91 protein-coding genes, 2 pseudogenes and 1 CRISPR repeat array (2 of these 94 cut by a window edge) are annotated in these 115,343 nt (G+C 53.0%); of the genes and pseudogenes, 31 read left to right on the forward strand and 62 right to left on the reverse strand.

Annotated elements, in window-relative coordinates; genetic code table 11:
* Nucleotides 1–1,104 carry the 3' portion of a hypothetical protein gene (locus tag IPI29_00845; protein MBK7411088.1) on the forward strand. The gene continues 231 nt to the left of window position 1, outside the view, so 1,104 of the gene's 1,335 nt are visible here — the last part of the coding sequence; the start codon falls outside the window, past its left edge; it ends in the stop codon at nt 1,102–1,104.
* A gap of 65 nt (nt 1,105–1,169) precedes the next feature.
* Here IPI29_00845 and IPI29_00850 read toward each other — a convergent pair whose 3' ends face one another.
* Genes IPI29_00850 through typA form a run of 9 tightly spaced genes read right to left on the reverse strand, consistent with a single transcriptional unit; the run spans nt 1,170 to nt 12,069 of the window.
* Entirely contained in the window at nt 1,170–2,507 is a 1,338-nt protein-coding gene (locus IPI29_00850; protein MBK7411089.1) for a BamA/TamA family outer membrane protein, read from the reverse strand.
* 56 nt (nt 2,508–2,563) lie between these two features.
* Complete coding sequence (locus IPI29_00855; GenBank protein ID MBK7411090.1) at nt 2,564–3,811, reverse strand: ABC transporter permease; 1,248 nt, start codon at nt 3,809–3,811, stop codon at nt 2,564–2,566.
* Nucleotides 3,808–5,067 carry an ABC transporter permease gene (locus IPI29_00860; protein MBK7411091.1) on the reverse strand — a complete coding sequence of 420 codons (1,260 nt, stop codon included), beginning with the start codon at nt 5,065–5,067 and terminating at the stop codon, nt 3,808–3,810. The genes IPI29_00855 and IPI29_00860 overlap by 4 nt, the downstream gene beginning before the upstream one ends.
* Nucleotides 5,051–5,743 (reverse strand): ABC transporter ATP-binding protein, encoded by a 693-nt coding sequence (locus IPI29_00865; protein MBK7411092.1) that lies wholly within the window; start codon nt 5,741–5,743, stop codon nt 5,051–5,053. Before IPI29_00865 ends, IPI29_00860 begins: the two co-directional genes overlap by 17 nt.
* An 8-nt stretch (nt 5,744–5,751) precedes the next feature.
* On the reverse strand, nt 5,752–7,047 hold the full coding sequence (locus tag IPI29_00870) for an efflux RND transporter periplasmic adaptor subunit (protein MBK7411093.1): 1,296 nt from the start codon (nt 7,045–7,047) through the stop codon (nt 5,752–5,754).
* Nucleotides 7,048–7,049: 2 nt separating this feature from the next.
* The gene (locus tag IPI29_00875) at nt 7,050–8,402 is read right to left on the reverse strand and encodes a TolC family protein (protein ID MBK7411094.1); all 1,353 of its coding nucleotides are present in this window, start codon (nt 8,400–8,402) and stop codon (nt 7,050–7,052) included.
* Between the two features lie 9 nt (nt 8,403–8,411).
* Nucleotides 8,412–9,338, reverse strand: a complete 927-nt coding sequence (locus IPI29_00880; protein MBK7411095.1) for a hypothetical protein — start codon at nt 9,336–9,338, stop codon at nt 8,412–8,414.
* The gene (locus tag IPI29_00885) at nt 9,335–10,222 is read right to left on the reverse strand and encodes a hypothetical protein (protein ID MBK7411096.1); all 888 of its coding nucleotides are present in this window, start codon (nt 10,220–10,222) and stop codon (nt 9,335–9,337) included. The genes IPI29_00880 and IPI29_00885 overlap by 4 nt, the downstream gene beginning before the upstream one ends.
* An 8-nt stretch (nt 10,223–10,230) precedes the next feature.
* Nucleotides 10,231–12,069, reverse strand: coding sequence for a translational GTPase TypA (gene typA / locus IPI29_00890; protein MBK7411097.1), 1,839 nt, complete (start codon nt 12,067–12,069; stop codon nt 10,231–10,233).
* Nucleotides 12,070–12,125: 56 nt separating this feature from the next.
* Between typA and IPI29_00895 the strand changes: the two genes are divergently transcribed.
* Nucleotides 12,126–12,626 (forward strand): hypothetical protein, encoded by a 501-nt coding sequence (locus tag IPI29_00895; protein MBK7411098.1) that lies wholly within the window; start codon nt 12,126–12,128, stop codon nt 12,624–12,626.
* Nucleotides 12,627–12,867: 241 nt separating this feature from the next.
* Nucleotides 12,868–13,428, forward strand: coding sequence for a DUF4136 domain-containing protein (locus IPI29_00900; GenBank protein ID MBK7411099.1), 561 nt, complete (start codon nt 12,868–12,870; stop codon nt 13,426–13,428).
* Nucleotides 13,429–13,431: 3 nt separating this feature from the next.
* On the opposite strand, the gene IPI29_00905 is transcribed toward IPI29_00900, so the two are convergent.
* A complete protein-coding gene (locus tag IPI29_00905; GenBank protein ID MBK7411100.1) occupies nt 13,432–13,899 on the reverse strand; it encodes a hypothetical protein in 468 nt (155 codons plus the stop codon).
* Nucleotides 13,900–13,951: 52 nt separating this feature from the next.
* On the reverse strand, nt 13,952–14,251 hold the full coding sequence (locus IPI29_00910) for a hypothetical protein (protein MBK7411101.1): 300 nt from the start codon (nt 14,249–14,251) through the stop codon (nt 13,952–13,954).
* A gap of 411 nt (nt 14,252–14,662) precedes the next feature.
* On the opposite strand from IPI29_00910, the gene cas9 reads away from it, so the two are divergent.
* The 4 genes and pseudogenes from cas9 (at nt 14,663) to cas2 (ending at nt 19,037) form a co-directional block, all read left to right on the forward strand.
* Entirely contained in the window at nt 14,663–17,824 is a 3,162-nt protein-coding gene (gene cas9, locus IPI29_00915; GenBank protein MBK7411102.1) for a type II CRISPR RNA-guided endonuclease Cas9, read from the forward strand.
* A 103-nt stretch (nt 17,825–17,927) separates the two neighbouring features.
* A complete protein-coding gene (locus tag IPI29_00920) occupies nt 17,928–18,401 on the forward strand; it encodes a CRISPR-associated endonuclease Cas1 (protein MBK7411103.1) in 474 nt (157 codons plus the stop codon).
* Nucleotides 18,402–18,412: 11 nt separating this feature from the next.
* Nucleotides 18,413–18,769, forward strand: coding sequence for a hypothetical protein (locus IPI29_00925; GenBank protein MBK7411104.1), 357 nt, complete (start codon nt 18,413–18,415; stop codon nt 18,767–18,769).
* Nucleotides 18,709–19,037, forward strand: a pseudogene (gene cas2, locus IPI29_00930) (CRISPR-associated endonuclease Cas2). Before IPI29_00925 ends, cas2 begins: the two are co-directional and overlap by 61 nt.
* Nucleotides 19,038–19,139: 102 nt before the next feature.
* Nucleotides 19,140–19,636: direct repeats of the CRISPR family, unit length 36 nt; unit sequence GCATTCAAAGATCAGCACTAGAAGCCAAGACACAAC.
* A gap of 167 nt (nt 19,637–19,803) precedes the next feature.
* Here cas2 and IPI29_00935 read toward each other — a convergent pair.
* The 3 genes from IPI29_00935 to recR are packed head-to-tail and all read right to left on the reverse strand — an operon-like array spanning nt 19,804 to nt 21,703.
* On the reverse strand, nt 19,804–20,379 hold the full coding sequence (locus IPI29_00935; protein ID MBK7411105.1) for a hypothetical protein: 576 nt from the start codon (nt 20,377–20,379) through the stop codon (nt 19,804–19,806).
* A complete protein-coding gene (locus tag IPI29_00940) occupies nt 20,376–21,113 on the reverse strand; it encodes a class I SAM-dependent methyltransferase (GenBank protein ID MBK7411106.1) in 738 nt (245 codons plus the stop codon). The genes IPI29_00935 and IPI29_00940 overlap by 4 nt, the downstream gene beginning before the upstream one ends.
* Entirely contained in the window at nt 21,110–21,703 is a 594-nt protein-coding gene (gene recR / locus IPI29_00945; GenBank protein MBK7411107.1) for a recombination protein RecR, read from the reverse strand. The genes IPI29_00940 and recR overlap by 4 nt, the downstream gene beginning before the upstream one ends.
* A 209-nt stretch (nt 21,704–21,912) precedes the next feature.
* Here recR and IPI29_00950 point away from each other — a divergent pair, with 209 nt between their 5' ends.
* Both IPI29_00950 and IPI29_00955 read left to right on the forward strand, forming a co-directional pair.
* A complete protein-coding gene (locus IPI29_00950; protein MBK7411108.1) occupies nt 21,913–22,614 on the forward strand; it encodes a PspA/IM30 family protein in 702 nt (233 codons plus the stop codon).
* A complete protein-coding gene (locus IPI29_00955; GenBank protein ID MBK7411109.1) occupies nt 22,611–23,039 on the forward strand; it encodes a YbjN domain-containing protein in 429 nt (142 codons plus the stop codon). The genes IPI29_00950 and IPI29_00955 overlap by 4 nt, the downstream gene beginning before the upstream one ends.
* Before the next feature lie 147 nt (nt 23,040–23,186).
* On the opposite strand, the gene IPI29_00960 is transcribed toward IPI29_00955, so the two are convergent.
* The 8 genes from IPI29_00960 to IPI29_00995 all read right to left on the reverse strand — a co-directional run bounded on the left by IPI29_00960 (nt 23,187) and on the right by IPI29_00995 (nt 33,615).
* Nucleotides 23,187–25,085 (reverse strand): OmpA family protein, encoded by a 1,899-nt coding sequence (locus tag IPI29_00960; protein MBK7411110.1) that lies wholly within the window; start codon nt 25,083–25,085, stop codon nt 23,187–23,189.
* Between the two features lie 170 nt (nt 25,086–25,255).
* On the reverse strand, nt 25,256–25,747 hold the full coding sequence (locus IPI29_00965; protein MBK7411111.1) for a hypothetical protein: 492 nt from the start codon (nt 25,745–25,747) through the stop codon (nt 25,256–25,258).
* A complete protein-coding gene (locus tag IPI29_00970) occupies nt 25,735–26,115 on the reverse strand; it encodes a deaminase (protein MBK7411112.1) in 381 nt (126 codons plus the stop codon). Before IPI29_00970 ends, IPI29_00965 begins: the two co-directional genes overlap by 13 nt.
* Nucleotides 26,116–26,177: 62 nt before the next feature.
* Nucleotides 26,178–26,501: a septum formation initiator family protein gene (locus tag IPI29_00975; GenBank protein MBK7411113.1), complete on the reverse strand. Its 324-nt coding sequence runs from the start codon at nt 26,499–26,501 to the stop codon at nt 26,178–26,180.
* Between the two features lie 9 nt (nt 26,502–26,510).
* The gene (locus tag IPI29_00980) at nt 26,511–27,695 is read right to left on the reverse strand and encodes a hypothetical protein (protein MBK7411114.1); all 1,185 of its coding nucleotides are present in this window, start codon (nt 27,693–27,695) and stop codon (nt 26,511–26,513) included.
* 52 nt (nt 27,696–27,747) lie between these two features.
* Nucleotides 27,748–30,228 carry an ATP-dependent helicase HrpB gene (hrpB, locus tag IPI29_00985; protein MBK7411115.1) on the reverse strand — a complete coding sequence of 827 codons (2,481 nt, stop codon included), beginning with the start codon at nt 30,226–30,228 and terminating at the stop codon, nt 27,748–27,750.
* A 63-nt stretch (nt 30,229–30,291) separates the two neighbouring features.
* Complete coding sequence (gcvP, locus tag IPI29_00990) at nt 30,292–33,183, reverse strand: aminomethyl-transferring glycine dehydrogenase (protein MBK7411116.1); 2,892 nt, start codon at nt 33,181–33,183, stop codon at nt 30,292–30,294.
* Between the two features lie 99 nt (nt 33,184–33,282).
* Nucleotides 33,283–33,615, reverse strand: coding sequence for a cation transporter (locus IPI29_00995; protein ID MBK7411117.1), 333 nt, complete (start codon nt 33,613–33,615; stop codon nt 33,283–33,285).
* A 126-nt stretch (nt 33,616–33,741) separates the two neighbouring features.
* On the opposite strand from IPI29_00995, the gene IPI29_01000 reads away from it, so the two are divergent.
* Together IPI29_01000 and IPI29_01005 are read left to right on the forward strand one after the other, a co-directional pair.
* On the forward strand, nt 33,742–34,803 hold the full coding sequence (locus IPI29_01000) for an efflux RND transporter periplasmic adaptor subunit (protein ID MBK7411118.1): 1,062 nt from the start codon (nt 33,742–33,744) through the stop codon (nt 34,801–34,803).
* Nucleotides 34,800–39,158 (forward strand): efflux RND transporter permease subunit, encoded by a 4,359-nt coding sequence (locus IPI29_01005; protein MBK7411119.1) that lies wholly within the window; start codon nt 34,800–34,802, stop codon nt 39,156–39,158. Before IPI29_01000 ends, IPI29_01005 begins: the two co-directional genes overlap by 4 nt.
* Before the next feature lie 16 nt (nt 39,159–39,174).
* On the opposite strand, the gene IPI29_01010 is transcribed toward IPI29_01005, so the two are convergent.
* The 5 genes from IPI29_01010 to IPI29_01030 all read right to left on the reverse strand — a co-directional run bounded on the left by IPI29_01010 (nt 39,175) and on the right by IPI29_01030 (nt 48,214).
* Nucleotides 39,175–42,114 (reverse strand): insulinase family protein, encoded by a 2,940-nt coding sequence (locus IPI29_01010; GenBank protein MBK7411120.1) that lies wholly within the window; start codon nt 42,112–42,114, stop codon nt 39,175–39,177.
* Nucleotides 42,095–43,435: a cell envelope integrity protein CreD gene (gene creD / locus IPI29_01015; GenBank protein MBK7411121.1), complete on the reverse strand. Its 1,341-nt coding sequence runs from the start codon at nt 43,433–43,435 to the stop codon at nt 42,095–42,097. Before creD ends, IPI29_01010 begins: the two co-directional genes overlap by 20 nt.
* 87 nt (nt 43,436–43,522) lie before the next feature.
* A complete protein-coding gene (locus IPI29_01020; protein ID MBK7411122.1) occupies nt 43,523–44,308 on the reverse strand; it encodes a hypothetical protein in 786 nt (261 codons plus the stop codon).
* Nucleotides 44,309–45,082: 774 nt separating this feature from the next.
* Complete coding sequence (locus IPI29_01025) at nt 45,083–46,354, reverse strand: T9SS type A sorting domain-containing protein (protein ID MBK7411123.1); 1,272 nt, start codon at nt 46,352–46,354, stop codon at nt 45,083–45,085.
* A gap of 327 nt (nt 46,355–46,681) precedes the next feature.
* Entirely contained in the window at nt 46,682–48,214 is a 1,533-nt protein-coding gene (locus IPI29_01030; GenBank protein ID MBK7411124.1) for a T9SS type A sorting domain-containing protein, read from the reverse strand.
* 283 nt (nt 48,215–48,497) lie between these two features.
* Here IPI29_01030 and fumC point away from each other — a divergent pair, with 283 nt between their 5' ends.
* From fumC to murB, 3 genes are all read left to right on the forward strand, one after another.
* On the forward strand, nt 48,498–49,883 hold the full coding sequence (fumC, locus tag IPI29_01035) for a class II fumarate hydratase (GenBank protein ID MBK7411125.1): 1,386 nt from the start codon (nt 48,498–48,500) through the stop codon (nt 49,881–49,883).
* 64 nt (nt 49,884–49,947) lie between these two features.
* Nucleotides 49,948–53,064 carry a T9SS type A sorting domain-containing protein gene (locus tag IPI29_01040; GenBank protein MBK7411126.1) on the forward strand — a complete coding sequence of 1,039 codons (3,117 nt, stop codon included), beginning with the start codon at nt 49,948–49,950 and terminating at the stop codon, nt 53,062–53,064.
* A gap of 6 nt (nt 53,065–53,070) precedes the next feature.
* Nucleotides 53,071–54,084 carry a UDP-N-acetylmuramate dehydrogenase gene (gene murB, locus IPI29_01045; protein ID MBK7411127.1) on the forward strand — a complete coding sequence of 338 codons (1,014 nt, stop codon included), beginning with the start codon at nt 53,071–53,073 and terminating at the stop codon, nt 54,082–54,084.
* On the opposite strand, the gene IPI29_01050 is transcribed toward murB, so the two are convergent.
* A complete protein-coding gene (locus tag IPI29_01050) occupies nt 54,071–57,802 on the reverse strand; it encodes an ATP-binding cassette domain-containing protein (GenBank protein MBK7411128.1) in 3,732 nt (1,243 codons plus the stop codon). The two genes, murB and IPI29_01050, sit on opposite strands and share 14 nt — an antisense overlap.
* On the opposite strand from IPI29_01050, the gene IPI29_01055 reads away from it, so the two are divergent.
* Both IPI29_01055 and IPI29_01060 read left to right on the forward strand, forming a co-directional pair.
* Nucleotides 57,801–57,938: a hypothetical protein gene (locus tag IPI29_01055; protein ID MBK7411129.1), complete on the forward strand. Its 138-nt coding sequence runs from the start codon at nt 57,801–57,803 to the stop codon at nt 57,936–57,938. The genes IPI29_01050 and IPI29_01055 overlap by 2 nt on opposite strands.
* Before the next feature lie 132 nt (nt 57,939–58,070).
* Nucleotides 58,071–58,559, forward strand: coding sequence for a hypothetical protein (locus IPI29_01060; GenBank protein ID MBK7411130.1), 489 nt, complete (start codon nt 58,071–58,073; stop codon nt 58,557–58,559).
* Nucleotides 58,560–58,637: 78 nt separating this feature from the next.
* Here IPI29_01060 and IPI29_01065 read toward each other — a convergent pair whose 3' ends face one another.
* The 4 genes from IPI29_01065 to IPI29_01080 are packed head-to-tail and all read right to left on the reverse strand — an operon-like array spanning nt 58,638 to nt 63,658.
* Nucleotides 58,638–59,210 (reverse strand): TIGR00730 family Rossman fold protein, encoded by a 573-nt coding sequence (locus IPI29_01065; GenBank protein ID MBK7411131.1) that lies wholly within the window; start codon nt 59,208–59,210, stop codon nt 58,638–58,640.
* Nucleotides 59,207–59,947, reverse strand: coding sequence for a TIGR00730 family Rossman fold protein (locus IPI29_01070; protein MBK7411132.1), 741 nt, complete (start codon nt 59,945–59,947; stop codon nt 59,207–59,209). Before IPI29_01070 ends, IPI29_01065 begins: the two co-directional genes overlap by 4 nt.
* Nucleotides 59,944–60,156 (reverse strand): hypothetical protein, encoded by a 213-nt coding sequence (locus IPI29_01075; GenBank protein ID MBK7411133.1) that lies wholly within the window; start codon nt 60,154–60,156, stop codon nt 59,944–59,946. Before IPI29_01075 ends, IPI29_01070 begins: the two co-directional genes overlap by 4 nt.
* Before the next feature lie 25 nt (nt 60,157–60,181).
* Entirely contained in the window at nt 60,182–63,658 is a 3,477-nt protein-coding gene (locus IPI29_01080) for a hypothetical protein (protein ID MBK7411134.1), read from the reverse strand.
* 189 nt (nt 63,659–63,847) lie between these two features.
* On the opposite strand from IPI29_01080, the gene IPI29_01085 reads away from it, so the two are divergent.
* Genes IPI29_01085 through IPI29_01095 form a run of 3 tightly spaced genes read left to right on the forward strand, consistent with a single transcriptional unit; the run spans nt 63,848 to nt 66,896 of the window.
* Nucleotides 63,848–65,320, forward strand: coding sequence for an FAD-dependent oxidoreductase (locus IPI29_01085; GenBank protein MBK7411135.1), 1,473 nt, complete (start codon nt 63,848–63,850; stop codon nt 65,318–65,320).
* Nucleotides 65,317–66,012, forward strand: a complete 696-nt coding sequence (gene ubiE, locus IPI29_01090; GenBank protein ID MBK7411136.1) for a bifunctional demethylmenaquinone methyltransferase/2-methoxy-6-polyprenyl-1,4-benzoquinol methylase UbiE — start codon at nt 65,317–65,319, stop codon at nt 66,010–66,012. Before IPI29_01085 ends, ubiE begins: the two co-directional genes overlap by 4 nt.
* Nucleotides 66,009–66,896: a 1,4-dihydroxy-2-naphthoate polyprenyltransferase gene (locus IPI29_01095; protein ID MBK7411137.1), complete on the forward strand. Its 888-nt coding sequence runs from the start codon at nt 66,009–66,011 to the stop codon at nt 66,894–66,896. The genes ubiE and IPI29_01095 overlap by 4 nt, the downstream gene beginning before the upstream one ends.
* 15 nt (nt 66,897–66,911) lie before the next feature.
* Here IPI29_01095 and IPI29_01100 read toward each other — a convergent pair whose 3' ends face one another.
* Nucleotides 66,912–67,370, reverse strand: a complete 459-nt coding sequence (locus tag IPI29_01100) for a hypothetical protein (GenBank protein MBK7411138.1) — start codon at nt 67,368–67,370, stop codon at nt 66,912–66,914.
* 116 nt (nt 67,371–67,486) lie between these two features.
* Here IPI29_01100 and IPI29_01105 point away from each other — a divergent pair, with 116 nt between their 5' ends.
* From IPI29_01105 to IPI29_01120, 4 genes are all read left to right on the forward strand, one after another.
* Nucleotides 67,487–71,971 (forward strand): esterase-like activity of phytase family protein, encoded by a 4,485-nt coding sequence (locus IPI29_01105; GenBank protein MBK7411139.1) that lies wholly within the window; start codon nt 67,487–67,489, stop codon nt 71,969–71,971.
* A gap of 82 nt (nt 71,972–72,053) precedes the next feature.
* Nucleotides 72,054–72,578 (forward strand): orotate phosphoribosyltransferase, encoded by a 525-nt coding sequence (gene pyrE, locus IPI29_01110; protein ID MBK7411140.1) that lies wholly within the window; start codon nt 72,054–72,056, stop codon nt 72,576–72,578.
* Nucleotides 72,575–73,345 carry an exodeoxyribonuclease III gene (gene xth / locus IPI29_01115; GenBank protein ID MBK7411141.1) on the forward strand — a complete coding sequence of 257 codons (771 nt, stop codon included), beginning with the start codon at nt 72,575–72,577 and terminating at the stop codon, nt 73,343–73,345. The genes pyrE and xth overlap by 4 nt, the downstream gene beginning before the upstream one ends.
* A gap of 860 nt (nt 73,346–74,205) precedes the next feature.
* Nucleotides 74,206–76,563 carry a T9SS type A sorting domain-containing protein gene (locus IPI29_01120; protein ID MBK7411142.1) on the forward strand — a complete coding sequence of 786 codons (2,358 nt, stop codon included), beginning with the start codon at nt 74,206–74,208 and terminating at the stop codon, nt 76,561–76,563.
* Here the strand turns inward: IPI29_01120 and IPI29_01125 are convergent.
* Together IPI29_01125 and IPI29_01130 are read right to left on the reverse strand one after the other, a co-directional pair.
* Nucleotides 76,558–77,016, reverse strand: a complete 459-nt coding sequence (locus IPI29_01125) for a hypothetical protein (protein MBK7411143.1) — start codon at nt 77,014–77,016, stop codon at nt 76,558–76,560. The genes IPI29_01120 and IPI29_01125 overlap by 6 nt on opposite strands.
* A 355-nt stretch (nt 77,017–77,371) precedes the next feature.
* On the reverse strand, nt 77,372–77,641 hold the full coding sequence (locus IPI29_01130; GenBank protein MBK7411144.1) for a hypothetical protein: 270 nt from the start codon (nt 77,639–77,641) through the stop codon (nt 77,372–77,374).
* A gap of 298 nt (nt 77,642–77,939) precedes the next feature.
* On the opposite strand from IPI29_01130, the gene IPI29_01135 reads away from it, so the two are divergent.
* Nucleotides 77,940–80,096 carry a hypothetical protein gene (locus IPI29_01135; protein MBK7411145.1) on the forward strand — a complete coding sequence of 719 codons (2,157 nt, stop codon included), beginning with the start codon at nt 77,940–77,942 and terminating at the stop codon, nt 80,094–80,096.
* A 99-nt stretch (nt 80,097–80,195) separates the two neighbouring features.
* On the opposite strand, the gene IPI29_01140 is transcribed toward IPI29_01135, so the two are convergent.
* The 4 genes from IPI29_01140 to murD form a co-directional block, all read right to left on the reverse strand.
* Nucleotides 80,196–80,864 (reverse strand): hypothetical protein, encoded by a 669-nt coding sequence (locus IPI29_01140; GenBank protein MBK7411146.1) that lies wholly within the window; start codon nt 80,862–80,864, stop codon nt 80,196–80,198.
* Entirely contained in the window at nt 80,861–81,700 is an 840-nt protein-coding gene (locus IPI29_01145; GenBank protein MBK7411147.1) for an ABC transporter permease subunit, read from the reverse strand. The genes IPI29_01140 and IPI29_01145 overlap by 4 nt, the downstream gene beginning before the upstream one ends.
* A complete protein-coding gene (locus IPI29_01150; protein MBK7411148.1) occupies nt 81,697–82,614 on the reverse strand; it encodes an ABC transporter ATP-binding protein in 918 nt (305 codons plus the stop codon). Before IPI29_01150 ends, IPI29_01145 begins: the two co-directional genes overlap by 4 nt.
* A 72-nt stretch (nt 82,615–82,686) precedes the next feature.
* Complete coding sequence (gene murD, locus IPI29_01155) at nt 82,687–84,015, reverse strand: UDP-N-acetylmuramoyl-L-alanine--D-glutamate ligase (protein ID MBK7411149.1); 1,329 nt, start codon at nt 84,013–84,015, stop codon at nt 82,687–82,689.
* Between the two features lie 200 nt (nt 84,016–84,215).
* On the opposite strand from murD, the gene IPI29_01160 reads away from it, so the two are divergent.
* Nucleotides 84,216–84,545: a four helix bundle protein gene (locus IPI29_01160; GenBank protein ID MBK7411150.1), complete on the forward strand. Its 330-nt coding sequence runs from the start codon at nt 84,216–84,218 to the stop codon at nt 84,543–84,545.
* A 34-nt stretch (nt 84,546–84,579) separates the two neighbouring features.
* Here the strand turns inward: IPI29_01160 and IPI29_01165 are convergent, their stop codons facing one another.
* From IPI29_01165 to IPI29_01260, 20 genes and pseudogenes are all read right to left on the reverse strand, one after another.
* Nucleotides 84,580–85,578 (reverse strand): polyprenyl synthetase family protein, encoded by a 999-nt coding sequence (locus IPI29_01165; protein ID MBK7411151.1) that lies wholly within the window; start codon nt 85,576–85,578, stop codon nt 84,580–84,582.
* Nucleotides 85,575–86,603 (reverse strand): type 2 isopentenyl-diphosphate Delta-isomerase, encoded by a 1,029-nt coding sequence (locus IPI29_01170; GenBank protein ID MBK7411152.1) that lies wholly within the window; start codon nt 86,601–86,603, stop codon nt 85,575–85,577. Before IPI29_01170 ends, IPI29_01165 begins: the two co-directional genes overlap by 4 nt.
* Before the next feature lie 87 nt (nt 86,604–86,690).
* Nucleotides 86,691–87,281 carry a hypothetical protein gene (locus IPI29_01175; protein ID MBK7411153.1) on the reverse strand — a complete coding sequence of 197 codons (591 nt, stop codon included), beginning with the start codon at nt 87,279–87,281 and terminating at the stop codon, nt 86,691–86,693.
* An 83-nt stretch (nt 87,282–87,364) separates the two neighbouring features.
* Nucleotides 87,365–87,934 carry a DUF4256 domain-containing protein gene (locus IPI29_01180; GenBank protein ID MBK7411154.1) on the reverse strand — a complete coding sequence of 190 codons (570 nt, stop codon included), beginning with the start codon at nt 87,932–87,934 and terminating at the stop codon, nt 87,365–87,367.
* Nucleotides 87,935–87,945: 11 nt separating this feature from the next.
* The gene (locus IPI29_01185; protein MBK7411155.1) at nt 87,946–88,371 is read right to left on the reverse strand and encodes a VOC family protein; all 426 of its coding nucleotides are present in this window, start codon (nt 88,369–88,371) and stop codon (nt 87,946–87,948) included.
* Between the two features lie 151 nt (nt 88,372–88,522).
* Nucleotides 88,523–88,723, reverse strand: a pseudogene (locus tag IPI29_01190) (YdeI/OmpD-associated family protein).
* A 30-nt stretch (nt 88,724–88,753) separates the two neighbouring features.
* Complete coding sequence (locus IPI29_01195) at nt 88,754–89,161, reverse strand: hypothetical protein (GenBank protein MBK7411156.1); 408 nt, start codon at nt 89,159–89,161, stop codon at nt 88,754–88,756.
* Between the two features lie 45 nt (nt 89,162–89,206).
* Nucleotides 89,207–89,980: a slipin family protein gene (locus IPI29_01200; GenBank protein ID MBK7411157.1), complete on the reverse strand. Its 774-nt coding sequence runs from the start codon at nt 89,978–89,980 to the stop codon at nt 89,207–89,209.
* Between the two features lie 84 nt (nt 89,981–90,064).
* A complete protein-coding gene (locus IPI29_01205; GenBank protein ID MBK7411158.1) occupies nt 90,065–90,436 on the reverse strand; it encodes a DUF2200 domain-containing protein in 372 nt (123 codons plus the stop codon).
* Nucleotides 90,437–90,730: 294 nt separating this feature from the next.
* Entirely contained in the window at nt 90,731–91,141 is a 411-nt protein-coding gene (gene arr / locus IPI29_01210) for an NAD(+)--rifampin ADP-ribosyltransferase (protein ID MBK7411159.1), read from the reverse strand.
* 320 nt (nt 91,142–91,461) lie between these two features.
* On the reverse strand, nt 91,462–92,892 hold the full coding sequence (locus tag IPI29_01215; GenBank protein MBK7411160.1) for a hypothetical protein: 1,431 nt from the start codon (nt 92,890–92,892) through the stop codon (nt 91,462–91,464).
* A 731-nt stretch (nt 92,893–93,623) separates the two neighbouring features.
* On the reverse strand, nt 93,624–94,637 hold the full coding sequence (dprA, locus tag IPI29_01220; protein MBK7411161.1) for a DNA-protecting protein DprA: 1,014 nt from the start codon (nt 94,635–94,637) through the stop codon (nt 93,624–93,626).
* 259 nt (nt 94,638–94,896) lie between these two features.
* Nucleotides 94,897–97,911, reverse strand: a complete 3,015-nt coding sequence (locus IPI29_01225) for a hypothetical protein (protein MBK7411162.1) — start codon at nt 97,909–97,911, stop codon at nt 94,897–94,899.
* Nucleotides 97,904–99,250: a phosphoglucosamine mutase gene (locus tag IPI29_01230; GenBank protein MBK7411163.1), complete on the reverse strand. Its 1,347-nt coding sequence runs from the start codon at nt 99,248–99,250 to the stop codon at nt 97,904–97,906. The genes IPI29_01225 and IPI29_01230 overlap by 8 nt, the downstream gene beginning before the upstream one ends.
* A 30-nt stretch (nt 99,251–99,280) precedes the next feature.
* The gene (locus IPI29_01235; protein MBK7411164.1) at nt 99,281–100,669 is read right to left on the reverse strand and encodes an aminopeptidase P N-terminal domain-containing protein; all 1,389 of its coding nucleotides are present in this window, start codon (nt 100,667–100,669) and stop codon (nt 99,281–99,283) included.
* Nucleotides 100,670–100,693: 24 nt separating this feature from the next.
* Nucleotides 100,694–101,425, reverse strand: coding sequence for a ComF family protein (locus tag IPI29_01240; GenBank protein MBK7411165.1), 732 nt, complete (start codon nt 101,423–101,425; stop codon nt 100,694–100,696).
* A 3-nt stretch (nt 101,426–101,428) separates the two neighbouring features.
* The gene (locus tag IPI29_01245) at nt 101,429–102,499 is read right to left on the reverse strand and encodes a tryptophan 2,3-dioxygenase (GenBank protein MBK7411166.1); all 1,071 of its coding nucleotides are present in this window, start codon (nt 102,497–102,499) and stop codon (nt 101,429–101,431) included.
* A 2-nt stretch (nt 102,500–102,501) separates the two neighbouring features.
* The gene (locus tag IPI29_01250; protein MBK7411167.1) at nt 102,502–103,116 is read right to left on the reverse strand and encodes an RDD family protein; all 615 of its coding nucleotides are present in this window, start codon (nt 103,114–103,116) and stop codon (nt 102,502–102,504) included.
* Nucleotides 103,103–104,953, reverse strand: a complete 1,851-nt coding sequence (locus IPI29_01255; GenBank protein ID MBK7411168.1) for a bifunctional homocysteine S-methyltransferase/methylenetetrahydrofolate reductase — start codon at nt 104,951–104,953, stop codon at nt 103,103–103,105. Before IPI29_01255 ends, IPI29_01250 begins: the two co-directional genes overlap by 14 nt.
* Nucleotides 104,950–105,411 (reverse strand): DoxX family membrane protein, encoded by a 462-nt coding sequence (locus IPI29_01260; protein ID MBK7411169.1) that lies wholly within the window; start codon nt 105,409–105,411, stop codon nt 104,950–104,952. Before IPI29_01260 ends, IPI29_01255 begins: the two co-directional genes overlap by 4 nt.
* A gap of 14 nt (nt 105,412–105,425) precedes the next feature.
* Here IPI29_01260 and IPI29_01265 point away from each other — a divergent pair, with 14 nt between their 5' ends.
* On the forward strand, nt 105,426–105,884 hold the full coding sequence (locus tag IPI29_01265) for a signal peptidase I (GenBank protein MBK7411170.1): 459 nt from the start codon (nt 105,426–105,428) through the stop codon (nt 105,882–105,884).
* On the opposite strand, the gene IPI29_01270 is transcribed toward IPI29_01265, so the two are convergent.
* Nucleotides 105,868–106,116, reverse strand: coding sequence for a hypothetical protein (locus tag IPI29_01270; GenBank protein MBK7411171.1), 249 nt, complete (start codon nt 106,114–106,116; stop codon nt 105,868–105,870). The two genes, IPI29_01265 and IPI29_01270, sit on opposite strands and share 17 nt — an antisense overlap.
* Nucleotide 106,117: 1 nt before the next feature.
* A complete protein-coding gene (locus tag IPI29_01275; GenBank protein MBK7411172.1) occupies nt 106,118–108,538 on the reverse strand; it encodes a zinc-dependent metalloprotease in 2,421 nt (806 codons plus the stop codon).
* Between the two features lie 314 nt (nt 108,539–108,852).
* On the opposite strand from IPI29_01275, the gene pyrF reads away from it, so the two are divergent.
* From pyrF to IPI29_01295, 4 genes are all read left to right on the forward strand, one after another.
* Nucleotides 108,853–109,614: an orotidine-5'-phosphate decarboxylase gene (pyrF, locus tag IPI29_01280; protein ID MBK7411173.1), complete on the forward strand. Its 762-nt coding sequence runs from the start codon at nt 108,853–108,855 to the stop codon at nt 109,612–109,614.
* Nucleotides 109,615–109,649: 35 nt separating this feature from the next.
* A complete protein-coding gene (locus IPI29_01285) occupies nt 109,650–110,555 on the forward strand; it encodes a DUF2851 family protein (GenBank protein MBK7411174.1) in 906 nt (301 codons plus the stop codon).
* A 118-nt stretch (nt 110,556–110,673) separates the two neighbouring features.
* The gene (locus IPI29_01290; protein ID MBK7411175.1) at nt 110,674–111,684 is read left to right on the forward strand and encodes an NAD-dependent epimerase/dehydratase family protein; all 1,011 of its coding nucleotides are present in this window, start codon (nt 110,674–110,676) and stop codon (nt 111,682–111,684) included.
* Nucleotides 111,674–113,692, forward strand: a complete 2,019-nt coding sequence (locus tag IPI29_01295; protein ID MBK7411176.1) for a thioredoxin domain-containing protein — start codon at nt 111,674–111,676, stop codon at nt 113,690–113,692. Before IPI29_01290 ends, IPI29_01295 begins: the two co-directional genes overlap by 11 nt.
* Before the next feature lie 45 nt (nt 113,693–113,737).
* Here the strand turns inward: IPI29_01295 and IPI29_01300 are convergent, their stop codons facing one another.
* Nucleotides 113,738–115,183, reverse strand: a complete 1,446-nt coding sequence (locus tag IPI29_01300) for a DUF2079 domain-containing protein (protein ID MBK7411177.1) — start codon at nt 115,181–115,183, stop codon at nt 113,738–113,740.
* A gap of 146 nt (nt 115,184–115,329) precedes the next feature.
* Between IPI29_01300 and folD the strand changes: the two genes are divergently transcribed.
* Nucleotides 115,330–115,343 carry the 5' end (the start) of a bifunctional methylenetetrahydrofolate dehydrogenase/methenyltetrahydrofolate cyclohydrolase FolD gene (folD, locus tag IPI29_01305; GenBank protein ID MBK7411178.1) on the forward strand. It continues 865 nt past the right edge of the window, so the window shows 14 of its 879 coding nt (coding positions 1–14); it begins with the start codon at nt 115,330–115,332; its stop codon lies off the right edge, out of view.

Raw genomic sequence — 115,343 nt, forward strand, 5'->3', positions numbered from 1 at the left:
CCATACGTCCATGATGGATGGTGGGGGAACTACGATGACTTTGAAGCATCGATGCCGGAAGTTGCTGCTACATTGGGTGCGGAGGAGCGGGCAGAGTTGGTGCAGTTGTTTCGTGCACGATCGCTGAGTGGACCCCGCACGTTGATGTGGTTCATTGGTCGACTCTTACGCATGATCTCCCCAAAGACTTTGGTGAAGGTTGGGATCACTCGTTACATCACGTATTTGCTCATGGGGCTCCTCAGTGTCCTTGGAATGATAGGACTCTTGATCCGTATGCCGCGGGTGATGGCCACCATCGTGAATGATGTGCGTGTGTATGGTGGACCTGAAGGTGATACGGAACGGGCGATCTGTGAGAACATCGATAGGCGCGTAGCTGCGGCGTTCTTAAGAATGTTCGGGCTCGATCTCAATCTCGACGAACTTCCAGATGAGAAGAAGATCCATCTGGAGTCGAAACCTGTTACCTTCGATACAGTAGTGTGGGTCTCGCATAGTCTTGGTACCGTGATCTCGTACAACACGATGCTCGATGTTGTGTCGATCTGTCGAGATGCGATCAACGCCGCTTCACACCATGAACCAACGGACATAACCTTCAAGCGTGCAGAAGCTGCACAACGCGTGATCGCCGGCTTCCATCGATTCATTACGATGGGGAGCCCCTTACAGAAGGCGACATTCCTGTTTGAAGAATGTCTGCGCGATGAGTTAGAGTCGAGCACGTTGCTATCGTGGCTTACATCACAGCGCATGGCCATTGGCCGCACAATGGATGAGTGGTGGATGAACTATTATCTGGTTATGGACCCGGTATCGGGTAGACTCCTCCATACTCAACGCTTTAAGAAGTTCGTGCGCAACATCCATCCAAGCTACATGGGTCTCCCGGCTGCTTCACACACATCGTATTGGAGCAAGAAACTAGTTAGCTCCCCAATCCTCTCTCGCGCATTGGGCAAGGAGGTGTTCCCGTACAATTGGCAGGTCGCTGAATGGGGCGAGAAGCGCGTATCATTCACACGGGTTATCGCCTTCTTCCTCGTGGTATCACTGCCGTTCATTATCTACTATGCGCTACGGTGGTACTTCTCGTTCTAACAACGTCATGCCGAGCGTAGTCGAGGCACGTTGTTCGTCCCTCGACTACGCTCGGGATGACGTAACTAGAAAGCGTCTCCCACCGAGAAATAGATCGCTGTATTCCCGTCCGATGAGTATCCCATGTCGATACCGATCATTGTACGTGAATACTTGAGGGCCATGATACGGAGTCCGGCACCAGCTGCTCCACGGAAACGGTGGAAGAGTTTCTCTTCGGTGTAGATATCATAGGCCGGACGTGAGGCGCTTGTGAAGTTCCCAAAGACGACGGCACCAAGAAGTCCGCTGCGGGTGATCGGGAAGCGCCATTCAACCTCGGCATAGGCAAGTGAAGTTCCGCGGAATCGACCTTGGAGGTATCCGCGACCGCTTCGTCCGTTGAAGTCGTAGCCCAGTGCAGGGAGATCGAGATACGGAACGTTCCCTGCAAGAACGCCGTGGATGTAGGTCCAAATGCCGAGGACGTTCCGTGGAAGGATATGGTCGAGCGAGATATACGTCCTGAACTCCGCCCAACCCAAGGTACTTGTCTGCGAACTGCCCATCGCGTCCAGATTCTGGCGCAATGCAAGCCGTGCATATGGTCCATAGAAGGGGCTGATGGAGTTATCGCGCTTGTCATACACTGCCTCTAACGAGAGGCCAGCTGTTGAGTACTTCACGGGATCAAATCCAAACGCTTTGCTGTAGGCATAGTGCGAGGTGACAACCGGCGTAGTTGAATCAAGATCGAGATCCTCGTCAACAATGTTAAGGTGGAAATCGAACAACGCTCCAACACCTACATAAAGATCGTCATGTACTTGGAGAAGTGCCATCTGATGAAGTCGCAGGTAATCAAAGGCCATTGGCTGCTCACCTGGTATAGGAACAGTATGAATGCCATTGATCGTGAATCCGCCAAAAACTGGGGAGCCTTCAGGAGAGCTTGAACCTAGACCGTACGTGCTTTGTGTGAAGTCGTAATACCGCCAGTCGATAAGGAACTGCCAACGGTCCTTACTTGAGAACAGCGTCGACTGCGTTGTGATGATCGTCTGATCCTTGGTGGTGATCGAGACCGAACCTTGCGACGAAGATATCCGCGTGTCCTTTGCCGAACCAAGATAGTATCCCGCCTGAGCACCGAAGCCCAACATCAATCCATTGTTCGGATTGGCTGCAATGAACGGCAAGAGAAAGAGGGACAGCGGCGGCGTCTCTGCACCGGCACTTGTGTCCATCGCAAGTCTTGTTAATCTGATCTCTTCCTCAACGGACCGTAAGCCGACCAGATCCATGAGGTCCTCTGAAGCTCCTAACTTCTTGAGCAGAGGAAGATTCTTCAACGTGTCATTATCCTGACCTACAACTGTTGTTGCACCCACAACCATCAGGACAAGAATGACTGCGCTCCTCATGTCGCAAAACTAGCACATTAGCACACTAGCACACTAGCACATTAGCACATTTAGCATTACTCATACCTCAACGCCTCGATCGGATCCAGGTTGGCAGCTCTCCACGCAGGATAGAGTCCAAAGCCAATACCGATAATGGTGCAGATAACGATGCTGAAGACCACCGTACCCCACGGGAGGACATAGACGATGGAGGGCATGTTATTGAATCGCAATATCTCTGTCACTGCCCACGACGTTCCAAGTCCGCCGATCATGCCGGTGAGGCCCCCTAACTGACAGAGGGTGATGCTCTCGATGAGGAACTGTCGGACGATCCACGACTTGCGTGCACCGAGTGCCTTGCGTACGCCGATCTCCCGTGTGCGTTCTTTGACGCTCACAAGCATCATGTTCATGATGCCAATGCCGGCAGCTACTAAGGCTCCGAGTCCACTGATCCATGCCACAACAAGGAGGGCTGTTGAGAATCCGGAGAACTGTCCGGTCAATGCATCATTCCTATCCAACTCAAAGTTGTTGTCCTCCCACGGCTTCACCTTGCGTAGTGAACGCATGATGCCAATGGCTTCGTCCTGGGTGGCCTCGAGTTGGAACTTGGATTCGGCCTTGACGGAGATGTCGACGCTGGCATCCCACTCAGATGTGTAGTACTTGTTGAAGACGGTGATGGGGATCAAGACACGGTTGTCCTGACTTTCTCCGATAACCCCGCCCTTTGCCTCGAGAATGCCGATGACCGTGAACTGCTGATTACGGATGGAGATCGTTCTACCAATGCAGGATTCACCGTTGAAGAGTGTGTTTACGATATCAGTGCCAAGGATCGCAACATTGCGCGAAAGGACCACTTCCGACTCCATCACGGGGCGTCCGTCCGAGATGGTTGTGACGTTCACAGCAAAGTACAGATCATCGATTCCGATCAATGACACAGTAGGATTGGTGGACTCTTGTCCGGCCTTGATCGTATACCCGGGAGACGTGTTGCTAATGGTGATAAGCTTTGTGTTCGTCATCCTGTCACGAAACTGTTTCGCCTGATCATACGTGATGTTCTTTCTGCGTCTCATCTTGGCCCAGTTGGTGCCAAAGACGATGGTAGGTGTACGCTGGATCAAGAGGGAATTCTCACCGAGATCTGCCAATTGACCGTTGACGGCTTGTTGCAAGGTATTGGTGATGGAGGTAGAGGCGATGATGGCAAACACGCCAATGCCGATGCTGAGCAACGTGAGGCTCGACCGAAGCTTCTGGGAGCGGACGGCGTCAAGGGCGATCGTTATGGACTCAAAGATGTTCATTCGGATCGAAGTGCCTCAACGGGATCCAAACCCGATGCCTTGATCGCAGGAAGGAGTCCGGCCAACAGTCCTACCAGAATCGATACACCAACAGCAATGCCCAAGAGGTCAAACGGGACAAGGGGGCTCACCACACTCGCCCAATCTTGTTCGAAAACATTCACGGCAAGGTATTGCGCCGAACCAACGATGATCTGGGCGATAGGGAAGGCAATGAGGGCACCGGCCACGCATAACATCGCAGACTCAATGAGAAACTGTGCCAGGATCGATGAGCGACGTGCTCCGATCGCCTTACGAATGCCGATCTCCTTGGTGCGCTCCGTAACGGAGACGTACATGATGTTCATGATGCCGATGGAGCCAACGATGAAGGCGAGAAGGGTAAGCCCCATTCCAACCACCCATATCCCAAGTCGAATGTTCTTTGCTTGCTGATCGAAGGCCTTCATCTCATTGATGCTGAAGTCATCTTCGTCCGCAGGTGCAACATTGCGGATGGATCTCATATGGCCAACTGCTTCGTCACGAACGATATCCAACATTCGCTCACTGCCGGCCTTGAGTCCTACAGAGAAGCTGCGATCGAAGAACCCAAACGATGAGCGAAATGCATACAGCGGAATGAAGACCTGATTGTCGATGAAATCCATGAAGAGGAATCCGCGTTTCTCAACCACACCAACGATGCGATACGGAACGCCGGCGATCTTTAGAGACTTTCCAACAGGAGATTCAGTCGGGAACAGGTTCTTCTTGATGTTGTAGCCAACAACAACAACCTTCTCAGCCTCGCGTTCTTCAACCTCGTTGAAGAATCTGCCTTCCTCCGTAGAACCGGCGGATGTGTTGCCATAGGTTGATGTGGTGCCCATGATCGAACACCTGAGACTGGTGTTGCCGAGGCTGACGGAACCGCCCCATTTGCGGGTGATGGGGATAGTCTCTTCGGCAGATTCCATACGAGCCGACAATGCCTCTGCTTGTTCAAGCGTGATGTCCTTGCGCGCCTCCATCATGCGCCAGTTACCGCCCCCTGCCCAATTCCATTTGTCGATATAGATCATGTCCTTGCCGATGATCGAGATGGTCTTCTCCCACACGGCGTCAAGTCCACCAATGGTCCAGCCCATAAGCACTACGAGCACCACACCAACCACCACACCGGCAGTGGTGAGAATGGAACGCATCAGATTCACACGCAAGGATGTGACGGCGATACGGAAAGATTCCTGGACTTCAGACAGACGTGGCATTGGGGTTCACCTCATCTGATTCGATCAAACCATCGCGCAACCGAATGATGCGATGGGCATGTCTGGCAACATCTTCTTCGTGTGTTACGAGGATCACCGTGTTCCCGCCACGCCACAGATCGCCGAACAACTTCATGATGTCCTGTCCGGTCTTTGTATCGAGGTTCCCCGTTGGTTCATCCGCAAGAATGATGGAGGGGGCTGTCACAAGCGCCCGAGCAATCGCAACACGCTGACGTTGTCCGCCGGAGAGTTCATTCGGTCGGTGATCCATTCGATCGGCAAGACCAACACGTGTGATGGCTTCGATCGCTCTCTTACGTCGCTCCTCACTTTTCAATCCAGCATAGACAAGTGGAAGCTCCACATTCTGCAGCGCAGTTGCGCGCGGCAAAAGGTTGAAGGTCTGAAAGACGAATCCGATCTCCTTGTTGCGAATGGCAGCAAGATCATCGTCATCCATCTCGCTCACGTTCTGTCCGTTGAAGAAGTACGTGCCGGATGTAGGTGTATCCAAACAGCCGAGCATGTTCATCAACGTGGACTTGCCGGAGCCCGATGGCCCCATGATCGCAACGTATTCGTTCTTGCCTAGAGTGAGAGAGACGTGGCGAAGGGCGAAGACCTCTTCGTGACCCATCTCGTAGCGTTTGACGAGATCTGCGATCTCGATGATGTTCTCACTCATTGTTCCTGCCTCAGGCGGCGGAACCGATCCTGACGTGCTTCGGGGTCTTCAACACGAACCTGTGCGCCGGGCTTGAGAAGCTTGCTGATGGCCTGGTAGGGACTTGTGACGATAGACTCGTCCTTCTTCAGTCCTGACACGATCTCGATGAATCCGTCATCGCTGATGCCGGTCTTCACGACGCGAGATTGTACGGTTCCATTTGAGTAGATCCAAACCATGCTCTCCGGACGCGACTTGCGCTTCTCAATAGCATCCTTCTTGTTCTCCATTCGCGGATCGGATGCACCGTTGGCTTGATCTCCGCTCTGCTTCACTGTAACGGCCTGGATAGGAATACTGACAACATTGCTCTTCGTTTCTGTTTCGATGTCTACGCTGCAGGACATGCCGGGACGCATGCGCCCATCCTTATCGATAAGGCGAATGCGGACTTGGAAGTTGACAACTTCTTCTTGCGTTCCTTGACCACTCACCTTTGGTGAATGGGAGATCTCATAGACGATGCCGCGCATCGAAACATCCGGAAGAGCATCGATGCGGACGCGCGCCGTATCACCAAGGGATATCATGGCAACATCGTTCTCATCAACGTCCACCCAGGCATTCATCACGCGCAGGTCTGCGATGCGCATCATTTCTGTGCCCTGCATTTGTGCAGTGCCGACAACTTTTTCGCCACTCTCCACTCCCAAGTAGGTAACAATACCACTCATTGGCGAGAAGATCGTTGTGCGGCTTGCAGTGGCCTGTGTTTGTTGCAGCGCCCCCTGAGCACGTTGATAGTCTGATCGTGTCTGCGCATAACGACCCGATGCTGATTCATAGGCTGCACGAGCGCGATCGAGTTCTTCTTTAGAGGCGTATTCTTTTTTGTAGAGTTCGTTGATCCGTTTGAGGTCAGACTCTGTCCGGTCGAGTTCAGCTTTTGCAACGTTGATGGAGAGCCGTGTTGATTCAGTTGCAGCACGAGTCTGCGACAATTGCGTCTCCATAATGTCGGGCTGGATCCGCACAAGAAGTTGGCCCTTGTTGACCGTGTCTCCGTCTCGAACTCCAAGGAAGATGATCTCGCCGCTTGCCTCCGACGAAACCTTGACCATGAGCTCCGGTTGGAGTCGGCCAATAGCACTCACCGATTGTGTGATCGTGCGTATCTGCGCCGGTTCAACGCTAACAAGTACCGGCCCATCCTTACGTCCGGCTATGAACCACGCAGCAGCAGCGGCGATCACAGCGAACAAGACGATGAGGGTGATGATGAGACCCTTGCGGGAAGATTTCTTTGCCATGATCACAGATCTCCGTAGGTGCCAACCGTGAATTCAACATAGGTTGCGGCGTCGTGATAGGCATAGACCGCCGTGACGCGATTCACGCGTGCCGTGATAAGCTGGTTGTTCGCCGTCTGAACATCGAGCAAGGTTGCAGAACCAACATTGAAACGTTCTTGTACGGCGTTGAAATTGATCGTTGCAGACTTGATCGCTCTGTCCGTGATCTCAAGCCCCTTTTCAGCGGCTCCAAGTTGGAGATAGGCACTGCGGATGTTGGTACGGATCTGATTCTCTAACCGTGCCAAGGACATTGCCTGCCTCGTATGTGTTAACTGTGCGTTCTCGATACGAAGGTTGGTATTGAACTGATCGAAGACAGGGATTCGAAGGTTGATACCGATATAGACTTGGCCTTGACGATCGAAGTCTGCGATGTTGAAGTTGCGCCATGTATAACCACCATTCGCGGACAACGTAGGCCAATACCCGGCACTGGCAGTCGTGATACCTGATTCCGCAGCATCCACACGCTTGCGAGAAGCATTGATATCGGGACGAGATTCAAAGGCGCGCTGGATGGACACGGTCTCCGGTCCGATCTTCTGCCTGAACGTCTCAACGTTCTGTGCTGTTGCCTCTGAGGGGATCGATGTCTCGTCCACCTCGATGATCTGTGTTGGGTTCACACTCATGGAAGCAAGCAACTGTGCTTTTGCAACATCAAGATCATTCTGTGCTGTGACAACACTGACTTCTTGGTTGGCGAGTTCGGTCTCTTGCGACATCACCTGTTGGATCGTGGTTCGGCCACTTTCCTTCAGAGCCTTCACCCGTTCAAAGGTAGCCTGGCTCAGCGCCAGATTCTCGCGACGTGCATTGAGAAGCTGTTGTTTGCGTAGCACGTCGATGTACTTCCGCGTGATGTCATAGGCGGCGAAGAGTCGGTTGAATCGCACGTCCGATGTAGTTGCTTCAACGTTGCTCTGAGCAGCATCATATTGAGCTTCGCGCTGGAAGCCATTGAACAGCGTAAGATTCAGAAAGCCGTTCAGTCCATAGGTGTTGGGAAGGGGCTGACCCACAATCGGAACACCGTTCACGATGGAGAATTGTTCTCTGAGGTTTGTCAGCTGACGCGAATAATTGGCGGTGATCTCAGCTGATGGCAGGTAGGCGCCAAAGGCCTGCGTGAGACCGGCACCGGCGGCTTTGGACGAGGCATAGGACTCTTGCAGGTCAAAGCTGTTCTGGATGCCGATCCGAATACATTCCTTCAGGGTTAACCTACCGGCACCGGATTCCTGTCCAAACCCCAGAAGTGGAATGAACAGCGCCGCAACTGCAACCAATATTCGGTAGATACGCGTCATACCATGCGCCTAGTGGTTTGTTTTCGATCGCTTCGCTGGTGATGGATCCTTGCTCCACCGTCGGCGCGGATCAGGGGATCGTAGCTCGCGCAACGTGATCGTCTCCGTTGTCTGGTGTGTACCCTTCACTTCGATTCCACCGGGAATGGTCATGGTGAATTTGTTCTCGACAGTGGCGAACTGATGAAGGATAACATTCAATGCACGATCAAACGTCACAAGCCCATAGCCGGCAAGTAACGACTGAGTTTGGAAAGAGTTGCCGCGTGATCGAAGAACCACCGCGCCGTTTCCTGTCTGTGTGTACTGAATGCGCAGGGTTTTGCGTCCGAGCGTATCGAAGTGATCAAGTACACGCCAAAAATTCTGTTGAATGAGCACAGGATTTGGTACTGCATTCTCGACGAGAAGGACGGTATCCTGGGAGAGCCAACTTTGTTGTTGACGCCCGCATGACGTATCGATGATCGGCAGGAGCATCGGTTGGAAAGCCCCGCCGGGAGAAACCGTAGCCGACGTGTCGTTGTCCGATCGTGCATATGCTCGGTGACCAAGACGATCTATGCCGATGAACTGACGTCGGCCGATCCATGGGTGGGTTGTGCGTGTTGTGGTATCGACTCCGCGCACATGACGTTCAGCGGCGAACACAAGCCCCATTGTCAGATGCATGATACCTGATGGAGAGACAGAGTCGCAGATGATCTTATAAGCCTCGCTGCGGAACTTGGCAAAACGTTGACCGCTGACGACGTCTACGCTGTCCATCGCCTCGAGGGTGTAGATAAGTGTGTCACCTGTGCGCAGATCATACGAGAAACACAAGGTGTCTTTGCCCAACACGAGTGGCTTGCCGCCGGGTACGATGTTGAACTGTGCAACCCCGGCAGCAGTGGCCGAGAGGAAGCAGAGAGTGAGGAAGAGACTGCGGATCACTTCTTTTCTGTACGTCGTTTGACAGTGAAGGTCAGGTGCGTATCTACCGGTATGATCATTTCCTGTTGTCCGCTCAGAGACATCCGTGTGTCACTCGTTACATCACCGATGGTGATCACCGTCATGCCAGTCTTCTCTTCAACATAGCAACGCGAGCGGAACGTGCCCGAGCCGTCCACGTCCATGTCGATCCCATTTGTTGAGATCGTTCCGCGTTGGTCAAAGGACGAAGACTCCGTCTCGATCAACCAGCAGCGTACTCCCATTGTGTCTCGAACACCGCGGTAGGTATTCTTGAGCGTCATTGTGGTGTAGATGTGACCATCGCCCTGACCCGAGGCAATGGTATCGGTAACGGTGCGGATCCAGGAATCTCCGATGCGGACTTCCTTGACCGGGAAGACCGTATTGATACGTTCCATGATGCGCATGGAGCTGAAGAGGGAGCTAGCTTCAGAGTTGCTTCCTCGGTCAACAGAGACGATTTTGGCCGTTGGGTCCAGCGTCATTGTCATCGTGGCGCCGTCGAATTGCGTCAACGCCATGGTCGTGTCCATGCCGGGCACATTCTCATCCATACCGCGCACCGAGACCGATGTTTTGGCATCGGAGAATGTGCAGGTGATGGACGAACGATCAAGCGTTGCGTCCGCCACGGCCATACTGATGCGGACCTTGTAGGAAATGTCATTTGTCATGTCCTGGCCCATCACGCTCATCTGTTGGGAAGTCGTTGTCTCAGCATCATACCGGAAGGTCATGTTCTTTTGAAGACGTAGGCGAAGCAGCGTAGCATCGCCTGGCATCATCTCTGTTGCGTGGGCCGCGAGGCTCGCAACAAGAACGATCGCAAGGAAGTGTGCGGTTCGAGACACAGACATCATACGGATGGTTACTCCAGGGCAGCCGCTTCGCGCTTCTTTGCGCGTTGGCGCATCGTGGTGTCGAGGATCTTTTTGCGCATACGCACCGAAGACGGTGTTACTTCCAGAAGTTCGTCGTCCTCAATGAACTCGATACATTGTTCGAGCGACATTTGGCGCGGTGCTTCCAGTTTCAAGAGACCGTCCGAGCCACTCGAACGCATGTTCGTGAGGTGCTTCATACGGCAGGCGTTCACACTCAGATCGTCTTCGCGGGCATTCTCACCGATGATCATGCCTTCGTAGATCGGCTGGCCAGCTTCGACAAAGAGAGTACCACGTACCTGCACCATTTCAAGTGCATAGGACGTGGACTGTCCGGTCTCCATCGACACAAGCGCTCCACGGAGTCGGCCACTGATAGGCCCCTTATATGGCTGATACGAATCGAAGGTATGGTGGATGATCCCCATACCACGTGTTGACGTAAGGAACTCCGTACGGAAACCGATGAGACCACGTGCGGGTACGAGGAAGTCGCAACGCACGCTATCATTTCCCGGCGTCATACCGGTCATCTCACCTTTGCGTTTGCCAAGGCTTTCGATCACCGTTCCCACGTGTTCTTGTGGAACGTCGACCATGACGTTTTCGATCGGTTCAACAAGAGCCCCCTTCTCATCACGACGGAAGAGTACTTCCGGACGTGACACAGCGAACTCATACCCTTCTCGGCGCATGGTCTCAATAAGAATAGCGAGCTGAAGTTCGCCTCGGCCCGATACCTTGAACACATCAGGGGAGTCAGAGTCCTCAACACGGAGGGAGACGTTGTTACGCAATTCGCGATACAGACGTTCTCTGAGCTTCGGTGTGGTGACGAACTTTCCTTCACGTCCGGCAAGGGGCGATGTATTCACCATGAAATACATGGCGATCGTTGGCTCTTCGATGTTCACGTAGGACAACGGCTCTGTGCGTGATGCATCAGCGATCGTTTCCCCGATGTAGACATTCTCAAAGCCAGAGAGGGCGATGATCTCGCCGGCGGAAGCCTCATTGACTTCAGCACGAGCGATACCTTCGTACACGTACATCTTGGTGATGCGAGTTGATTCCTTCGATCCGTCGGGCTTGATGAGATTGACGTTGTCGCCAACCTTCACCGAACCCTCGATGATCCGTCCAACGGCGATACGACCAACATAGTCTGACCAGGCAAGTGCGCTGATGACCATGGCGAACGGCACATCCATGTCCACCTTGGGAGGCGGAATGTGCTTGATGATCGAATCAAAGAGTGGATCCAGAGATACAGCTTCTTCTTCCATCGTAAGCTTGGCTACACCGAGCTTGCCGATCGCATAGATGATCGGGAAGTCGAGCTGCTCATACGTAGCGCCCAGATTGATGAAGAGCTCCATGATCTCATCAAGAACTTCAGCCGGACGTGCGTCCTGGCGATCGATCTTGTTGATCACGATGATCGGCTTCAATCCCATGTCCAGGGCCTTGCGCAACACGAAACGTGTCTGCGGAAGCGGACCTTCGGCTGCATCAACGAGAAGGAGCACGCCATCCACCATCGAGAGGATGCGTTCTACTTCACCGCCAAAGTCCGAGTGGCCCGGAGTGTCGACCACGTTGATCTTATAGCCATTCCAATGCACGGATGCATTCTTGGCCATGATCGTGATGCCCTTTTCGCGCTCCAGGTCGTTCGAGTCCATGACCCGTTCGGCAACCACCTGGTTATCGCGGAACGTTCCGCTTTGGCGAAGCATGTGATCCACGAGCGTTGTTTTGCCGTGGTCAACGTGAGCAATGATTGCAATGTTGCGATAGTCCGACCGGTTCTGAAGAGCCATATCCTTGTCTGCATTGGGGTTAGTGCGAACTACAAAGATACGAAAAGGAGGCTGTGGTGGCACTCCGTCGTATATTTAAGGCTGTTCTTCACCTCTTACGGATCACGAACACGAATCGTCTCCTTCGCTCGCTCCTCATGGTGCTTGCAGCCGTCTCTCTCACCTCGTGCGGTACCTATACGGAACTGATCGGGACATGGACAAAGCCGGAATACATGAATAAGGGCTACAAAAAGGTCCTTGTCTTCGCCGTAGGGACAAAATCCCTTGTCAACCAATCTGTTGCAGAACGCGCCGTAGCCACCAGACTTGCAAAGGCCGGGACAATGGCCGTACCAGCAAGTGATGTCTTCCCACAGGCAACCTATGATGCCAACAAGGATGGAAAGATCGATGACCCAACAATTGCCGACAAGTTGGCCGCGAAGCTTAAGAACGATGGATACGAAGCCGTCTTGATCTTTGGAGTGAAGGACATCAAGGAACAACAACGGTATGTTCCGGGCACTGTTACCTACCAGCCAACATCGTATTACAATGGCTGGTCGAATTACTGAACCACAACGTATCAAACCGTTGAAACTCCCGGTTACTACACAACTGATGTAGAGGCATACGTTGAAGCGAACATGTTCGACGTAATGACAAGCGACCTCGTCTGGTCAGCCCAGACCGAGATCCTCAATCCGGGCTCGCTCTCCGATGCTGCAGATTCATTCGCCTCAACCATTGTTCCATCGATCACTAAAAACGGTCTTGTTCTTCAGAAATAATCTTGCCATAAAGGGGCTCACCACTATGACAAAAACACTACTCCTCGGACTTTGTCTTGCAACCGCTTTCCTCGCTACAGCATGCGGTGGTTGGGATGTGAAGACGGATTATGACCCGGACATCACGTTCAGTACGCTCAAGACATACTGGATCTCCGATCACACAAAGATCCCCAACGATATTCTTGCCAAGGAAGAGATCGTTCGCAAGCGGGTTGTTGCTGCCATCGAAGCAGATCTCAATGGCAAAGGATTTACAAAGGCTACAGATGAAGCATCTGCAGACCTCATGGTCCTGACCTACGCCGGCGTAAAGGAAATGGTCAACTACAGCACCGTTGGATACTCTTACGGCGGATATTGGGGATATGGCTCACCTGGCATGTATGGCACGCAGGTGGTTGAGAACCGGTATTCAGAAGGCACACTTCACATCGACATGTTCGATGTGAAGAAGAAGATGCTGGCGTGGAAAGGTCAGGCTTCCGGTGCCCTACAACAAGCACGCAACCCCGAAGAGCGTCAGGCCATCATTCACGAGGTAGTTGGTGCAACGTTGAAGAGCTTCCCGCCGAAGAGTAAGTAACGCTCAGAAGTAATTCGATTCGTCCCGCCACCGCACGATCTTCCAGACGGCATCGGTGGCGGGACGTTCTATTCTGAGGTTCACCCGGCCTTGTGCACGGATAACATCCGTAGGGCTGAGGGTTATCGTAAGGTTGAATCCGCGAGAGATGCTTTGCGCAAGACTGTCGCCCTCGGCAACAACAACGTCGTTCCAAACAAGGTCCAGCTGCTGCGCAGCATAGAAGAGTCCATGCGTTGCAAGCATGTCTTCATCGCGACCCCACGTTACGTCCACTCCCTTATCGTAGTTCCGATACACAAAAGAAAACGTACGATCGAGTAAACGACCGTACGTGAGTGTATCTCTGAAGACGTATGAATACCGGAAGTTCTGAAAAAGTCCTTCCACCGTTCTCTGGTCACCCAAGATCGCCGATGCATCCCCATCAACAGCGATGGAGGGGGCAAAGGGGTTCGTGCATGATGTAATGATGCAGACGAACGCACAGATCGTGGTGAGACGTGCGATCATGCGATCAACATCACCAGAAACGAAGACCGAAGAACATCGCAATACTTGTGAAGAAACAGATTCCGCCGGCCCACCCAAGAACCGCAGCGCGGATCGGTCCGCGAACACTCGTGCCGAGTGCACCCATGATCATTCCAAGGAGCCCCGTGATCACACCGCCAACAACAGGATGCCATCCCATTGTGCGCTGAAGTGCAACGGCACCGCCAATTGCAAGAATGCCAACAACGATGCCAAGGAATCGCGTAGCAATGGTGTCTTCAACACGGTCTTCTTCGTGTGCGTGGTCGTGTGCTGCGTCGTGCGACATAGGAGCCTCCGTGGATCGAATAGTTTGGTGGGAAGTTACGAAGGAAGAAATGACGAAATGACGAAATGACGAAATGACGGTATGACGGTATGACTATATGACGTTATGACTGTATGACGGTTCAATGAAATTGAGGGGCGAATGTTCTTAAAAGAGCAATCTGCGACAAACTGTGTCGAGCGGGCTCAGATACTGTGCCTGGAAGCATTCAATCGGTCCAGATTAGAGTTGTTTGCCCTCGATTTTTTGCCTATTTCGCAAAAACTGGTCAAAAAAAACCCGACCAGAAGTCGGGTAAAGGACACGACGTCCTACAGCTTATTACTAAGCCTTATTGTGTAAAGGCATAGTGCTGATCTTTGAATGCGGAACGAACATACAAGGCAGTTGACATAATTGCAAGGGGCTTTTGTGGGAAAGATTCTTGGACTAGATGTTGGATCGAATTCGCTTGGGTGGGCGATTGTAAACACCGACGAAGATGCCATTACTGGAATGGGGTCGAGAATCTTCACTGCTGGTGTAGATAATCTCAATGGAGAAAATGAAGCATCAAGGAATGCCCAGCGTAGACTCAAGCGTCAAATGCGTCGGCAATACGAAAGAAGTCGGCAACGGAGAAACCAACTGCGGCTATTCCTCATTCGAAATGGACTCCTTCCGACTGAATCTGAGAATTTTGACGTTCTTCTCAAGCGTGATCCGTACCATTTAAGGAAAAAGGGACTTGATGAACGGCTAGAACTTTTTGAGATTGGCCGATGCGTCGATCATATCAACGCTCGTCGAGGATTTCGCTCAAACCGCAAGGCTTCGTCTGATGAAGAAGAGAGTGGTGTTTTGTTTAAGGGAAGCCCAGACGATGATAGGCCGGGAATTGATGCAATAATGGATTCACTTCACCCAGAATTGCGACGGATGAAAAGCTATCTGAAGGTAAAGTCAAGAGTATTGGATGGGCACCCTGATTATTCAAAAGAGTTTCGCACTGCAGGCGAATACCTCGCTGGATTGAATCCGCGAGAGGTCCGCCGGAGGAAACGGTTCTTGTTGCGCGAACATCTAGAGATTGAACTTGATCTCCTTCTAACGAAGCAATCTCAATTCCACAATGAGCTTACGCCAGAGTCAATCGAAACGATCATGAAGCTAGTATTCTGGCAACGACCACTGAAGTCTGTGCGTAAGCTAGTTGGTAACTGCAGGTTTGAGATTGGTAAGAAACGATGCCACAAGAGTCACCCCGAGTTCCAACGTTTCCGACTCCTTCAACAAGTCAATAATCTTGAAGTCTATGGTCCAGGTCGGGTTCTCGACGACGACAGAAAGCTTACGGCCATGGAACGTTCGGCACTTCTCACCTACTTGACGGAAGAGAAGAGCATCGATACTACGAAGCCACGGAACGTACTTTACAAGCTACTCGGATTGTCAACGAAGGCCGAGTATCGATTCAATCTAGAACGACTCGACGCATGCAGCACTGTTGCAAAATTCACGGACGTCTTTGGCCCAGATCGAGTGGCTATGATGTCTCAAGGTGAAATGCACAGCATTTGGAATGTCTTTAACCTCGCGGAAGACGCAGAGTGGCTTGAGGAGTATGCGAAGAAGACTTGGCAACTGACCCATGATCAAGCGGTCAAGGCATCAAAACTTCGTCTAGAGGAAAGTTATGGTTCACTTTGCTTAAAGGCAGTTCGAAGAATATTGCCGCACCTAGAAAATGGCATGTTGTACCACGAGGCATGTGGGCTCGCGGGCTACAATCATTCGCAGCCCGACGGAGAAATTGTGATCTCTGATGTAGTTCCGGCACTCTCAAGCGCGGATATTCGAAACCCAATTGTCCAGACATCGTTCGCAGAAATGCGCAAGGTTGTGAATCTGCTGATCAAACGCCACGGACCGTTCGATTCCGTTCGAGTTGAACTCGCAAGAGAGCTGAAGAAGCCGAAAATCGAACGAGTGAAGATCGAGAAGAGGAATAAGGGTTTTCGAGACGAGAACGAACAGATTCGCCAGAAGCTTCGATTAGAGTTTGGAGTAGACTCGCCCAAACGTGCTGATATAGAGCGATACAAACTTTGGGAAGAGCAAAACCATAGGTGTATTTACACGGGCAACGCGATCTCACAAGACATGCTATTCAACGGGCCCGTTGACATAGACCATATCATGCCATATAGCCGCACATTGGATGATTCGAGAAACAACAAGGTCCTTTGTTTGCGTAGCATAAACCTTGCGAAGAAGAACATGTCGCCGTCTGAGGCATGCGATGCAGGTGTTCTCAACCGTAATGAACTACGAGAAAGGGTTGATGCGCTCGTGCGAGCGAACAAGATCAACAAATCAAAGAGCGTTCGATTCTTCATGTCAACCGAAGACATGCAGAAACTCTACGGAGAAGACTTCTTATTGCGCCAACTCAATGACACTCGATACATAGGCCGTCTCACAGCCAAGTATCTTAGGTACATCTGCGAGGACGTTGTCGTGTCAAATGGCATGCTTACCTCCGCTCTACGCAGGCGTTGGGGTCTCGATGCCGTTCTCCCAGATCTCGCGGCTGTTGGCAGAGCCTGGCTCGATGCAGAGGCACATTCAGCGGGTACGAAGAGTAGAGCAGACCATAGGCATCATGCAATTGATGCACTGGTGGTCGCCTTAACGGATCGCGGTCTACTTAGTAAGGTGGCTCAACTTAATGCAAGGGGCTTGGGTGCCGACCTCGAGAAGCACTATGCAGACGGACGTATCCGCCTACCGGAAGAACCATTGCCGGGTCTTAAGGCGATGGCCACACGGTGTATAGACAATGTCATTGTTAGTCACAGAGTCAATCGTAAGCGAAGAGGTCAGTTGCACGAGGAAACGATTTACGGTATTGCTCATGATGACCATGGCGTTCCGCTCACAAATGAAAAGGGTATTCCACTCTACGTTGTCCGCAAACCAATTGAGTCACTTACTGCTAGTATGATCATGGATGTTGTCGATCCAGTGATCAAAGGAATTCTTCTGGAGCGCCTCACAGTGCTAGGTATAGATGTATCGACAAAGTTTGCCGTCCCCAAGACGGCCTTTATGGAACCTGTCTATATGACAACGCTCAATGGATCCCGCGGCCCTAGGATCAAGAGGGTCCGTATCTACAAGGCGGCAAGTAATATGGTTCTTCTTCGAGATCATGGAGTCTATGTAGAGCCAGGATCGAATGATAGGATTATTCTGGGAGTGGTAGTCGACGGTGGTGGTTCAAGACCCCGCCAGGTTCTGTCGCTACTCGAAGCTACAGATGCTTCAACTAAAATCTCAGTTGATCGACCTTTTTATACTTATCGAATAAATGAACTTTACTGCACTTCAATTCCTAGTCCCTCTGAGTCAATTGAAGTTTGCAATGTTTATAAGGTTCAGTCTGTCACTTCAGATGCCGGAGGGCGCATCAAGTTCCGACATCATGCAGCGGCTATTGACAAATTGCCTGGAGCTGAGTTTAGATTGGCTGCAAACAAAGTCACTGGGCAGAAGATGAAGGTCGACGAGATTGGCCAGGTGAGTTGGTAATGCTTAAGCGAACTATCAGTATCAGCTCTCGTTCCTACCTCTCAACCAAGGACGAACAGTTGGTTGTGAAATGGGATCATGATGACAAGGATGTCACTATCCAATTGAGGACATTGGACTTCTCGAAATCGACTCACTTCAAGTCACGTCCACATCATCATTACTCGTTAAACTGCTCAAGAATAGCTCTACTACCATTTTCTGCGATGGCACTCGCCATCCCATTGGGTTGTTGCTTCCCTTGGAGGGGAACAGCCTTCATGCATTGCGTTTGCGGCAACAGATTGAATCGTCGCTGCCAACTAGAAAGCGTTCGTGGCAGGAGATCATCAAGTGTAAAAACCGCAATCAGGCAGATGTACTTCTTGAGTTAGGTGCGGACGATCGCGTAATCCGACGTCGGATTCAGAAAGTGCTAACCAACGACAGTACCAATCAGGAAGGTGTAAGTGCGGCAGCTTATTGGAAGGCTGTGCTGAGTCTTTTCAAGACGCGAAGTGACCCCGATGGTCCGTTTCCCAGTAATGCCCTGAACTATGGTTATGCCGTGGTGCGGCTCGTGTTGCCCGCAGCTTAGTTGCCTCGGGCTTGCATCCGGCTCTTGGAATCAAACACTCAAACCGCGGCAATGCATTTGTCTTAGCTGACGACATAATGGAACCCTACCGTCCTTTCGTTGGCATACATCTCATTCAAAAACTGTTGGAATGGGAACAGGGTGATGACCTATCGCCAGAGATGAAACGCGAGATTCTTAACGTCCTCGTTGTTGATTCGTTTTGGCCAGAGGGGAGGCGCCCCTTGCTCAACTCTATCCAGCTATCGGCAGCATCAATGGCGCAAGTTTTTGCTGGCGATCGGGACTTGCCAGCGTTTCCGTCATTATGCGGAAAAGCGAGTACCGCACCGTGTGGCTCTGTGTACTTTTTGACTTGCCCGTGCTGACCAAGAAGCAGCGCCGAGTTTATACCACCTTTCGGCGAAAGCTACTCAAGGATGGCTTATAATGCTCCAGTATTCTGTCTACGTCCGACATTGTGCATCCGGGGAGAACGCCACTGTCCATATCGGTCGAGTTGAGGGTATCATCCCAGAGCAGGGCGTGGTGAGTATTCTCACCATTACTGACAAGCAATACTCGTCCATGACCACATTCTGGGGTCAGGAGCGTCAGCCGGACTCAAAACCACCTTCGCAGCTCGAAATGTTCTAGAAAAAACGCATAGACCAGACGGTGTCAACGTCCGATTGAGGAGCCTTTCTGCATACCCATAACACTCTAACTATATCAATTACATGCTTCTCGGCCGAGTATGCATTCAATGATCAGCACTAGAAGCCAAGACACAACTGGTGGTTGCAGTAGTCGGTGGCGGGGTTCGCATTCAAAGATCAGCACTAGAAGCCAAGACACAACATTGACAGGCCGAAGGTATTAGCTATCCAGCATTCAAAGATCAGCACTAGAAGCCAAGACACAACCATCGTCCCGCCGAAGAAGAAGGTTCGATGCATTCAAAGATCAGCACTAGAAGTCAAGACACAACACTCCCTACACGGTGCAACCAATGAGGACAGCATTCAAAGATCAGCACTAGAAGCCAAGACACAACCTGTCTGTTATCCATGCGCTCATTTGGTTAGCATTCAAAGATCAGCACTAGAAGCCAAGACACAACCAAATTCTCACTTCAAGTCAAGCAGAACTTCACATACAAAGATCTGCAGTAGAAGCCAAGACACAACACCATAACTCAGCACTACATCTTTAACTCCACATTCAAAGATCAGCACTAGAAGCCAAGACACAACCAAGAGAACACATGATTGCGAACAACGAATCGCTTAGGATCATCCCCCAGCCTCTTCATCCCTTTGTGTTCGGGGCATTCATTCTGAGAGAGAGGACTAACGAAAAGCCCTCTCAGGATGTGAGGGGAGACGAAATCGAGCGCAGCGAGATGGAGTGGAGTGAACTTCTAGTTGCTCAGCTGGGCCTTTAGCAGCGACCACGTAGACTCCACAGTGTCGGTTGGTCTTTTTGCATCGCTCCACCGGGAGATGCTCCACAGACCGCTCACTTCCGGTGTGATACTCAACACCATTGTTCCATTGAGCACAGTTGGCAGACTTGCAATACCGAGTTGTGCTGTCAATGTATAGTCGCTTACCCACACCGTTGAGTCGGGCGAAGCATAGGCGATGTTGCTGTTGTCGAATTCAAGACCGAGGTTCTGATCGGTTGGAAGACGGGCGATCATCGACAGAAATGCTTGTTGTTCCTTGGTCACCGACCATGACGCGAACACGGCCTGGAAACGTGCTCCGGCTTCGGCGGATGGTTCGAACACATAGGGATACCTGCTCCGCGATTGATCGGCGAGGCACAACATGAAGTTCTGCGTGTTCTTCTCGATCACCGCATATTGGAAGTTCTCGATCACAATGCTCGGACTTGTAGGGGGCTCATAGGTCCCTCTATTACCCGTGGGCTCCTCCGGAGTGCGTGTTGCGCACGATGAGAGCAGCACAGCGATGAGCAACATCGATCTCATGTTGCCTCGGCTACGATGATGCAGCGGGTAGATATTGCCTCGTTGAATTCAGCACCATCATACCAACCATGGATCGACCTCACGCGAAGTCCGGCTTCAATGCACATATCAACCAGCGCATCCTTGTCATACAACCACACCCGTTCTTCAAACTCCTGCTCGTATGAACAAGGATTGCTGATCGTGATGCGCTTACGCACAAAGGGCTCATCGATCCACCGTTCTTGCATCACTGTTACGTCATCGATAAGCCCCATACTCTCAGCAACAAGGGTCGAGCGCAACAGTTTTGCATTGAGAAAGTCCATCACAAACACACCGCCCTCGACAAGGTTGGCTCGTATCGCATGCAGAACGGAAACATTCTGTTCGTGTGTATCGAAGTAACCGAAGCTTGTGAAGAAGTTGGCGATGGCATGGAAGGGGCCCATAGGAAACGGACCGCGCATGTCTCCAACAACATAGTTCACGTTCTCATGCGGATAGAGCTCACGTGCTCTATCGATGAGATAGTGGGAGTTATCAAGCCCCGTTACCTTATATCCGTGTTCTGCGAGGGCCAGAGCATGACGTCCGTAGCCGCAACAGAGATCGAGCACCTTGCTGCCGCGGGGGACACCGGCCAAACGCTGCACGAGATCCACGGCCTCGCGGGCTTCTTCTTCCGTGCGGTGACGGTAGAGGCGCATGTACCACGGAGATTCAAACCACGACGCATACCACTCGGGCGTCATACCGGAACCCGCCCCTCAAATGCCCGCGCAAGTGTTGCATCATCGGCGAATTCGAGATCGGAACCCATCGGAACACCACGCGCGATGCGCGTTAATCGAACACCAAGCGGCGATGCCATCTTGGCGATGTACTGCGTGGTCACCTCTCCCTCAACGTTAGGATTGAGCGCCAGGATGACCTCTTGAACATCGGCTCCGAGTCGGGCAATAAGTTCACGTAATCTGATGTCCTCCGGACCGATCCCATCCAGGGGGCTAAGGGCTCCGTGCAATACATGGTAGCGCCCCTTAAAATCTCCTGTCCGCTCGATCGCCATTACGTCCGACGGTTGCTCAACTACACAGATCGTGGATGGATCACGCTTGGCAGACGCACAGATCCCGCACACCTCTGTGTCGGTGAAGGTATGGCACACTGTACACTCGCGTACATGGGTCCGCATCTCCACCAAGGCGCGCGCAAACTGCTCCACCTGCTCAGCCGGTTGGCGCAAAACATGGAACGCGAGACGTCGGGCAGTCTTTTTTCCGATCGTGGGGAGCGAGGCAAACAGCTCTACCACACGCTCTATGGAATCTGAAGGAAGCATGGGAGGAAGTTACTCAGTTACGTAGTTACATAGTTACGAGGTTACAAGGTTACGCAGTAACTCCGTAACCCTGTAACCCCGTAACCCTGTAACCCCGTAACCCCGTAACCCCGTAACCCCGTAACCTTGTAACCTTGTAACCAATAACGTGAGGATACGTAACTGACATACTGCGTAATTTGGCAGGATAAACTCGAAAGGTGAACTCGATGGGAATCTTCAACCGAATCTCCGACATCTTTAAGTCAAACGTGAACGACGCGCTTGATAATGCGGAGGATCCAGAGAAAATGCTGAAGCAGATGGTTCTTGAGATGGAAGAATCCGTCAACAAGACCACGCTTGCAGTAGCCAACGCCATTGCGAATGAAAAGGGCTTGGAGCGGAAGATCGCCAAGGAGCGAGCCCTGAGCGCTGAGTGGCAACAAAAGGCCATGCAAGCCCTGCAGGCCAATAGGGAAGATCTTGCCAAGGCGGCGTTGGAGAAGAAGGCTACAGCTGACAAAAATGCCGCTGACCTCGGACCGATCTTTGCACAGGCAACAGCAACGTCGGCCAAGATGCGCGAGCAGCTCACGGCACTGAAGCATAAACTCGATGAAGCACGGTCACGCCAAAGCACGCTTATCGCCCGTTCCCAAGCCGCAAAGGCTCAGAAGCAGATCGCTCAATCGTTCTCGGGTGTAGGCAGCGATGCCTTCTCCAAGTTCGACAAGTTCGAAGGCAAGATCGAGAAGCTTGAGTCTGAGGCCGTTGCCTTTGAACAACTCGCCGGCGAGAACACCGACCTCGATCAACAGTTCAAACAGCTCTCAACCAGCGGTCAGGTAGATGCCGAACTCCTTGCCTTGAAGAAGGAAATGGGGCTCCTCCCAGAAGCCAATTCAGATAAGCCAGGAGATGCGCAATGACCCCCGACGCGATCATCGAATCAACACGCGCAAACGTTGCGGCCATTCTTAAGGAACGTTTTCCGCAAACGGTTGACTTCAGCGACGGATCGTATGCCCTGTCCTACGGCTCTTCAAGCGTAGGCGTTGTCGTGCGCCGCTACACCGAGACGGACACCATGGTGGAGATCATGGCCCAAGTGGTATCGGGCGCCGAGATCACACCAGAACTGCTCAAGTGGCTCCTCCGCAAAAACGCCGAACTCCACTTCGGAGCCTTCGGACTTCTCTTTGATGACACGATCATCTATACCTACTCGCTCCCGGGCTCCAAACTCGATGCAAGCGAACTCGAAGCCGCCGTTACATCCGTTGCCGTTATCGCCGATCATTATGATGATGAGATCGTGAAGATGGCGGGGGGTAAGCGTACCTCAGATCTTTGAGCGCCTTGATAAGCGCCTTCTATAAGAGGCTTTTTAAGCGCCTTGATAAGCGCCTTCTGCAAGCGCCTTCTGCAAGAGTCTTGAACAATGCGCTTAAAGAATGCGCTTAAAAAGGCGCTTGCAGAAGGCGCTTGCAGAAGGCGCTTATCAAGGCGCTTGAAGAATCCTTACGTGAATACTCCGATTCAAGAACCGTCCCTGCGGCGTATCGTCGCTGTATTTATCGGTGCGGGTTGAAGTCTTGAAGTTCAGGTTCTTGTTCGCAACCGAGCGCATGAACTGCTCGGTGTTGGAGCCGCGTTGTTCGGAGAGGATTCGATTGCGATCCTCAGAGCCGAGCACATCCGCGCTGCCTTCGATAATGATGGTGCTGTTCTCTTGGACCTGTTCTGCGAGCTGTCGCAACAGGTTCTTCTCGTTTTCGCTGAGTTCGGCGCTGTTGTAGTCAAAGCGGAGGACGGCATCGAACTTGTCGGTCTGAAGGGCAATGGATCTGCGCGGGAGTTTCGTCACGTCCAGGATAGTGTCGCGTTGTGAAATGGCGCCACCGGCAGATGCCATCACGGTCACAGGGATGGTTGTCTGTGATGGAGCAATGGCCATATCGAATCGAAGGCCATTCTCAATGACTGATGTCATCACAACGGTATCTCTTCCATTGACGGTAAGGACCATGTTCTGCGGTCGTGCGTCTGGTGCCCCGCCCGAGAGGACAGCGCGTACAGTGAGTGTGCCCTGAGCAACGGCGAATTCTTCAGCAGACACCCAACGTTGGAGAGGGGCGTTCTGAACTACGATGTCTACTCGACGGTTCTCGGCACGTCCACCGGCGAACTCGCTGTTCGATGGCACGCGCGGCAGTACCGAACTCTTGATGCTGATCACTGAACTCGGCACACCAAGATCTACAAGGATCGATCGGACGGCTTCTGCTCGGCGTGCAGCAAGGGCAACACCTTCTTGTTCTGTTGTTGGTCCGCCCGTAGCCCCCTCCAAAATGATGCGTGCATTCGGATTGGCTTCGATGATACTTGCGATGCGCAGAAGTAGCCACCCGTGAGCTTCAACGGGATCGGTGCTGAAGGTGGTGTTCTCGCGCTTCCGGCGATAGAGCGGCGGTACGTCTGATGATGCACTATCAAAGAACACGGCATTCACGATGGGCGTAGATGCACGGAGCTCATTTCCGGTGACCACTTCGCCGGTGAACCCGGTGAGCTGTAATGCGATCCGAGGCGGTGCAGGCATTGCCGGTACTACGACCACTGCTGGTGGAGGGGGAGGGGGCTGAGTAGTTGTCCCGCTCGACCAACGAATGCCGATCTCTGCACGCACACCAAAAAGTTTCCACTCAGCATCGGTAACGACGTTGGTGAAGAAATAGTCGGCACTGATGCGCGGAACCAATGCTACGTGTTCGCCGATGGGGATGAATGATTCAACACCGGCCGATGCACCAAAGAGCATCGATGATGGAGAGATCAGCTCACCCTCGCTGAGGATACGTTCCTGCGTGCGCTGTCCGTCTACGATAAACACAGCATTGCTTGGCGACGTTACGGTTTCTCGCTGCACATAACTCTTTGCAACAGGCAGTGCGATACGCGGACCGATGCTGAAGCCAAGCGTGCGTCTGTCAAATGAACCGATGATCGGGATGATGACGCTTGGACTGATCTCGACATAATGGAGCGTTGCTTCAAAGTCATAATCGGTGAGCATCGTTACGTCGTTGCCAGTTAACGAGTCTCTCATCGGATACGAGTTCACGCGCGTGAACGTACCACTCCGGTTTGAATACCCCAACTCAACACCAAGTCCGATGGAGGGGGCGAATGGAAACTCAAGCCCCAGCGAAAATGCCGGGCCTATGCCACTGCCCGACGTGAGTTCGCCACAGTCGACGATCTGCGCTGTCTCGTGAACACTCCCGCTGTGACTATTGAAGATCACACCACCGTTAAGCCGCAGCCCAAGCGATTCTTTATACGTCTGAGCATTGACGCTGATGGCTGCCAGCAGGAGAAGGGGAAGGAGAAGGCGCATGAAGGCAAAGTTAGGCAGTTCGCTGGTTACGGGGTTACGAGGTTACTGGGTTACGTCTCAATACCGATCCGTAACAATGTTATTGGGTAACCTCGTAACCCCGTAACCCCGTAACCCCGTAACCCCGTAACCCCGTAACCTCGTAACCCCGTAACCTCGTAACCCCGTAACTAAAAGCTGTATCTGAAGGAGAGTGCCATCATCTGCGTTCTATTCGGACCCAGCCCCATACTCACGTCATCGCTCACATCGAAATCGAAGAGGTGGGCGCCTACGTAGGCATCAACGGCGGCGAGGCCGTAGGTGACGAGGAAGACCACGCCGGCGAGGTCGCGGTTGTCGCGGTAGGCTTCGCGTTGGCGAAGTAACAGTGACGTAACATTCGGATCTGCACCGGAGGCAAGAGCCTCATCATAGAGATCGGATGTCGTGTTGAAGTCCGCATTGTTCTTGAAGAACTGCCATGCAGCGATAGCTGCGGTGCCGGTGAAAAGGGGCACCTTCCAATACTCTTCGGTATAAACCTGACCCAGCCCCGGGAGGAGGAGTGAGTAGAGTACGGCCGTTGATGGGCTCTTCGTCATGACCACGGTTGTATCGGCCGCGGCGTAGGCCGCAGTGGACACAACGAACCACATGAGCAGAATGCTCACTGAACGCATGCGATGACCTCGATCTCTACCTGTGCGTCCTTTGGCAGACGTGCAACTTCTACGGCACTGCGAGCCGGACGATGTTCACCCATCTCTGCAGCATACACCGCATTCATCGCGGCAAAGTCATTCATGTTCTTCAGAAAGACCGTTGTCTTCACGATGTCGGTTAGGGAAGCCCCTTGTGAAGAGAGGATGGTGCGAATGTTCGCGAAGATCTGACGTGTCTGTTCTTCGATCGTACCTTCAAGCATGGTGCCGTCTGCGCGCAGTGGGATCTGACCGCTGAGAAAGATCATCGACCCTGAACACTGTACACCATGGGAATAGGGACCGATCGGTTGAGCGGCTCCATCAGCGGAAAAGGGGCGTATCATGGATGTCCTCGGAGTTGAACACGAAGCACAGAAGAGAAGGACGGCGAGGAGAACGGCGGACTTCACTCTGTTGAATCGCGTTTGATGATGAATACTTCTTCGCCCGGCCGGATGTAGCCGTAGCGTTCTCGAGCCAATCGCTCGATCTCTGTACTGTCGGAATGAAGTCTCTTCACTGCTGTGCGCAATGAATCTTCAACACCCTGCATACGTGCTGCTGTTTCTTCAAGACTCGATACCTCGCCGGCCAGCTGCAAACGCGTAAGCACACCATACGGTGAGAACATGACAAAGGCCACTACGGCAAGCGTCATCCCACCAATGATGAAGATCCGTTTGCGCGTCATCACGCGCTTCTGAACTTGTACTGCGGGGTTCCGTGCCATCGATGGTTCTCAGTGGACGAGGTGTCTGCGTTGGACTTTGCCGTTGTTGAAGCGAACCACTATGCCCAAGAAGCCGGATGATTGCGACGGTAGTTCGACTGTTGCATTGGAAACGTTGGGGACGTTTTGATCACATACAACGCGGCCAAGTAAATCAACCACAGTAACACGTGCAACATCATTGATGGTGCTGGAGAGATGAAGTGTGTTCTCTTGTACACGTATGGAAAGCCCCGTGCTCAGATCTTCTTCAACAGATGTGAAGTCGTTGAGGTCATAGGAGTAGACGCCGGCGGAATCGGTGAAGCCTTCTGTGAGTTGATGGCTGAGGATCACAAACCCTGCGTCGATGGTCATCACGGAAGGACTAACGGTTGCCTTTGTGCCGGGAAGAGGATAGGCGAGTTCTGTCCACGTGGTATCACCGTCAAGTCGGTACATCTGATACGACGCACCCTTGGTGATGGTGTAGAGGCCCCCTTGATACGAGTCGATATCAAGCGAGAGAGGGGGCGCTTCGGGAATATTCCACGACCCAACATCATCAACACGTTTTGCATCAACATCGATCTTCTTCACGCCGCTTACGCTTGTTGCATAGACGATTCCGTTGGCAACGTGGAGAACACCGAGACCATCGGCATTGATATTGGACCATGTTTTTCCGCCATCAGCCGAGGTGCGAATACCCGCACTCGTACTGGCGATGAGATCTGTGCCGCGAGCTACAACATCGATCGTGGTAGCACTGCCCGGAAGACTCACAGAATCGAGCTTGTCACTGAAGACATAGATCTTTGATCCTGCTGTTGCCAGGTACCAGGTCTCGCCGATCGTTGCGATCTTGATGGGACGTTGGGTAATGGTCAATGAGTCGAATTGCGTCCACGTAGTACCGCTCGACGAGAATGAACACCGAGCCATGTTCGTTGCTGCATCATACGTTACTGCCACGGAGATGCCACTCGTGAAGTCGCTCATTGCACAGACGGTACCGGTGAGTGTTGAGATGGGCTGCCATGTAGCCCCATGATCAAAGGAACGGAGGGCTACGGAGTCGTAGAACACCAGACCGTTGTTGACGATATGGAGTTTTCCTGTTGGGCCGGCACTGGTTCGTGACTGCAGGACCCACGGACGCTGGGCAAACGTGATGGTCGTAGCTGCCAGAAAGACGAGGAGAAGGATTCTCATGAGCTGGGTGGTGATGATGTGCTAGAAGTTGTGCAATCTACTGCACCGCGTACTAAGGATGTTCCGGCCAGTTGTGTTTTGGATACCGACCCTTCATTTCCTTGCGAACGTGGACGTAGGATCCTTGCCAGAAGCCGGCCAGGTCCTTGGTCACCTGAATGGGTCGGTCTGCCGGTGATAACAACTCGATCGTCAACGGAACGTTTCCCATAGCAACCGTGGGCGTCCTCTTCACACCGAACATGAATTGCAGCCTCACAGAAACGGTCGGACGCTCCGGGTCGGCATAGTCGATGGGCACTTCTCGACCCTTTGGAGGCTTGTACAACGCCGGAGCCACCGTGTCCACCTTGCGTTGCTGTTCATAGGTCAGGCTGTTGTGGAGGATCGTTGCCAGATCCAGTTTTTGCAGGTCCGCCAACGTCCGTTTCCCGCGAAGGGAGGGGGCTAACCACGCTTCAACAGTGGATGCCAATGCTTCATTCGTCCAGTCGGGAAGGTCTGTTGCGCCATAGTGTCGGGCAAACATCACCCGTCCTCTCAGCCTCTCGGCCACTTCGGTCCACGGCAGATCACGGAGTCCGCGTTCTGCGATCACCCGAGCAAAGGCACTAGCGAGCTCATCGGCATTCACCGAGGCATTCTGTTGCGTGTCAACAACAATCGCCCCCAACATCCGAACCGTGCGTGCCACGATCTTCCCGTCGCGATCATTCCATCCGGCTTCTGCTCGTGGATGAATATCATCGGCAAAGACCGACAGTACAGAAGGCTGTTCGATCGGTGCTGCGATGGCAATACGTGGTTCTGCTCCCGATCCATCCAGGTCGCCTACGGCAAGCCACTCGTGTTTGCTGAGTGTATCACCCGCATTGAGCTTGGCCGTGCGTCCGTTCCGCATGATGTAGCGCCCGTCACTCTTCCGACGTGCGATGCGGTCCGGGTACGCCAGTGCAAGCAACACGCCAACAGCGTCAGCGCCACCGCTACCGTCAGCTCGAGCGGAGTCGAGAGCCTTACCGTCAGCTCGAGCGGAGTCGAGAGCCTTGCCGTCAGCTCGAGCGGAGTCGAGAGCGCGGCTGCGCTTGCGCGCCGCGTCTAGCGCTCCGCGGTCGGCCTCCGGGTCGCGGTCTCCGTTGAGCGCGTCCAGCCTGCGCTGCAGGTCCGCATCGCGAGCGCCGCGTAACACGTCGCGCTCGCCGATGAGCGCGGCCACGTCTGCCGCCGTGCGCTTGTTGATGCCAAGCTCGCCGGCGCGTACGAGCATGTGTGAAACACGTGGGTGGACGCCGTACTTGAGGAGCGCTCTGCCGTGAGGAGTGATCGCATCGTTTGCGTCGAGAGCGTTGAGTTCGTGAAGTAGTTCCCGTGCATGTGCTACATGTCCCGACGGAGGAATGTCAAGCCATGGCAGCTCATCAATGGTTGCACCAAATGCGGAGATCTCCAACATCATCGGTGCGCAGTCGGCAACCATGATCTCCGGCGTTCTGCGCTCGGGGAGTTGATTGTGCTCTTGCTCCGTCCACAATCTGATGCATTGTCCGGGTGCTGTGCGTCCTGCCCGCCCCCTACGTTGTTCTGCGGCATCCTTCGATACCGGGACCGTTGTAAGGTGGGACATGCCGGACCGAGGATCGAAACGGGGCTCCCTGGATCTGCCACCGTCGATCACCGTGCGCACGCCGTCGATGGTGATCGAGGTCTCTGCGATGGCCGTTGAGAGAATGATGCGACGTGTAATAGAGTTCGGTCGAAGGATCGCATCCTGTTGTTCACCGCTGAGTTCGCCGTGCAGGATGTGGAGTTCGGCGCCTTCCAGACGGTCGATGTCCTTTTGCAGAAGGTCGTAGGTGCGACGAATCTCTGCCTGACCCGGGAGGAAACACAACACGTCGCCCTCGCCGGAATGCACGGCATCACGGACGGCCGCCGACATCAGTTCGTGGATCTGCTTTTCGCTGGGGCTGCGCATCCATTGCACGTCAACGGGGAAGGCGCGGCCCATGCTCGACACCATTCCGGCGTCGGGGAGGATCCTCGGTAGGTCAAGCGAGCGCAGTGTGGCCGACATCACCATCACGCGCAGATCCGGACGAAGAACCGTTCGCGCTGTGAGCGTCAGGGCAAGCCCCGTATCAGCATTGAGAGATCGTTCATGAAACTCGTCGAAGATCACAAGTGCCACACCATTGAGGTCTGGGTCGCGCGCGAGTTGCCGCGTCAACACCCCCTCCGTAACCACCTCGATCCGCGTCTTCGGTCCAATAGCACTCTCCATCCGCATCCTATACCCAACCGTCTCACCAGCTCGTTCTCCAAGCGTAGACGCCATACGTCGGGCAGCTGCCTTGGCCGCAAGTCTACGGGGCTCCAACACGATGATCTTCTTCCCCGCACACCACTCCTCATCCAGCAACGCCAATGGCACAACCGTTGTCTTCCCCGCACCCGGAGGCGCTTCGAGAATGCACGAGAGTCCATCGCGCAGAACCGTGCGGATGGAGTCGAGGGAAGAGTGGATGGGAAGCATGCTAATGTGCTAATCTGCTAATATGCTAAACTGTTAATACAGAGTCACCTCAACGAGGTCACCTCAAAGGAGGTCGCCTGAGCAGGTGGCAGCGCTAAAAGCGTATTCCTCAATACTCGGACACGTACAGATCAGCACCCTGTCTCCGTGGGCGTTGTCTACGCGACCAATTGATGGCCAGAACTTACGGTCGCGAACCCATGGAAGAGGGAAGACGGCTTGTTGACGGGTATATGCATGTTCCCATGTGTCTGCCGTTGCAACGAACATGGTATGTGGTGCATTCTTGAGCGGATTGTCCTTTGGATCGATCGCGCCGGTGCAGACGTCTTCCACTTCCTTGCGGATGGTGAGGAGCGTGTCGATGAACCGGTCGAGCTCTGCCTTGCTTTCGCTTTCTGTTGGCTCGATCATGATGGTGCCGGCAACAGGGAAGCTCAGCGTTGGGGCGTGGAATCCATAGTCCATCATGCGCTTGGCAACGTCTTCGGCTTCAATGCCGCCACGTTGCTTGTACTCGCGCAGGTCTACGATCATTTCGTGGGCGCACCGACCGTGTGTGCCGGTGTAGAGGATGGAGTAGGAGCCTTCGAGTCGGCTCTTGATGTAGTTGGCATTGAGGATCGCACGCTTGGTAGCATTCGTCAATCCGTCACCACCCATGAGTCTGATGTAGGCCCACGAAATGAGGAGGATCGATGCAGAGCCCCATGGAGCAGCAGAGACAGCACCAACGTTTGTTTCGTTGATCGGATTTACAACGCAATGGGATGGAAGGAAGGGGGCGAGTTCTGTTGTGCAACAGATCGGACCCATGCCCGGACCGCCGCCGCCGTGAGGGATGCAGAAGGTCTTGTGGAGATTGAGGTGACATACATCCGCGCCGATGGTGCGTGGTGATGTAAGTCCTACCTGGGCGTTCATGTTCGCACCGTCCATGTAGACCCGACCGCCGTGTTGGTGAACAACGGCGCAGATCTCCTTGATGGATTCTTCGAACACGCCGTGTGTTGAAGGGTACGTGACCATCAATGCTGCAAGATTCGCTGCATGTGCCTCGGCCTGTGCCTTGAGATCGGCTACGTCGATGTGACCGTGGGCATCACTCTTCACAACAACAACCTTCATACCGGCCATCACGGCCGATGCAGGATTCGTTCCGTGTGCTGAAGCAGGAATGAGCACCACGGTACGATGTGCTTCGTTGCGCGATTGATGGAAGCCGCGAATAGCAAGGAGTCCGGCATATTCACCTTGAGCACCAGCATTCGGCTGCAATGAACAGGCATCGAACCCAGTGATCTCATTGAGCCATGCTTCGAGTTCACGGAACACACGCATGTAACCCTGCGTCTGTGATACCGGAGCGAACGGGTGCACGCGGTTGAAGGCCGGCCATGTGATCGGGATCATCTGTGCCGTTGCATTGAGCTTCATCGTGCACGATCCGAGGGCGATCATGGAGTGCGCAAGCGACAGGTCCTTGTTTTCGAGATGCTTCAGGTAGCGGAGCATCTCATGCTCAGTGTGATGCGTGTTAAAGACCGGATGTGTGAGATAGTCCGATGTACGAGCGAGGGCAGCAGGGATACCGCTTGATGGAGCATTAACCAACACTGATGCAGAAGGAGCAGGAGCCCCCTTCACCGAGGCGAAGATGTTGAGCAGGTTTTGAAGATCGGTAACTGTTGTTGTTTCATCGATCGAAACGCCAACACACGTGCCGTTTTCGTGGTAGCGTACGTTGATGCCAAGGGGCTCCGAGGCAGCGCGGATGGCTGTGTGGTCGGCCTTGATGCAGAGCGTGTCGAACCATGTTGACGGACAAAGCTCATATCCCATCGACGTTACGCCCGATGCGAACCCAGATGTGAGTACATGCACACGTTCTGCAATACCGCGAAGTCCAACCGGACCGTGGTAGACAGCATACATTGCTGCAACGTTTGCGAGAAGAGCTTGTGCTGTGCAGATGTTCGATGTTGCTTTATCGCGACGGATGTGTTGTTCACGAGTTTGTAGAGCCATACGCAGAGCGATGTTGCCTTGAGCATCAACGCTTACGCCAATGATACGTCCGGGCATGAGTCGCTTGTAGGCTTCGCGCGTTGCCATGAAGGCAGCGTGTGGTCCACCATATCCAAGTGGTACACCAAAACGTTGCGAAGAACCAACAGCAACGTCTGCACCGAATTCACCCGGAGGTGTGAGCATGGTCAGGGCAAGCAGATCTGTGCCGACGGTTACTAGTGCGCCCCCTTCATGAGCTTGTTCGCAGAAGGATGTATAGTCGCGCACCTCTCCGTCACCGGCAGGGTATTGGATGTAGGCGCCAAAGATCGATCCGTCGAACTCTACCGACTTCCAATCACCAACGATCACCGTGATGTCGAGCGGAAGTGCACGAGTGCGGATCACTTCAAGAGTTTGCGGGTAGACATTCGAATCAACGAAGATCGTCTCGGCCGACTTCGACTTTCCGGTGCGAGCGGCATACATCATGTGCATGGCTTCTGCTGCAGCGGTTCCTTCATCGAGAAGGGAAGCGCCGGCGATGTCCATTTTTGTCAGATCCGTCACCATCGTCTGGAAGTTCAGAAGACTTTCCAGTCGACCCTGTGCGATCTCTGCCTGATACGGCGTGTATTGCGTGTACCACCCCGGATTCTCGATCAAGTTTCGCAGGATCACCGGCGGCGTTACCGTGTCGTAGTAACCCATGCCGATATACGACCGAGCAGGCGTATTCATGTCGGCGATACCCGACAGCTCTGCCAACATCTCTGTCTCTGTGAGTGCCGACGGCAGATTCAGCGGCTTCGGGAGTCGGATCTGCTGTGGCACCGTCTGCTCAATGAGCTCGTCGATGCTTGCTGCATCCACGGCTGCAAGCATGGCACTGATATCTGCGTTGGAAAGACCGTGATGGCGCTGCTCAAACACGTCGCGATGCATAGGGGAGGGGGCTTGTGGTTATGGAATCGATTCGTCCAGAACCACAAAAATACGCATTCCGTTCCATCCGTGCCGGGCACCTAGGGTGCCGGGCGCGACTTACTCGTGCGTACGGTCGCGATACTTACAGCAGTCCGGCAGGGTCTTGTACGCCGCATCATCGCCCTTGGCATCCTCTACGTCATATCCGGAGGCAAGGATGGCCTTCTTAATAACGTCAGGGGTGGTCTTTGCGTCGTCATACGTTGCTGTGAAGACCTTTGTCTTCTTGTCCCAGTTGGCATCTTCAACGCCGGTCACGGACTCAGCCGCCTTTACAATGCGCTTCTTGCATGACCCGCAATTGCCGGATACCTTCATTGTGAGGGTCTGTTCGGCTGCGAACATCACAATCGGTGCTACAAAGGCGAGGAGAAGGAGGAGCTTGCGCATAGCTGTTGGGTGGCGTGTGAAAAAAGGCCGTACACTAACGGTTCCTAGTTTGACGTTTCAGAGTCAAAATTACTGTGAATCTCTGCCTGACCTCGTGGTCGGGAAGGAATGCCGAACTTTGCACCTATGAAGCTACGCCACATATCCCTCGTTATCGTTCTCCTGCTGGGTGTAGGAGTAGGTGCCTGGTACTTTACGACTAAGCCAAAAGACCAGGTTTCCCGACCCGCAGCTGGACCCCCAAAAGACAAACCGTCCGCCGTAATCGCCTCCGTTGTGCTTCAACAACCTTTTACGGAGTCCGTGATTCTCACCGGCTCTATCGTTGCCGACCAATCGGTGGAACTCCGCTCAGAAGTTGCCGGACGGATCACACGGATCGGTTTTCGGGAAGGGGCTGATGTTTCGGCCGGACAGATCCTTGTAAAACTCTCGGATGCGGACCTTGTTGCTCGACGGGAGAAATTGGTCCAACAGCTTTCGTTGGATAACAACCGCAAAACCCGACTCGAAAAACTCCGCTCGGTTGACGGCGCCTCACTCGATGAATATGAATCGGCCGTTGCCCAAGTGGTCATGCGAAAGGCGGAGATCGCTGAGATAGATGCACAGATCGCAAAGACGGAAGTGCGAGCCCCCTTCGCCGGACGTGTCGGACTCCGTAATGTGAGCGTCGGCGCAGTGATCACTCCACAAACGATCCTTGCCTCCCTCACAAGCATCGGCACGCTCAATGTTGATTGCAGCGTCCCTGAACGTTATGCTGCATCACTCACACAGGGCGCACACATGACCTTCCGCGTGCGCGGCGCAGATACATCGATGCGGAAGGCAAAGATCCTTGCCATTGAACCCGTGGTGGATGTGCGGTCACGAACGCAACGCGTGCGTGCGCGCATTGAACGAACAAGCGGTGTTACTGCCGGGATGTTTGCCGACGTGATCCTTGGCCTCTCCCAACGCACTGATGCCATCCTCGTACCAACAGAAGCAGTTGTCCAGGATATGAAGGGGGCAAATGTCTTCCGTGTAGAATCGGGAATTGCTCGCTCCGTGCCTGTGAAGCTGGGAAGCCGCACGGCCGGGTCTGTGGTTGTTGAGAGCGGACTCCGCAACGGAGATACCATCGTGATGAGCGGCATTCTCTTTGTGAAGGATGGGAAACCGGTGAAGGTGACGCTTCGATGAATATCAGCGTCCTCTCCATCCGACGTCCGGTTACGGCCATCGTCATCAGCCTGATCTTCATCCTCATGGGGCTTGTGGGTGCGTCGTTCCTTGGTATTCGACAGTTCCCTGACGTGGATCCGCCGAACATCACGGTTACCACATCATACATCGGCGCCAATGCCGATGTTGTTGAATCACAGATCACGGAGCCCCTTGAAGAATCGATCAATGGGATCGATGGTATCCGGTCGCTTACGTCAACAAGCGCTGACGGACGATCTACGATAACTGTAGAGTTTGAGCTGGGTCGAGATCTGGAACAAGCAGCCAATGACGTACGCGATAGGGTAGAGCGCGCCAAACGTCAGCTCCCCGCCGACGTTGATCCCCCGGTTGTCGCAAAGGCTGACGCGAATAGTCAGGCCATCATTGTGATGACGGTGCAGAGCACCAAACGAACGCTTCCGGAACTGAGTGACTATGCAGCCAATGTTCTAAAGGAACGCATTCAGACCATCACGGGCGTGGGCAACATCACCATCTGGGGTGAACGTCGGTATGCAATGCGCATCGTGATGGACCCGGAGAAGCTTGCGGGCTATGACCTTACGTCGAACGATGTGCGTCTTGCCATGCAGCGCGAAAACGTTGAGCTTCCTGCCGGACGTCTCGAGGGAGATGCTACGGAGTTGTCGTTGCGAACAGTTGGACGACTTTCTACTCTCGAAGACTTTGAGAACCTGATCATTCGTTCTGATGGAAGCGGCGTTGTCCACCTCTCCGATGTTGCACGTGTGTATCTCGGTGCAGAGAACGAACGCACGCTTCTCCGCAGAGATGGTGTTCCCATGGTTGGTCTAGCCGTATCACCACAGCCTGGTGCAAATCAGATCGAGATCGTGGATGAGTTTTATCGTCGGTACGAAGCCCTGCGATCCTTTGCACCAAAAGACCTCACCTTACAGATCGCCTTCGACAACACAACGTTCATCCGCACGGCCATCAGCGAAGTGGAAGAGACTATCCTCATCGCCTTCTCGCTTGTTGTTCTCATCATTTTCCTCTTCCTTCGCTCTTGGCGAGCAACCATCATACCGGTTGTTGCCATTCCTGTGTCGTTGGTGTCGTCATTCTTCTTCCTCTGGGTCTTCGGATTCTCTATCAACCTCCTCACCCTTCTCGGAATTGTTCTTGCAACGGGGCTTGTGGTTGACGATGCCATTGTGATGATGGAGAACATCTATAAGCGCATTGAGAACGGCGAGAACGCACGAGAAGCGGGCGAAAAAGGATCCACCGAGATCACCTTTGCCATTATCTCTACAACAATCACACTAGCAGTGGTCTTCCTCCCCGTGATCTTCCTCTCGGGTATAACGGGCGCGTTGTTCCGTGAGTTCGGACTTGTTGTTGCCTCATCCGTTGTGATCTCGGCCATCGTATCACTCACGCTCACACCGATGATGAGCACGCGGCTTCTGCATAAGGAAGAGCATGCGAATCTCATGGTACGTCTCACAGAGCCGGTGTTCACGTGGATGACCAATGTCTATGCGCGGACCGTGCAAGTAGTAGTGGATCGCCCCCTTATCGCCATTGCGGCTGTTATCGTGTCGGCAGCGAGTATTGTGCTCATTGGTGGGACGCTCAAGACAGAGCTTGCACCATTGGAGGACCGAGGTCAGATCACGATGAACATGACGGCGCCCGAGGGAACAACGTTCGACAGAATGAATATCATCGTTGATTCGATGCAACAACGATTGACGCAGCTGATCCCAGAACGGAAGTTCTTGCTTACGGTAACCTCTCCTTCGTTCTTCTCCGGCGGAAGTAATTCGGCCTTTGCACGGATCTTCCTCATCGACGCCGATCAACGCAAACGATCGCAGATGGACATTGCTGCCGGACTAACAAAGGTCATGCGAGATGTGACTGAGGTTCGGTCCGTGGTTATTCAAGAGCAAACCATTTCTTCAGGGGGCAGAGCAGGTCTCCCCGTGCAGTACGTGTTGCAGGCCGCTGAGTTGGAAGAGTTGCGAGAAGTGCTTCCAACATTTCTCGATCGTGCCTCAAAAGATCCGACGTTCTCTGTTGTTGATGTGAATCTCAAATTCACGAAGCCCGAGGTGGCTATTGAGATCGACCGTGCACGTGCACGTGAGCTTGGAGTAAGTGTCCTCGATATCGCCAATGCGTTGCAGTCGGGATTCTCCGGTCAACGTTTTGGTTATCTCATTCGTGATGGAAAACAATACCAGATCATCGGTGAGTTAGAGCGCGCTTCTCGCAGTACACCCGACGCCTTGCGCATGGTCCAGGTTCGTACGTCAGGGGGCGAGCTGGTCCCACTCGCAGACCTTGTGCTCTTACGCGAACAAAGCATTCCGCCACAACTCTACCGCAACAATCGTTCAGCAAGCGCAACGGTAAGCGCCGGACTTGCACCAGGCAAGACCATTGCCGATGGCATCGCCGCCATGGACGTCATTGCAAAGGAGACGCTTGATGCGCGCTTCGGCACGTCGCTCACCGGTGCTTCTCGCGACTTCGCAGAAAGCTCATCGAGTCTTCTCTTTGCCTTTATGCTTGCGCTCGTCTTGGTGTACCTCATTCTCGCCGCGCAGTTCGAGAGCTGGGTCGATCCTGTGACCATCATGCTCACCGTGCCCCTTGCTCTCTCTGGTGCTGCACTCTCATTGTGGATCACGGGCGACACACTCAACATCTTCTCGCAGATCGGGGGCATTGTTCTCATTGGTCTGGTTACGAAGAACGGCATCCTCATCGTGGAGTTTGCCAATCAACGTCGGGCAGAGGGACTCACATGGCGCGAAGCAGCTCTTGAAGCCGCAGCCCTTCGTTTCCGTCCTATCCTCATGACGTCACTCGCAACCATCCTTGGTTCTGTTCCTATCGCCTTCTCCCTCGGTGCCGCATCTGAGAGTAGGGTAGGTATGGGTGTGGTGGTCGTTGGCGGCATGTTCCTTGCAACATTCCTCACCCTCTACATCATCCCTGCCCTCTACGTTGTCTTCTCCCGCATCAAACGCACTCGCATCACAAAAGTCCTAACCGTCATATCCGTCATATCCGTCATATCCGTCATACCGTCATATTCGGCAAAAGGACAGCCCCTTACCCTCGACCAAGCCATCACCCTTGCCCTCTCAAAGAGTTATGATGTTGCATTGGTACGTCAAGATTCATTGTCGGCACGAACAACGGGCAAACAGTCCATTACAGGCTTTCTCCCAAACCTTGGCGTGGCCGGCACCTACACGAATGGTGCCAACACCCTTACGCAGGTGTTATCCAGTGGCAGCACTATATCGCGTGATGCTGCCGGGTATTCGAACATGAACGTTGTTGCGATGGTGAACTGGACGGTGTTTGATGGGTTGAAGATGTTTGCGCAGGCAGATCGATTGAATGCGAGTGAGAAGCGCGGACTTTCCATCGTGCAGAGCAAGATGGCCTTCATCATTGCTGATGTGATCACGGCCTATAGTGCCATCGTTGCGAACAAGCAATTTCTCGTAACTGCCGACTCTGCCTACAAGCTTGCAGTGGAGCGATATGCCATTGAGAAGAATCGGTATGATGCCGGGTCGATCAGTGGAGTGGAGTTGGGTCAGGCAGAGATCGACCGCAACAACGCCCAGTCCGTTGTTATCCGCACACGCATCGAATTCGAAAACGCAAAGGTCACACTCAATACATTGTTGGGTCGGGACGCAGAGACTGCATTCGACGTTGACCCCACGATCTCCATGCCGGCCGTTCCAACACGCAACGAGGTCTACGCATCCATTGACGCAACGAACCCCGACGTACTAGCTACACGTTATGCTCTGGCATCAGCATCAGCACACGTCTCCGAGATCACATCGACCTTCTATCCTCGTATCGGCGTACTTGGAGCGTATCAGATCACTCGCAACACATCCGAAGCCGGCTTCCTTCTCGAGAATCGTTCCAACGGTGCATACTTCGGTGCTACGTTCCAATGGAACATCTTCAACGGCATGAGTGATGCCTATGATCGGGAGCTTGCTCGTATCGACGAAGAGCGAGCACGTATCTCCATCGATGCTGTGAAGAATGATCTCAGGGGGCAGGCAGATCGCGTCCTGCGCACCTATCGCGGGATCGAAGAGCTTCTTGTGATCCAACGTCAGACACTCATTGCCGCCGAGAAAAACGCAAGTGTAGCTGTTGAGAAACTCCGCATCGGAACAGTCACAGCGCTTGAAGTGAGGCAGTCGCTCCTCTCCCTTTTAGAGAACGGTCAGAGCGTTGCCCGACTCGAGTACGAGAGACGTTTGGCCATTACCGAAATCCTGCGTTTGCAGGGCGTGCTTGTGCGATAGGGGTATTGCCCGATCATCACTCGCTGTACGGAAACAGTTCCGACTTCTTTACCACACGCACCGGACCATACTTTTCCAGTGCCTTCATGTCGATCTTGGATGTATCGGCGAGGATGGCGATCACCTTGCACCTGTCTTTGACAGCTTTGGAATAGAACCGCTGTACATCGCTCATCGTAAGGGTGTCAATCGCAGAATACGTGCCCCTTCGTTGATCCGTCGTATAGCCAAAATGTCTGGCTGTTATGTAGTTCCACAAGATCTCGTTGCGGACGATGCGGTCTGAGGCAATGGACTGCTTTACAGAACTCCGAGCATTCTCCAAGCTGGATGGAACCTCCGGAAGTGTGTGGAGGAGTTCTTGTAATCCATCAATCGCTTCAATGAGTTTGTCTGCCTGTGTGCCAATGTAGCCGGTCATCACGTATGGTTGGGTCGTATCCGCCGGTCGTTGCAGATAGGAGCCGGTGCTGTAGGCAAGAGCCTTTGATTCGCGCAGCGTCTGGAAAACGATGGTCCCCATTCCTCCATCGAAGTACGAACCAAAGAGCTGCGCAAGAGCGCTGATCGTAGTGTCGTATCGGGGCAGGGATCGACCATACATGTAGACTTCGGCCTGGACCATATCGTGATGGACAACTAACACCTCGGGCCTATCCAGTGGTCGTATCTGCCATGGTGGAAGGGGCGGTGCAGGTCGAAGTGCTGTTGGTGCTCGGTGTTTCTTGCTTATGACCTGGGCAACCTCCTTTGCTGAACGCGGACCGAAGTACATGATCTCGTGCGGATAGGAGAAGAAGTCGCGGATCCGAGCAATGAGATCGGCTGACGTTATCGCGTCGATCTCTGCATCCGTAAGCGCGTTTGTCGTCGAGTTATTGGGACCATTCAACACATAGGGAAGGAGCCCCCTATAGAGAATGGTGTACTTATCCTTGAGTGCATCTCGTCTGCCCTTCTTGATCCGGTCTTTGAATGCTTCGAGCGCCTCCTCATTTGCAAGACATTCGGCTACGATGCTCTCCATCAGGGAAAGGCTCTCGTCGAAGGTCTCATCCAGACCCGACATCACGATATAGGCATCACGGTCTGTACAGAAGGGGGCGAAGGACATGCCAAGTTTGAACTGGTCCTTGGCAAGCTGTTCGTTGGTGCGAGTAGCAGTAGGGAGATAGCGCAGGTAGTCGAGGGCAAACAGCAAGTACCGGTCGTTCATCGTGCCGTTCTTGATCAGGAAGGTGAGATCATAGAGCTGGTTTTCTGTGTTACGCACAGCAAGGAGCGGAATATCCTGTCGGACGGAAGCACGATCGATATCTCGCTGAAGGTCGAAGAAGAGGGGCTTAAGATCTTGAAAAGGCATCGCCAAAACCGACTCGGCAAACGCGGTTGTAGTGTCGCGGTTGAGATCCACAGGTGTGATCTGCGGCTTCACCACCGACTCAATGTCTGTTCGTTCACCTGTCCGTTTGAATACCGTAACGTAGTTGTTTCCGTAATACGTGTTGGCAACTCTGATCACATCTTCTTTTGTCACAGCTGCAAGACGATCAAGATCCTGGACGTACTCTTCATACGGTAGATCGTAGCTCAATGCACCGAGGATATAGAATGCCTTTCCTTGATACGTCTCGAGTTCACGTATGCGCCTCAAACGCATATCGCGCACACAGGCCTCGATGAGCCAATCATCGAACGCCCCCTTTTTGACGAGTTCTATCTGCGACAAGAGGAGTGATCGTACTTCTTCGAGAGTTTGTCCGGGCAGTGGCTTGCCGGAGAGATCATTGTAGCAATGATCTGCCATGAGATCTTGGGTGGACGAGGCAGACAGTACCTTCTGCGCCTGACGGAGATTGATGTCAATGAGTCCAGCCTTGCTATTGGAGAGAATCATATCCATCATCTGCAACGCTGGGATATCCGCCTGTCCCATTCCCGGCCATCGAAAGGCGATCTGCACCCACTCAGCATCCGGACCCACTACCGTCTTTTCTATCGGCTTGTTGATAGGGGGCAAGGAGCCCTTATTGAAACCCGGAGCAGGTTTTGACGGAAGACTGCCAAACGTTCTTTCTACCAAACGTTGTGCGGCCACTGGATCAACATCACCGGCAAGGATGATGATCATGTTTGACGGTTGATAGTATGCGTCGTAATACTCCCGAATGCGCTTCATCGACGGATTCTTGAGGTGCTGGGTTGTCCCGAGCGTGCTTTGTGTTCCATACGGATGGGTAGGGAACAATGCAGCCAAAAGCGTATCGTAGGCGAGTGAGTAGTCCTCATCGAGCGATCCGTTTTTCTCCTCGTATACAGCTTCAAGTTCCGTGTGGAAGAGTCGGAGGACAGGAGCACGGAAGCGCTCAAGTTCAAGAGCATAATACGCGTCGAGTCGGTTGGACGGCACATCATTGAGATAGGCTGTGATGTCGGTTGTGGTAAACGCATTCGTTCCTTCGCACCCAAGGGACTGACAAAGCTTATCGTACTCATTCGGCACGGCCAGACGAGCGGCAACTCCGCTGATGGAATCGATCGTCCTGTAGATCATCGTTCGCTGTGCCGGGTCGGTAGTAGCCCGATAGTTCTCAAACAACTCCTCGATCTTGGCGATCAACGGAAGTTCCGCCTTGGGATCAACCGTGCCCATACGATCCGTCCCCTTGAAGAGCATGTGCTCCAGGTAATGGGCCAGCCCCGTTGCATCCGACGGATCGTTCTTGCTACCGGCATGAACAGCAATGATGCTCTGCACGCGCGGCTTTGTTTTGTCCACGGCCACGTAGAGCTTCAGCCCATTGGGGTAGGTGAAGATCTGTGTATCCGAAGAGGCGAAGAGGCGAAAAGGCGAAAAGGCGAAGAGGCCGTAAAGGACAAAAATCGCGAGTGGACGTGCAGTGGATGACAGCATGATACTACTTTCAATGAATTGCTTACGCCGTATGATCACCATATGAGTACCAGTCGATATTCCTTGTTGTGAACATCAACGTGGCGATAGCAACGAACATACCAAGAGAACCGATGAGAAGGGAGTACGTCTCGGCTTGCAACATCACATAGATAAAGACATACAGTGCGGCTAACAAGCCCCCTACAATACCGGCATACCGCAGGGTCTTGGTAACAGAGCGCATGTAGACAGTGACCAAGGCTGTAACAGCGAATGCTGCGATGGAGTAGGCCAGATCGAACCGGAGGACTTCGCTTATGGCCGTCAGCATCAGATAGAAGACGAGCAATGCAGACCCAACGAACAGGTATTGCATGGCATGAATGCGGCGCTTGCTGATCACTTCGAGTGTAAAGAAGAGTGCAAAGGTGAGGAGGACCACCAGCACAACGTACTTCACGGCGCGTTGTAGCTGTTGGTAGAGGTTGGCGGGCTCTACGTACGAGACGCCAAAGGCCGAGGAGAGAATGCGGGTGCTTGAGACTTCTTCAGCAATAAAGGCCTGAGGATAGGATCTGGCGAAGTGTCCGGACGTCCATTCGGCGCGGTGACCTTGGTTGGTTGTTTCATGTCGGGCAGGGAGAATTGACCCATTGAAGCTTGGATGTGGCCAGTCCGATGTAGCTACAAACGATGTGGTCTTTCCCAGTGGGACACAACTCAGAGACTCACTCCCGCGCAGTCCAAACCGTATGGCATAGGTAGAGAGTGATGTACCCGACGGATGCGTCCGATCAATGGCGATCCGTGCTGCGATCACGTGTTGTCCCGACCTAGCGTCAACACGGTTCTGTTCGTCGGATGTAATAGCCAACGCCGACGAAGGATGCAGTTCTATCGCAATTCCATTCCAATCGATGGTAAGGGGCGTTGGAATTCCCCGAGTATCGCTTAGGCTGAATTCAACGGTTGCTTGGCCCCACAACACCGTGGATGTGTCGATCCCCATTGCTGTGAGGTTGGGCATGATGAACGAACCATCGGCCGTAAAGGACGCCGAATACAGCTGGACGGAGTAGATCCCGCGGTGTCGTTCTTGTGTAGAAGAGTTCACCGCACATCGCAGCGACTCCGGAAGGACCACTACCGTCTTCTGCTCCGTAACACCATCCTTTGTGACCGTAGGCCTCAGGGGAAGTCGCACATAAGGTCCGGCAATGGTCTGAGGGTGACCCCATGACGAACCTATCTCCTCCGCCGCCTCACGGAATCGTCCTTCACGTTCATTCACAAGTTCATTGATGAATGCAACGCCGATCATCAGCACACCGCTTACGGCGCCGATGAGAACGACCTTCATGGCAAGGGGATGGATCTTCATGGAGTGTTAGCCTTGAGAATGAGAAAGAAGAAGGAACGCAGGGTGTGTGGTGTTATTGCTGTAGGGTGTTCGTTGACTCTCAACGAATCAGTGGATGATGCAAATGGGCAACACCTTGCTGCCCGTTGACGTGATGACGTGAACGTGATAAACCCCGGTTGGCCAGTCGTCCGTAGGAAGTGTGACACTTTGTGAGGGGGTGTGCTGTGAACTGCGTACTAGTTCACCTGAGTAGTTATAGGCATCTGTTCGAAGAATATGTTCTTCGTTGTTGCGAGACGTAATTGAGACATACGACAGTGCCGGTTGAGGTGCTGTTAGGAACGAATGTGGTGGGCTGGCTTCGCCAGCAACCGATGTCGCTTCATCCGAGAAGCGGAGAATGAATGTCAGGTCAAGGACTTCGAAAGTCGAATCTATGCGCCTTCTTGAACCAGGAATGAGCACGGTGCTTCCGTCAGCAGTCACTACTGCCTGTGTGGCGAGGATATCCGCTCTGTTGCCTGTGATGACGTCTTTGATCTCATAGATCCTCGACCACGTTTCACCACGGTCCTTCGATAGATAGTGCGTGAATCGGGTAAATCTGCTTGCACCAATACTATCGGCATAAACGGTAACGAGTATGTTGTTCCGGTTCTCCGGGTGAATCCAGGTGCCTTCGATCCTGTTGGTCTCGGTGTCTATAGTTCCCTCTAATGTGAAGTTCCAGCCGTTAAGATTCCGTTCTTTGGCGAATTCGGATCTGAGTGCATCATACCATCCGAGCGGGATGGAGTCGCCTGTGATAGGATTGTAGAGTGCCGGTTCTGAGTATATGGTGTTGCCTCGCCTCTTCCAGAGCAGACCATAGTCGGGCTTTAGCATCCCCATGAGCGTCGGTATCTCGTGAAACACTCGAACCCACGTTTTTCCTAGATCGTCTGAGTAGTGATAGTCGTGTTCAAAGTAAGAGCCAAAGCCATCGTATCCCCCGTCTATTGTTACCCATAAGCGTTCAGGTCGGCTGTAGTCAAAATTTAGAAATGCTTCCCGAGAGATTCCACGAGAATGACTCGGAATAAGAATCTCTTCCCATTGACCATCGTCGGTGTCCCTATGAAACCAATAGTCTGCCTTGATTTTGATCGGGCCACTGAAACTGGAATGGCAACTGACGAAGGTTTCGTTGAGCTTCAAAGGGTGCAGATAATGTGCCGTTGGTGTTAGTCTGTCGCGAAGGAAATCAAGACTCGTTGAGTCGATAATGACATTGATCCCATCCCTAGTCAAATAGGTTGTAGTATACCCGTAACTCATCCCTGCCATCGCAGCACCCATTACCGGGATCTGAGTGTTTAGCCTTAACAATGGAAAGTACAAGCTGTCCCATGTCTTGCCTTCGTCGTAAGACCTATGAATCCATGAAGCAGAAAAATTTGCTCTGTCTTGGCGGACAATTAGTACTGTATCACCAAAAGTGACGATATCACCGCTGGTTTTGGTAATTGGTAGCTCAGCGATGAATAGGCTATCTACCTTCCAAGAATTCTGTGCATTGGCAGTAACTGTTTGAACGCACCACAAAAAGATCGTTGCGAGAGGAAGAGCGAGGAGGATTCGTACAGTCTTGAGATAAGTGTGTTTCATGAAGTTCGATCTGTGTTGTCAGTGCGTTACAACAAGAAGCTTGCTATCTGTTCTGTTGCGCGATTGAACCTGTACGATGTAAACGCCAGGAGCAAGCCCGGAGGTGCTCAATGTGTAGCAGTCGGTTGATTGAGGTTTAGAGCTACGAGATTGCTTGTAGGATGTAGTCGCTTGTCGCCCATCGATTGTTGAGCATGAGACAAAAACGTTTTCATCAGATCCCAAACTCATATCCCGGCTGAATGCGACTGTCACATCCGATCCTTGGCTTGCAGGGTTTGGGTAGACATGCAAAATGTCATTCGTTGGCTCAGGGCTCTCACCAGCAACCGATGTCGCTTCATCCGAGAAGCGGAGAATGAATGTCAGGTCAAGGACTTCGAAAGTCGAATCTATGCGCCTTCTTGAACCAGGAATGAGCACGGTGCTTCCGTCAGCAGTCACTACTGCCTGAGTCGAGAGGATGTCAGCTCTGTTACCTGTGATGACGTCTTTGATCTCATAGATCCTCGACCATGTTTCACCACGGTCCTTCGATAGATAGTGCGTGAATCGGGTAAATCTGCTTGCACCAATACTATCGGCATAAACGGTAACGAGTATGTTGTTCCGGTTCTCCGGGTGAATCCAGGTGCCTTCAATCCTGTTGGTCTCGGTGTCTATGGTTCCCTCTAATGTGAAGTTCCAGCCGTTAAGATTCCGTTCTTTGGCGAATTCGGCTCTGAGTGCATCATACCATCCGAGGGGGATGGAGTCGCCTGTGATAGGATTGTAGAGTGCCGGTTCTGAGTAAATGGTGTTGCCTCGCCTCTTCCAGAGCAGACCATAGTCGGGCTTTAGCATACCCATGAGCGTCGGTATCTCGTGAAATACTCGAACCCACGATTTTCCTAGGTCGTCTGAGTAGTGATAGTCGTGTTCAAAGTAAGAGCCAAAGCCATCGTATCCGCCGTCAATCGTTACCCATAAGCGTTCAGGTCGGCTGTAGTCAAAATTTAGAAATGCTTCCCGAGAGATTCCACGAGAATGACTCGGAATAGGAATCTCTTCCCATTGACCATCGTCGGTGTCCCTATGAAACCAATAGTCTGCCTTGATTTTGATCGGGCCACTGAAACTGGAATGGCAACTGACGAAGGTTTCATTGAGCTTCAAAGGGTGCACATAGTATGCTTTTGGTGAAATTCGATCGGGCAAGAATTTCAGACCTGCTGAATCAACAATGATGTTAATCCCATCCCTCGTCAGATAGGTTATCCTATTCCTCATCCCTGCCATCGCAGCACCCATTACCGGGATCTGAGTGTTTAGCCGTAACACAGGGAAGTACAGGCTGTCCCATGTCTTGCCTTTGTCGTAAGAACGACAAATCCATGACGAGCTATCGTTGTTAACCAATCTCCGCACGAGGAAGATAGTGTCCTTGAATGTATGGAGGTCTCCAATCCAGACTGAAAATGGAGCTTCCGATCTGAATAGGCTGTCTACCTTCTTGAAACTCTGTGCATTGGCAGTAACTGTTTGAACGCACCACAAAAAGATCGTTGCGATAGGAAGAGCGAGGAGGATTCGTACAGTCTTGAGATAAGTGTGTTTCATGAAGTTCGATCTGTGTTGTCAGTGCGTTACAACCAGGAGCTTGCTATCTGTTCTGTTGCGCGATTGAACCTGTACGATGTAAACGCCAGGAGCAAGCCCGGAGGTGCTCAATGTGTAGCGATCGGTTGATTGAGGTTTAGAGGCAAGAGATTGCTTGTAGGATGTAGCCGCTTGTCGCCCATCGAGTGTTGAGCACGTGACAATAATGCTCTCATCAGATCCCAAACTCATAACACTGCTGAATGCGACTGTCACATCCGATCCTTGGCTTGCAGGGTTTGGGTAGACATGCAAGTTGTCACTTGCATCTTCAGTTTGCGCTCGGTCGACTGAGCTCGCCATATCAGGTGTCCATTTTATCGTATAAGAGTTGAGATACTCTGTTTCGCCGGTCGCAGAGTCATAACGTGCCTCTTGATAGGAATAGTAGAGTGCCCTTGAAGCTGGGTCAAAATTTAAAGACGCAGGGTATTGGTAGGTTCTCTTCCGTAGATCCGTTACGGGGACTATCATGCTCCATGTTTTGCCCATATCCAATGTTGCCGCCACAAAGATTCGAGAATGCCACTTGTTGGCTACAAGTGTATCGAACGTGAACGCTAGGGCAAATGATTCCGGAAGTTCCGGATGAAACGCAAACCCATCGATATAGCCGTCTCGTTTTAGAGCATACCGATATCTATAATCAAGCCGCTGTTTTGTTGAGTCATAGGAGGGAAAGAGACTGCTGCGAACGCTATCTAACCACTGATACTCCTTTAGATAGGTAACTCTCTGTCCATTCGCACTAACTGAGTCAACTGGAAAAAGAATCCGTTGCTTCCCTTCGAAGTAGGCAAAGTCGATCCCTCTTTCCGCAGACCAAATCCCAACACCCAATTCCAATAGAGTGGCACTATATTCTGGAGAGAACTTGATCTGGGTGAACGTTATCCCATCGTCATCTGTGTAGTAGGCGCGAAGTGGTTCATCAGGGGAGGCTCTGTTTTGCGGATCTACAGCAATGTATGTTCGTTGGGGTTCACGGTAGTTGAATCCTAAGCTATGTCCGCGACCACCGTCACCACTCAATGAAGGTGGGTTGATCTCTGACCATGTTTCTCCATCGTCATTTGTGACCATCGTTGCCGTATATGTGCCACCGAACGATTCGTATTCGTATTGAATGTAGACCTTCCTTGGATTAGCGGGGTGAACGCGGATACGTCGTATTGGACGGTAATCGATCTTGTCACTCTCCCTTCCCGTTGTGTCAATACGAACAGCCTTAGCATCGCGAAGAATCCAATGAAGCTCAAGCGTTTTCTCAGATCTCGTGCCCGCCATGACACATCCTTTCATCGGTAACTGCCGATGCCACGATGAAACGAGCTCAACAGAATCCCATGGTGCGGATGGATTGCTTCGCGTGAATCCGCGAGCTGGAGCGTTGGCAATTCCCGGTTGCTCTTCGTAGATCACCACGCTATCGTGGTATGCCACTGACGCTTGAGTCCATCGAGATATGCGGATAGTATCGAACGTCCCTCCACCACCCTGTGCTTGGCACATGGTGCCACAAGCAATGAACATGCACGTCATTAGAACAGCGCGCATTCGTATGATTTGGCAAGTAGATGTATACGTCATGCTATGATTTGCTTCGGTATCGTAGAACCCCAAAACCCCAGCCGAACCCGATGCCGGATTATTGCATTTCCCGTGTTTTGTAAAACTACCCTACGGAACGAGCTCGACAGCGCTTTTGAATCAGAGCCACTACTGGGAACCCAGCGTTATTGCAGTAATTTTGTGGCCTCCAGCAACTATGAATACCCACAAGCCACCTACTTCCATGCGCATCGAACGTGATACCATGGGTGAGATCGAGGTTCCCTCGACCGCCTATTACGGAGCTCAAACCGCCCGCTCACTCATCCACTTTGCTATCGGCGAAGAACGTATGCCTCGTCAAGTGGTCCAGGGTATGGCCATCCTGAAGAAGGCCGCGGCGATGGTAAATGCCGACCTAGGCGTCCTCGATGCTGCAAAACGTGATCTGATCGTGCGGGCATGTGATGAGGTGATCGAGGGCAAACTCTTCGACCATTTCCCGTTGAGTGTATGGCAGACGGGTTCGGGCACCCAAACCAATATGAACGTCAATGAGGTCATCGCTAACCGTGCTATCGAAATGGCAGGGGGCGAGATGGGCTCCAAAAAGCCGGTGCACCCAAACGATGACGTGAACAAGTCTCAAAGCTCCAACGATACGTTCCCAACGGCAATGCACATCGCAGCAGGCATAGCTGTTACGTCGCAGCTTCTTCCGGCAGTGCGGGCATTGCGCGATACGCTCGACGCAAAAGCAACGGAGTTTGCTCCGCTTATCAAGAGTGGTCGCACACACCTGATGGATGCTACACCGATCACGCTTGGTCAGGAATTCTCGGGATATGTGCAGGCACTTACGAATAACATCTCGCGTATTGAGATGGCCTTGGGTGGCGTCTATGAACTTGCCCTGGGCGGAACGGCTGTGGGGACCGGACTCAATACTCATCCGGAGTTCGCTGTTCGCTCGGCGGCTCAGATCGCTTCTCTTACCGGACTCCCCTTTGTAACGGCGCCGAACAAATTCGAAGCATTGGCCGCCCATGATGCCTTGGTCTTCCTACATGGAGCTCTGAAGACGCTTGCTGCAACGTGTATGAAGATCGCCAATGATATCCGCTGGATGTCGTCCGGACCTCGCTGCGGACTTGGCGAGATCTCCATCCCGGAAAACGAACCGGGGTCGTCGATCATGCCGGGTAAGGTAAACCCAACACAGAGTGAAGCCATGACGATGGTTGCCGCACAGGTGATGGGCAACGACGTAGCCGTCAATATCGGTGGCGCCTCGGGGAACTTTGAGCTCAACGTGTTCAAGCCCGTCATCATCTACAATGTCCTGCAAAGCGTGCGACTCCTAGCCGATACCTGCACGATGTTCAATGAACACTGTGCTTCGGGTATCACGCCGAATGTTGACCGCTTGGCCTACTACAATCAGAACACGCTGATGTTGGTGACGGCGCTGAATACCCACATTGGCTATGATAATGCGGCCAAGATCGCCAAGACGGCTCATAAGAATGGAACCACGCTCAAGGAAGAGGCCCTGAAACTCGGACTGCTCACGGAAGAACAGTTCGATCAGTGGGTCCGTCCGGAGGATATGCTCGGGCCGAGTGTGTAGGTTGTGGTAACGAAATCCCCGGTTTGAGAGTCCTTCCGCTTTCCTCACCACATCCAGGCTCACCATGATCCGCTCGCTGCTTGTGATCATTGCTGTAGTTGCACTTGTTGTTGACGGTGCAGCACAACGTACCCTAACGGTATTCCAACGATCGGCGCCAAAGGGTGAACAGGTACTCCAGCAGGGGGCTGTACGGGTGAATGAGGCCGCGGTTCGTTCGCTTGTACGCAGCGGTGAGAGAGCCGTGAAGATGTCGCTGCCCATGCCGGATGGAGCGGACGTGACATTGTCGCTCGTGCGGACGCACATCGTTGCACCCGGCGCTCGTCAGACGGTGATGACCGATAATGGACCGGTGCACTCGGCGCTTGGTGATGGCCTTGCATGGTACCGCGCAGAGATGCCCGACGGAGGGGTCGCCGTCTTCACGTTCAGTGCCTCTGGTGAGGTGTCCGGACTTGTGAACATGGAAAAGGGGCGGTATCTCGTTGGCAGACAGTTCCGTGATCAGGGCAGTGATTCGTATGTGGTGATGCGCGACCACGATGCCCCTTACTCATGCGGAACTCCGGTTGAATCTCTTTCGAAGCAACTGGACCAACTGATCAGCGAGGCGCATCGCTCGGTGAAGGACCTTGGGGAACGTCTGCAGGCGGATGATACGGTGGTGATCGAGTTGGCCATTGAGGCCGACTATGATCTGAAGCAGGGCTTTGAAACCGTTCAACGCACGTCTGCCTACATCACGCAACTCGTGGCTGTGATGAGCACAGTTTACGAGAAGGAGCTTGGTGTGCGGATGGCTATCTCCAACGTCCGGATCTGGGAGACACCGAACGATCCGTATCCAGAAGAGATGGGAGTGTTCGAATTGCTTGAAGTGTTCGTGAATGAGTATCGCACGAACATGACGTCTGTTGCGCGAGACATGGCGGTCTTCCTCACGTCGCGTGGTGGACAGGGAGGTATCGCTCGCACCATCGGCGGTATCTGTCAAGAAGATGGAAGCTATTGTGCGGGCGATGTGCTGCGCTATGTGAGCAACTATCCTACATGGTCGTGGGATGTTGGAATGATGGTTCACGAGATCGGACACGTTTGCGGCGGTATCCATACGCAGAGTTGTTATTGGCCGCAGGGTCCACTCGATAGTTGTGTGGCATCGGAGTCCGGACAATGCGTCACACAAGACCAAACTGCACCGGCACGCGGCACGATCATGTCGTATTGCCACCAACAAAAACCCAATGGCGGATCTGTGATCCTCGAGTTCCATCCCTTGCACCGCTCCGTACTGAAAAGCTTCATTCGCAGTGCTCCCTGCCTTGGCAACGCGCCGCAACCGCAGCAATGCACTCTCACCGGCGTTGTTCGGGATGCCATCACCAAGCAGCCGTTGGCAGGTGTAGAGTTGAACATTGAACCGATCGAGGATGAGATCTATCGTCAGACTCCACCTACGTCCGGTGATACCGCGGTACAGACTGATGGCAATGGTCGATTTACATTCAACGGACTTGGGTACGGACTCTACCAGATCGTGGTTCCCGACCCCTATACGACCTTTCCGATCACGTTGTCGGATCCAACAAGCACAATGGGTGTGATGATCGCCGATACACTCGTTCAATTCGATCTTGTTGTTGTAAAGGGGCGTACCGTTGAGCTCGTGATCAGCAATGATGGTGATACAACACCGGTACAGATCAACATCTTCAGCGATCAACTACCCGGTGTATTTGATTACACAACACTTCCCGTGAGTGAAGCAGGTGATACAGCTATTGTGGTGCGACGTGCCATTCCGATCGGTCGGTACATCGTTGTCCCGTCTGCTATTGGCAGATCCTTCACACCGAACAAAGTGAACGTAGATGTAGCAGTTGGAGAGGATCCCCTCCTCATTAGGTTCGAATCTTCCTCCACGTTGCCGCAGCTCACGTCAACACTTGCTCTTGGAGTTGGAGATCGTGTGGTGATAGGCAAGGTGCCAACAATCGGGCTCACCGGTGGCATGCCCTATACCATGACGAATACCACGACGAATGAAGTGGTGAATTCCGGCACCATCCCCGATGACGGAGTAGTTGTAATAGAGGGGGCTGAATCTGCCGCTTATTATTCCATCATGCCACAGGTGGATACGAACCAGAACGCCCCTTACCTCGAGAATACGTGGGTGTATCCCGAGTATGGCGTTACAGCTGCGATGTATGTGCAGCAGCCACGTAGGATGCCGCTCCTTGCGCGTGAGTACAATATGTCGGCTCTCGTCACGGGCTTCGAACCACTTGCGGACCCGATCATCCTTCGCGATAGGTCCATGGTCACACCACGTCCGTCCGAGGTTGCACTGCCTTTCCCACTGCAGATCAGTGATCGTACGTTTGTTTCGATGAGCATTGCAAAGAATGGATTTGTAGTGCTGGATGGAGAGCCATTCGAGAATTGGGTTACCAACCCATTGGCCCGACTGGAGAACGCGCAATTGATCATTGCGGCTTTCGCAGGGGAACTCAACCCCGACACATCGGCACCTGCGCCGTGGCGCATTGCGTGGAAGCTCTACAACGAGGCGCCGCATAGGATGATCGCCATCGAGTGGCGAAACTTTACGATCCGGAAGTTCAACTGGGAGACCGGTCAGGCATTCGACATCGGACGATTCTCCTTCCAGATCAGAATTCACGAGAGCGGTCGGATCGACATGGTCTATGACAAAGCAGAAGAACTCACCGAGGCGGTCACTGCTCAGGCTGGGCTGCGAGGCAATGATGTTCTCGATAACCAAGCGGTGTTCTCGTTGTCGGAGAACAATCTGCTCGACGTGCGTGCTACCTACGTCCCGGGCGGATACTCACAGATCTCCATGCTCGATGCTTCGGGTATGGTAAAGGGGCTCACGTATCGCTGGGACATCGGTGCAACGAGTGTAGAGTCCGACGAGTCATCAATGATCCGTGTTTCGCCAACTCCGTCAGCAGATGTGATTGAGATCCACGGCGTTGAGGGAGAAGCCTCGGTCCGCATCGTTGATCTGCTTGGACAAACCGTGCTTTCCAAGGACGTTCAACAAGATGCTGCACGTATCGATGTTCAAGGACTTGCAACCGGACGGTACGTGCTTCTCGTAACTTCGCACGGCAAATCACATTCGATCCCGCTTGTAATCCGTCGTTGATCGTCCATGACACCAACTCCCAGCGTTGACCTAGCCCCCTACACGACCTTTGGGATCCATGCTGTAGCGGAGTATTTCGTTAGCGTAACAACCATTGATACGCTTCTAGAGGCGATATCATGGGCACGCACACGAGGTGCATCGTTTCACATTCTTGGCGGCGGAAGTAACGTCCTTATCTCAGGAGACGTGCAGGGGCTGGTGATCCATATCCGGCTGCAAGAACGTTCTGCCAGTGTTGAGGGTGACGTGGTTACGGTACGCTCCGGAGCAGGGGAGAATTGGCACCAAGTGGTTACATGGACCGTTGAGCGAGGATGGGCCGGACTTGAGAATCTGGCCCTGATCCCGGGAACGGTGGGAGCTGCACCAATGCAGAACATCGGAGCATACGGCGTTGAACAGTCGGCGTGTTTCCATGAACTCGACGCGATGAATGCCGACACCGGAGAGATCAAAACGTTCACCAAGGACGACTGCAACTTCGGCTATCGCGAGAGCATCTTCAAGCGTGAGTTGCGAGACAAATGTGTGATAACCTCGGTAACGTACCGACTCTCCACAGTGCCAACGATTCGCGCATCATATAAAGATGTCACCGAGGAGTTAGCCGTGCGTGGTATCACGCAACCAACCATCATGGATGTCTACTCCAGTGTTGTTGCGATACGTACCCGTAAACTCCCGGATCCAAAGGTGATCGGCAACGCCGGATCGTTCTTCAAGAATCCGGTGGTGAGTGCGCAGAAGGCAACAACACTCCATGAATCGCATCCGTTGTTGCCGGTCTATCCGCAAGCCGACGGATCATCGAAACTCGCGGCAGCATGGCTCATCGATCAGTGCGGCTGGAAGGGCGTTCGAGAGGGTGATGCAGGAGTCCACGCCAATCAGGCACTTGTGCTTGTAAATCACGGCTCTGCTGAAGGTGCGCAGATCATCGATCTGGCTACACGTATTCAGCAGAGCGTGTTCGACAGGTTTGGTGTTGAGCTCGAGCGTGAGGTCAACGTTTGGTGATGTTCACCACTCTGCCCTGAGACAGCTCCACACGCAGGTCCGCATCGGCAACCGTATCGAGACGGTGTGCGATCACCAGTACCGTTACATTCGCAAACTCCTCACGGATCGTTCGCTGGATCACAGCGTCCGTTGCCAAGTCAACACTTGCCGTTGCCTCATCGAGAACGATGATGCGCGCACGTGTGAGGATGGCACGAGCAAGGCAGAGAAGCTGACGCTGACCCTGCGAGAAGTTCGCACCACCTTCCAACACGGCTGAAGACAGACCGTTCGGCAGGGAACGAATGTGGTCGGCAAGCTGTACCCGACGCAACGCTTCCCACACCTCATCGTCCGAACATTCCGAGAATCGATCGAGATTGATCCTCACCGTTCCGATGAACAATGTTGGATCCTGCGGAATGATGGCAAGACTTCTGCGCAGTCGCTGGAGAGGCACAGAAGTGATGTCCACTCCGTCAACCATGATCGTCCCCGACTCTGGTTCTACGAATCGGAAGAGTGTCTGGAAGAGTGTACTCTTGCCCGACCCGGTACGTCCGGTAATGCCAACCTTCATCGCCGGTTCAACGCTGAAGCTCACATCATGCAGCACGCGCGGAAGATGCGAGGCATAGCGCACGCAGACGTCCTTGAGCTCCAAAGCCCCCTTTGTTGGCCACTCCACATCATCGGACAGCACCGGCAGGGATGTGGTCTGTGGTTCCTGTTCAAGTGTTGCATAATATCTGAGTCGTTCTACCGACGTCATGCGAGACTCCACTTCACTGAAGGCTCGCACCGTCCAATTCAAACTCATCCAAAAGCTCAACGCATAGGTCAGTACCAATCCTGCAACACCGGGTGAAATGCCCCCTTGCCATGCAAGAACAAGGATGGCCACGCTCGTTGCCAGTCCAACAAAGCCACTGATGATGGGTACACGCGTGCTGAACCACCGGTTAAGCATGATGCTGCACCAGAAGGCTCGTTGATATCCGGCCAAGATGTTGTGGTAGGTATCGATGAAGAATGCTTCGCGACCAAATCCATGGATCACATCAAGCCCCGTAACAAGCTCCTTGAAATGAGCGTAGCGTGGTGAACGTGCAATAGACTCCAACCGTTTTGCCTCACGCGCACTGAGTCGATAATCGCGCTGCAAGCGATAGTAGAGGAACAACACCGGAACGATCACGACGATGATGATCGGCATCACGGCAAGGATCAGGACAAGTGCACCAACGGTTTGAGCAAGCGACTTGAACGACTGTTCGATGTTCCACGAGAGCTGATCATCAACGGCCTCAACATCACGCGCAAAACGGTTCAATACGCGACCCATCGGCGTGCTGTCAAAGAACCGCAACGGTGCGGCCAATACTCCAAGCAACGCCTGATCGTGAATGATCCGTCCGGCAGCCGCAGCACGGTACAGCCAGAGCAGACGTTCCCCATACCATCCCGTCAGCACGATGATGCCAAGGATGCCATAGGTGATCACCGCAGCACTAGATGCAGATACGTCGATACCGATGAGCGCAACAACGCTGCCCCATATACCATGTGTGCCTTGAGATACGGACGTGCTGAATGTATCGGTCCAATATCCCAACCACGATGTTTGAATGATGGGCAGGATCGTGATCCCAATTGCAGTACCGATCAAGGCAATGAGGATAAAGGGGCTGAGCATTGGCCTACGTCCGATCATCGCTCGCAGGTATTCCATGTAGACACCCGTGCGCACGGCACCCGTGGCACGATCTTCGTCTTCGGTAAGACGCGACGAATCGTGCTGGACCTCATCCGGCAACGTATGCATGGCGCTAGGAGGCGCGAGTGGCTCCATTGGCTGCGGGTGAGCAACGGAATGCTCCACGGAGACCAGCGCCGATTCCACAAGTTCACGCACAGCATCATTGGTCATCACCTCGGTATACGAACCGGAGGTAACCACCTGCCCCTTATCAAGAAGGACGATAACATCGAACAATGCGAGGTGTGCAAGACGGTGCGTCACAACAATGCGCGTGACGTTCTTCCACTCGCCAAAGAGCAGGCGAGTGACAAGGATGTCTTCCGTATCGCCATCCACGGCGGAGAGCGGGTCATCAAGGTAGACAATGCCTGGACGGTGGAATGCAGCGCGTGCAAGTGATACGCGCTGCTTCTGACCGCCGGAGAGATTCACACCACGTTCACCGATCTCGGTGGAGAGTCCGGCAGGCATCTGCGCAAGATCTTGTTCGAGTGCACACACATGCAAGGACGATGCGAGTCTGTCAGCATCGTTCTCATCACCGAACACGATGTTCTCGCGAACGGTAGCATTGAGAATGAATGCTTCTTGCGGTACGTATCCCGAGCGTGGACGAATATCCGATGGCAGGTTCGGGAAGGTTGCCTTTCCGTGTTGTGTAACGTGAAGTCCGGCAAGTGTGCGCAACAACGTACTCTTCCCGGCACCCACCGTACCAATGATGGCTACACTTTGTCCGGCAGCAATGTTCAGCGTGATATCTCGCAACGCCGGCTCTGCACCATCAGGATATTGCATGGTAAGCCCCGTGCAAGAGATCCCAACAGCTTGGGAAGGGGCGGAGAGTGGACGCTCATCTTCCCGTCGGACCGGTGCGCTGAAGTAGGCGTGGAGTCGGGTAGCCGCAACACGTGCATGCTGCAGATTCGCAAGGAGGTGACTCACCATACCGAATGGCTCTTCGAGCATGGCAAACAAGGCCAAGCAGGCGAAGACCAACGGGGCATTGAGAATGCCGCCACCGAGCACGTAGGCGCCGAATCCGGCAAAGGCAACGAGCGTGGTGGTGGAGATGAAGATCACGGTGCTCACAGCGTCGGTGCGCACGATCTTCACGCGGGTGTCAACTTCGCGGGAGCGAACGGAGGCAACCTCTGCGCGGACGCTATTCTCCCATGCATGGAACTTGACAACGCGGATCCCTTGTAGGATCTGCGACATCAGAGTCACACGATCATCTCGGAGCCCCATAATCACATGATCGAGCTTACGATACCGTCGAGCAACAAGGATCGTCATCGGCGATACGATCATCAGCGTAGCAATGGCAGCCAACGTAGCAGCACCCAAGAAGTACCACAACACAACCAGAACAGCCAGAGTTTGGAGGATCGTATTGGTGAATTCCGGAATGATGAACATGCTCTCTGCCATGGCGTCCGTATCACTCGAAAGGTGATTGACCATGTCACCGGTCTGCATGCCGGCGCGTGCCGATCTGCGCAGCCGAAGTGCATGGTGGACAACACGCTCATTGAAGCCGTTCATGATCAGGGCAAATCCCTGCAAGGCATTGAAGTACCAATGCTGCTGAAACAACGCGCCGATCATTCCCATGAGGCCAAGTGCCACCGCTGTGAGGACGGCACTAAGCGGCAAGGATGCAGCACCAGTCACACTCGGGAGCATTGTGAGCAGCGTATGCAGCAACAACGGAGTGGTGATGCCGATGGCCAGTTTCAGCACCGTGAGTGTGATGATCCTACGTGCCGGCGCGCCTGTAGCAGCGAACGTTGCAAAGAAGAACGGCCAGAAATGATCGGTCTTCAGGTCGGCAAAACGCGATGAGACATTCCGCGGATCGAGTTCAGGCGGAAGGGGCGGAGCATCGTCCGGAGAGAGAGGTCGTTGTCGGCCGATCCTGATGATCGGCGCAGCGTTGCGAAAGAATGGATCCGAAAAGAAGGAAAGCATGACGTCGTTCAAGTTGCGAGGAGAAGAAGACCGGTACCTCTCGCAACGACGTCTGATGGATCAGCGCTGCGGAACAGGTACCACGATGGTTGGTCGAATTGGTTTCATCGCGGTTGATTCAGTGGAACAAGAGTGAGCTACGGCAATACCACGCATCAATAAATATGCCAAAATGGCAGAACACGGAAGTCAGTGTGTGATGGCTTCATAATGAAGGTGATGTCGTAGCTTTGCGTCGAATTTTCATTACTCAAAACAGGTCAGACCAATGCGTATTCTCGTTCTCTCTTGTATGATCCTCGTCGGATCGGCTCTTACTTCGTACGCTCAGCTCTCAACGGAAGAGATCGCCATTGTGCAGAATCTCTTTGGAATGGAAAAGCGGGCCATCATCACGCAGGTGATCAAGATGACGCCAACGGACTCCGTTGGATTCTGGCCGTTGTACGAGAAGTATGAGTCGGACCGCAAGGATCTCGGAAAGCAACGCATCACGATCATCCAGTCATTTGTGTCAAAGTATCCTGCTCTTTCGAACGAAGAGCTCAACGACCTGATGGATGATGCTCTGGAGCTTGATGCAGACCAGCACGATCTTATGGAGTCATACTACAACAAGATCAAGAAGGCCGCATCCCCAATGGTTGCAGCTCAGTGGCTTCAGATCGAATCCTATATCAACGTATCGGTGAAGCTTGCTATCCAAGAGAAGCTCCCGTTCATCGGTGACATCAAGCTCAAGGCACCGAAGAAGTAAACCTTCTGATATCGGTTTAGAAAACGAAAAAGGGTCAGTGTTCACACACTGACCCTTTATTATTTCTTGGGAGGGGCGTCATACAAGATCGAGGTGGTCTCCGAACTGACTCGTTGTGATCAATGCTAGAGTATCGAAGAGTTCATTCACGTCATCGGAAACATGTAGCAGGGAGGCATGGCGATCCTGCACGAATCCGTCTGAGCGCATTCGATCGATCATCGCAACAAGAGGGTCGTAATACCCTTTGACGTTCAGTAGTCCGAGGGGACGTGCGTGGAGTCGGATCTGTCTCCAGGTGAGCGCCTCAAAGAGCTCATCAAGTGTTCCAAACCCACCCGGAAGAGCGACGAGCAGATCCGAACGCTCGATCATCAGTGCCTTGCGGATATGCATGGATTCCACCTCAATAAGCTCCGTGCAATCTGCGAGAGCGATCTCCTTGGTGGCGAGGAACGTAGGAATGATCCCGGTCACGGTAGCCCCGTTCTCCAAGGCCGTGCGAGCCACTGTGCCCATCAGACCAATGTTGCCCCCACCATAGATCAAACTCCAACCGCGTTCTGCAATGGCGAGTCCAACCGCACGGGCAGCCTCTTCGAAGGCAGGATCCGTGCCGCTGCGAGAGCCGCAATACACGCAGACGTTCATGAGCGAGGGATGAAGAGCTGTTGTTTGAGACCGAAACGTTTCACGACGCGCTTGCGAAGGAAGTCCTCTGCTTCATCAAGACTGTCCGTTACGAAGAAGTGGTCGAGATCGTTTGGAGAGATCGTTCCATACTTCAGCATCGTGTCGGCCATGGTGCGCATCATCTCTTGATAGTAGTCCTTGCCGATGATCACCACCGGAAAGTGGGTGATCTTCTTGGTCTGCATCAGCGTAACGGCTTCAAACAGCTCATCCATCGTCCCAAAACCACCGGGCATCACCACAAAACCAAGGGAGTATTTCACGAGCATCACCTTCCGAACGAAGAAGTGCTCGAACTCGATCATCAGGTCGAGCCATGGATTGGCGTTCTGCTCAAACGGTAGCTCAATGTTAAGCCCAACACTCTGGCCGCCGGCTTCTTTAGCTCCACGGTTAGCGGCTTCCATAATACCCGGACCGCCCCCTGTTAAGACCGTAAAGCCCATCTCTGCCAAACGTCCGCCAACCGCACGGGCCTTCTCGTAATACTCGTGCCCTTCCGGAAAACGGGCAGAGCCGAAGACTGTGATACATGGTCCGAGGAAGTGCAGGACGCGGAACCCGCGAATGAACTCGCGCAAGACCCTGAGCACAAATCGAAACTCGCGCCATCGAGAGTGTGGCCCGTCGAGGAACTCACGTTCCGCAGTTGCTCCGGCCGATGGAGGAAGGACCTTCTTCACGGGTTCGTTCATAGATCTGTTAACACGGTGAACAGAAAGGGAAGGATCGCGAGGGAGAGAAGGCAGGCCACGATGCGCATGATATAGGTCATCTGCTGACGTTGGCGCTCTTCGTCAGTTAGGTCAATATCCACGGCCCTGAGTCGACCGATCTTCTTGAAATTGATCCACGCAAACCAGACGATACTCATGGTGACGATGGAGAGAACGATGTGCTGCATGGAGGAAAGTTACGGAGTTACGGGGTTACGGGGTTACGATGAACATGTGATGGATTTGAGAAGTGCTGGTGTTGGATGAGCGAAGCAGATATGTTCCGCCGGCCAGGGTGCCGGCATGAAGGCGGAAGGTCACTGGAAAATCGGACGATTGAGTGAGGGCGGGGAGTGTGTGAACGATACGACCTGTTACGTCCACGATCTCCAAGGAGAGAATGCGATCTGTTCCGATTGGGGAGATCGTGAACATTGCCGCAGTGGTAATGGGGTGTGGGGCAACCACGACGCTGCTCCTCGCTATATCGGTCTGATCGACGGAGGTGGTAGGGGGCACGTAGTTCATACCGGCGATCTTCCAGATCACACCATCGATATCACTGACCCACATGGACTGATCACGTTGGTCGATCTCGATACCGCGTGCATTGATAAGCCCCTTACGATTTTCGAGGAGGAGGGTCTCCGTGATCTGAGAGAGATCGGACAATGGTATCTCAGCGACAACAGCCGTTGAAAGTTTAACCCCGGCTGGTGGAAATGCTGTGTGTGCTTGGACGAGATTGCCGAGACCGTCAGCTGCAATTCCTCGTGGACCAAATGTTGATCGAAATGGATTCGATATTGATGAACGAAGTGCACCGGTAATGGGATCCATGATCACGATCCGTTGTTCTCCGTCACGCTCGCTTCCGTAGAGATCACCATTGATGTACTCCAAACCAACGCCATATCGGCGTGCTTGAGATGGAAACGACCGCTTCACTGTTCCGAACGTATCGATCACAAACACCGTTGTTGATGTACCGTCGTAATCATCAAGTCTGTGAACGTAGATGAGCCCACTGTCACGATCGAACGAGAGATCCGTAAAGAGACTGTCACCGGCTCCCTTGATGGTGATGATATTCATCAACATCCCTAGGTCTCGTGAGAACTTGTAGAGTTTGTTGCTGTGAATGTCCGTTGTCCAGAGTCCGTTGCCACCATCGGTTGCAAGTCCATATGCCGTCCACGAACACGCATAGTTCCCAAGCACAACACCCGGCTTTAAGGCAACGATGGAGAAGGACTTGCTATCGATCGATGTGAAGGGGGCTGTTGCTGATGTCACTCGAATGCGTGCCGTTGCTGTTGGCGAGTTAGGGACGATCCATCGGATCCTGTCTGACGGATCATTCGTCGTGATCGGAAGCCACGTCTGTCCGTCATTGATGCTGTAGAAGACATTGTAGGGGGCGGTAAGCCCCTTCCATGACAGAAAAACAGGATTCTGCGGAACGAACCGTTCACCACCTGCGGGCACGACGAACATGGGATCGGTTGGAATGATCTTCAACAGTGGTGCTTCCCATACGGATCGTCCATGTGTTGCAGCACGCAGGTAGGAGAATGTTTTATCGGCCTTGAGATCAAGTACCGGTGAACGCGGAAGGCCAACACCAAACTGCGACCAGCTTCTACCGCCATCATAGGTTGCAAAGACACCGATGTCCGTTCCAACAAAGGCTACCTCGTCATCATCAGGATGAAGAACGATGGTATTCACGGGAACGTTCGGCATGTGATTCCACACCGGCCACCATGATTCACCGAGGTCAGTTGTTTTCCAGACCTGGGACGTTCCGTAGGAGGAGTACGTGATCCATGCAACGTTGCGATCGTTCCGTGCACAGGCGATGTCGCTGATGTACAAGAGACTCAAGGGGGCTTTGTGGACCGATGTCCAGGACGCGCCGAAATCTGTAGAACGAACAACATCGCCGTACGACCCAACGGCCCAGAAGAGATCATCATCGGCAGGGGAGACGGCGATCGATGTTACTGTATGCGAGAAACGAGGTGATATGGGGCGCCATGAGTCGCCGTTGTTATCGCTCATGTAGACGCGTTCACGTCCGGTGAGTAGGGTTGCCGGGATCGACGGATGAATGGCGATAGGGGCAACCCATTCTGATTCTTCTTTGAGATCAATGCCAACGGTGATACGGGCAACAGATTGTTGAGCGATTCTGATCCTGAACAGATCTCCGTCCGGACCACTGCCGTAGAGAACATTGCTGTTGGATGGATCGAGCAACGTGGTCATGCCATCGCCGCCATTGAGTGAATCCCACTCGGCATCACCATTTGTTCCAAGAGTTCCGTTGTCTTGCGTGCCGCCAAAGAGTCGACCGCGCGTTTCACGATCCACATCAAACGCATAAAACTGCGACACACTCAAGCCATTGTTGATCGGTTGATACGATGTTCCACCATCGGCACTGCGCATCATCCCACCATCATTCCCTACATAGACCACTTCTGGGTCGAGCGGATCGAATGCGATACAGTGTTGATCCACATGCGGATGACCGTTCCCATCACCGTCACTGTATCCATCCGTGGTATTGATCCAGGTGCTGCCACCATCACGCGTCATGTAGAGGTCGATTCCGCCGGCGATCACATGATCTGCATTACGAGGGTCGATGGCCAAACAGTTGTCGTAGAACCCTTGGCTCGACTTAGGCACGCAGGCACCGGAGAAGAAACACCCTTGCAGATCTTGATATTGAATACGCCAGGTGAGCCCCTTATCTGTCGACTTCGCAATGAGTGCGAGTGAGTTCATCTCCATCAACGTGTAGAGGATGTTTGGATCGGTCGTTGCCTGCTGCACCGATGCACGTCCAACCGATCCGACCAGTCCGCTCATACGTCGTTGCCACGTAGTCCCGCCGTCCGTTGTGGACATGATGCCACTATCCGGCACCGCAATGAACATGGAGTTCGGATCCGTAGCGTGCATTGTGAGATCATAGATCTGCCCTTGATACAAACGCTGCCAGGTAAGGCCTTTGTCAAGGCTCTTCCAAACACCAGCTTGCTCATTCATCCCTGCGGCAATGATCGTTGATGGGGAAGATGGCGGAATGATCACACGCGAGAATGAGCCAACGGATGTTAAACCAACCACAGACCATGAAGCCCCTTGATCGGTAGAGCGCATCAAACCTCCACCGAGATAGATGTTGGCACCAACCACCTGCTCGCCGGTCCCTGCATAGATCGTGTTGGGATCATCCGGTGCGATGCATAGTGCGCCCATTGCGATGGCATTGGCATCGTCCATGATCGGCGTCCACGAGAGTCCACCATCCGTACTCTTCCACACGCCGCCTGATGCCGCACCGATGTAGATCACATTCGATCTTGTAGGATCACAGACGATCGACTTGATCCGTCCGGCCGTTGACCGTGGTCCAAGCACCGTCCACTGCGGCTGCTCTGCAAGCACATCAACATCAAGCTTGGAAGGGGCTTTCCGCTGCACCGCATCAATGGCAACAGAACGCACGTTCGCATCCAAAACACCACCACGCGGGACCCTGCGTTTGCGCATCTCCTCGAATCGACGCAGAAGATGTTCCTTGCCCTCACGGTCCGTGCCGGCAGAGACAGCAGGCGCAGCCGTGCAGAAGGAAAGCATGAGGAGTAGGGCTGAGGCAATGGTTGTAGCGAGCATGGCGGAAGTTAGGGAATGACGTCATGCCTGCCTAGGTCCCTCGTCGCTCCGCTCCTCGGGATGACGCCGTCCAAAGTGTTTTGTGAAGGAGCGTCATCCCGAGGAGCGGAGCGACGAGGGACCTGTGAGCGTGGAGGGATCGGAAATTCACCTCGGAACCCCAGCCCCCTGCCATATGTTGCTGGCATTGTGACACACTCAACAGACTTCCTTGTACTTGGGGCCGGCTACGCCGGACTCACAGCAGCTGCGCTTCTTGCTCACGAGGGCAGGGCGGTCACCGTATTGGAAGGTCACGAAACGCTGGGTGGATGTGCTTCCTTCTTTCGGACCGGAGGGTATACATTCGATGTGGGAGCAACAACGTTCAGCGGAGTGTTGCCATCGCAACCGGCGGGGAGGGTGTTTGCCCACCTTGGACTTCAACCGGAGCTGGTGAAGCAGGATCCGGGGATGCTCATTCGCATGAAAGACCGCGACGTAGTCCGTCATGCAGCGCCGGAGAAGTGGATCGATGAGATCGCCAAACACTTCCCGCATGGAGATCAACGAGGGTATTGGGAGAGACAATACGCACTTGAGCGCAAGGTCTGGTCGATGGTGAATGATCAACCGTCATTGCCGCCAACAACCGCACGTGATTGGGCAGAGATGGTGAATGTGCGTTCCATCAAACAGTTGCCAATGGTGCCTGGACTCTTCCGTTCTGCTTCGTCGTTGATGCGCAAGTATCGCGTTGATTCAGATAGCACGTTTGTTGACTTCATCAACGAACAACTTCTGATCAGTACACAGAACACATCTGATAAAGCCCCCTACCTAACAGCGGCTATGGGGCTTACCTATCCGAGTGAAACGTATTACCCAATGGGCGGAATGTATCGTCCGGCCTTGATGCTGATGCGACATGCCACTGCACACGGCGCGCAGATGAAGTTCCGACGAATGGTCACATCCATCGATCAACTTCCGTCGGGACGGTGGAGCGTTCGTTGCGCGAACGGTGAAACGTACGAAGCATCAACCGTGATCTCATCTGTTCCGATCTGGAACATGTCGAGTCTCACCACCGGAAAAACACAACGCTATTTCGAATCGCTGTCAACACGAAATGCAGATTCGTGGTGTGCCTTCTCAATGTACTTCGCGCTCGAGGGAGTACCGAAGCTATCGAGTCAATACGTTCAGCTCCATCTCGATCGACCCATTTCCGGAGTCCATGCCTCATCGATCTTCCTCACGTTTTCACACCCTGATGACAGAGAGAAGGCCCCTGCTGGACACACCACTGTGACCGTCAGCACTCACACTCGATCAGAGGATTGGACGGGGCTTTCCCCAACCCAACATGATGAGAAGCGGGCGACAGTGATGACTGCCATTCTCGACGTGATCCAACGTCGCATGCCCGAGTGTGCCGGCCTCACACCAATCATGGTCAGTGGTGGCACACCGCACACGTGGGAGCGGTATACCAGTCGGTTCAAAGGTTTTGTAGGGGGCTTACCACACTCCATCAATCGACCGATGATCTTCATGCCTCCGAACCGGACGCCGTTCCACGGATTGTACATGATCGGCGATAGCGTCTTTCCCGGACAAGGCACTCCGGCTGTGATGCTCGGCGCGTGGAACACCGTCAACCGTATCTTTGCAGCATGAGTGAAGCTGTTCATACGATGTTCTCGGACATCGCTCCGAGGTACGACCTCGCAAATTCCATCCTTTCGCTCGGTGTGCATCACGCATGGCGGTCTCTGACCGTGAAGGAAAGTGGTGCAAAGCCGGGCGGACATGTTCTTGATTGTGCCACCGGTACGGGCGACCTCGCCCTGGCGTTCAAGCGTGCTGTTGGTCCAACAGGACGTGTTGTGGGGACCGACTTCAACGCCGATATGTTGTCCTTCGCCCCTGCAAAGGCTCAGAGAAAGGGGCTCAACGTAGAGTTCGAAGTGGCCGATGCGATGAAGTTGCCGTATGCAGATGCAACGTTCGACGTAGCAAGCATCTCCTTTGGGATCCGCAACGTGGATACGCCGGCAGTGGCACTCGGCGAGATGGCACGTGTTGTGCGTCCTGGAGGCCGCGTTGTAGTGCTGGAGTTCGGTCAGCCAAACGGTTTGATGGGCTTGACGTATCGCTGGTATAGCAAGAACATCATCCCCTTCATCGGTGGATTGGTGACCGGACATCGCGAAGCATATGAGTACCTGCCCAAGACCGCAGCCGCCTTTCCGTGTCGAGAAGAGTTTCTTGAACTCATGAAGAGCACCGGACGTCTCGTTGACTGTCGGTATCGTTCACTCACCGGTGGCATCGCCTTTCTCTACGTTGGTACGGTGCGGGCACTGTGAACGTCTGGATCATGGCGGTTCGTCCGTGGTCGCTCATCGCAAGCGCCGCACCGGTTATCCTTGCTACGGCCTTGGCCGTGGCCGATGGAACCGTGCATTGGCCAAGCCTGCCGCTGCTGTTGATCTGCGCAGCACTCATTCAAATCTCATCGAACCTCATCAATGACCTCGAAGACGCAAAGCGTGGTGCCGATGCGAAACGTGTTGGACCATTACGTGCCGTGAGCTCAGGTCTGATCAGCGCTCGCTCCATGCGCAACGTGTCGCTGATGGTCATCGTTGCAGCGTTCGTGATAGGTCAGCCCCTTGTCTTCAGAGCCGGATGGGAGATCCTCCTTATCGGCGTAGCCTGCCTCATCGCTGCATGGGCCTACACAGGCGGACCGTTTCCCTTGGCGTATCATGGTCTCGGTGATGCCGCGGCCTTCGTCTTCTTTGGACTCATCGCAGTGGTCGGCACCTACTATGTGCATGCCTGTGTATGGAGTGCAGACTCCTTCATCGTAGCGCTTGGGCCCGGCTTCCTTGCCGCAAACATTCTCGCTGTGAACAACATTCGAGACATCCCAACCGATGCCGAGGTAGGCAAACGCACATTCGCCGTGCGTATCGGTTCAACATCAGCCCGCAGACTCTACGCAGCCTTTATGCTCGCAGCCGTCATCGTTCCGTCGTACGTTCTCAGCCAAGACCGCGGCCCCTGGCTCTGGCTTCCACTGGTCTCCCTGCCGTACGGACTCTTCCTCGCATCAATGGTCCTCAAACGGACCGGCGCCGAACTCAACAAAGCCCTCGCCGGCACAGCAATGTTCTATTTGTTGTACACAGTGCTGATGTCAGTTGCGCTCGTAGCCGATAGTTACTCAGTAACCAGTAACCAGTAACTAGTAACTGCATTACTACTGGCTTAACGCTGTGTTTTCATGCGTAACATTCACCATGATCCTTGCCAGATCGCGTAGTTGCTCTGGGGTGCCGATGTTCCATGAGAACGTTTTGGTTCGCCCCATATCAGTGATGGTGATGGTGGTGACGGGGGCATCCGGGACATTGTCCAGAAAGGTGGTGTCCAGTGTGAGGAGTTTCTTCTCGCGGATGATGGTGACCAGCGAGCAGAGATCGTCCTTAGAAATGGTTCCGAACCACGTGCCCTTGAGATCGACATTGGTGCGTCCTTCATAGACCACTTGTCCGTTGCCCTTTACGGTACCCGTATAGACAGGACACTTGCCGAAACACATGCCCTTGCTGATGCTCACGGAGAAGTTGTCGGCCGTGATGTCCTTGATACAGCTGTCTGTGCTGGAGCAAGAGGTTACGATGCCGCAGAGTGCTGCGATAATGATAAGGTAATGCATTCACACCCCGTTAACATGGTTACAGAATGGTGATACGGACATTACGCTGACCCAACATACGACCCCGAGTTTTGCGCCGGTACTCTTTCACGACGTATAACATAGCGAGGTCGTTCATGAATCGATGGTTCTTTTTTGTTGTCAGCCTGATCTGCATGCTCACGGCATCGATGATCACTGTTGCACAAACAGCACAGGTGATGCAGTTCCTTGGGCGGCACACACAACGTCCGGCAACGTTTGACAAAGGCTCTGCCGAGGTTGTAACATACGACCCAGCTTCCAAGACAGCCATCATCTCTGATGCGAACGGAAACAAGATCTCGTTCATCAATGTAGCAAATCCTGCAAGTCCATCACTGATCCGCGACGTTCTCCTCACAGCCTACAATGGCATCGTGAACAGCGTAGCCGTTAAGAATGGCGTAGTGGCCGTGGCTCTCGAGGACGCTACATCAAAGTCCAACCCTGGCAAGGTGTTGTTCTTCGATATGAGCGGTGCGTTCAAGAGCTCCGTTGCTGTTGGCGCACTGCCAGACATGGTAACCTTTACCCCAAATGGTCAGCGATTGATCGTTTGTAACGAGGGTGAACCTGAAAACAACTACACCTTCGATGCCGAAGGGTCTGTGAGCATCGTCAACGTAGCCAATGTAAATGCACCAACAGTGCAGACGGTTGACTTCCGTTCGCTCAATGGCAAACAAGACTCATTGCGCGCTCTTGGCATTCGCATCTACGGCCTCAACGCAACCGTTGCACAAGACTTTGAGCCGGAGTATGCAGCCATTTCACCGGATGGATCTACAGCCTACATAACGCTGCAAGAGAACAATGCCATCGCAACCATCGATATCGCAAACGCTAGCCTCGTTCGTGTCACTGCTCTAGGATTCAAGGACTATAGCAAGGGGCTTGCCCGCTCCAAGAACTATCCATGGACGAATCGTCCGTCGATCGGTACAACGCCTGCCGGACAGACGATCTCTCTCGGTGGACTTTCGGGTCTGTGGTTCACGGGGTACGGCGCTGACACCAACAAGCTTCGATTTCTTACCCATCCAGACCGTGGTCCAAACGGTGAACCATTCACATGGCGTGGGCAGCTGCGACGTCCATTTGCACTCCCGAATCTCCAGGCAGAGGTGCTCGCCATTGAACTCGACCGTGTCACTGGCGCGTATACGATTCTCTCGCGAACAAAACTCTATCGTGCAGATGGTGTTACACCTATCTCGGGTCTTCCGAATCTCCAGGCAGCCGGACAGGGAATTGCGTTCACCGACGAACTGCCGATCGACCTGAACGGCAATGATCTGCCAAACGATCCATTTGGTGGCGATATCGAAGGTATCTCTGTAGATGCTGCCGGTACATGGTGGATGGTTGATGAATACCGTCCGGCCATCTATAACTTCAACAGTAACGGTACGCTCATCGCTCGGCACATCCCTGCTGGTACAGCAGCATCTGTTGGTGCTCCTGTGGGCACCTACGGAGATGAGACACTCCCTCGTGTCTATGCATCGCGCAGAGCAAACCGTGGATTTGAAGCGTGTGCCATTGAAGGTGATATCCTTTATGCCTTCATTCAGTCACCGATCGATAACCCCGACCTGGCAAATGATAACTCGTCTAAGGCCTCCACGTGGTGTCGCATCGTTGCCTTCAACGTCGTTACCAAGACCGTTGTTGGCGAATACCTCTATCCGATGTTCGAAAAGGCCTTCTCGTGCGATAAGATCGGTGATGCCACATCACTCGGGAATGGCAAGTTCTATGTTGTTGAACGAGATGATGCTACGGGGCTTCGTGCTCGCAAGTATGTCTTTGAGATCAATCTCAAGGGTGCAACGAACATCTTCACGAATCCACCGGTGCTTGCACCTGGTCGTACCGTTGAGTCGCTTACTTTCGCAGAATGTGCCACCCTTGGAATTCGTCCGGTAAGCAAGAAGAAGTCGATCTACCTTCCCGGGGCCGGTTACGGTAGCTGGGATAAGGTGGAAGGCATCACGCGCATCAACGCCAACACGATCGCTGTTATCAATGACAACGACTTCGGTGTTGGCGGTTCGGTCCTTCCGAATCCACCGAACGGTAGCATCACTGTGAACACTACCAACAATCCCGTTATTGGTATCATCACGTTTGATCGTCCAAACGGCCTTGATCCAAGTGACCGCGATAATGCTGCTGGTTCTGGTGCCGCCGTAAAGATCGGCAATTGGCCGGTGTACGGAATGTATCAACCAGATGCCATTGCCGCCGTTACCGTTAATGGTGAGAACTTCCTTCTTACCGCCAACGAAGGTGATGCACGTGAATGGGGTACGTTCATTGAAGAGGCACGCGTTAGTGCTTCAACGGTGATCCTCGATACACTTCTTGCGAATGCATGGCCCCTTCTCAAGACAAATCCGCAGCTTGGTCGACTGAACATCACAACCACTCTCGGTGATATTGATGGTGATGGCGACTTCGATGAACTGTACACACTAGGCGGACGCGGATTCTCCATCTGGAACGTTGATGGCAATCTGGTCTACGATTCGGGCAATGAGTTCGAAACGCGTACAGCAGGATTCTATCCATCGAACTTCAATGCCGGCCATACAACTAATTCAATGGACGACCGTTCCGACAACAAGGGTCCGGAACCAGAAGCCATCACAACCGGCTTGATCAACGACTCCACCTATGCCTTCATCGGTTGTGAGCGTATCGGGCATACGTTTATGTACAACGTGTCTGATGTTGTGGATCCGAAGTACATCGACTACATCAACTCTCGAAACCTTGCTGTTACGCCGAATCTCGCCAATGTTGACAACGGTACCGTTGGAGATCTTGGTTGTGAGGTGATCACGTTCATTCCGGCTTCGGAGAGTCCAAACAACACCGACCTGCTTCTTGCTGGTAATGAGATCAGCGGTACGATGAGTGCGTATCAGGTTCGTATTCCGCGTATCGGAACGATCCCTGCAGCAACGATCAACCACTGCATACCGGACAAGCTCACACTTACGGTTTCAGCAACCGGTCCATCGCTCACGTATCAGTGGACGAAGAATGGTGTTGACATTGCCGGTGCAACGTCATCCAGTTACAGTGTTGATGTGATCAACGCAACATTCGCTGGAAGTTATGCTTGTAAGGTAACGGCAGCAGGGGGCATGACCATTACCCCACGTGCTACACAGGTGAACGTATTCCAGCGGACGAAGATCACACTTGAACCAAAGGTCCTCACACAAGTCGATGCGGGTATCACCGTAAACCTCGCGGTTGATGCAACGAACACGGCAGGGGAGACCTATCAGTGGTTCAAGGCAGGCACAGCGCTCACGAACGGTACAAAGTATCAGGGCGCAACCAGCAAGAATCTTACGATCAAGCATGTATCGTTTGCTGACACATCAGGCAAGTACTACTGTGTGGTAACGGGTGGTTGCAGCACTGTGCGTTCGCGTGACGCACGGGTGTACATACCGGTGGTCAGCATCACGCTGCAGCCGAGAGATACAACGGTTTGCGTTGGTGACACTGTAGTGATGCGTGCAGCCGGAACATCCGTTGGTGGTGATGCTGGTGTTGGATATCAGTGGAGATACATTAACGGTCCGGACCTTGCAGATGGCGGACGTTTCTCGGGAACATCGAGTCCAACGTTGCGGATCAACGGCGTCAGAGCCGACGATGCACGTCAGTTCGTCTGTGTGGTAACCGGCTTCCCATCTCGCGTGAATAGGTTCACCAACACCGTGATGATCAATGTCCGTCAAGCCCCTTCCATCATCCGTCAACCAAGCGCTCCGAATGGCGAAACGTCAGACGTGTTGTGTGAAGGCAACCTCTTCCAGCTCGATGTGATCGCCGAAGGTGAAAACCTGTCGTATCAGTGGTATCGCGACGGACGGATGATCCCCCTTGCAGATGCTCCGCGTTATGAGTCGCGCACGCCGGGAGTCTATCGTGTCCGTATATCCGGTGCCTGTGGATATGTGGTAGAGAGCGACGTGATCACCTTGCGTGGCATCATCAAGCCAAAGGTTGGTAGCGGTTCTCCTGATCTTATCCGTGTAGAAGAAGGCAAAGGCTTTACGCTTATTGTGAACGTTGAGTCCGGTTCACTTCCTGTTACGTATCAGTGGGCAAAGGACGGACGGAACATCACCGGTGCAACAGGAGCAACCTACACGGTGGACAAGGCTTTTGCGCAGGATGCAGGGCGATATGTCTGCGTGGTGACGAACTCGTGCGGACTCGATCTCTCGAATGTGACAGAGGTTCGCGTCTTCAGGGAAGACCCAACTTCGGTTGGAGAAACCAACGAGAACGGACTTTCCGTTCGTTGTGAGCCAAATCCATTCTCGTCCACCACATCAGTTCGTGTCAGCACGGCCATTGCCGGTACCGTACGAGTTACCGTAAATGACCTGTCGGGTCGCACCGTGTATTCGCATAGCGCACAGGACCTTCCTTCAGGCGACCACACCTTTGCTCTCCAAGGGTCGGATCTTGGTGCTACGGGCGTGTACTTCGTCAGGATCGAACATCCATCGGCTACAGTTGTCCGTCGAATCGTCCTGGTGCCATAAAGCCCCTTACCAGCTCAGAACACTTTTCCACACGGCGGCGTTCGACCATATCGGACGCCGCTGTTGCGTTATGTTTGCGTCTATGACACGAGAAACCCTGACAACCGCCATCTACGACGTTGCCCATCTCACCGGAGAGTTTCTACTACGAAGTGGGATCACGAGCAACGAATATTTCGACAAGTATCAGTTTGAAAGCGATCCGAAGATCCTCGCTGCTATTGCGGAGAAGATGGCTGCGCTCATTCCGGAGGGGACGGAGATCCTTGCCGGATTGGAGATGGGAGGACTGGCCATCGTTACAGCGCTTTCGCTCCACACCGGAATCCCCGCTGTGTTTGTGCGGAAGAAGGCCAAGGACTACGGCACGTGTAAGCTTGCAGAAGGTCCGGACGTAGCGGGCAAGCGCGTGTTGATCGTAGAGGATGTGATCACGAGTGGCGGTCAGGTGATCATCAGTGGAAACGATCTCCGTCAACTCGGCGCCCTCACAGACCACGTCGTCTGCGTTATCGATCGTGAACAGGGAGGTCGAGAGAAACTTCGCGATGCCGGATTCGAACTCCTCGCTCTCTTTTCTATGACAGAACTCAAGGCCGGACGATGAAGATCATCAGTTGGAATGTAAATGGCATTCGGGCCGGTCACAAGAAGGGATTCTTGGATTGGGTGGCCGAGGCAAAGGCCGATGTGATCTGCGTTCAAGAGACCAAGGCCGACGTGGACAAGATCCCTGATGAGGTGAAGAACCTTGCCGGATACCACACCTTCTGGCATTCATGTTCCATCAAGAGCGGGTACTCCGGCGTTGGAGTGATGTCGAAGATCAAACCAGAGAACGTTACCGAGAAGATCGGCATCGAAGAGTTTGATGGAGAAGGACGCATTCTTGAGATAGATTACGGTTCGTTCCTGCTGTACAACATCTACTTCCCTAATGGATCATCTGGAAACAAACGTGTGCCCTTCAAGCTCCGCTTTTATGATGCAGTGATGGAGCGCTGGGCTCAACAACGAATGGAAGGTCGCCGTATAGTAGTCTGTGGCGACTACAATATTGCGCATAAGGAGATCGATCTTGCCAGACCGAAGGAGAACCAGAAGACTACAGGGTTCCTACCCGAAGAGCGAGCAATTCTCGACAGAATGGCATCACAGAACTGGCTCGACTCCTTTAGAGAGTACCACCCAGATGAGCCAGACTGTTACTCCTATTGGGACCAGATAACACGAGCCCGCGAGCGCAATGTAGGCTGGCGAATAGACTACCATTGGATTACCGAAGACCTTCGTCCAGCTCTCAAAAATGCATGGATCTCCAGCGACGTGATGGGCAGTGATCATTGTCCGGTAGGGATTGTGTTGAATCCGTAGCTTGGTGCGAAGATTTCTTGGAAGTGGTGTGCTAAAACATTAGGTTCATAGCACAACTTTCTTAAGAGGTAATGGCATGCATGGGATATCCTTCGCCGCTCGCCGCTTGCACTAAACTGGACTCGTATCCGGACATTGCTCGCCACGGTGGTAACTATTTTTGTCGGATTTTTACCAGGTTCAGTGTACGCCCAATCTGAATGGTGCTTTTGGCCAACACCGGATACCTGTCAGAGTCAGTGGGCTCAATTCAGTGGCCCGGCGTTTCTTGTCCAATTGCAGTCTAGTCCGCCATGCAGTGTCATGGTGAAGCCGTTCGGGAGGATACGTTGCAACCAAATTGAAATGGCGGATTGGCAATGGTACCTCGACCAAACTGTACCCCATGGATGTATGACGCGACAGCAAATCGTAGATCAGTTCGCATTGTTGTATAGGTTGTCTGTTGAAGCTTTTGCTCGCAAACAGTTCATCGCAAACAACCCATCAATGACTCCTGCATGCCCGACGACAGCATCGTACTTCGTAGCAAAGCCTGGTTCCTGCAGCAAACGTGCTATTGGTTGGACGTTGCCTGCAGGCGGCAGTTACGTGATTGAATACGACCCACTGTTTCCCTGGTCGTACTACGACTCACTAATGGCATCAATGAGTGGTAGCGGAATGTATGTTACAACACTACCTTGCAATGAGATATGTTGTCGCCGAGAACTCAAGTTCTGCTATATGCCCAATGGTGCTATCAATATGACAAGTAGTTGGTGGTCTCCTGTACCTGGAAACGTCTGCGACCCCACAAGAATTGCACCCTGGAACCCTACCCCTGCAAATTGTAACGTTCCGCACTGCGCGGATTGATGATGCGCAATCTCGTCTTTTGTGTTCTCTTGTTCGTTACCCTTGATGTACGTGCTCAACGAATGGTAACAGCAGAGCAAATCCGCGAGATCCCCTTTGGGAGCGTGTGGTCTGCGTGCGCATCAATTGACGAGAATGTGCTTTTCATAGCTTCTGATGAGGGAAGATATGTCCTGTATGATTTGAGACGGAGGGTGCTTACAGGACACCGAATTCCGCGGAATGTTGAGTTAACTGCCGTTGCCGTTGGCTCAGATGACGAATGGTATGTAGGCGATGCAGAGGGGGCTTTGTGGACTTCTGAAGATCGGGGTCTTACCTGGAATAGAACAGCTATTGATTCGTCGAAGATTGTGAAGGTTCTGCAATCAGATGGCTCTGTCGTAATTGTTTCCCGCAGCGGTGGTGTGTACACCATACACTCAGATGGAACCGTTCAATTACTCCGAACATTTCCCGGAGTAACGCTATTCGATGCAGATGAACGTGAAGGCCGTCTAGCAGTTGTGGGTTCGCGCGGTTTTCTCGCGACGGCTACAAGCGGAGGACTGGTATGGCAGGAACGTCAAACATCAGACTCGTTTGCCTATACAAGCGTACTTCGCGTATCAGGTGACACGCTTGTTGTTGGTGGTATGAAAGGCACTCTTTTGGTCTCTCATAACAACGGCGATTCTTGGGTGTACCGTACCGAGCTTGTTCGGTATTTAGGAGTCGATACAGGGCAGTACGATAGACAAGATCAAACGTACGACTTGGCAATGGACAAGGACGGTCGGATCGTAGTTGGACACTACTATACTTCGCTTAGCACAGGCAGCGGGCAAGGTCCGTGTCGATACGTGATGTCGATCGATCGTGGGAAATCTTGGGACGTAGGTAGGCTCGAAGAAGAATCAAGTGATGGTGCATTCTGGGATGGTGTGCCACTCGCAGTTACCCACACCCATAGGGACGGTACGGTCATCGTGCTGGGTAGTACCGCGGCGCTCGGAGCCGGGGCTGTTTATCGCCAACAATCAACAGACGAGCGGCCTAGGTTAGACACGATTGTTGTAACACTAGCCGAGCGAGATTCTTCGTTGCCATGGCCAACGTTAGCTATCGGTGAGCAACGGACTATGGCTGTATCAGGACCATCACTGTATTCGATGAATAGGGCTTCCGTTTATGGGGTATTGAGTTATGTGGACCTGCGGAAGAGCCAGGACACAGGCCGTACATGGGTGAACATAGGCCGTATGTCCAATTCGACAGTAGCTATCACTGCCACCGATGAGGCAGTCTATGCAGCGGAAAGTCCGTGCATCGTTCGACGCTCAACGGATGACGGTGCGTCGTGGACGTCGATGTTTGAATTGCAAGATCAACCAGAATACACCAGAGTGTTTAGGGTAGGGTCAACGCTTAGGGGTGCTGTCTTCCTTCACTATGGGTTTGCCTATTACGATACCGTCCGAGCACGGCATTCTGCAAACGCAATAGTGATACACAAAGGAGTTGGTAAGGATCTTCCTGTTCCAACGAGTCTCGACTCGGTCACCATAACCGAGGTATCTGCAGGACTGAGCAATGACCTCTGGTATGTTGTTACAGGATACCGCAGTGGAGACCCCATTAGAGTTTCCTTTGTGTGTTATTATGATCTGGATGAGAACACATCTCAGTCCTGGCTCATTCCAAGGAGTTCTGAAGCTGGTGAGACAGTGCCGCGCATTAGCCTCATACGTGGGGATCGGGTGCTACTATCACGAACTGTTGATACCATAGTTAACGACAGACCAACAACGGCCGGCAGGTTGCACTGGCTTCGAATGATTGATGGTTCAGTCGATGAGATCGCAGAGTTGCGAGTATTGCTTGATGGATGGTCCATGCAGACGCTTGACGTGATGGACTTCGGTCCCATACTCGCTTTCGCATTCACATCGAACATAGTAGAGTACAATCTCGTCTCCGGTCTTGTGACGCCCGTGAAGATTCGCGGAAGTAGCACTACCGGACTAGGTAGAAATTTCTACAGAGCGCCCGTTCGTATTGGCGAGCAATATCTGATATTCGGTGAAAACCAGAGAGTGATCTCCATTCGTGCAAGTGAATCAACAACGTCGGAGCAGACTGAGGTAGTAGGATCACTCCATGCCTTCAACCTATATCCCAATCCAGCTACAAGGTCTTCTATAGTTTCATTGACGACTTCACCTAGTGTAGTCTTGCAAGAGGTGCGAGATCTGTTTGGCAAACTTGTACTTACTACAACGAATTCATCGTTCCCAACGGCTGAACTATCAAGTGGAATATATATCGTCCGCATCGTGACTGATAGAGATGTTCGTATCGAAACACTAGTGGTGTTATGATGTCTCTTTGACCTTGTTGTTTTCAACTTTTGAAAGTGGGTCGGGGTTCTTCCAGTGATACCATAGCCCAGCGCCGGCGGCGAGGAACACCAAGTTCTTGATGATGTATTGTCCCACTAGGGTGAGACCGTAGGGGACGGCTGTATAGGCAACTGCCAAGCCCCCTACAATTGGGATGAACGTGCCGGCCATATGGATCACAAAAAGAACAAGCGTGATCTTCGTGAGCTTGGGCACGAGAAACATCAGGCCAAGGATAACCTCGCACACACCCAGCACCGTCACAATAGTTGACACAGACAACCATGACAGTGTGAGTTCCACCAGATCATGCGCAGGGCTCAGATCAACCAGCTTCAGCGCTCCGAACCACACGTAGACGATGGCAAAGGACCAGCGCAACCACGATTCAAGATTGCGCTCAATTGCGGAGTTGAACGAGGAGGTTTTCATGGCGCAAAATACGGGAAGAAATGACGAAGCGACGAAGTGACGGAATGACGTTCGGTCATATCGTCAACGTGTCTAGGTCCCTCGTCGCTCCGCTCCTCGGGATGACGCAACTCGCGGTGATCGTTCAAGTGAGAAACGGTAGCACCATCAGGGATGGTGCTACCGTTTCTTTTTACTGAAATTCCGATGCAGCCGCGTCATCCCGAGGAGCGTAGGGGCACGGCATGCCGTGCCCGAAGTGACGAGGGACCTCGGGTAATGGCAAATGACAAGTGACGAAAAGCACGAACCGGCACCCCTTCTCAGGATGAGAAGGGGAAGGGGGATGAGCCAAGAATATTCTGCCTCCTACCCTTCACAACGGCACGATCTCATCGGCCAGTGCCAGCAGTTCTGTAAGGTCCGGAAGAAGGGGCGAATCTGGATCTACCTGAATCACAACACCATTGAGATCTGCTGCTACCTGAGTATCAGAGTGACGAGCAATCTTGCGTACATCCATACCGACGCGTATGCATGCAGCAGCAGCACGCTGACGATCGATATCACCGGAGAGGAGTTCTTCCCTCAGGACTGTCAGAGCGTCCTTGTTGTATCGGTCTTGGATTGGGAAGTGATGCGTCATAGATAGTCCATGCATGAGAAATGCCTTTATAAAGTTCGTGAAAATTCTCGAAGCAACGCTCATATCGTCTAATGACGTCGACAGTAGTCTTCCCAACTCCGTTGGGACCGGCAATGATGATGATGAAGGGGGCACGCACAAATCATACGTGCGCTGGAACACCGAGAACGTGACGCGGGAGGAACGATATCTGGATTTACCATCCCCGTTTCGAATCTATGCGGTATTATTAGCACGGGAGAATGTACTCGCTGATAGTTGTACCGGGGACAATCCCTATTCGCCAAACGGAGATGTTATGTTCAAGCATGTACTGTTTCTTGCTTCGCTCCTACTCATTGTCGGCTCCCTTGGCACACGTGCGCAATCAGGCTGGGTTGTGCAGAGTCCTCTACCAACGCCCATTTCTCTCTCTGATGTACATTATGCTTCTGCCAATACGTACTTCGCAGTCGGGTGGGAAGGTGTTATCCTTAAGACAACAGACGACGGCACCACTTGGACTATTCAGTCGAGAGGCACCACACGCTGGCTCTCAAGTGTCTTCTTCGTAGACGCAGACATCGGCATTGCTGTTGGCGATAGTGGCACTATCCTCCGCACTACCGATGGGGGCGAAACGTGGACGCGCCAAGAAAGTGGAAAAACGTACACCCTAACCTCTGTGTCATTTGCCAACGCGAACGTTGGAATGGCTGTAGGCACTGATGGTACGATCATCCACACTTTCGATGGAGGTGCAACTTGGTCCCCTCTACCAATCTCCATATCCGGAACTCTGAACTCAGTACACTTCATAGATACAAACACGTGCACTGTTGTTGGAGAATATGGAAATATCTTACGAACCACCAATGGTGGGTCTACATGGTCATATAGGGGAACGGGAAGGAATGATTTATTCTTGGATGTTTACTTTTCAGATACGAATACTGGAATTGTGGCTGGACAAGATTCATTAGCTCGCGGTTTGGTTCTCCGAACAACAGATGGTGGAACGTCGTGGGAGAGGGAGTCAGGGGGGGACTTAGAAAGAGTGGGTGGTGAGCACGTGTCCTCCATTGCCTTCTCCGATGACACTGTAGGTTTGGCCATTTTTTGGGGCAATGTCATTCGAACGACTGACGGTGGTCAGACTTGGTCGTCTAGATTGCACGAAAAAGACGTCTATGCTCCCGAGATATATCTTAATGCGATAACGTACGGGGGTAGTCGAAACTGGATGGCAGTTGGGAGATCTGGGGCCATCATTCGCACAACTGATGGTGGAGGCACATGGATAAGGTGTTTTAAAGGTACAACGAGAACTTTGAACGATGTTTACTTTACGAGCACTAATGTTGGAAACATTGTCACCAGAACTTCTCATTTTATGCGTACTACAGATGGTGGCTCAACATGGACTTCCCTTTTGCCTGGAATTCCTGGTAGCGTCAGTCGAGTATCATTTGCAGATTCAACAAGAGGGATTGCCGTTGGTCCCGGAGGAATGATTCATCGCACAGTTGATGCAGGACGTACTTGGTCATATAGAGGGGTTACCCGAGACGATCTTGGCAACGTTGCCTTCCTTGGAGCGAGTACATGGACTGCTGTGGGTTCAAACGGGACGATACTGCGCTCAACTGACGACGGCGAAACATGGATGCGTCAACCGAGCGGTTCATCAAAACGCTTCTGGTGCATTGCTTTCAGCGATGTTCGTTCAGGAATCGTGATAGGAAGTACGATTCTACGTACCACGGATGGAGGAGAAACGTGGAAGGATCTGGATACTAGTGGAAAGGGATATTTCGAGGGTTGGGGTGTCATGGATGCTTCTTTTACCGATGCTAACACTGGGACAGTAGTAGGTTGGGAAGGACGTATTTATCGTACAACAAATGGTGGCATGTCATGGTCTAGGCAGTTTAGTGGCGCAACGGCGATATTGTACAGCGTACACTTTTCTGACATTAATACAGGAACCGCTGTTGGATCTTCAGGCACAATTCTGCGAACAACAGATGGCGGGTCTACGTGGAATCATCAATCATATCCTGCTTCGGGGGGGCAACTATATAGAGTCTTCTTTACCGACGCCAACACGGGCACCATCGTAGGTGCCGGAGGTATCATCCTTCGCACCACGACCGGTGGCGTTGTCACATCGGTCATCGAAGTTGATTCAACTTCAGTTTCGGATACTCCCGTACAACACACCCTCGAACAGAGTTACCCTAACCCTGCATCCGATATGGCAACGATCCGCTTCAGGATCCAGAGTCAAGGGGCTGTCGATTTAGATCTATTCGACGGTGCAAACAACAAAGTAGCAGTACTTGTTCATCAACAAATGCAGCCAGGTACTTACACCGTTACCTTTTCAACAACGTTGCTTTCGAGTGGAGCTTACAACTACCGATTGCAAACAGGTGACGTAGTCGAAACGAAGAGCATGATCATTCTACGATAGCAAACATCCACAAGTAAACGCTGCAAGTTCAAGAGAAAAGGATAGGATCGCTATTCGCGATTCGCTATTCGCTATTCACTATTCACTATTCGCTATTCGCTATTCGCTACTCGCTATTCTGAACTTCGAATACCATATCTCCACTACCGCTTTCTGCGATCCGCTCTTGGGTTTAGTATCGCGGGAGCTTTCGTTAAAATCGCCCGACATCGACTTCGGGATCTCAAACGATCCGATCTCCATCATGATCTTGGTATAACTCGGTAGGCCATATTCACGGGCCTTTGCATCATCATAGACAAGTTCGGCGGTGATGGTGCCGGCCTTCTTTGTGGTAGAGACCACCTTGCGTGCAATCATCATTGTGGTGTCGATCCAGAGTGTGGCAACAACAACGTCCGACTCTTCATCAGCCGGCAACACCTTGATCTTGCGCATCGTTATTCCTTGCCATTGCTCTGTACCCATATCGACAGCGGCAAAGTCCTTGCTGAGGAGTTTCAGCGCGCTCATATCAGCCCCTTGCTTAGGGATCATTGCAAATCCCGGAGCGTCGATCGTTGTCTTATCGGGTGCGACATGGGTGAGTGTTGCTGTTGAGACAGGCACCTTCATGAAGGGCACGTCAACCTTGATCGAGAGTTCTGCGGTGTAGCGCTTTACCCGCTGCATCTTGGCCTTGAGCTCGTTCAGAAGTTCTGTAGCTGTACGAGCTTGGACGAGGGAAGGGGCTAGCAACACCAATACGATGAGGAGGAAACGGGTCACGTAAGTATGTCCTTTCGACGCATGATGATCTGCGTTGCCGTATAACAGCCGATGATGTGCGTGAGCAAGACGCTGGCGGAGATGCTCACCTTGGTCCAGTTGACGGGATCGTCAAAGAGGAACTTCCACCCGTTCATGTGATTGGTGAAAAAGAGCGGACGCAGGTAGTCGAAGATCGGGATGTCGATGGCAGAGATGATGGTCATCACAATGATGATGGCCATGGTCGTCATGATGGGACCGATGGCGTTCTCCACAAGCGACGAGAACAAGAAGGCCACACTGGCAACGGTGGTCATGGCCAATGCTGCAAAGCCATAGGCCAGTGTGAAACGCCACCACAGATCGTTCTCTGCGATGATGGTGATCTGCGAACGGATCACAACTACCTCGCCGGTGCCGAGAAGAGCGATGCCAAGACCGAGAGACATCACGGCCATGAAGAGCACGAGGAGGTTTGTGTAGGTGAGTGTGGCAAGGAACTTTGCCGACACCATCGTAGAGCGCGAAAGAGGTCGAGTTAGCAGCAATCGATACGTCCCCGCTGTTGCTTCACCGGCAAGCACCTCACCGGCAACGAGAGTGATGAGAAACGGCACGTGCACATACAACGATCCGAAGATGATGTAGGACACCGTGTATCCGTTCATCAGGTTCCCGGTGAAATCAAACGTCTGCTTCAGGGCCTGCGTTGCAAATCCAAGGTATTGTCCACCTTCAATGCCCATAGCAGCAACAACCACGGGAATCAACACACCCAGGGCGATGAATCCGATGAACGTGCGCCATTTCGAGAAGACCTTACTCATCTCAACGCGATAGGCAGTGCCGATCATGATACCTCCTGCGTGAGCGAGATGAAATATTCTTCGAGGGAGCGAACAGGGGAGACAGCCGAGAGAGGTATACGTGCGTCGGCAAGGTGTGCCACCAGACCCGAGATCTCTTCACGTTCCATCATCATGATGATAGCACCATCCGTTGATGATTGGATGTGAGAGGAAAGGGGCGTAGCACGGATCATTTCGAGTGCGCGTTGTACTTCCGACGTTTCGATCGTGACCTTGAGACGTCCGGCATTTAACAGGTCTTGCACAGCCCCTTCTACAACTGCCTTCCCACGGTTGATGATCACCATGCGTGTGGCAGTGAGTTCTACTTCCGGCAAGATGTGCGAGGAGAGGAAGACCGTTTTTTTGTGATCGGCGGCCAGTTCGAGGATCAGGTCGCGGATGTCCACCATGCCTTGTGGGTCAAGTCCGGTTGTTGGCTCATCGAGGACGATGAGGTCAGGCGAATGCAGAAGTGCTTGAGCGATCCCCAGACGCTGCTTCATTCCGTGTGAGAACGTTTTCACCTTGCTCGATGCTCTGCTTGCTAGGCCAACGATGCCAAGGATACGATCGATGGAACGTGTGGAGACATCAGCACCGCTGAGTCTGCCGAGGAGCTCAAGGTTGCGTCGAGCAGTGAGGTAGTTGTAGAAGTCCGGACGTTCTACGATGGCCCCGATCCGACGGAGGATCTCGCTCCGATGTGTTGTGAGATCGAGTCCGAACACCCGTATCGAGCCCGACGTAGGACGGATCAGCGAAAGCATCATCCGTATGGTGGTGCTCTTTCCGGCTCCATTGGGTCCAAGGAAGCCGTAGACGTCTCCCTGGGCAACGGAAAGGCTGAGTCCGTTCACCGCATGGAAGTCGCCATAGTGTTTATGGAGATCGTGGATCTCGATCAGGGGAGTGGGCATGGAGCGTGATAACGCATGATGACCCTAAAAAGTGCCACATGACACCCGGCATCTATGACACCCGGCACCAAGTCAGAGCGCGTTCGCTGCGGCCTTGAAAGCCCTGCCCCGTTCCTCGAAGTTTGCAAACATGTCGAAGGACTTGCAGGCAGGAGAGAAGAGTACAACATCTTCCGACCGTGCAAGGTCTGCGGCGGCGTGGACGGCTTCTTCCATGGATGCTACCTTCACACATCGCTTGGTGGTGCACCAATGATTGAAGATCGCATCAGCATCTTCACCCATACAGACAATGGCCTTCACATTCTCGGCTACGAGGTCGTCGAGGGCGGCGTAGTCGTTGTTGTCACCCCTTCCTCCGGCGATCCACACGATCGGATGATCGTAGCTGGACAGCGCAAACCACGCGGCATTCACGTTGGTTGCTTTGGAGTCGTTGATGTATCGTACGCCGCGGTGGACGCGGACGTGTTCGAGTCGGTGCTCTACGCCGTTGAACGACGCCAGCGAATCCCGAATGTTCTCATTACGCACCTCAAAGGCACGCGCTGCTAGTGCTGCCGCCATGGAGTTCGCCGCATTGTGCGCTCCAGGCAGCCCAAGACGTCGCAAGGGCATGAGGATCTCCTCGTTATGCTGCTGATCCCGAAGTATGATTTCGTCCCCCCGGACGAATGCTCCGTCAACCTCTTTGAGGAGACTGAAGAAGCGTACCATACCCCGAGCTACCGACGCTGCGTTTGCTGCGTGTGCATCGTCGGCATTCAAAACTACAACGTCATTTGCCCGTTGGTGCTCAGCAATTTTCCACTTCGCATGCACGTACTGTTGAAAGCTCCCATGATACGAGAGATGATCAGGTGTGATGTTCAGGAGCATACTCACGTGCGGACTGAACGTTCTCGTGGTATCGAGCTGATAGGAGCTGCACTCAGCAACGATGATCATGGCCGGATCGATCGTCCCTACAAGACTGCTGAGCGGCGTTCCGATATTCCCCGCTGCGACGGCCGGCCTGCCCCCTTCATTCAAAACATGCGCCGTTAATGCCGTTGTTGTTGTCTTCCCATTCGTACCCGTGATCGCTACGATGGGGTTGGTAAGAAACCTACTTGCGTACTCGAGCTCACCAATAACCTCAATGCCCAAACGCTCGGCATCAACACGAACAGGGTTGGTAGGGGGCACACCCGGAGACACAACAATAAGGTCGGCCTTGGTTGCCAGATCTGTATGTCCACCGAACTCCGATGCAATGTTTCGCGACGCCAAAAACTCCACCGCATCACCCGCTTTTTCAAGGGGCTTTGCATCAGACACAAACACTGTCTCACCGTTTCGCACCGCAAGTTCTGCTGCCGCCAAACCGCTCTTGGCGGCACCGAGGATTGTAATTCTCATGTGCGAAGTTACGGGGTTGCAAGGTTACAAGGTTACAAGGTTACAAGGTTACAAGGTTACGGGGTTACGGGGTTACGGGGTTACAAGGTTACGGGGTTACGTCACGTTATTGTTGATGAGATGCACATAGAAATATGGAAAAAGAACTCGACCTTGATTTCGGGAGTGAGGCAAATGGCCAACTTCAACATCACTCTGTAATGATGGCTAGACTCATACGATCTACGTGCCATGCGTTGCGAGATTCCCATTGGATAGATCGCAGTGCCTTGACGCAACTGTATCGTGCAGGTACCTCTGTAGGTGCCAATGTGCGTGAAGCCAAGTACGCTGAATCACGCCGCGACTTTATACACAAGCTTAAGATCGCAGAGAAAGAGTTGGCAGAAACTCTGTATTGGGTTGGACTCTTATCATCTCATCCAGGAATAATCAATGCAGTTGATAGGAAAGAACTACTGGAAGAGATTAGAATCGTTAGATCTCTACTTCGATCAATTGTACGATCGTCGAAAACCGTAACCCCGTAACCCCGTAACCCCGTAACCCCGTAACCCCGTAACCTCAAACACTCCGCGCCATCAACATCTTCGCCAGCACTTCCAGCAGGTCTCTTGCCGGACTCTCCGGAACATGGTGCAGGTGCTCGAAGGCGTCGTTGGTGAACTTCTCAACAAGGGCGGTGGCGTCTTGGGTAACACCATAGGCGTCCATCATGGAGATCACATCAGTGACGTGTTCTCGACCAAGACCGTTGTCTGCAAAGAAGGTGGCGATGAGGGCGGTGTGTTCCGGACGTGCATCGAGGTCTTCACGTACACGACGGGCGCATTCGAGCATGAGCCATGTGCGCTTGCCTTCTACGATATCTCCGCCGGGTGATTTGCCAAAGGCTTCGCTGCCGGTGATGTCGAGAATGTCGTCCTGCATCTGGAATGCGATGCCGATCAAGCGTGCGAAGTTGCGCAAGGCTTGGACTCGACCGTTTGTTGCTCCGCCAACGTTGGCTCCAATAGCTACTGACATCTCGAGTAGGCGAGCGGTCTTCTTCTCGATCATCGTGAAGTATTCTTCGGGCGTAACGTCATCCCGGTCCATAAAGGCCAGATCGAGGGCCTGACCATCACATACTTCGATGAGCCCGGTAGAGAAAGCGTCGATCACATCAAGTGGACGTGGCGCATGATGAGCACTGCGCATGAGTAGGCGCATGGCCATGCCCATCATCACATCACCGGCAAGGATGGCAGCACTCTGATTCCATCGTACGTGGACGGTGTCTCGTCCCCTCCGTTTATCCGAGCTGTCCATGATATCGTCATGCACCAACGTAAAGTTGTGCAATAGCTCTACAGCAACGGCAGCAGGCAATGCAGCCGCACGTTCACCACCAACACTCTCACACGCAAGCAGGGTAAGGATCGGCCTGATACGCTTACCGCCCCCTTCAAAGAGATACCGTACGGGATCATACAACCACGCTGGTTCAGTGAACTCGTTCAAGGCGCTGTGCAGAGCCCCTTCTACATCACTGAGGTAGGGGGCGAGTTGGGCTGTGGTCATTGAAGGCGGTGGAGGATGGTTGGACGGTGCAGATCGTTCAGGTGTTGACACCCCGTGAGAAACATCCATTGTCGTAGTTGAAGTTCCCAAAGTCGGACCAGAGCAACAACACCCTTTGTTCCGTCTGCCGCAAATGCCTCAAGTATGGGGCGAGCACTTCCCACGAGCCGGGCGCCGAGGGCAACGGCCTTGGCCACCTCTGTGCCGTTGGAAATGCCTCCGGAGGCGATGATCGTGGGGACGATGCCGACACATTGCGTAATGCATTCGGCGGTGGGGATGCCAACGTCCCAGAGGTGGTCTACGGTCTCGGCGTCGCTACGACGGAGGATCTCCACGCCAGCCCACGACGTTCCGCCGGCGCCGGCTACGTCGATCATGGTCACACCCACATCGGCAAGCCTGCGCGCAACGTCGCCAGAAATACCAGCGCCAACTTCCTTTACAACGATCGCTATCTGTTCTGAGCGAACCAGGGTGGCAATGGCATCGAGAACGCCGCGAAACCGTGGCTCGCCCTCGGGCTGCAAGAGCTCCTGAAGCGGGTTGAGGTGTACGGCAAGGGCCGAGGCACCGGTCATGGCTACGGCTCGCTCTACATAGGAATGCAGAGATCCTTCGCGGTGCCACACAGCGGCCTGGGCGGCGCCGATGTTGGCGATGATCGGTACGCGATTCGAAACATCTCGCACAACGGCAAAGGTTGATTCCAATTCCCGGTGTTCCAATGCGGCGCGCATAGAACCCACGCCCATCGCTATCCCGCATGTCTCGCACGCTTCGGCCAACCCCTTGTTGATCCTCTCTGCGTCGGGATAGCCCCCTGTCATCCCCGTCACAAGCAAGGGGCTTTGCAGTGCCATCCCGCAGAACTCCGTCTGGGTTTCCACATCCGCAAGATCGATCTCCGGCAGGGCATTGTAGACGAATTCATATCGGTCAAAACCGTTGGACTTCTCGCGGAAGGTGGCTTTGCCGGAGAGGGCGAGGTTGACGTGTTCTTCTTTTCGCGACTGGATGGACATGGGGCAAGTTACTAGTTACTGGTTACTAGTTAGCTGTTGCCTTCGTATGACTGTCCCCATCACCAGAGAGGCTTCTCAGATAGCTCTTTAGTCATTTTTTACAATGATCGATGGCAGTGTAGTCGCAATCATGGCGTTCAGGTGTGTTGCGCGAACTTCCGTGAGAGTGTCCAGAAAGTGCAAAACATTATCCCCATAGCTGCGAAGGGAGTATGCATATACGAGAATTCCGGTTTTTCCAGATCCGATGGCAACTCTCTTGAATCTGTTTACGTTGAACTCAACAAGTGTAATCTGATCATCCTTGCTTACGCTCATTATACAGTCAACGATGAATTCATCTCCCGTTGGGCTTTCTGTGACTTCAAACTGGCAAATCTTATCTGTCAACTGCCTGTTCTTGAACTGCTGGACCTTCTGTCGTACAGCGTCTTCGATCTTGATATCAAGGATGAAGAGGTGAATTGCCATCATCTGGTTGAAAGATTCGAGCTCTTCGCCAGTGGGCAAGTATTCCTGTACATAATACGTGTCACGTGGTTTCTGAGACCAAGCCAAACTGAATTGTGTACCATTGAATGAAATGGGTCCACTTACACCGATTCTGTCCGGAGCATCGATTGTCTCCGAACCGATGACGAAGAAAAGTGAAGTTAGAATGGCCAACGAAAGCATCATGGCAAACATCTGATAATGTGTACGAAATAGGGCGGCTAGTGGCGACCATCAACTTTGCAAGATAATTCCGTTATGCGTTGAATCTAGACTCTTAGTGCGCCACGGAAGCCACGGCTGCCATAGTAGGACTGCGCACCATTGTGATAGACAAATACGGTGCCGTAGCGGAAGTCGCCAAAGATGGCGCCGCCGAGGTCGCGTATGGGCGGGGGAGTGAGCAGCCAGCTGGATGTCTTAGCATCGAACCGACCAAGCTTCTGAAGATCTCGGTATTGAGCTTCGGTGAGGAGTTCAACACCCATTGACGTGGCCATATCTATGGCCGTGTTTTCGGGGTGATGTTCTTTGCGCGACTCAAGCCCCTTCCGATCATAACATAGACTGCGACGTCCGCTCGGACTCTCCGCAGAACAGTCAACCACGATATACTCACCTGTGCCTTTGTCATAGCCTACAACATCTGGCTCTCCCCCTGTGATCTCCATTTCATTGAGTGACCACAGCTTTTCTGGGCTGGCCTTAATGCGGGCAAGCACATCGGTCCAGACAAGTCCCTTATGTCGCTTCATGTTATTTACAAAGCGAGATTCAAGAATTGCAAGTAGTTCTTCGCGTTGCGATGAGGAGATTTTCTTTGCGCTGTTCTGAGCCATGATCGTGCCTACTATTTAGTTGTTTCTGTTCCAAGCTGCGTTCCCAACTTCTCGTATTCAACGTCATTCGGTTCCCACAGCTCAATCTTGTTTCCTTCAATGTCCATGATGTGGACAAACTTGCCGTAATCGTATGATTCAACGGTATCGACTATCGTAACGCCTTCTTTCTTTAGCTCCTCAACAAGTCCAATCAAATTCTCAACGCGGTAGTTTATCATAAACTCCTTTGTTGATGGTTCGAAGTACTTGGTCTTTTCACCAAACGGACTCCATTGCGAAAACCCCTTTTTCGAAGAGTCGGTTGCGTGACGCCATTCAAACACGGATCCGTATTGATTGGTGTTCAGGCCAAGGTGTGTATGATACCACTCCCTCACTTTCTTCGGGTCTTTGCACTTAAAAAAGATTCCGCCTATGCTTGTTACTCGCTTCATAGTGGTGTTGTCAACAACAACAGCATCTGCCATCATTTCACTAAACGCAAAGCCGCAACAGAACGAGGTTAGTAATGCTACGGTGAGAAAGACGTTCTTTTTCATGATCTGTCCTTAAGGTGTTCGTAGAAGTCGCTAAGTAATGAAAAGCTCAATCGACGCGCTTCGTTCTTCTTCCGTACAGATCCACTCGCTGTTGTTTGGCGCTAGTTTCTATGGTCTTCTCCAGCCGCGATACTCTCGTCTTCTCTTGTTTTGCGCTCATGATCCAGTGCGTCATTACTTTCTTGTAGGAGGGGGCTTGTTCGACAAAGAACTCCCATGCTGCTTTGTTGCGCTTGAATTGTTTTTTAAGAACATTGCGAAGTGAAGAAGATAGGGGTCACTTTGCCCTCATCTTATTGCCCTTGGCATCATGCGTCACCTCTGCCAGGCCCAGGTGTTCCATAAGGGGCGGGATGTACATGCCAAAACGACCACGGAGCCCCTTCTTCAATCCATACCATCCCTTCACCGGATTGTTCTCTGATCGACCCCATGCTTCAACGGTCCCTTCCTTAGCTGGCTTCTGCTCATCCGCACTACCAAGGTCCATCCAATCACCATGTTTCTTGAGCATAGCGTGCAGATCCTCTAAGCAATGGATATCATAGAGCAATACAGTCTTGCCTACAGTACAAACAAGCACATCCTTGCCGTCCTTAACATCCACGTGCATGGTGTACTCGCTCGTCAAAGGCGGAGTCTTAAGCTGCAAAGGGGCTTCTTTGGTACCAATGTTGTGTGACATCATCAGATCCGACGAGTGTGAAAGAATCTGGCATGTGATCTTCGACTATTGACCAGCGTTTTGCTTGTTCATGGTGACCATTTCTGTAAAACTCTTTGCGGCGTTTGTAAAGTCGGACGGCATAAGAATGACAGTTGTGGTGTTGTTATCAATACCGATCTCGGAAAGCATCTGCATACGTCGAAGCTCTAGTGCAATTGGACTGCCTTCCATTTCCTTTGCACCTTGGGTCAATTTGATCGAAGCCTCCAATTCGGCCTCAGCTTTTACGATCCGTGCACGTTTTTCTCGAATAGCTTCAGCCTCTCTTGCCATCGCACGCTGCATCGCTTCAGGGATCTCAACGTCCTTCATTTCGACCATTTCGATCTTGATTCCCCAGGGCTCGGTTGTTGAATCAACGATCTTTTGCAGAGTACCATTGATCTGTTCTCGTTCACGCAGTACTTCGTCAAGCGTGTGTTGGCCGATGATGTTCCGCAGAGCAGTGACCGAAAACTGATACACGGCTTTGTTGTAGTCGGCGATTTTGATGATGGCGTCTTCAGCATTCGTAATCTTAAACCACAACACTGCGTTGACCTTGATCGTTACGCTGTCCTTGGTGATCGTTTCTTGTTGTTCAAGATCCACCGTCTTTGTTCGAATATCAACACACTGCTGTCTGTCGATAAATGGAATGAGCCAATAAAGCCCCGGACCTTTGATCGAGCGGAATCGTCCGAGTCGGAAAACGACGGCACGTTGGTATTCTTGAGCAATACGTAGTCCAGAAATGAGAATCAAAAGGATGATTCCGAGAATCGGTAGCAGTTGCATGGTAGTGAGAATGATAATGAATCTCGTCCCTGTCCCACTCCAAACCTACCAACAAATCGTTTGTATAGACCAACTGGTAAAACCTTAAAGCTTTGGGTTGCGGAGTATCTTCTCCATGGGGCGACCCTTCGCCAATTCATCTACAAGCTTATCCAGATACCGGACTTGCCTTGTGAGTGGATCGTCAATGTCCTCGATTCGATAGCCACATATCACCCCTGTGATCAGTGCAGCGTTTGGATGCAACCTTGCTCTTTGAAAGAACGTGTCAAAAGTTGCTTTGTCATCGATGAGTGCTTGCAGTTGCTCGAGGTCAAATCCCGTGAGCCACTGGATCACCTGATGCAATTCATCTTTTGTTCTGCCCTTTCTTTCAACTTTCGCAACGTAATGCGGATAGACGGAGGCAAAGGTCAATTTCGCAACTCGGGCAATATGCTCTGGTGTGACTTCCATATTATTTCATTCTCTCTAGTTGACCTTTTCTCTTCACAATGTTCTTGTTATGGAAGCATCTCTAAATTTCTTCCAATGAATGTTTACGTCTACTTCCTCATTGCGGCTCTCGGCTTGCTGTACCCAACGATAGGATGCCATCCAGAAACCAGTGACCTCTATCTGCTGTTGAGTGATAGACACGAACCTACGCTGTCGTGTTGGAACTACAATGTTAGTGCGTAACCCCGTAACCATTTAACCCCGTAACCATGTAACCCCGTAACCCCGTAACCTCTGGATCAGCATACCTCCTTACTCCTCAATCGCTTCAACCCCGAGCTCTCTTAAGCGATCCAGGTTATCCTTCATCGTTGTGAGTAGTTCATGAGTATGTCCCTGCCATTCTGATATCTCGCCAACTACGCGAAGCGGATCCTTCGTTCGATATGAGCGTGTTGGATTGCCCGGAAACTTCTTGTCGGTGAGGTTGGGATCATCTTCAATAGAACCGGTTGGTTCCACGACGTAGATCCTGCCAGCCCCTTCCCCTTGAGCGAGTTCAGCACCCCATACAGCAGCATCGAGCGTAGCCGTGAGATAAACGTAAAGTGCTTGTCTTCGACTACCGTAGTTCGAACGAAACCCCGGCTCTATGAGGTCGCCGACGTTCAGTTCGGCCTTGGTGCCGTGATAGTATTCAATTCCATCAGACGTACTGTCCATGACCGTGCCACTCATAGCTGCTGCTCACTCCTGTCGTTCATACTTTCTTCGAATATAGAGCCCATGAATGAAACCGAATATGATATGCACGACAATGATGAGCAATGTAAGAGTCAGGCGTCCCAATCCGTATTCATCGTGACCGGTGATCTCTTGAGAGAAAAAGTGCAACATCGACATGTAGCAAGCAAAGATCACTCCATGTGCAGCAACAGTCCTCCAGAAGAATGGGCGGTCAACAAGCATGAGATAGGTAGCGACAGCGAGAAAAGGCGGTGTTAGACAAAGGATGAGTATCAGGTGTGATATTTGTATTCAATTTACTTGCGGAGTGCGTTCAAGTAGTTCGCAATCTTCATTATCAACATCCGATTGTCAAAAACCTCCTTGCCTATGAAGCCGTCTGGGATGCACGAGTTGATGAAACGCGAGAACTCGATGCTGTAGTTTGTGAATACTAGCCCCTTATATTCAATCTTCCATGGAAGATTCCAAGGATATCCATGAGAGTAGCTGTGGCGAGTTGCAAAAAGTGTGTCGCCATTGTTGTTGACAAGCTTTACGGTCATAGTATAGCTCGAAGTGCTAGCGAAACGCTCGCGACTACTAAGTACTTGTGTGAGGATAGAGTCTGGCAGTGAATCTAGGATATTCGGGACGGAATAGTAGAAACTCTTGTCAAAACTAGTTTCGGCAAATTCATTGTATTTCTTGTTGTTCCTAACTATCTCGTCGACCATCGTGAGGTAGTTAGATCTGTCCCGAGACGTAATACGAAAGTTTCTTATAGAGGGAATGGTCGCCGGACTAGAATTGATGTCATCGAGAGCACGGTGTAGTGAGTCGACTCGAATACTGTTTCTGAAACGGAAGAACTTCGAATTTGTCTTCCGGCGAATGGAAGCATTAGTCGATTGAAGTGTTCCATCTTTGGTACGGTTATACACAACGATGTCATCGTCGTGATTGAAACAACCACTACTAACCGACGAAATTGAAAGTGATGCCATTTGAGAACCGATAAAATCACTGAGTGAGAGTGTTGGAACGTACACAGTTGCTGTACGGTCGTAAATAGAGTAAAGGTAGTTGGTATTGTATCCATCCCAAAGTATCGCAACACTGTCTGAGATCTGCTTGCAACCACTTACATAGAAGCCAAGAACATTGTCTCTATACCAACCCGAGCTGTCATCTTCGGCCATATAGATCTGATCTCCAGAGACGCCCCATTTCGTTTTACCAGAACGCATGACGAATGTAGGTTCTGGTATGGCAAGGTCTAACGTGTATGGTCGTGTGCGAATAAACCTGCTCTCGCTGACCTTGTACACTTCGTTGTTTAAGCACAATGCAAACAAACTGTTGTTAACAGCTTTTAAGTCGAATGGATGACAGGAAAGTGCTTCCCTACGTAGGTTGTGAAACGCTATAGGACTGGTAAATGCGAGAACAGTTAGGTCCGCCTTTACAGCGAAGAGCTTCTGTGTATTGGCATCAATTGCAAAATCATAAATGTCATAGTGAAAGGGCGCCCATGAGATAGGATGACGAGGTGTGATAAACACACGTCCAGCCTGCTTCACGATGATGAACTCATTCCAGAGTGCGATTTTTGAAATGCGGATATCAGTACCCTGAACCTCTCGATTGACCAGAATCAGATTTTGGTCTAGTGGAGTTGGCAGGTGGGTGACCGAACTCCAGTTGTCAGTTGTTGCGACAATCTCATTGTTGTCAGAACTTGCCACTCCGATGCCCGACGATCGCATGCTGATGCCATACGTCCTATCGGAGGATGAATAGGGTAGCTGTTTAGTTGTCCAACTGCGACCGTAGTCCTTCGTATAGAAAACTTGCTTTGACAACCCACCCATCCAGGCATGACCTTGATCGCTCGTACAAATGGTGTATATCCACGAATTACCACCGTAATCCATCAAGTTCCATGTTTTACCGGCATCTGTCGTTCGGTAGTACCCATTTTTCCGAGGGTTATAGCCCGTGTCCACGGCTGAGATGTATCCCGATAATATTGCGGTGTCTTTGTCGAAGAACGAGATCCGTTCATAAGATTGATGATCGAAAGCCTCATTATTCTCGTTGTTCAAAGAACTGTCAGTTGTCCAAGTGGAATCTATACTCTTGGTGTAGTAAGCAGCACATGTGGCCGATACCAACCAAATCTCTTCGGTAGGAGACACGGATATCTCATTGACGCGTCCGTTGACTATGAGCAGAGCACGCCGGTCTCTCGTCTGACCATACATGGTACACGCCACAAGGAGGATTGCTATTGCAAGACAGTACTTCATATTTGCGCCAATGGATAGGAATCGCCAACAACAAATTACATCGATAGTCCACGACACAAGAGATGGGCACCTCCGTACCTCCGTATCTCCGTAACTCCGTAACCCCGTAACCCCGTAACCCCGTAACCACGTATCTCTGTATCTCCGTATCTCCGTATCTCCGTATCTCACCTCCCCACATACCGCTGCCCGGGCAGCTGCTGCACCTTGCCCTCCATCTCCAAGGCCATGAGCCGCGAGAGAGCTTCGCTGATCGTACACTGCCATCGTATTGCGAGTTCATCAACGAGATGTGGCTCGCCATCATCGAGTCCGGGGATGGAGCAGGAGTTGGAAAGGGGCTCCTGGTTGTGTGAGAGGTTTACGTCGTTAGATACATCGTCAGCAGTTGTAAGGCATTGAGCTTGACCCGACCTAATAAGCGCATTGCACCCCTCACTTCGCGTGGAGTTGATGGGACCGGGCACCGCGTAGAGCGCCTTACCTTGTTTCGACGCGAAGTCGGCGGTGATCAAGGCGCCCCCTTTCTTCTTGCTTTCGATCACGACGATGGCATCACTCAACCCACTGATGATCCTGTTGCGAGCCGGGAAATAGGGTGGCTGTGCCTTGATCCCACAAGCATGTTCTGATATCACGCAGCCGCTATTCTGCGCGATGCGGTCGGAAAGGTCATTGGCAGGGATGGGGGTGATCTTGTCGAGTCCGCTGGCGATCACAGCAATGGTCTTTCCGCCGTGACGTAGACATGTCTCGTGGGCGATCATGTCGATGCCGTTCGCGAGTCCACTTACGATGGTACAACCTCTCCTCGTCCACTCCTCAACAAACGTTTCCGTAACCGGCTTGCCGTAATGAATGGTGCACGATCTGGTTCCGACCACTCCAACAGAACTATCAGATTCGGGAGGGAGCGCCCCCTTCACATAGAGAAGTGCCGGATGTGTCTCGATCGCACGTAATCGATGCAGATAGCGAGGATCATTGAAGGCGATGATGCTGATGCCAAGTTCTTCGCACCGTTCATGCTGACGTTGTGCCTGCTCCTCGAGGTCCATCGGGTGTCGCCCAATGGCCTCCAGCGCATCATTCAGTGTTGTGTGCGTGCAAGCAAGGTCCCGCACCTCAGCCGAAGTGAGTCGTCCGGCAAACGACAACGCAATGATATCGATGAGTTCCATCCCTCATCGTGCGTGGAAGGGGGCGAAACGTGACGAATTCAGAATAGCGAATAGCGAATAGTGAATAGCGATTATTCGGTCAGCCCCGTAGGGGCGAAAGTTACCTAGCCCATGACGAAGTCATGGGGGTAAAGCGACGAAGTCATGGGGGTAAAGCGACGAAGTCATGGGGGTAAAGCGACGAAGTCATGGGGGTAAAGCGACGAAGTCATGGGGGTAAAGCAGCGAACAGAGAATAGCGAATAGCGAATCCCTACCCCTACAACGCTGTCATCGTTGCCTTTACACTTCGAGCGAGGGCCGGACGAAGGTCTGTGGGAACGGTGGACGTAACATCGTCGAGTGTACGTGTGAGGTCTTCGCTGAAGGTGCGCAGACGTGGCAGTACGTCAGCAATGATCGGGGCATCGCTCGGTACTTCAATGGTCACCTTACCAAGGTTGAGGAAGAGAGCAATGATCTCGGCCTCTTCTTGTGATGCACAGTCGATCACGGTGTCTTGGCGAGCCCCCTTCCAACATGTTACACGCCATCCGAACATGGTGCCATCGACTTCTGCGCGTGTGAGTCCGGTGTCGACGATGATGGTCCTGCGATGTTCTTCGGGGAGTTGTTCGAGAAGGGGCGTGTACCACTGACGCAATGGCTTGATCTTATGCTTGCGCTCGAGTTCGTTGGCAAGGGCGTTGGTGAGGTGACGGACGTTGCTTGGACGGTTCCACCAGGCAAAGGCGAAACGATAGACCCAACGTTGTTCTTCGTCGGTAAGTGCAAAGACGTCCTGCATGAGCCACTCATCAAGCTTGCGACGATCGCGGTGGATGGTTTCCTGACGTACACTGTCGGATGATGCGGCACCAAGCTCGGCAACGAGGGAACGAATGGGTCTGCGCGACAATTGGGCGTGACGCTTGAGATCGATGGCGTCAAGAATGGTATCAGTTGGAACAGGAAACTCCTGGGCATCCCGCACGGTGATATCAAGAACGTTGTCTTCCAAGCGCACGAGTTCCGTGAGGAAGAGTCCCATGGAGGAATTCATCCACAAGGTCAAGGCATCAGCACGCGTTGGCTCGTGGAGTGTGATCCCAATGAAGGCATCGGTGATATAGGCCTGCACGGAATTGGCACACACCAACCATCTGTCGCTTTGATGTTTGGGAATGATGAGATGAGGTGTGGCAGGGGGCTGTAGGTGCCACCACACTTCGCGGTGACGTACCGATGAGCGCAAATGAATGCCGTCTCGCTCTGCACGTTCAATGCGTGTTAGTACGTTGGTTCCGGCAAGTTCTGTACGATCGGTAGGCAGGAGCAGAAGCCTGCGGTCCGAATGGGGAAGTCCAAGCATGGTCTCTACATCATCGGCTGATGTGAGGATGATATTGTCGCGCACTGACCCGTCATCCATCGCGCGTTGCCAATACTGCATCTCGAGATCGTCATTGGCGATGTCATGAGTATTGGGTGCAAAGAGGTCGTTGGCACCGGTCCGCATGCCCCCTGACACATCGGCGATATCCTTGAGCGAGCGGAGGTGTGGTCCGGTCTTCACTAGGATCGATGCAAGAATGTCAGGAGGAATCAGGAAGTCCTCCCATGATGGTCGCTCACGCAACGTGGTCTGACCCACCATTCGTACAACGGCCTCATCGTTGAGCTTGCCACGCTCGGATGCATCGAGGTAGGCAACGAATTCATCGAGGGCCTTGAGACGTGCTTGTTCGAGATCGCGCGATGCCTTTGATGTAGGGAAGAAGGCAGCGATCGGACGTCTCAGATAGACAAATCGAGCAGGGGGCTCCTGCACCGTACCCTCGGGGAGTTTGCGCGCAATAACACAACACACACCGGTATCGGGTTCTGCGAGCGCTTCTGCGTCACTGACCACAACCCACTCTACGGCAAATCGCGAGGTGAGTGCGTATCGCATGGCGTCGTACTCTTCGTCGTGCAGGCTCGACATAGGAAGGAATAGCACGATCACGCCGTTATCGGCAATGGGCATTCTACTGAGAAGGAGTCGGAGTCGGTGACGGTCATGATGATCCGTCGACGAGGCAACAACAAGATCCCACGGTGTCTTCGAAACCTTGGTGTCCCGCAAGATCCGCACATCATTGGTGGCGTCGAGCCTCCCGCTGGATCGCAACACCACGGCACGCTCATCATCGGCTGAAGGGGCGTAGATGCGTGCGTCGCAGGTGTCGCTGCCCGACATCAAGATCTGTCGTACGCTTGCAAGTCCCTGGGTTGGACCGAGCTCAAGCATGGTCATCTTCCCACTGATACGTCCACGCACATGGATCACGGCACGCAGCGCTAGGTCGATTGCATCGATCGTTGGAACACTCGTCCGCTGTACGCGCGCGCACCGCTGAAGGACGGCATCAACAGCTCGATGAAGCTCGGTATCAGAGAGACGTTCCGGATCGAAGCGATGCAGGAAATGCACGAGATCCGCCAAGGTCATACGGAACATGGCCTCACGCTTGGGCAAGACATGCACATCATCCACACGTGACGGAAGCATTGCAAAGCCCCTTCGTCTGGCTTGACGGAAGAAAGCGCCTACCAGGTCGAGCATGAGATCGGCACTCTGCGTTCCGTACGGAATGGAGAGTCGGTCTATCTCTCCCGGCTTGCGCAGCTGCATGAGGACGTAGGCCAATACACTTGTACCGAGACGAAGTGCGGCGTCACGCTGACCGATTGTGGCATCGGTGCAAAGCACCATATCGTCAAAGAGGGAGGTAACGCGCTCAGCAAAGAATGCAGAGGCGTCCTTGACGCGTTGCGCGGGGTCGAGCGCGGAATCAATGTTCAGCCACGACAGCGAATGTTTGATCGCTGTACCAACGTTCATCGACGAAGCAGCAACACGTACGTCATCAAGCGATTGAATATCGCCCCCTGCCTGCCATCCTACCACCTGATCCTCATCGGGCATGCGGCGGGTAACAGCGTCGGTGCGGTAGGTAACCACTCGACGGAAATTCGTGAGCATGAAGTACGGGGCCTGCAGGCGCGAGGCAACACTGCGGAGTCGGTCCCGCGGTACATCATCGAACGGACTCTCTGCCGGGAGCAGGGCGTCAAGCACGCAGAGGACATTGCCGCTCTTTTCATCCCGTACCACCGTGAACGTGCCCTCTACGCTGGAATGATCCTCGGCCTTCATCGTTGCGAGTCCACGATCGATGGCGTCACGAACACAAAGTGCAAGGACGGCCCGGGCATCAACGATGCCTCTCAAATGTGCGGTGTTATCCATTGATCAGGGAGCGAACGCGGGAAACAAGTTCATTGGCTTCATCTCGAGAAGGGGCTTCTGCAATGATGCGCATAATGGGTTCGGTGTTGGACGCACGCACATGGACCCAACGGTCGGGCCAGGCAGCATGTACTCCGTCATCCGTGGAGAGTGTAGCATCAGAGAATGACGTAACAACGGAAAGACGGAGTGACTCTAGATCGAAGCCCTGAGGGAGGTCGATCTTGGTCTTGACCATTTCATACTGCGGAAGTTTGGCACATGCCTGACCAAGCGTGGTGTTGCGGTGACGCAGCAGGGCCGAGATAAGACCGAGACCAACAATGCTGTCACGTCCGGCATGGCACGCCGGATAGATCACACCGCCGGAACCTTCACCGCCGATCACGGCATTCACGCGTTGCATCATACGTACAACATTGATCTCGCCAACAGCCGCGCGATGGGTAACGTATCCATGTTCGACGGCAATGTCATCCACAGCTCGCGTCGTGGAATAATTCACCACCACGTCGCCTCGTGTTCCAAGGGCCATCACAGCCTCCGTTGCAAGGGTGATGGTGCGTTCTTCTCCAATTGGCGTGCCTGTTTCATCGAACAGAACCAATCGATCGGCATCGGGATCAACAGCCACTCCGAATGCAGCCGCGTGTTCCCGAACGGCATCACCGAGTTGCGTGAGATTCTCCGAGATCGGCTCCGGTACGTGTGGGAATACTCCCGAGCCATCGGCGAACAACCTGATAACAGTGTATCCGAGAGCTTCCAAGAGAGCCGGCACGATGAATGAGCCTGAGCAATTCACGGCGTCAACAACAACACGTTCTCCGTTGGCCTTTGGCGCAGAACGAACAGCATCAAGATCGAGAACTCGGTCGATGTGCAACTCTGCTGCATCATCAACAAGTTCGAGGTTGCCCGATTGTTGATCGGCGGAGAGAGGGAAGGATCGTTGATCGACGGCCGACCAAAGTTTTGAGTTAGCAGTAGCATCAAGGAAGACGCCCCCTTCATCGAGGAACTTCAATCCATTCCACGGAGCAGGATTGTGCGAAGCCGTTATCGCAATGCCACCAACAGCATCGGAATGTTCGGTCATCAGCTGAACTGTCGGTGTGGTGGCCATACCCAGCACACGCACTGTGCGTCCAGCGGCACGTAGGGCACCAACAACCACGTGCTCTATCCACAGGCCGCTTGGACGTCCATCCCTGCCAAGTACGATTGGTCCAGGTGGCAGGATGGCAGCAAAACCAAGGGCATAGTCGGCCACAAGAGATGGGGTAAGATCATCACCAAGAGTTGCACGCAGACCGGAGATCGAGCGGATGAAGGACATGGAATACAGGTACAGTTCGTAAAGGTTGTGTTAAGGGGCTTTCCCAACCACCGCTTCGATCTCGTCAGCAGTGCGGACGAGTTTCTCCGACATGTTCACCGGACCGTTCTTTGTAATGAGAATGTCGTCTTCGATCCTCACGCCAATGTTCCACCACTTTCGGTCGCACGGTGAACCTTCCGGAATGTAGACGCCGGGTTCAACGGTGATAACAGAGTTCTCCTTGAGCGGACCGCTTGTTCCCGGATCATGTACGTCAAGTCCGAGGTAGTGGGATGTGCCATGGTTGAAATATCGACCAACCTGTTCAAGACTGTCGATGATCCCTAGTTCCATCATTCTCCGTGCGATCACAGCCTTCGCAGCGGCATGTGGTGCACGGAACGCTTCACCCATACGAGATGCAGCGATTCCGGAGTCTTGCGCTTCGAGAACCATATTGTAGATCAGACGTTGCTCACGAGAGAACGTGCCATTGAGTGGGATGGTTCGCGTGATATCGGCTGTGTAGCCATGATACTCCGCACCACAATCTGCAAGGACAAGATCATTGCTCTGTGTTGTTCTGCGGTTGGTGGTGTAGTGCAGAATGCAGGCGTTGTAGCTTGAACCAACGATCGACGGATAGCCAACATCCTCAGCCCCTTGTCGCTTGAATGCATACTCCATGAGGGCTTCGAGTTCATACTCCTTCATGCCCGGACGTGCGCCACGCATCAGAGAGTAGTGACCTTCAATCGAGATGTCGATGGCGCGCTGCATCAGGCGGAGTTCCGCTGTGTCTTTCACCTCACGCATACGTGCGAGAACGGACATCGGGGTCTTGAGAACGATGGAGCTGTTGCGCTCCTTCATCCACTTCTTGATGTCAACATCGGTGTAGACGTTTCGACCAACGAGAGGAATGTTCAGTGCCTTTGTAGGAAGTGTTGCAACGTGGACGGTGTCTGTTCCACCAAGAAGGGAATCCAACATGGCTGACATGGCAGACACCGGCAGTGCCGTATCGAGACGGAGATGTTCCATGACCTCTGCCGGTCCCATCGTTACGCCTTGCCACACTTCTCTCGACGGATTGCGCTCCTTGATGAAGAGCACTTCGCGGAATGTGCGTTGTCCGATCTGAACACCTCGTGGAACGAGCAATAACGTTGCACCCGGTACCGTGACTCCGGTGAGGTAGAGCATGTCGGAACCCTGTCGGTATTCGTAATCAACATCGTTCTGTCGGTTACGCACATCTGCAGAGAAAACGATGGCGATGTTCTGCGCCGACATCGATGTTAGCACGCGTTCTCTGCGTTCCTTGTAGACGTGCGGAGGAATAAGGTCCGTGTCGTAGACCTCGTACCGAAACGTTTGCGCATCCACGGCGCTCATCACGAACATCATCGACAACAGAAGAAGGATCGATCTCATTGTCGCAAAATACCGCTCAACACGTCACACGGCTGCACAGAGCGTTGCGGCCTCCACCCGGACGGCTCCTGCCTCCAGGAGGGCCATGGCGCAGGTGTTAAGCGTAGCCCCCGTGGTGAGCACGTCATCCACCAATACGATGTGGCGTCCGCGAACCAATTCGGGCTTGGGGACCACAAAAGCCCCTTCCATGTTCCGAAGTCGTTGGTGCTCGTTTTGGGACGTCTGTGTTGGCGTGTATCGTTGTCTGATAACGGCATCGGGAGGGAGTAGGGGGCGAGATGATGCAACCGACCATCCCTGAGCAATGAGCTCCGCCTGATTGTACCCGCGCTCTCGTCGGCGTCCGGCGTGAATGGGCACGCCGAGGATGTGTGCATCCGGCGGGAGATTCTCCAGTTCCGGGTGACGTGCCAGCCAAGCACCAAGATCGCGGGCGAGTCTGGTTCGCCCCTTATACTTTACGGCATAGATGGCATTGTCGATCGTTGTGCCGGTACCCACTGCCCAGAGTGCGTGAACGGCCGAGAGTGCCAGGTCATCCGGGGCGAAATGTCGAAGCAGCAATACCGCCAACTCCGTGCTCGACGGGGCAGGAGGGTGATGCAGGAGTTCTGAGTCTGCGATGCCGCGTATGAGTTGCGGCTCTGTACCGAGATACCGTCCGCTCAACAGGCAGTGGGGCGGAAACCAGACGTGACCGAGTGCGCTGAGAATGTCATGTGCGCCTCGGACAACCGTGCCGAGAGCGCGCATGGTTCATCCTCGAGCTTCGTTAACGAATTGCAGTCGAGTGGCGATCTCTGCAGGCAACTCCGGCGTTACATCACTCGGGACGAGGAAGGACGAAAGAGATGTGAGGTCATCGAACACACGTTGGCGGATAGCCGTCTGCATTAGGTAGTCGTGACCGCTGGAGCCCCCTGTACCAACACGCATCCCGATCATTCTGCTTACCATCAAGGTGTGGCGGAACCGCCAGAGTGAGACCAGCTTGTCCAACTCGATGATGGCGTCGAGGAATCGATACGGAGTGTGAAGAAGGGGCTTATCACGGTACGATGATATGAAGAGTGTCGCCAGCGTGGCTCTTTGTGACATTCTGCGTGTTCCGTTGGCAACGAGTTCGGCATAACTGTCCGACTCGAACAGGGCCAAGAAGCCCCGTTCATTGGCATCGATCTGTGCAAGAGCATCTGTAGGATCGGTGCCTTCTGTAGCGCTGAGTGATCGAACCTCTGAGCGATCGTTCTCCAACATCGACAGTACGGCGGTCTTGTAAGCATCCCAGAAAGCGTATTTGCCACTCTCCATGAAGGGGATCTGTTCCAGCCAACGTTCGATGGCTCCAAACAAGGTTGTGCCCTTGGTGGCTGCATCGAGTTGTTGACGGTGTGCTTCTGAGAGGGCCTCGGTGTAGTGCTTCAACACGCGCTTTTGCTCTGGTACACCGAGTGTGCGTTCAAGCACGCGCCATTGCATTGATTGGAAGCCACTTGCCGGATTGAGGTAGGCGCGGAAGTCCATGAAGTCGCCCGGAGACATCGTCTCGATCAACGTGAACTGATTGACGAGGTGTTCCATGATGCGGTTCACACGCTGAACGCGAGCAAGACACAGGGCAACATCGGATTCCGGAACATATTCACGATCAAGCAGCGAGATCACCGATCCAACCTCCACCAAGACCTGTTTGAACCACAGCTCAAAGGTTTGATGGGTGATGATAAACAACATCTCGTCGTGGGCGGGATGTCCGTGTTTATCGCTTTCAGGATGCTGTGAATCCAGCAACGTATCAAGCGCCAGATATTCGGAATAGTAGGCCATGATCAGTGCACATCCTGAGTGTCAAAAACAGCTGTTTGTGCGATGAGGTCATGAAGTGCGAGTCGGGCCGTAGAGAGCGCAGCGAAACATCCGAAGAAGATCACAACGCTTGCAAAGGAACCGATGCCTTCAAAGAAACCGAGGGCCGGCAGTAGAGCGACCACTTGAAGCAGGGCGCTGAGATTCTTGATGCCATACCGCTTGAGGAAGAGAGCAATGTTGCCTGCTCGGCCATCTTGGTGAGCAACCACGATCCGAAGAATGCGCTTGCCGGGAGAGGCGCCGGTGATGCCTTCGATGAGTGGGTAGCATACGCTTACGACAAGACTTGCCAGGATCAATCCGCCCATCATCGATTGAACGAGATCTTGAATGCTGGAGTCGATGCCGATCATGTCGTAGATCGACAGGACCTCGTTGATCTGCTCTTGGATCGGACCGCCAACTTGTACCTCCATGGCCATGAGCAGCAGCCCAATACCAAGCATCACGGTTAGACTGATCAAGCCGTCGATCAGGAATGCTACGAGTCGTTTCCCAAAACCGATACGGATGTATTCGATGGGAGGTGTAGATGGAGCGCCGAAAGGATTGGACGAATAGTCAGGTTGTTGCACGGTTCACCTGTGATGATTGTACGTCGGAGAGAATGCGAACTGCAATGTCATATTTCTTGAAAGGGGGCATAAGGTAGATGCCATCGATCACGTCAACCACTCGCGAGAGGAAGTTCACGGCTATCTCAATACCGATGCCCGTTGCGATATCGGTGTTATCACCGGCCTCAGCCATTCTGTTGCGCACCCATTGCGGAATGGTCATACCCGGCACTTCATAGTGCAGGAATTCTGCGTGACGGATCGTGCGTAGCGGAATAACACCGAGCATGAAGTTGATGTCGATCCCCTTAATGCGATCAAGGAACCGATCAAGCAACTCTTCATCGAACACGGGCTGTGAGAATGCCACATGAGCCCCTTGCTCGGCCTTCATCGCTAAACGGTCTATCTCGCGTTCCATGTCTTCGGCGGCAGGGTTCACGGCGCACGAGATGCAGAACCCGGTAGGTGTGCCAAGAGGATTGCCCATGAGATCCCGACCGGTATTCATCCTGCCCAAGGCGCGGACAAGTCCGATGGAGTCTACGTCATAGACACTGGTAGCCGACGGAAAATCACCGATGTGTGTTGGGTCTCCGGTAACGGCTAGGATGTTCCGCACGCCAAGTTCATGAGCTCCGAGAAGCTCACTCTGAAGCGCCACCATGTTGCGGTCCCGGCACGCCAGATGCGAGATGCACTCCATCCCTGTTGCATCGTGTACGAGCTTTGAGATGGCGATCGGACTCATGCGCAGTCGAGCGCGTGCACCATCGCTGATGTTCACCGCGTCGAGACCATGTTGCTTGAGATAGCGCGCTCCCTCGATCACACTGGACATATCCAGGCCGCGCGGAACGTCCAATTCCACGGTGGTCACCAGACGTTTGCCGAATGCCTCGTGGAATGATGTCTTGACAGGGGGCAGGTGGTTTGCCGTATCGTCGTGTTTCACCTTCTTCACAACAACAGGTGTGTTGCCTACCACTGCACCGGAGACGGCTTCGGCGATCGCACGAATGTGTTCTACATCAGCACCGCCATCTGCTCCGATGATCGCTGCGCCTGCTTCGACAAGCCTGCGCGATGCTGCAGCAACGTAGGATGGCTCGGCGTTGTAGAGCGGTATGCCGTCAACAATGGTGGGAATGCCCACGTCGGGCATGGCCACGAGCGGAACCTCGCTCACGCGGAGCGACTGAACGATGCCAAGCATGCGTTGCGGTCCAACGGTTCCGTTGGAACCGATAGCCTGCACGCCGTGACGGGTGAGGCGATGCGCTACGTCGGATGGATAAGATCCGCTGAGGACCGACCCATCTTCCGGAAATGATTTGAGTGCAATGAGCGGGATGGATTTACTTAGCGCTCTCACGGCATCGATGGCGATCTCGAGTTCGTCAAGGTCGATGAACGACTTGAGCATGATGAGATCAGCCGTGGCGGCCAGAAGGGCCGAGATCTGTTCCGTGAAGCAGGCGCGGAGATCGTCGGGCTCGAGCGGACCAAGTGGACGAAGGAATCGTCCGCTCGGACCTACCACTCCGGCAACCACGGCGCGTGACCCGGCGGCGGCCCGTGCAAGCCAAACGCCCTTGCGGTTGATCTCGTGGACGCGCGCTGATAACATCGATGATTCGAGTGCGTAGCGGTTTGCGTTCTGCGTGTTGCTCTGAAGCAGGGTGGACCCAACATCAAGGAAGTCGTGGTAGATCCGTTCGATCACAACCGGAGACGTCAGATTATACCTGTCGCACGGGCGTTCCGTGAACCCGCGTCGGGCAAGTTCGATGGCCATTGATCCGTCGGTAACGATCGGTCCAAGCCCTAGTCGGTCAGCAAGCGTTAGACTCATTGCTTTGTACCCAAGAGTCCGTTCTCGAGCGACACAGCTGTTACCGGACGCCATACGAGGTAGGCGCACATGCCGATCATGGCCGTGTTCTTGAGCACCTTCAGCCAGCTCACTTCTTCGCCCCCTTCAGCACCGAAACACCCACAGTCGATCTTCAATCCCCATGAAACAGCCCAGGCTACGGCCACGGTGAACATCACGAGCATGATCCCGGAGAGCGCGGCGCTGGTCCGCACCCGATAACCGGCAACCAAGGCGCCCCCTGCCAGAAGCTCCAGCCAGGGGATCACAAGGGCATAGGCGTTCACAAGCCAGTTCGGCATAAGGCCATAGTGACCTATCGAAGTAGCAAAGGCAAGGGGCTCCATGATCTTCGGGACGGCAGCATACACGAAGTAGCCGCCGATGAAGACGCGCAGAGCCAAACCGATCCAGGGTCGAATTGCATCCATAAGCATGTAAATTACATCGAATGATCCGTGCAAGGGGTACGGATCGCATCGGGGTTCTTCACTTTTGCGTGGGGTTCATGATGAATGAGTTTGATGCTGTTGGCGGGGAAGAGGGATTTCTTGCGCTCTTTTTTGGAGCGTACTTCTTTTTCTTCGTCGTCATGTATGCGTTCTTTGGGTTCTGCATAGGGAAGGTACTTGAAAAGGCCGGCAAGCCTTTGTGGACAGGATTCGTTCCTATCTACAACTACCTGTTGATCTTGGAGATCGTTGGGCGACCAACCTGGTGGATTCTCCTTCTACTCATTCCGTTTGTGAACGTTGCGATCCTGATCCTGGTCAGCATTGACCTTGCAAAGTCCTTCGGAAAGGATGCGGTGTGGGGACTCTTGATCGCGTTTGTGAGTGTTATCGGATGGCCGATGTTGGCGTTCGGTGATGCCAAGTATCAGGGTCCATCGGTCACAACTGGGTCGTAACCAGACTCCACACGACCACTGCTAAGACGATACAATTCAACACGAGACCTGCCTGCGCGAGAAGTTTCCCGCCACGCAGGTCTCGTTGTATATGGGGCTCTGCACCTGCGCCGACGGGATGTGCCTTTGCCGTACGGATGGCATAGATCGCCGGGATGATACCAACACCCCAGATGATGGCGAGGACGATGCTTGCGTAGGCAAGCCAAACAACTCTGGTATGGGGCTTCACGTTAGCTCTTTGGGTCGAGTGCTTGACGGATCTGAAGGTCGAGATCTTCGAAATGTGCAGTGGTCATTGGGTCGGACCCCTTAGCCCCTTGCAGTTTCTTCTGAATGGCTTTCAGACGTGCACGGGAGATCGCACGTACGTCTGTATTGTAGGTGTTCGGTCCGCGGAAGAATGCTGCGAAGGGGTCGTTGCCGTCGGCTGGCTTGGCAGCCTTCTCTATGAGCGACTGTACGTAGGCACGCTGGAGGTTGCGACGATAGAAGTCCACTGGCTTCTTGGATGTGATCTCGGTGAGAACGAGTTTCTCAACATCGTCGAAGAGCTGTTCTACGCTATAGGCCTCTGCACCGAAGCGTACCTGTTGATCGAGAAGACGCAGGAGTTTGTCGGAAGAGATCAACGTGCGCAACACGCGAGTCTGTTGATTACTGAGTCGCTGGGCAACCTCTGTTGGTGTGAGAAGTTGCGCGATCCGTTCATCGATCAGCCATAGTGGAGTAGTGAAGACATTCTCTCCAAGGAAGGCAACGGCTTCTTGCTGACGGGCCTTTGAGACCGGAGTATACACCGGACCAGGTGAGCCAAAGACCTTGCGTTCGGTCTCAACACCACCGGGAATGTTTGCTACATGACCAACTTCTCTGCTCCATTGGCCAACCACATCATCATAGGCATCTGAGAGCTGGTTGAAGTCCTTACCCTGATCATAGGTTGCGTCATAGAGATACCCCATGATGCGCTTGAGGTTGGCAATACCATAGGTGGTGGCTTTCACAGCATCATCACCAAGATCCTCCATCTGTGACGATGGATCCACGGTTACCCATTGTTGTCGACCAAACCGCAACATCTTGTTGGTCTCGGTTTGCCTTGCCCATTTCCCGAGAGTGTCGAGCTCATCGTCTGACGTCTTGGCACCAACGATCGGACGATATCCCCACATCACAGAGAAGTAATCGTACGGCCCAACCTTGGGCATTACATCTACATCATCACCCGGCTGAGCGATGTAATTGTATCGCGCATAGTCCATGATGGAGGGGGCGGTGCCATACTTTGCGCAGAAGGTTTTCGAACGCAAGGAGTCAACCGGATACGAGCTCGATGCCTTCATGTTATGAGGCATGCCGATGGTGTGACCAAACTCGTGCGCCGCAACAAAGGAGATGAGTTCTCCCATGAGCGAATCAGAATAGGGGAGTCGGTGAGACTTTGGATCGCTGACGGCTTGAGCAAAGAACCAACCGGTCTGAAGCTTCATGATGTTGTGGAACCATCCGATGTCGGACTCCAGGATCTCACCGGTACGAGGATCGTGGATGTTCGGTCCATACGCATTCTCGATCGGCGACGGATAGTAGCGGATAACGCTGTAGCGTGCGTCCTCAGGCGACCAATCGGGATCTTCTTCCGGCGTAGGTGGCTCGATGCAACGAACGGCATTCTTATATCCGGCAGCTTCAAATGCCGGATTCCACGATTCAATTCCCCTCTTAAGCCACTTTCGCCACTGCATCGGCGTTGCAGGGTCGATGTAATATGTGATCGGCTTGATCGGTTCGGTGAGCTCGCCACGGAGGAAGGCCGCTGTATCCTTTGGCTCTAAACGCCAACGAAGGATGTACTCCCGACTGACCGCTTCAGGCTCCGGACGTGAATAGTCTGTTTGATCCAACGAGAAGAATCCGATCCGTGGATCTGCCAAGCGTGGTAGCATCGGCTTTTCCGGAAGAAGCACCATTGAGTGGTGCATCCCGAAGGTCATCGTGCGCGAGGCACTGTTCTGTGCAGGGGACTCGGCAGAGAACGTAAGGACGTTCTCCACTTCGATGTTCGATGGGAAGCTCTTGGCGTATTCAACGTAGGAGCGGTCCTTATCGACCGGTCCCATCTTGTACTGTTGACGTACTCCACGATTTGGTGTGAGGATGGACACGTCACCAACGAACATGTCCGTTACGTCGATCACAATGGTGCTAGAGTCCTTGTTATACGCTTGGATCTGGAAAGCCTTGATCACTTCTTCAAAGTTGGCAGCCTTCACAGCACGCGAGATCGGCGCAGAATCACTCGCAACGTTCACATACGATACTGTACGCAGCATGATCTTGTCGTACTTGCGCTCCCAGCGGATCACCTCGGTGTTGTTCTCTTCACCACCATATCCAACCTGTGGCGTCTTTGAGATGCGGGAGACCAAGAGCATCTCCTTGCCAAGCTGTGATTTTGGAATCTCATAGAAGAACTTATCGTCGACCCGGTGCACGATAAAGAGTCCGGAATCCGACACCGCTTCCTTTGTGATCACCTTATCGTACGGCTTGATCTTCTTGTCTTTGTCGGAAGGGGGCTTTTCACCACCCTGAGCCGTTTGCTGTGAGCTAGGACTTGAGCTGCATGCGGCAACGAAGAAAGCACTCATAAGAATGCCCGAGAACCAACGAAGAGAGGTCATACGCTAACAGTAGTGGAGTGGTGAACGCAGGATCTTGAAGTTACCGTTTTTCCTACCTGAAATAAAGATGCCCGGCTAGCATCGGGGAGGGAACTGCTTAGCTCGGGCATCTGTGGTGTTCGTGTGGCCTGATCGGGGTTGGGGGACCGGATTGGGGGAGCGGCCACACGATGTATTGAGGGACATGAGTAAGGACGATGAGCCCGTGGAAATGTTACATCGGCACGGAAAAAGAGGGGTAGAAATGGACGTAGGTCGTTGAGGGGGCTATCTTTGCGCCCATGATCCCTGTAACCGGACTCTGCGTCGGGCTTGATCTCGACCTCGCGAAACTGCCCGCCCCCTACCAAGATCGTCCTGACGGACTTACGGCGTTTGGATGTGATGTGATCGATGCCACACGCCATGTAGCATCGTGCTACAAGCTCAACCTTGCGTTCTATGAGCAATATGGACGTGTGGGGCTGGACGCGATGTATGCCATCCGTGAACATTGCGGAAAGGCCTATGTGATCGCTGACGCAAAACGCGGTGATATCGGAAACACCTCGGCGGCGTATGCGCGGGCGGTGTTTGAAGACCTCAATGCCGACGCGATCACCGTGTCGCCGTACATGGGTCGTGATTCTGTTGGACCATTCCTCGAGGCGGCCGGACGTATGGTCTACGTTCTTGCCTTGACGTCGAACCCCGGCTCGCAGGACTTTCAGAGACTCAACGTTGAAGGAATGCCGCTGTATGAGCGGGTGATACGCACAACGCTCGATTGGCCGCGATCGGCCGATGTAGGCTTTGTGATTGGAGCAACGAATGCTGCTGAGCTTGCGGACCTTCGGTCGAAGTTCCCCACAGTACCGTTCCTTATCCCGGGACTTGGGAGTCAGGGCGGCGACGAACAACAGACCGTTGCTGCCAATGGCGGAGGTCCGGCCGTGTTCAATGTATCGCGAGGACTTCTCTATCTGGATCAAACGGAGGGGTGTATGGCCTCCATCCGCGCAGAGGCCGAACGATTGAACGGCGTGCTCACGTCACGTTTATAGGTTCATAACGCCACATAGGGACACGAGGTGTTCCTATGTCATTACTACAACTTCCGGAAACACTGCTGCAGCGTGCAGCACAGAAACTGTTGTCCGACAGCGGTCGGATATGGACGTGCACCAATGGCGATCACGTGCAGATCCTTGCGCCGGGCATCGTCAATCCGCATGAAGGTCCCGACTTCACGCACACGGCTGTACTACACAATGGCTGCGTACGAATAGGAACTGCGGAGTTTCATGTCCGCTCCTCCGCCTGGCATGAACACGGTCACGCACAAGACGTGCGCTACGATGACGTGATGATGCACGTGGTCCTGGTTGACGACCGTCCGGCCGATGCGTGCAAGTGGACGCTGATCCTCCCGCATGATGAAATGGGCAGGGCACTCCACGCGCTTGGTGAGCGTAAAGAACATGATTCGAGCAACGTTGATGAGATACAACGTTCAGCCGTGCTACGTCTCAACCGTGCAACTGCATTCGCACGGTCCGCCATAGGACGTGTAGGTCCCGTGGATGCCTTGCGTGTGATGACGTCGCAGTGGTTCGACAGACTGTCCTCCAAACGTCGTCACCCAATGCCCGAAGACCTCGTCTATGGCATCCGTACAGCCATCACCACATCGCCCCTTGGACTTCTCGCCGTCCACATCTCTGACTGTGAACCGGATCAGATCCTCACAGCATTTGACATCGCGGAGCGAGAACGCATCTTCACAGAGGGGGCTTCCCTCCGTCGAGAGATCGTTGTGAACGTCATCCTCCCTGTCTGCTGCGCTCTTGCCAATGACGCACAACGGATCGCCCTACTACAATGGTATTGGTCCGTGCGCGCTGTACATCCATACGGACTCCTCACACGTCGCTTCCCGGATCAGGACCAAGCATACGTCTGGCAACAACAGGGAATGTTAGAGTGGTTGAGGAGATATGGGTAGTCAGATGCTGAGTTACGTAGTTACAGAGTTACGCAGTTACGGGATTACGGATGTACATGCTTTGTAAATTGCGAGCTATTACGTCACTTGAAACTCGTAACTGGTAACTCGAAACTCTATGAGAATTACACTCGTCACCGGCGCCAATGGAGAAATTGGCCACAGTCTTCTTGAAACACTTGCGGCGAGTGGTGATCGGAAGATCATTGCATTGGATCTTGCTCCGCTGGCTGATGACCTGCGCCCCATGGTGTCGGTTGCACTTCAGGGTGATGTTTCGGATCCTGCCATGGTTGCAGAGATCGAGAAGCACGACGTAGAAGAGATATACCACCTTGCGGCGTTGCTCTCAACGAGTTCGGAGAAGAATCCGGCTCTTGCGCATCATGTGAATGTGAATGGGACGATGGGGCTTCTGCTCATGGCACGACGTATCGGTACGCGCACGGGCAGGGTTGTGACGTTCTTGTTCCCAAGCACGATCGCAGTGTACGGAATGCCGTCTCTCGAAACGAAGAATGCGGCCGGAGCTGTTACGGAGTTCGAATACCTGCAGCCAACAACGATGTATGGCATCAACAAGGTCTACTGCGAACAGTTGGGCGGCTACATGAGTGACCGTTTTGGTCAACTCACGGATGAAGCAGGGAAGAAGGTGCTGGATTTCCGAGCACTGCGTTTCCCCGGACTCATCTCGGCAACAACGGTTCCAACGGGCGGAACGAGTGACTATGCGCCGGAGATGATCCACGCCGCAGCCCAAGGAAAGGCCTATGCGTGTTTTGTTCGACCTGATGCACGCATTCCGTTCATGGCAATGCCGGACGGAGTGAAGGCACTTCTCGATCTGGCTGCAGCACCTGCAGAGAACCTCACACAACGCGTGTACAACATTGGAGCATTCTCACCATCTGCGGAAGAGATCGCCGTCAAGGTAAAGGAAGCATTCCCGGGCGCAGAGATCACCTATGCACCACATCCGAAACGTCAGGCCATCATCGATTCATGGTGCGCGGATGTGAACGACGAAGCTGCGAGACGTGATTGGGGATGGAAGCCGGACTACGATATGCAACGTGCCTTTGACGAATACCTGATCCCGACGATCTCCGGCGTCTATGCCGATTGAACCCCACACGAACCGGCTTGCACACGAACAATCGCCGTACCTCCTTCAACACGCTTCCAATCCGGTAGCATGGTACCCATGGAGTAACGAAGCATTCGAACAAGCTCGTGCGGAGAACAAACCTGTTTTCGTCAGTATCGGCTATGCCACGTGCCACTGGTGTCACGTTATGGCACATGAGTCGTTTGAGGACGAGACGGTAGCGGCCTACCTCAACGAACATTACATCTGTATCAAGGTCGACCGAGAAGAACGTCCGGATGTCGATGCCATTTGCATGGATGTCTGTCAGTCACTCACCGGTCACGGCGGCTGGCCGCTCACGATCATGATGGATGCAGACAGGCGCCCCTTTTTCGCCGGGACCTATTTCCCGCGATACTCGTTTGGGAATCGACTCGGATTTCTCGATCTGTTGCAGCGACTGAAGGAGGTCTGGGTTCTTGATCACGCCCGTGTCATCGATACGGCACGGGAGATCACAGAGTCGCTCACGAAGCAGGCCGAAGCCGATTTCCGCGGCAATGTACCGCCGGATGTGATCGAGATCGCTGTTGACCACCATAAGCGGATGTATGACGACGTCTATGGTGGATTCTCGGTGAAGCCCAAGTTCCCGTCACCGCATCATCTCCTTCTTCTTCTTCGCAGTGCCGTGACCCTCGATGATAAGGGGCTCCTCAGCATGGTCTGTACAACACTTGATGCGATGCGAGCCGGCGGGATCTATGATCAGGTGGGATATGGGTTCCATCGGTACAGCACGGACCGACAGTGGTTGGTGCCACATTTCGAAAAGATGCTCTATGATCAGGCCATGATGATGATGGCCTATACCGATGCGTGGCAGATAACTCGCGATGAATTGTATCGATCGGTAGTGGTGGAGATCGCCGAGTACCTCAGACGAGAGATGACGAGCGAATCAGGCGCGTTCTTCTCTGCGCAGGATGCCGATAGCGAGGGTGTAGAAGGGAAGTTCTATGTCTGGAATGCGAACGAGTGGAGTGATGCATCTCCGGAGTTGCAGTCGCTCTTGAACGTACGAGCCGACGGGAATTTCCATGATGAAGCAACGGGAAATCCGAGTGAAGACAATATCCCGCACGTGGAGATCGGAAGACTTCGCGAGCTGATGTCAAACGAAGAGTGGACCTCATTCCGCGTAACACTTCTGGAACGACGAGCTCAGCGTATTCCGCCTCTCACGGATGACAAGATCCTTGCGGATTGGAATGGGCTGATGATCGGCGCTCTTGCTCGCGCCGGACGCGCATTCAGCGATCCAACATTGACGTCGATGGCCGAACGGGCGTATTCCGCGTTCACGCATCCCGTAGTGTTTCATCGAACGCGCAACGGACATTCAGCAGTACCAAGCATGCTGGATGATCATGCGATGATGGGCTGGGCAGGAATGGAGTTGTATCAGACAACCGGCGCAGTGTCCTATCTCCGTGATGCCCTCGAGAATGCCGATATCATCCTCGAACGATTTGCAGACGACAACGGAGCCCTGTACCTCATATCACGCGATGTGACCGATGTACCCGTCCGCCAAAAGCAAGGATATGATAGTGCCTATCCATGTGGAAACAGCATGGCAGCACTTCTCTTCGCCAGCCTCGGTGCGATCACCAACAATCGTCGCTACCGGGAAGCAGCTCAAGCGTGCATCAACACCTACGGCACCCAACTAGCGAAGTATGCACCCGGCTTCTGTATGCTGCTGTGTGCATGGGATACTCTTGCCGTTGGGTCAACAGAGATCGTGTTCAATGGGGCAATGGATAGCCCCTTTATCACCCAAGCACGCACATACATCTCATCCGTGTATCGTCCGAGAGCCTATTTCATCCATCGTCCGTCTGATGAACAAGGGGCTTCTCTTCTCCGCGAAGCATCATACCCCTTCGATGTCTCACCAGAGAACTCGGTCCTCATCTGCACAGACTATACGTGTGCGTTGCCGATAACAGAGATCGAGTTGCTAGTTACTGGTTACTAGTTACGAGTTACGAGTTACGAGTTACGAGTTACTAGTTACTAGTTACTAGTTACTAGTTACTTCGTAAACGATGCTCGTTTCATTCTTGTTTCCTCTTGGATTCAACCAATGCAGTGTTGCATCGAGGAGTCCGGGTTCGACCTCAACAAGTTGCGTAAGGTGTCCGGGAATGAGATCGTTCACTCGCTGAAGTAAGACGTCTCTGCTCGTGATATCGTAGAAGACCACATGCGTAGGAGCAAACGCAGAGAGTTCGCTCCATGATGAGGATGTTGTATCCGTGAGAACAGTTAACGTCTTGATCTCATGACCAAGATAGAATGAGGGAACGAAGACACCCGGCTTGGCGATCACTGCCACTCGATCAGCGCCAGCGATACCGTGAAGGTAGCTGAGAGATTCCACGCGCGATCGTTTTGAGTAGGAGAATATGAACAACGTGAGTAACACTGTGTTCACTGCCCAGAACCAACCCAATGCGATCGACGTCCAACGGACGGGACCTGATGAGCGTTGTGGCCTGTCTATCCACGCAACGGCAACAACTACCAGCAGAAGAGGAACCACCGGAATGATGAACCGCTCCTGTTTGTTGGCAATGAACGAATGGGCCACAACAAAGACAACGATCGGGAGGAGGACTTCATACCGGAGTGATGAGCGTTTGTCCGTGAACAAGCGCCACAGTAATACAAGACTTGTCGGAGGTATCAAGAGGCCTACGAGGAGCAACACATATTGATACAACGGTCCGTTCGCATACTCATCTGAACCCGTTACAAAGTTCATCCAGTAGGTGATCGGCGCGATGAGGAATTGGCCCCAGACAAGCAGGTCGACGATACCTTGGGTGAGGCAGATTACGGTCGCATAGGAAACAACAAGACCTATAGCCATGCGCCATTCGCGACGTACCATCAACACCATCGTCATGGTGGCAGGGATCACGGCCGTGTGATAACGGAACAAAAAGGCCACGGCAAATGCCAGTCCGGCCAGGACAATGTCTCGCATCGATCCACGCCGAAGGACAAGGAAGACGCCGGTCATCAATGGTGGTATACATACTACCTCGATGAGATTCCGGACTCCAAGAAAGGGAAGAACCCAAAAGACAGCCACGAGGAATGCCGCAGCTTTTGCTGACTCTTCGGAGCCGATACGGCGGGCGATAGCAGCGGCAAGAGGTATTGCCAGCGTTGCCAACAATGCATGCAGGATCCTCATCACCAACATCTGTGTTTGAGGATCTGTGATCCCAATGCCTATGCAGGCAGACAAGATGCCATAGAGGATCCCCGGGTAGACCACACTATGTCCGGGCACCACATCTCTGTTGAACCAACCACCATGATCAGCAAGAAACCACTGATACGGACCATCCTCGATCACAAAGTGATCGTCGTGCATGGCATATCCGGGAGAAAACACTGCCGCGAGCAGGCGCAATACCAGCCCGACAATGATCGCAGTACGAATCGATGGAAGCATTAAGTAAGGCAGTTACGTAGTTACTCAGTTACGCAGGTACGAAGTTACCTCTCAACTTCTGTAGCACCGTAACTCCGTAACTCCGTAACCCCGTAACCTCGTAACCTCGTAACTGAGTAACTGCGTAACTCCGTATTTTGCGCCATATGGCACTGATCAT

It is taken from the genome of Ignavibacteria bacterium, from assembly GCA_016707005.1.
Taxonomy (GTDB): Bacteria; Bacteroidota; Ignavibacteria; order Kapaibacteriales; family Kapaibacteriaceae; genus UBA10438.

Excerpts from the sequence above, each read along its gene's own strand:
- IPI29_00995 (MBK7411117.1), bottom strand. The coding sequence starts at position 33,615 with ATGCGCAAGCTCCTCCTTCTCCTCGCCTTTGTAGCACCGATTGTGATG.
- gcvP (MBK7411116.1), bottom strand. The coding sequence starts at position 33,183 with ATGCATCGCGACGTGTTTGAGCAGCGCCATCACGGTCTTTCCAACGCA.
- IPI29_00860 (MBK7411091.1), bottom strand. The coding sequence starts at position 5,067 with ATGCCACGTCTGTCTGAAGTCCAGGAATCTTTCCGTATCGCCGTCACA.
- IPI29_01265 (MBK7411170.1), top strand. The coding sequence starts at position 105,426 with ATGATCCGTGCAAGGGGTACGGATCGCATCGGGGTTCTTCACTTTTGC.
- IPI29_01260 (MBK7411169.1), bottom strand. The coding sequence starts at position 105,411 with ATGCTTATGGATGCAATTCGACCCTGGATCGGTTTGGCTCTGCGCGTC.
- IPI29_01300 (MBK7411177.1), bottom strand. The coding sequence starts at position 115,183 with ATGCTTCCATCGATTCGTACTGCGATCATTGTCGGGCTGGTATTGCGC.
- IPI29_00935 (MBK7411105.1), bottom strand. The coding sequence starts at position 20,379 with ATGAGATCGATGTTGCTCATCGCTGTGCTGCTCTCATCGTGCGCAACA.
- IPI29_00980 (MBK7411114.1), bottom strand. The coding sequence starts at position 27,695 with ATGAGAATCCTTCTCCTCGTCTTTCTGGCAGCTACGACCATCACGTTT.
- murD (MBK7411149.1), bottom strand. The coding sequence starts at position 84,015 with ATGAGAATTACAATCCTCGGTGCCGCCAAGAGCGGTTTGGCGGCAGCA.
- IPI29_01275 (MBK7411172.1), bottom strand. The coding sequence starts at position 108,538 with ATGAGTGCTTTCTTCGTTGCCGCATGCAGCTCAAGTCCTAGCTCACAG.
- IPI29_01195 (MBK7411156.1), bottom strand. The coding sequence starts at position 89,161 with ATGTCACACAACATTGGTACCAAAGAAGCCCCTTTGCAGCTTAAGACT.
- IPI29_01055 (MBK7411129.1), top strand. The coding sequence starts at position 57,801 with ATGACGTCGTTCAAGTTGCGAGGAGAAGAAGACCGGTACCTCTCGCAA.
- IPI29_01010 (MBK7411120.1), bottom strand. The coding sequence starts at position 42,114 with ATGGTGATCATACGGCGTAAGCAATTCATTGAAAGTAGTATCATGCTG.
- IPI29_00975 (MBK7411113.1), bottom strand. The coding sequence starts at position 26,501 with ATGGCACGGAACCCCGCAGTACAAGTTCAGAAGCGCGTGATGACGCGC.
- IPI29_00850 (MBK7411089.1), bottom strand. The coding sequence starts at position 2,507 with ATGAGGAGCGCAGTCATTCTTGTCCTGATGGTTGTGGGTGCAACAACA.
- IPI29_01120 (MBK7411142.1), top strand. The coding sequence starts at position 74,206 with ATGCGCAATCTCGTCTTTTGTGTTCTCTTGTTCGTTACCCTTGATGTA.
- IPI29_00910 (MBK7411101.1), bottom strand. The coding sequence starts at position 14,251 with ATGTCGCACGACGCAGCACACGACCACGCACACGAAGAAGACCGTGTT.
- IPI29_01230 (MBK7411163.1), bottom strand. The coding sequence starts at position 99,250 with ATGTCCTTCATCCGCTCGATCTCCGGTCTGCGTGCAACTCTTGGTGAT.
- murB (MBK7411127.1), top strand. The coding sequence starts at position 53,071 with ATGACACCAACTCCCAGCGTTGACCTAGCCCCCTACACGACCTTTGGG.
- IPI29_01080 (MBK7411134.1), bottom strand. The coding sequence starts at position 63,658 with ATGCTCGCTACAACCATTGCCTCAGCCCTACTCCTCATGCTTTCCTTC.
- IPI29_01205 (MBK7411158.1), bottom strand. The coding sequence starts at position 90,436 with ATGGAAGTCACACCAGAGCATATTGCCCGAGTTGCGAAATTGACCTTT.
- pyrF (MBK7411173.1), top strand. The coding sequence starts at position 108,853 with ATGATCCCTGTAACCGGACTCTGCGTCGGGCTTGATCTCGACCTCGCG.
- IPI29_01130 (MBK7411144.1), bottom strand. The coding sequence starts at position 77,641 with ATGACGCATCACTTCCCAATCCAAGACCGATACAACAAGGACGCTCTG.
- IPI29_00940 (MBK7411106.1), bottom strand. The coding sequence starts at position 21,113 with ATGACGCCCGAGTGGTATGCGTCGTGGTTTGAATCTCCGTGGTACATG.
- IPI29_01060 (MBK7411130.1), top strand. The coding sequence starts at position 58,071 with ATGCGTATTCTCGTTCTCTCTTGTATGATCCTCGTCGGATCGGCTCTT.
- IPI29_01050 (MBK7411128.1), bottom strand. The coding sequence starts at position 57,802 with ATGCTTTCCTTCTTTTCGGATCCATTCTTTCGCAACGCTGCGCCGATC.
- typA (MBK7411097.1), bottom strand. The coding sequence starts at position 12,069 with ATGGCTCTTCAGAACCGGTCGGACTATCGCAACATTGCAATCATTGCT.
- creD (MBK7411121.1), bottom strand. The coding sequence starts at position 43,435 with ATGAAGATCCATCCCCTTGCCATGAAGGTCGTTCTCATCGGCGCCGTA.
- xth (MBK7411141.1), top strand. The coding sequence starts at position 72,575 with ATGAAGATCATCAGTTGGAATGTAAATGGCATTCGGGCCGGTCACAAG.
- IPI29_01030 (MBK7411124.1), bottom strand. The coding sequence starts at position 48,214 with ATGTGCCAAGCACAGGGTGGTGGAGGGACGTTCGATACTATCCGCATA.
- IPI29_00960 (MBK7411110.1), bottom strand. The coding sequence starts at position 25,085 with ATGCGCCTTCTCCTTCCCCTTCTCCTGCTGGCAGCCATCAGCGTCAAT.
- IPI29_01175 (MBK7411153.1), bottom strand. The coding sequence starts at position 87,281 with ATGATGCTTTCGTTGGCCATTCTAACTTCACTTTTCTTCGTCATCGGT.
- IPI29_01235 (MBK7411164.1), bottom strand. The coding sequence starts at position 100,669 with ATGAGATCGATCCTTCTTCTGTTGTCGATGATGTTCGTGATGAGCGCC.
- IPI29_01200 (MBK7411157.1), bottom strand. The coding sequence starts at position 89,980 with ATGCAACTGCTACCGATTCTCGGAATCATCCTTTTGATTCTCATTTCT.
- IPI29_01160 (MBK7411150.1), top strand. The coding sequence starts at position 84,216 with ATGATGGCTAGACTCATACGATCTACGTGCCATGCGTTGCGAGATTCC.
- IPI29_01145 (MBK7411147.1), bottom strand. The coding sequence starts at position 81,700 with ATGATCGGCACTGCCTATCGCGTTGAGATGAGTAAGGTCTTCTCGAAA.
- arr (MBK7411159.1), bottom strand. The coding sequence starts at position 91,141 with ATGGACAGTACGTCTGATGGAATTGAATACTATCACGGCACCAAGGCC.
- IPI29_01150 (MBK7411148.1), bottom strand. The coding sequence starts at position 82,614 with ATGCCCACTCCCCTGATCGAGATCCACGATCTCCATAAACACTATGGC.
- IPI29_01225 (MBK7411162.1), bottom strand. The coding sequence starts at position 97,911 with ATGGATAACACCGCACATTTGAGAGGCATCGTTGATGCCCGGGCCGTC.
- IPI29_01255 (MBK7411168.1), bottom strand. The coding sequence starts at position 104,953 with ATGAGTCTAACGCTTGCTGACCGACTAGGGCTTGGACCGATCGTTACC.
- IPI29_01075 (MBK7411133.1), bottom strand. The coding sequence starts at position 60,156 with ATGCAGCACATCGTTCTCTCCATCGTCACCATGAGTATCGTCTGGTTT.
- IPI29_00970 (MBK7411112.1), bottom strand. The coding sequence starts at position 26,115 with ATGATACGCCCCTTTTCCGCTGATGGAGCCGCTCAACCGATCGGTCCC.
- IPI29_00900 (MBK7411099.1), top strand. The coding sequence starts at position 12,868 with ATGACAAAAACACTACTCCTCGGACTTTGTCTTGCAACCGCTTTCCTC.
- IPI29_00855 (MBK7411090.1), bottom strand. The coding sequence starts at position 3,811 with ATGAACATCTTTGAGTCCATAACGATCGCCCTTGACGCCGTCCGCTCC.
- fumC (MBK7411125.1), top strand. The coding sequence starts at position 48,498 with ATGCGCATCGAACGTGATACCATGGGTGAGATCGAGGTTCCCTCGACC.
- IPI29_00875 (MBK7411094.1), bottom strand. The coding sequence starts at position 8,402 with ATGACGCGTATCTACCGAATATTGGTTGCAGTTGCGGCGCTGTTCATT.
- IPI29_01170 (MBK7411152.1), bottom strand. The coding sequence starts at position 86,603 with ATGTCCATCCAGTCGCGAAAAGAAGAACACGTCAACCTCGCCCTCTCC.
- IPI29_00870 (MBK7411093.1), bottom strand. The coding sequence starts at position 7,047 with ATGGCAAAGAAATCTTCCCGCAAGGGTCTCATCATCACCCTCATCGTC.
- IPI29_01065 (MBK7411131.1), bottom strand. The coding sequence starts at position 59,210 with ATGAACGTCTGCGTGTATTGCGGCTCTCGCAGCGGCACGGATCCTGCC.
- IPI29_01100 (MBK7411138.1), bottom strand. The coding sequence starts at position 67,370 with ATGCATTACCTTATCATTATCGCAGCACTCTGCGGCATCGTAACCTCT.
- IPI29_01285 (MBK7411174.1), top strand. The coding sequence starts at position 109,650 with ATGTCATTACTACAACTTCCGGAAACACTGCTGCAGCGTGCAGCACAG.
- IPI29_01180 (MBK7411154.1), bottom strand. The coding sequence starts at position 87,934 with ATGGCTCAGAACAGCGCAAAGAAAATCTCCTCATCGCAACGCGAAGAA.
- IPI29_01070 (MBK7411132.1), bottom strand. The coding sequence starts at position 59,947 with ATGAACGAACCCGTGAAGAAGGTCCTTCCTCCATCGGCCGGAGCAACT.
- ubiE (MBK7411136.1), top strand. The coding sequence starts at position 65,317 with ATGAGTGAAGCTGTTCATACGATGTTCTCGGACATCGCTCCGAGGTAC.
- IPI29_01240 (MBK7411165.1), bottom strand. The coding sequence starts at position 101,425 with ATGCGCGCTCTCGGCACGGTTGTCCGAGGCGCACATGACATTCTCAGC.
- IPI29_01105 (MBK7411139.1), top strand. The coding sequence starts at position 67,487 with ATGAATCGATGGTTCTTTTTTGTTGTCAGCCTGATCTGCATGCTCACG.
- IPI29_00965 (MBK7411111.1), bottom strand. The coding sequence starts at position 25,747 with ATGCGTTCAGTGAGCATTCTGCTCATGTGGTTCGTTGTGTCCACTGCG.
- IPI29_01125 (MBK7411143.1), bottom strand. The coding sequence starts at position 77,016 with ATGAAAACCTCCTCGTTCAACTCCGCAATTGAGCGCAATCTTGAATCG.
- IPI29_00950 (MBK7411108.1), top strand. The coding sequence starts at position 21,913 with ATGGGAATCTTCAACCGAATCTCCGACATCTTTAAGTCAAACGTGAAC.
- IPI29_01165 (MBK7411151.1), bottom strand. The coding sequence starts at position 85,578 with ATGACCACAGCCCAACTCGCCCCCTACCTCAGTGATGTAGAAGGGGCT.
- IPI29_00955 (MBK7411109.1), top strand. The coding sequence starts at position 22,611 with ATGACCCCCGACGCGATCATCGAATCAACACGCGCAAACGTTGCGGCC.
- recR (MBK7411107.1), bottom strand. The coding sequence starts at position 21,703 with ATGCTTCCTTCAGATTCCATAGAGCGTGTGGTAGAGCTGTTTGCCTCG.
- pyrE (MBK7411140.1), top strand. The coding sequence starts at position 72,054 with ATGACACGAGAAACCCTGACAACCGCCATCTACGACGTTGCCCATCTC.
- dprA (MBK7411161.1), bottom strand. The coding sequence starts at position 94,637 with ATGGAACTCATCGATATCATTGCGTTGTCGTTTGCCGGACGACTCACT.
- IPI29_01020 (MBK7411122.1), bottom strand. The coding sequence starts at position 44,308 with ATGGGGATGCTAAAGCCCGACTATGGTCTGCTCTGGAAGAGGCGAGGC.
- IPI29_01025 (MBK7411123.1), bottom strand. The coding sequence starts at position 46,354 with ATGGGTGCTGCGATGGCAGGGATGAGGAATAGGATAACCTATCTGACG.
- IPI29_01290 (MBK7411175.1), top strand. The coding sequence starts at position 110,674 with ATGAGAATTACACTCGTCACCGGCGCCAATGGAGAAATTGGCCACAGT.
- IPI29_01185 (MBK7411155.1), bottom strand. The coding sequence starts at position 88,371 with ATGAAGCGAGTAACAAGCATAGGCGGAATCTTTTTTAAGTGCAAAGAC.
- IPI29_01245 (MBK7411166.1), bottom strand. The coding sequence starts at position 102,499 with ATGGCCTACTATTCCGAATATCTGGCGCTTGATACGTTGCTGGATTCA.
- IPI29_00885 (MBK7411096.1), bottom strand. The coding sequence starts at position 10,222 with ATGATGTCTGTGTCTCGAACCGCACACTTCCTTGCGATCGTTCTTGTT.
- hrpB (MBK7411115.1), bottom strand. The coding sequence starts at position 30,228 with ATGCTTCCCATCCACTCTTCCCTCGACTCCATCCGCACGGTTCTGCGC.
- IPI29_01000 (MBK7411118.1), top strand. The coding sequence starts at position 33,742 with ATGAAGCTACGCCACATATCCCTCGTTATCGTTCTCCTGCTGGGTGTA.
- IPI29_01295 (MBK7411176.1), top strand. The coding sequence starts at position 111,674 with ATGCCGATTGAACCCCACACGAACCGGCTTGCACACGAACAATCGCCG.
- IPI29_01135 (MBK7411145.1), top strand. The coding sequence starts at position 77,940 with ATGTTCAAGCATGTACTGTTTCTTGCTTCGCTCCTACTCATTGTCGGC.
- IPI29_01005 (MBK7411119.1), top strand. The coding sequence starts at position 34,800 with ATGAATATCAGCGTCCTCTCCATCCGACGTCCGGTTACGGCCATCGTC.
- IPI29_01040 (MBK7411126.1), top strand. The coding sequence starts at position 49,948 with ATGATCCGCTCGCTGCTTGTGATCATTGCTGTAGTTGCACTTGTTGTT.